A 115,343-nucleotide genomic window follows, 5' to 3' on the forward strand; every position below is an offset into this window, starting at 1 on the left:
AATCAAATTGTTGGGCAAATGAAAGACCACCAAAAGAAGGTATACTATCATATTGCGTATTCATTCCATAGCCACGCGCTGTTACGCCAGAGGTCCCATCGCCATAATTATTAACATTGACGCCGGGCATTTGGGTTAAAGCCTGACTCACTGTATTCAGATTTTGATCTAGCATCTGCTGCTTCGTCATAACCGAAACAGATTGGGGAATATCTTCTAAACGTTGAATCCGCTTTCCGATTGTAACTCCTTTGACAACATAACTACCACTACCATCGGTTGTTGCTTTAGGACGATCCGCCGAAACAATTAAATCTCGAATAGAAACATAATTTTCATCTGAAGAGGAAGAGTCAGCATGAGATTTTTTATGATTACCACGATGATGGGGGCCCTTTCCATCATGCAGGCCATGTCTTGAAGACTTGTCCTCCTGAATTTCATCATCTTGTAGGCTCATACCTTCAGATTTTTCAGTCTCCGAGCTATCTTGTGCTAAGGCAACTTCTTCACACAGCGCCGCTGTTGGCACTAAACCAAGGCAGAGCCCTGATAATAGCCAATAACGAGATAAATTATGCTTGGACGTTTTTTTATAACGTTTTTTATAACGTTTTAGTCTGTTCGTTTCAGACAATGTTAGCATTTCCCACCCTCAATATTATAATATTGATAAGCTTTGATGCTACAATAGAAACTATCCATCTTACAATCGAAATTTTTATTAAAAAAATATCTTTTATTTCTTTTTTTAAACAACAATGTTATTATTTTAAAAAAATATAAAAAATCTTTAAATAATACCATTAAATCAATAATGTTGAAAATCATATTTATAGTAGGTAAAGTAATTTATAGTATATATGTAATAATATATCATACTATCTAGATAGAATATAAATAACAAAGCTTACTCTTTACCCTAATATACTAGGGTAAAGTATAAATTGAGATACGAATTTAAGAAAAGAGATAGGGCCACGCTCTCTCCTGTCTTAAGAAAGAGAGAGTTGGTGATCCCTACGGGAATCGAACCCGTGTTTTCGCCGTGAGAGGGCGACGTCCTAGACCGCTAGACGAAGGGACCATCAGAGAAGCGCGAGATAAGCTGTCCCGCGCGTCTCGTCAACTATAATAAAAACAAGTTAAACAAGATCAGCGATCTGGAAAGCCATCTCCAAGGCCTGATCACGGCTCAAACGGGGGTCACATTGGGTTAAATAGCGCCGTTTCAGGTCTTCTTCTGTAATAGCCGCAGAACCGCCGATGCATTCGGTGACATCAAGGCCGGTCATCTCAAGATGAATACCACCTGCATAAGTACCCTCAGCCTCATGCACAGCAAAAAAGCCTTTTACTTCCGCTAAAATCCGCTCAAAAGGACGCGTTTTCTGACCATCACTGGTTTGGGTTCCATTGCCATGCATCGGATCGCATATCCAAACGACAGGTCGACCTTCGGCCTTAACCGCGCTTACCAATTCCGGCAGATGTTTTTCAATTTTATCATGGCCATAACGCGTAATAAGCGTAATACGACCCGCTTCATAAGCAGGATCTAAAATATCCAACAGCCGTAATAATTCATCCGGCTTCAGATTCGGGCCGCATTTAAGCCCAATTGGATTATCCACACCCCGCAAGAATTCGACATGGGCCGATCCTTCAAAACGGGTACGATCACCAATCCACAGAAAATGACCAGATGTGGCATAATCCAGCCCGTAATCGCAATCGCTGCGCACCATGGTTTCTTCATAAGGTAGATGCAAAGCTTCATGGCTGGTAAAGCAAGGATCGGCATACCCATCGCCAAAACCGCCGCAGCTTTGGGCAAAACGAAAAGAATCTTCCATTTCAGCCACTAGACCGCGCCATGAATCTTGCGCCCATGGACGGCTATGTACAAAATCCTTCAGACCGTTAAAAGCATATTCCCATTTGTCATCGCCCGCTTGGGTATAAGCGCGTATTAAATTAAGGGTGATAGCCGCTTGGGTATGCCCTTGAAGCAAACGCTCTGGACTAGGAAGGCGTGCTTCTTCGGTAAAAGCAATATCGTTGACATTATCACCCCGATAACTGGGCAGTGAAATGCCATTCTTTTCTTCCATGTCGGAAGAACGGGGTTTGGCAAATTGCCCCGCCAGACGCCCTAATCGTACAACAGGTTTCCCCATTGCATAAGCAATAACAGCGTTCATCCACAACAAAGCAGACAATGTGGCTCGAACAGATTCAGCAGAAAAATCACGGAAGCTTTCCGCGCAGTCGCCCCCTTGGACGACAAAAGCTTCACCTTTTGCCACTGTGGCCAATTTTTCTTTTAAAAGCCTCGCTTCTGATCCCAAAATCAAAGGAGGAAACGTGGATAATTGATCCAAAGTTTTGTCCAGCTTATCCTGATCAGGATAGGTCGGTAATTGCCGGGCTTCAAAATCCCGCCAGCTATCCGGCGTCCAGTCTGTTGCCATCATTATTCCTTTCGAGCCCGGTAATATCCGGTTCACACTATAAAAGCAGATTATCTGTTTCTCGGAAAAACAGATAATCAATTACTGTTACGAGGCTTAATCACCCCATTGCGGTTTCCACTCCCAACCGAGCGGATCACCGTCTAAAACTTCAATTCCTGCCTCAGAAAGACGCGCTCTTATGGCATCAGAGGCAGCAAAGTCCTTTGCTTTACGCATATTTTGACGCTCTTCTAATAGAGCTAAAACGTTATTTTCTGGTAAAAGCGCATTCTTAGGACGGATATTCAAACTCGCGCGATCCAGATGTAAAAGATTAAGTCCCAGTACCATGTCCATCGAAGCAATCAATCGCAACCGCTCCTCTGGTTGCAATTTTTTGTTACTCAGGGTCTCTTCTAATAACGGTAAAGCCTGCGGTAACATTAAATCATGCGATATTGCCTGATCGAAACGTTCTAATACGGCCAAGGCCTCTTTCTTTAACGGTGCTTCAATAAGACTACGCTGATAGTCTAGGGGCGCGCCTTTACTATAAGAACGTTCGTCATAAGGTCTTAACCAATCCGGCTTATCTAAATCGACATCCGCCTTCTTTTCAAGACGACTTTTTAAGTGCCCGACTGCAATCACCAATCTTTTTAAACGGGTCAAGGCCGCTAAAATATTTTCCGGCGAAAATTCTAACTCTGAACGATAATGCGCCGATAAGCACAACACCCGATAGGCTAAAGGATGGATACCTGCATCAATTAAAGTTGAAAGCGTTAAAAATGTACCTTTGGACTTTGACATTTTTCCACTGCGATCAACTAAAAAGTTGTTATGCAGCCAAAAATTAGCCCCCGTTGCCTGAGCGTTTCCGGTAAAAGCCTGATTTTGAGCAATTTCATTGCAATGATGAATTTCCCGATGATCAATACCGCCCGTGTGAATATCAAATTGTTCACCAAGATATTTCATGCTCATCACCGAGCATTCTAAATGCCATCCCGGTGCCCCAGCCCCCCAAGGTGACATCCATTCCATTTGACGTTTTTCATCGGGTGCCGAACGCCGCCACAAAGCAAAATCAGCGGGATGCTTTTTTCCGACTACGGTCTCAATACGGCCAACACCTTCTTCTTCCCGATGACCCGCCAGCATACCATATTCTTTTAGGCGGCTAGTATCAAAATAAAGACCACTTTCTAGCTGATAGGTAAAACCAGAGGCTTCGATTTTACGGGCAAAGGCAATCATATCTTGAATATGATCCGTCGCAATACTCCAGATTGTCGGACTGAAAATATTCAGATTTTTAAGATCGCCCCAAAAGGCTTCCGTATAAAAGCGCGCAATTTCCCAAATCGTTTTATGGGCACGATTGGCCGCAGCCTCCATCTTATCATCGCCGGTATCCGTGTCAGAGGTTAGATGGCCGACATCTGTAATATTGATAACATGATTAACGGGATACCCCTTCCAGTTAAGCATCCGCCGCAAACTATCGGTAAAGATATAAGCGCGTAAATTACCAAGATGAGCAAAATTATAAACAGTTGGCCCACAGCTATAAAGGCGCACCCGTTCCGGATCGATGGGTTTAAAAGGCTCCATCTCTTTAGAAAGGCTGTTAAAAAACAGAATCGGTGCGGAAGGCTTAGCCATCTGTCGTCCCTATGATGAAAGAAAAATAACCCTTAAAAAAGGTAGCGATACAAAAAAAGAATAAGGGTATGCGCTACCTTAAAAACAAGGCGAAGTTGTTCTTATCCATTTTTATACCAGATATACATAGAAAAGGCGGGTACCTAAAGGATACCCGCCTAAAATTCTAGCCTGATAAAAGCCACAGAAATTTTGTTATCTGTGCGCTTTCATCAAAAGAATTAAAGCCGATTAATTACTTACCGACTTTGTTCTTCAAAGCATCAGCTGCATTGGTGGAAGCATTATCAATGCTTTCCGCTGCATTGGCAGCGGCTGAGCTGACGTCAGAAGCGAAATTATCAATCGCACCATTGTCAACAGAAACAACGGTGTTGTCCGTGGTGTTGGTGGTTTCCGTATTTTCAGCCGGTTTATTGCAGGCTGCAACAGCCATCAGACCGGCGGCGGCAAAAATGATGCCAAGCTTCTTCATGAGAATAGCTCCAATTCGTTAATAACGGGCCCGGTCCGAACGCCGTGCCCCATTCGCTCCCAATAACGATTCATTTCCAAGAATCAATCCGGAAGAAACGGGATTTGGACTCAATTTATCGCAAATTTATGATTTCGCGGTAAAAAAGCTACAGAATTAGAAGAAGTTTTTTGAATATAAGCTGATTATTTCACCGTTTACTTCATTTTAGTGAAAAAAATTTCTGATTTTACGATTTTTTGACCCACCAAAAATGCGAGTCAGAATCACTTCTGATGCCCCGTAAAATTTCTGATTACCTTTACCCCTTCGTCTTAGAAGGGGTATAATGCGAAGCTGAAACAAAAAAATTATCTTCAAATATACAGCACATAAAAAATTTATAATTAGAATCAGCCTTTTCGATTAATCAAAAGGTAAAAAATAGAAAAAATTATTATTTTTAAATAAAAACGGTTTTTTTATAGAAAAAAAACTCTATATAGTATGTCCAAGGTTTTTTTTAATAAAACAACTGAATAGGGAAATACCAAAGGCAAGGGTTATAATCTGTTTCCCCTTCCCTGTTAGGGTTTTCTTTCTTTTTAAAGGCCGTTTTTCTTTTATAATGGATTTTTAGAAAAGCAGTTCATTTTATGATCAAAAATAATATTATACTTTAATAACAAAACAGAACATTTTATAAATATTTTCAATAAAAGCTGAAATTCCCTATAATTTATTAAAAAATATCCGAGAAACGAAGCGGATTATCGCAAAATTCAGGTTCTAAAATTTGCTAATATAAAAAAGCTTCGCTAATTCGGACAAAATTTTCCCTCTTCGCCAATTTTTTGGAGACGTCATGGCCGTCCAGTATAGTTATGTCATGAAAGGTCTGACCAAGACTTTTCCAGGCGCAAAAAAACCGGTTCTAAATAACATTCATCTGCAATTCCTGCCGGGTACTAAAATTGCTATCATCGGTGTCAACGGTGCCGGTAAATCGACCTTGATGAAAATCATGGCCGGTATGGATAAGGAATTTCAAGGAGAAGCCTGGGCCGCCGAAGGCATTCGGGTCGGCTATCTTCCTCAGGAACCTAACCTTGACCCTGCCAAGGATGTTAGAGGTAATGTGATGGACGGGGTTCGCGAAATTGCGGATTTAGTCGATCGTTTTAATGAAATTTCAACCTTGATGGCGGATCCCCCCGCAGATGCTGACTTTGATGCCCTCATGACAGAAATGGGTGAGCTTCAGGAACGCATTGATGCGGTTGACGGTTGGACGCTTGATAATCAGCTTGAAATTGCCATGGAGGCACTACGTTGTCCTCCCGGCGATGCCGATGTTACCAAGCTTTCCGGTGGTGAACGTCGCCGTGTCGCGTTATGCCGGCTTCTGCTTGAAAAACCCGAAATTCTTCTTCTTGATGAACCAACCAACCATCTTGATGCTGAAAGCGTCGCATGGTTAGAAAATCATCTGAAAGAATATGCCGGTAATGTTATTCTGGTTACCCATGATCGCTACTTCCTCGACAATGTTGTGGGTTGGGTACTCGAAATTGATCGTGGCCGCGGTATTCCTTTTGAAGGAAACTATTCAGCATGGCTTGAAGCGCAGTCCAAGCGTTTAGAGCAGGAAGAACGCGAAGAAGAAGGCCGCCAAAAAGCAATCCAACAGGAATTGCAATGGATTCGGCAAAGCCCAAAAGCCCGCCAGACAAAAAGTAAGGCGCGTATTAAGGCTTTTGATGAACTAGTCGAAAAACAGAATGACCGTCGCCCCGGTTCTGCTCAGATCATGATTCAGATTCCCGAGCGTTTGGGGAATAAAGTCATCGAAGCGCGCGGCCTTACGAAAAGCTTTGGTGATAAAAAACTGTTTGAAGGCTTGGACTTCACCCTTCCTCCCGGGGGTATTGTCGGTGTCATTGGTGCCAATGGTGCCGGTAAAACGACCCTCTTTAAGCTTATTACGGGTTCTGAAAAGCCAGATTCTGGTGAAATTGATATTGGGCCGACGGTACAGCTTGGCTATGTTGACCAAAGCCGCGACCATCTCGATGCCAATAAAAATGTTTGGGAAGAAGTATCTGACGGTTTAGATCGTTTTAACTTTGGCAAACATGAAATCGCTACCCGCGCTTATGTCGGGGCTTTTAATTTTAAAGGCTCGGATCAGCAGAAAAAAGTAGGGCAGCTATCAGGTGGTGAAAGAAATCGGGTTCATTTAGCTAAAATGCTAAAAGAAGGTGGCAACGTATTGCTGCTTGATGAACCGACCAACGATTTGGATGTTGAAACGCTTCGCGCCCTTGAAGAAGCCTTAGAAAACTTTGCCGGTTGCGCTGTGGTTATCAGCCATGATCGCTTCTTCTTGGATCGTCTGGCCACTCACATTCTCGCTTTTGAAGGGGACGGGCATGTCGAATGGTTTGAAGGTAACTTTGAATCCTATGAAGAAGATAAGCGTCGTCGCTTTGGTGACGCCGCCGATCGTTCCAGCGCTCAAGCTTATAAAAAGCTGACCCGCAATTAAATTATCTGAATAGAAGACAAAAATATCTTCTATCTTGAAAAATAAGGCGTGTCATAAACGATACGCCTTTTTTGTATCACGTCGATTATTTTAAAATAAGTGAAGCTATTTTATCTTGGTTTTGGATTATTATAGCTATGGAAATCGATATTTTTAAGCAGAGAATAGCAGAATGAATTTCTAAGATTTTCATAATTTTTATTAGAATTATAAGGATTTCAGAATGCCTTTAAAGGCTATTCTATTCTGCAGCTTGTTATTAGTAATTTTTCTAGCGGTATTTCATCCTGCTTCGGCAACGAACAGAATAATAATGCCCAAAGAATTAGAAGCAATTCTTAGACAAAATCTATTAAAAGAGACGGTTGCGAAGGAAGGTGTCAACTTTAATGATGCCAGTGGTTATGACAGGGCCATTGCCGATGGCAACCAAGAATTTTTACAAACGCTAAAAGCACAGACCCTTACTAACAATATCTATCATCTTGTAGCTGATATGGGACTTTATCGTCTTAGAGGGGATTTTAAAGCAGCGGCAAATTGTCTTCAACCTATAGAAAACAATACCCCTCAAAATATTATTAATCCCCAGCTCATAGAAATCGAAGAATTTCAGGCCGGCAACTATCTTCTTAATGGCGACATCGCAGAATGGAGACGCAGACTTCAAACTGTAAAAACAAAATATTACCCCCCGATTCAACAGTTACCGGGGTTAGAAAAATTTTCACTCAAATATATTGAGAGAGTAACGCTAAAGGCTGATTCTCGCCTAATAGAACCGCCTTCTGTCACTGGGATAAAAGGCATACAATCGTTACCCCTATTTTATTCTTCAGTTGCCCCCCAAACAGCCCAAAAGCAAACTTTTTTTACGCCTCATCTTAAGGTCAAGGTCAATAATATAACCCAGCTTTTTGAATTGGATACCGGCACCTATATAGGGATATTACCGCTTCATTGGGTTCATAATCCTCATGTTCAGGTCATAGGAACACTCAACACTAGTCAAGATATTCTAGGGAATAGAATTGAAACTATCTTCGGTATCGTGGACGAAATTGAAATAGGTAACGCTGTTTTAAAAAATATCCCATTCTCTTTTAGCAATGAAACAGAACCTAGTCTGGGGATTTATGTGCTGCGTCAACTGGGTCGAGTGCAAATTTCGTATGACCAACTTAGATTTGGTGAAGGGTTAAACTATCCTTGCCAACAAAATATTCGTCTAGCTACTGCGCCGGATGGCTCAACAGCCCATTTAAAAATTCAAATACAACTTAATAACCAACCAATGATGGCTATTTTTGATAGTGGTTCAGGCGATTATCAAAATGATGATCTACTTTTACAACAACCTGTCTTAGTCATTCCCAAAGAAGGGCAATTAAAAAAAGCCGTAGTGAATACTACCGCGGGTAGTCACAGTATGAGGATTTATCAGGATATTAATAATCTGAAGATCGAGAACATAGAATTAGGGTCGGTAAAAGTAATTCACACCCAGATGTCTAAAAACCAAGCGATCCTTATGGTTAATATCCTGAAAAAAACATCATTATATCTCGATTTTATCGAGGGTAAGAGCTGTCTTATAAAACGAGATTAATCTATAAAAGTAGCTTAAAAAAGTCGTTTAATAAATGCCATTTTAAAAAAGAACCGACAGAAATAAATCCCATCGGTTCCATTCTAATCGACAATTATTTCGACTATTCTTCGTTAATAATCAATAACGATAATGATCCGGTTTAAACGGCCCATTCACAGGCACACCGATATATTCAGCCTGCTTTTCGCTCAGCTTGCTCAAATGAACGCCCAATTTCGGTAAATGCAAAGCCGCTACCTTTTCATCTAAATGCTTAGGCAGCATATAAACGTCTTTTTGGTAATTTTCTGCATTACAGAAGAGTTCAATCTGTGCCAGCACCTGATTGGTAAAACTGGCGGACATCACAAAGCTTGGATGACCGGTGGCACAGCCTAAATTGACCAAGCGCCCTTTTGCCAAAACAATGATTTCTTTGCCATCGGGGAATTTAACCAAATCAACTTGCGGTTTAATTTCAGTCCATTCCATATTGGAAAGAGCATTAATCTGAATTTCACTATCAAAATGGCCAATGTTGCAGACAATAGCGTGATTTTTCATCGCCCGCATATGGTCAAGCGTAATAATATCGGCATTACCCGTGCAGGTTACAAAAATATCAGCATTGGGGGCTGCTTCTTCCAATGTAACGACTTCATAGCCTTCCATTGCCGCTTGAAGCGCACAGATAGGATCAACCTCCGTCACTAAGACGCGGGCACCGCCATTTCTTAAAGAAGCCGCAGAGCCTTTACCCACATCACCAAAACCGGCGACACAAGCAACTTTACCGGCCAACATAACATCCGTTGCCCGACGAATGGCATCGACCAAAGATTCTTTACAACCATAAAGGTTGTCGAATTTCGATTTGGTCACGGAATCATTAACATTGATAGCGGGGAAAGGCAGTTCACCTTTCTTGGAAATTTCATAAAGACGATGAACGCCAGTGGTAGTTTCTTCAGAAACCCCTTTAATCGCTTGGGCGGTTTTCGTCAGGAAACCAGGGGTCGCAGCAACACGACGCCGCACAACTTTCTGGAAAATAGCTTCTTCTTCATTTTCAGCGGCCGGAAATTCGATACCGGCTTCAAGTTTTGCGCCCCAAAGCACAAACATGGTAGCATCGCCGCCATCATCAAGGATCATATTAGCGGTTTCGCCATTGCCCCAATCAAAAATGCGATCGACGTAATCCCAATATTCTTCAAGGGATTCCCCCTTAACCGCAAAAACAGGAATACCCTGTTCTGCAATGGCAGCGGCGGCATGATCTTGCGTAGAAAAAATATTACAAGAAGCCCAGCGCACTTCTGCGCCCAGTTCAATCAGCGTTTCGATTAAAACAGCGGTCTGGATAGTCATATGAAGAGAGCCGGTAATCCGCGCGCCCTTTAATGGTTTTTTTGCACCATATTCTTCACGCAAAGCCATCAAGCCCGGCATTTCGCCTTCAGCAATATCAATTTCTTTACGCCCCCAACCAGCAAGGCCGATGTCGCAAATAATATATGGCTCATTTGCCATGAAGTTTTCTCCTTAGAAAATGTGCAAATTTTTTGAGTCTAGGGTAAGACGGGCATCGTTAGGGTATTTCTTAAATTTTATAGATAAAAAACTTTTCGAATTACCGAACAAACGTCGTGTTCCTATCAATTTTGGCGAATAGAAAAGATCATTTTTGAAACAAAAATTCAGATGAACCGCTAATCGCTTTAGCCTCAAATTTTTTAAACAAGCCCTCTCCCGAATCATTCTTGATCTAACGTGTCAGAGACCGATATGTAAATATTAAGAATATAAAAATATAAATAATTCTTTATATTGTACTTTAGTAGCCAATTTTTTGAGGCTGATCAGTGTAAACTGTTGTAACTTCTCCATAGCGTTATCAATATCCCCTTATTCTTGCTTAGAGTTTTGATAGAAAGGCCTTAAAGGATTGGTTTTCTGCCCCTTCAGACGCTATAGGCTTTAAATTATGTCCATTCGTCCTTGGCGCCATATAGAGCGCCGTAAATCGCGAAAAATCATGGTTGGAAATGTCGCCGTCGGTGGTGATGCCCCGATTAGCGTTCAAACCATGACCAATACACCAACCTCTGATGCGCAAGCGACCATTGACCAAATCCGTCGTTGTGAAGCTGTTGGCGTTGATCTAGTGCGGGTATCTTGCCCTGACGAAGCATCAACAACAGCTTTAAAAGAAATCGTGCGCGCTGCAGAAGTGCCGATTATTGCGGATATTCATTTTCATTATAAACGTGCGCTTGAGGCTGCCGATGCAGGTGCTGCTTGCCTTCGGATTAATCCCGGCAATATTGGCTCAAGCGCGCGCGTTGCCGAGGTCGTACGCGCCGCTAAAGCTAATGGCTGTGCAATCCGTATCGGGGTTAATGCGGGTAGTTTAGAAAAAGACTTATTAGAAAAATATGGCGAACCTTGTCCTGATGCCTTGGTAGAAAGTGCTTTAAATCATATCAAGCTTTTACAGGATCAAGATTTCCACGAATTCAAAGTAGCCGTGAAAGCCTCGGATGTCTTCTTGGCAGTTGCTTCTTATAAAGCGCTCGCCAAGGCGGTAGATTGCCCGTTACATCTGGGCATTACAGAAGCGGGTGGCCTTATCAGCGGCACCGTAAAATCAGCACTTGGTATCGGCAATCTGCTTTGGGATGGTATTGGTGATACGCTTCGTGTTTCTCTTTCCGCTGAACCGGAACAGGAAGTGCGCGTGGGTTACGACATTCTGAAAACTCTGGATCTACGGACTCGGGGGGTAAGGGTGGTCTCTTGTCCCAGCTGTGCTCGGCAAGGGTTCGATGTTGTTCGGACAGTTCGGACATTAGAAGAAAAATTAGCGCATATTGCTACCCCCTTATCGCTCTCAGTGTTGGGCTGTGTCGTCAACGGCCCAGGTGAAGCAAGAGAAACCGACATCGGTGTAACCGGTGGTGGTCAGGGTAAACATATGATTTATTTATCCGGCGTAACGGATCACACCATCGGAAACGATCAGATGCTTGACCATATTGTGGCCTTAGTCGAAGCAAAAGCCGCTGAGATTGAAGCTGCAAAGGCTGATGAAAAAAACAATCAAGCAGCCTCAGCAGCATAAATTAATAAATTAAAAATGAAATGAAGGATCCCTGCTAATATTTAGCAGGGATTATTCCCCACCCTTTAAATCATACCGCTAGCAACAATATTTTTGATGGGTGCATAAAATCAGATCAAGAAGATCTGATTTTTAGAGAATAAAATAGAACTCATTTCTGAAATATATGATTTTCTAAAAAATATATCTTCAGCCCTTGTTCTTATAAATATCGACAATTTTATCTACCAGCGCAAGCGCCTCTTCTCGTGGACGCTGAAAGACATTCCGTCCCATAATAGAGCCATTTCCACCACCATCACGGATGGCTTCTGCTTCCCGATATAAGGCATCGGGTGTCTTGGCTTCACCGCCCGAAAAAACGACCATTCTGCGCCCCGCAAAAGCCGACTGAACAATATGAGATACACGACTTGATAAAGAAGACCAGTCTTGTCCTGAATAGGCGGGAATCGCCTCTGGTTGCTCAATATGAGCGCTTGGCAATTTAACCTTGATGATATGGGCACCGATCTGCGCAGCGATATGAACAGAATAAGCACTGACGTCTAAGGCCGTCTCGCCTCGTTTTGTCAGTCGCCCACCGCGTGGATAAGCCCAAACAACAGTTGCTAAACCACATCGTCTTGCTTCTGCTGCGATATGTCGGAATTCTTCAATTTGCTCAAAAATTATATCGGAACCGGGATATATAGTAAAACCAACCGCAGCACATCCCAATCGCAATGCGTCCCCAACACAGGAAGTAACAGCCTGATCATTGACAGAGGACCAGCTGTTGGAGGAGTTCATTTTTAAAATAGTCGGAATTTGACCAGCAAAAGTGGATGCCCCGACCTCCAACATGCCGATAGGCGCCGCAAAGGCAGAAAAGCCGCCATCAATAGCTAATTTATAATGATATTGAGGATCATATCCCGCAGGATTGGGGTAAAAACTACGCGCTGGTCCATGTTCTAAACCTTGATCCACAGGCAGGATAATAAGCTTACCGGTTCCACCGAGACGGCCATGATTTAGAATGTAGGCAAGATTAGTCTTTGTTCCGGGATTATCGCTTTCATAAAGATCCAGAATAGCTTTTACTTCAGGAGTAATAGACACAGCAGCGCTCCTTCCTTCCGGAATATAGGGGACAGTCTCAGCATATCTACGCTCATAGGTATTAAAATACCTATTTAGTCAAAAAATAAATTTTACTGTCACCTGGACAACCCCTCCTACATCAAAAAGGAATCAGTTATCCGTTTTCTTAATAATCATAAATATTATCATAAATTTTCTATGGCGAAGGTTACAGAATTATTCCGCTTATTTGCAATGTCTATCGTAGAGATTTTGCGAGCCATTAAAGGTTTATAAAGAACATAGCCGGAAATGATTTTCGCTGTGATAAGCGAGATTATATTTACTCAAATAACATGCAACGGCAAAATCGGTATTTTTTTCTAAAAAGCGATCTAATCAAAAGCCGTCTAATCAAAAGCAGTTCGAAAAATTTAGCCCTTCTTAAAAAAAAGGGCGGTTAGAAAACCGCCCCCTTTATAAAGTTTTAAGCTTCAAGCGCTTTAACGCCCGGAAGTTCTTTACCTTCCATCCATTCAAGGAAGGCACCACCAGCCGTTGAAACAAAACTGAAGTCCTGTGCAACACCAGCATGGTTCAAGGCCGCAACCGTATCACCACCACCAGCGACAGAAACCAATGAACCTGCTTTGGTCAGCGCAGCGGCTTCCTTAGCAAGAGCAACCGTTGCTTTATCGAACGGTGCAATTTCAAAGGCACCCAACGGGCCGTTCCAAACCAAGGTTTTGGAAGCCTTCAAAACTTCAGTCAAAGCAGCAACCGCTTTTGGCCCCACATCCAAAATCATTTCATCATCAGCGACTTCGTTGACAGGAATGGTGCGGATGGGTGGGTTAGCTTTAAATTCTTTTGCCACAACGACATCGCTTGGCAGATGAATTTTACAGCCAGTTTTTTCAGCAGCAGCAAAAATACCTTTAACGGTATCTTTCAGCTCATGTTCGCAAAGTGATTTACCAACATCCACACCTTGGGCGGCGAGGAAAGTGTTAGCCATACCACCACCGATGATCAGATGGTCAACCTTGGAAACCAGGTTGGTCAGAACATCAAGTTTCGTGGAAACTTTAGCGCCACCAACAACAGCAGCAACAGGATGAGTCGGTTTACCAAGAGCGGCTTCTAAAGCTTCTAACTCTTTCTGCATGGCACGACCGGCGAAAGCAGGCAGCTTATGAGCCAGACCTTCGGTCGAAACATGGGCGCGATGCGCAGCCGAGAAAGCATCGTTGACATAGAAATCGCCGAGTTTAGCAACTTCAGAAGCTAACTCTGGATCATTCTTTTCTTCACCCGCATAAAAACGCGTGTTTTCTAAAAGAGCAACGGCACCCGGATTTAAAGCATCAATAGCTTTAGCAGCCGCTTCGCCCTTGATGTCATTGATGAAATGAACCGGACGACCTAAAACGCCAGCCAGAGCATCTTTGATGCGGGCCAGAGACATTTCAGGATTGGGTTTGCCTTTGGGACGACCGAAATGGGCAAGAATAAGGACTTTAGCGCCTTTTTCTGCCAATTCATTGACGGTCGGAATAGCGGCACGCAGACGGGTATCATCCGTAACGCGATCGCCATCCATAGGAACGTTCAGATCTTCGCGAACAAGAACGCGCTTACCTTTAACGTCGCCAATATCATCTAATGTACGAAAGCTCATTATATCCTCCTTTTGGCCGCCTTACGATGCAAAGCGGATCTGATAACGGAGACTTACCCCCTTTTCGGCCCTGTTGCAGCAGACGCAGAACAAAAGCGTTCGGAGCGGCCATACGTCAACATCAGGCCAATATCAGGAGGCTAAATTCAATCACCGGCAAGAAAGACGGTGTTTTGGTACTGGATAAAGCGGTGGCCCGCTCGCTGCCAAAAGACAGAAAGCGGGTCGCCTTTGTAACCAATAGCCTTAAGACTAGAGGCTCTTACCCATCTGAGCAGCGGTATCAACCATACGATTGGAGAAACCCCATTCGTTATCGTACCATGCAACAACGCGAGCCAGCTTGCCTTCCAGAACGGCCGTTTCACGGCTGTCAACGGTGGAGCTATGCGGATCGGTGTAGAAGTCACGGGAAACGAGCGGTTCGTCGGTGTAACCGAGAACGCCGGTCAGATCATCCTTGTCAGCAGCAGCTTTGAGGATGCTATTGATTTCTTCAGCGGTCGTGTCACGCTTCGGAACAAAGGTAAAGTCAACAAGGCTGACATCCGGAGTCGGGACGCGGATGGAGATACCATCGAGCTTACCTTTAAGTTCCGGGATCACGAGAGCAACAGCGCGAGCAGCACCGGTGCTGGTTGGGATCATGGAAGCGCTGGCCGTACGAGCACGACGAAGATCAGAGTGAATCTGATCCAAGATGCGCTGATCGTTGGTGAAGCTGTGGATGGTGGTCATCAGACCGCGTTCGATACCGATCTTCTGCTGAAGAACGTGAAGAACCGGAGCCAAGCAGTTGGTCGTGCAAGATGCGTTGGAAACGATCTTGTCGTCTGCCGTCAGGTCTTTGTGGTTCACACCGAAAACAACGGTGCGATCAACATTACCTTTAGCCGGTGCTGAAATCAGAACCTTCTTGGCACCTGCGGTCAGATGAGCAGAAGCTTTGTCGGTGTTGGTGAAGATACCCGTGCATTCCATCACGATATCAACGCCAAGCTTTTTGTGCGGCAGATTGGCAGGATCACGTTCTGCGGTGACAACGATTTTCTTGCCATCGATGACCATGTCGTTACCTTCGGTGGTAACGGTGCCAGGATAGGTGCCATGTGCACTATCACGCTTGAACAGGAAAGCATTGGATTCAACGCTACCAAGATCGTTGATAGTAACCAGTTCAAGTCCAGAATCCGGACGCGACAGAATTGCACGCGCAGCCAGACGGCCGATACGGCCGAAGCCATTAATCGCAACTTTAACCGCCATGTTTATTCTCCTACTTACAAGTAGCTATCATTCTGTAGCTATTATCTTAACGTGCCGACTTACCGGCGATCGCGGCCAGCACCTTGTTCGTGATGCCGACTGCGGTCAAGCCGAAATGAGCATATAAATCATTCGCCGGGGCCGATGCACCAAAAACATCAATACCATAACGAAGACCATTTATGCCAGTATACCGTTCCCAACCAATTGTCGTCCCTGCTTCGATAGAAACGCGTAAAATTGTCGATTGAGGCTGATCGGGCAAGACGTCATTACGATAAGATTCAGGCTGTAAATCGAACAAAGTCCAACTAGGCATAGAAACGACATCTGCCCCAAATCCGGCGGTTTCTAGGAGGCTGGCGACCTCTACAGCCAAAGAAACTTCAGAGCCGGTAGCCATTAGAATGACGCGTCTTTTAGCAACAGCCGACCGCAACCGATACGCCCCCCGAGCCGAGGCATTTTCATCGGCTGATTCGCGTAGTAACGGCAAATTTTGACGGGATAAAACAATGACAGAGGGGCCCACAGTATTTTTTAGAGCCAGCTCCCAACATTCTGCAGTTTCAATCGAATCAGCGGGACGAAAAACCGTTAAGTTAGGAATCAGTCGCAAAGACATGATCTGTTCAACCGGCTGATGAGTCGGTCCATCTTCCCCAACCCCGATCGAATCATGCGTCATAACATAGATGACACGGGTCTGTTGCAAGGCAGACAAACGAATCGCAGGACGACTGTAATCTGAAAAAGCAAGGAAAGTGCCGCCATAGGGAATAACCCCTCCATGAAGGGCCATACCATTCATAGCACAAGACATGCCAAATTCACGAATGCCATAATGGATATAACGGCCGCTGTAATCAGCGGCAGAAAGCGTCGTCATTCCTTTAGGTTTGGTATTATTGGACGGCGTTAAGTCAGCAGATCCCCCTACTAATTCCCCAACCTGCCGAATCAGAATACCCAGCGTCAGTTCAGAAGCCTTGCGGGTAGCCATGGGGAGAGCCGAAGCGATCGTACTGTTTTTATAATCGGTTAAATCAAAAGCTTCAGGCAGATTCCCGCTCATAATACGGGTAAATTCTTCTTTATCCTTGTGCTCGTCCAAACGCGCTTGCCAATTGTTATATTCGTCTTCGTGGCGTGTACCCAGTTCTCTCCATTTTTTCAGGATATGATGCGGTATCGTAAAATCTGGGCTAGTCCATTCCAACGCTTCACGCGTCAGAAGAATTTCTTCTTCCCCTAGAGGGGTCCCGTGCGCTGCGGGCGTGCCTTGTTTTCCGGGAGAACCATAACCAATGGTAGTACGGCAAGCGATCAAAGACGGTCGCGGATCAGCAATAGCTTCATCCATCGCTTTAATGATGGATTCCGTATTGTGACCATCACAGGCGACGACATGCCAACCACAAGCACGATGACGAGCCATAACGTCTTCTTTACGAGAAATAGCGACATCACCATCAATAGTGATACCGTTATCATCCCAAAGAACATTAAGGTTTCCTAAGTTAAGACGCGCCGCAATCCCAACGACTTCGTGGTTGATGCCTTCCATAAGACAGCCATCACCTGCGATGGTCCAAACACGGTGATTGACGAGATCATCACCGAAACGAGCATTTAAATGACGTTCAGCCAAAGCCATGCCGGCTGCCATACCGATACCCTGCCCCAAAGGGCCGGTCGTGGTCTCGACACCTGCCAATAGCGTATTTTCAGGATGTCCCGCACAACGGCTACCCCATTGTCTGAATTGGCGAATATCATCCAGAGTTGGCTCACTATATCCCGTCAGATACAACAAAGCGTAAAGTAACATCGAACCATGGCCGCCGGACAGAATGAAACGATCCCGATCCGGCCATGTTGGATCTTGGGGATTATGCTTCAAATAACGACCAAACAGGATAGTCGCGACATCCGCCATGCCCATAGGCAACCCTGGATGACCGCTGTTGGCGGCTTGAATAGCATCCATCGACAGGGCGCGAATAGCATTAGCAAGGTGTCGATACGGAACAGACATGCGATGATACCTAAAATTGAAAGGAAAACGCTGGTAATTTCTGGCAAAATCCGAGAAAAAACCGAAAAGACGGGGCTTTATTAGTCTTGTGGCCTAAGAAAGGTCAACACATTGGACAAAAAGTCACAATATAAACACATTGTGCCATCGGCGACATAACTGAAAAATCCTATAAAAAGTCTAAAAGGCCATGTTGAGGCGGGGGGCGTCGTGCTATGGGCAAAATATGGTCAAAGATCGTCTTTTATATGCCCTCGACCGCCTGACACAGGCACTCGCCCGACTGGAAGAAGCCGACAGCCGACGGGCAGCCAATCAGGATATTGCTGTACGCTACCAACGGTTACGCGAGGCAACAGAACAAGCTCTCAACAGGATTGATAACCTGATCACTGGGAATCCTTCCGATCAGAAAGATATTACCGATTCTTTACCAACAGAAGAAGAGCAGAAAATTATTCGGGACTCTTTTATCAAAGGGAAGACCCCTCTATCCTCAGTGGACGAACAATCATCAACGCATACTTTCCCTTCTACACCGAGCGAGGTTGATTCTCAAAAAACCTCGCCAATCAGAAAGAATCCGAAAACAGTAAGGAAGAGCACCCCCAAGTCTTAACATATTAAAAATCATGAAGGGCAATCTATTTCTAAGCGTCAAAAAGATTGCTCTAAAAAGTCGGACAGTTAAACACAGGGATAAAATATGGCGCAAGTAGATGTAATGATAGGTGGGCGTAGCCATCAACTAGCTTGTCGTGACGGTGATGAATCCCGCTTACGCTTTCTGGCCAATATAGTGGATGGGGAAGTCGCTAAAATCAGTGAACAACTGAATGTAGCGGGTGACACACGTCGGATTTTACTTGCAGCCTTATTGTTAGCCGACAAAAATGAAGATATTAAAAGCATGTTTGAGAAGCTTCAGGCTAAAAATGAACAGTTAGAGCAACAGTTACAGAATCAAAAACAAGCCTTGGATCACAGCGAAAAAGCACGGATAACGCAAAAAGAAGAACGTAACCAAATTGCTGTACAAATAGAAGAATATGTAGAAAGAATAGAAAATATCGTAAATCGGCTTGATGAAGAAGCGCACGCTTCCTAAATAGAGAGTGGCGGTTCTGCGCGGTGCGCGCTCAAGCAATTATCCCTGAGGCTATAAATACATCCAAGGGAGCTGTCCCTGTTCGAATCTTGGTTCGATGCATACGGCGCCCACCTGACGTTTGGGCGTCAGTGGATATTCAAGCAAACGGCCTGGCAGCGGTTCCGCCACATTTCTTTATTTTTAAGATTGTTACGCCATTTTCCTATGATTTTTTCAAAAAAAATAAAATAATTTCATTGTAGTATAATTTTCATTATAAAAAATAAGACGGGTTTAACAGTTATAATAGCATCCTCGTCGTTTCGGTACCCTGTGATTACTGTTACAAGATATAAATCGCTTGCTTTGGACAAGCTCTGTAAGAAAAGACTGGTAAAGTCTGTGTACTAATGGATGATTAAAGTTAGCTAAAATAATACGTCGAAACAACATAACAGCCTAATTTCTAGGGCCTGTTAGATCTTAAATTTTTTTACATAAAAGGGATGGAAGACGGAATCGTTACCGGTATTTTTACGGATGAGACATGGTCGATCTGGGAACCTCTAATTGAGGCAGTTCGCCCGAAGGGTAAGACACCACCCCATGATCTGCGTCGCACGATATCGGCGATATTCTGGCGACATGAGAATGGTGCGAAATGGCGGAGCATTCCCGCTGAATTGGGTCCGTGGTGGCGGGCAGCGCAGCTTTTCATCCGCTGGGCGAAACTTGGCGTATGGGACCGCCTGTTGAAACGGGTTCAGGAACAACAGGGAGTGGCACTCGGAATGACTTTTCTGGATGGTACGAACATCAGGGCTCACCATAAGGCGGCAGGAGCCCAAAAAAAGGGGATTCTTTCGAAGAGCGAGACCATCGTGAAGCACTTGGCCGCTCTCGCGGGGGCTATGGCACGAAAGTCTGTGTAATTGCTGATGGACACGGAAAAGGAATTGATTTCGCTCTTGCGTCTGGACAGGCTCATGAACTGCCAATGGCGCCAGTCATGCTTGAACATCTCCCCTCTGTTCCCATGTGGGTCGTAGCTGACAAAGGCTATGCTTCGGATGCTTTCCGTGAACGGATCTGGGACATCGGGGCTCGACCAGCCATTCCTGCAAAACGACGTGATGCGTCGGTCGCCTGCCCTAAATGGGCTTATCGTTGCCGGCATCTTGTTGAAAACCTCTGGGCTCGCCTCAAAGAGTGGCGCGCTGTCGCTACCAGATATGAAAAAACAGCAACCTGCTTCCTCGCGGTTATCCACATCGCTGCCGCTGCAGACTGGATCAAGATCTAACAGAACCTAGAGCTTTTATACCTCATTTTGTTTCATCCAAATGATGGTTCTTATAAAAAAGCTCTTTTGCAGACCGTTATAGAATAAAGCGCTAATATCTTTCCGGTATTTTTGGTAACATTAAAAATAAAACTATAGAGCCATATATTTTTTAAAAAGATATTTTACTTACTTATTTTAAGTAATTAAAAATATTAGCAAATACATGCATTAAATTAATAATATAAATATATATAACTTACTCTAAATTTCAATTAATCTATAGGTTTATTATTTTATTTACAGCATCCAGTACATCTATTTTCAATATTGTTGGCGACATAAAATAAACCATACTTCCTAATCTTAAAAGACAGGATTTTCCGGTTAGAATTAATGATTTATAAAAATAGAAAAACATATTTATAATAAAGTAAAAAACAGCCAAAATTTTATTCAAAAGCTATATTTATCAAATAATATTCAACATCTTTTTTTATAAAAAAAGGCTTTCCTACCCTACTAAATCATAGGATAGAAAAGCCTTTAATTTTAAAAATTTTTGATTAAATAAATTTATTCTGCCGCAGGCAGGTAAATTTCACTACCCTGTTCTTTGAATTGTTCGCTCATTTCTTCCATACCTTGGGAAGCAAATTCGCGCACTTCTTTCGTTATTTTCATAGAACAGAATTTAGGGCCACACATGGAACAGAAATGGGCTGATTTAGCGCCTTCTGCTGGTAAAGTCTGGTCGTGGAAAGATTCTGCCGTATCAGGATCAAGACTTAAGTTAAATTGATCTTTCCAACGGAAATCAAAACGCGCACGGGACAACGCATTGTCGCGCAATCTTGCTGTCGGATGTCCCTTGGCTAAATCGGCCGCATGGGCTGCCAGTTTATAGGTGACAACACCGACTTTAACATCGTCACGATTAGGTAACCCCAGATGTTCTTTTGGGGTAACATAGCACAGCATGGCGGTTCCAAACCAGCCAATCATAGCCGCCCCGATCGCCGAGGTGATGTGATCATAGCCCGGTGCAATATCGGTCGTCAAAGGCCCAAGCGTATAGAAAGGCGCTTCATGACAGGCGATCAGTTCCTTATCCATATTCGGTTTGATCTTGTGCATCGGAACATGTCCTGGGCCTTCGATCATCACCTGAACATCATGCTTCCATGCAATTTCGGTCAGTTCGCCTAAGGTTTCCAGTTCAGCAAACTGGGCGCGATCATTGGCATCGGCAATAGATCCCGGACGCAGACCATCACCTAAGGAAAAAGCGATGTCATAGCGTTTCAGAATTTCGCAAATATCTTCAAAATGCGTGTAAAGGAAATTTTCCTGATGATGGGCTAAACACCATTTCGCCATGATAGAACCACCACGGCTGACGATCCCTGTAACACGACGCGCAGTTAAGGGGATATAGGCGAGACGAACACCGGCATGAATGGTGAAATAATCAACACCCTGTTCAGCCTGCTCGATCAAAGTATCGCGGAAGATTTCCCATGTCAGGTCTTCAGCAATGCCGCCTACTTTTTCTAATGCCTGATAAATCGGCACCGTTCCAATGGGAACAGGGCTGTTACGCAGAATCCATTCGCGGGTGTCATGGATATTGCGGCCCGTTGATAGATCCATAACGGTATCGGCACCCCAACGGATAGACCACACCATTTTTTCAACTTCGGCCGCAACATCAGAAGCAACAGCCGAGTTACCAATATTCGCATTAATTTTGACCAGAAAATTCCGGCCAATCACCATCGGCTCTGCTTCTGGATGATTAATGTTGGCTGCAATAACGGCACGACCGCTAGCGACTTCATCCCGAACAAATTCCGGTGTAATAAAATCAGGGATATTAGCCCCAAAGTCCTCACCATCGCGTTCCATCGCCTCTTTCATTTGGGCGCGGCCACAATTTTCGCGAATGGCGATATATTCCATTTCTGGTGTTACGATGCCTTTTTTAGCATAATGCATCTGGGTAACATTGCCACCGGCCTTAGCCTGCAAAGGCCGATGATTAACATTAGGAAACGGGGGTACCCCTCCTGAACGATCAGGGCCAAGCTGACCATTATCTTCAGGTTTAATATCGCGCCCTTGATATTCCTCGACATCACCCCGCGCTAAAATCCAATCACGCCGTATCGGTTTAAGACCTTGACGGATATCAATTTTTATATTGGGATCGGTATAAGGGCCCGAACAATCATAAACCCGAACCGGTTGCTCTTTAGCAGAAGGTTCAAGGGCAATTTCGCGCATGGCCACGCGGACACCCTTTTTACCTTCTACATAGATTTTACGGGAGCCACGGATTGGGCCAGTTGTTACGTGATTGGGAATATCATCAATATTCTGATCAGAAGTATCAGCCATTATGCATCTTTCTTAGAAGCCAGCCATCGGGCCGACAAAAAAGGCTTTCGGCCGACGGTAGAAGCAAGGTCTGATACCTTCCCTCCCTACGCCGGTTTCAGAGCCGGATCAGGTTCGACGGGTTATGGCAACTCAGCCAATTCTCAGCCCTATTATATAGAGCCCCCCGGGGATGTGCTTTATTATTAAGCGCAAAAGACAATGATAGCAAGCTAATCAACCGTAAAGAGACCGTCTAGTTTCTCTATTTCTTATGAAGGGCAAAAAAAGTTCGTAGCCACTTTTTAGGATGTATTAAAAATATCACAGTAAAGCGGGATGCGTGGCCGTCATAAAAACGACATCCCGTTGAAACCTCCATGAAAAATTACGGCTCTACTTGGAAGCGGTACTAAAATTAATGGGGGTTAAATCTGTGCATAAGTTAGCTTTTTCATGCTCTATATTGGCTCTATCAGCCCTGCTCCCTTGTATTGCTTTAGCAGAAACCCCTCTTGTCAATAATGATCCCGAAAAAACTAATATCCCTGATAAAAATACGACGGAAGCGGATAAAACATCTCAAACTGAAGATAAAACGGAGGCTAAAGATAAAGGCGAACTCGTTGTAACAGCACGCCAAACCCATTCACAGCAAAGCGTCAGCCATGTTGAAATACAACGCCTTTTACCCGGTATGAGTCCGATCAAAGCCTTGGCAATTCTTCCCGGTGTTGTGTTTAATAATGCGGATCCATGGGGAAATAATGAACAGAATTCCTCCTTATACATTCATGGTTTTAATAAAAATCAATTGGGCTATACCATGGATGGGGTGCCCTTAGGCGATCAGGATTACGGTAATTATAATGGTCTTTCGCCCCAGCGCGCGATGATCAGTGAAAACACAAGAAGTGCTTCGCTTTCATCAGGGGCTGGCGCTTTGGGGACGGCATCTACCAGTAATCTGGGCGGTACGCTCGAATTTTTAAGCAGTGATCCCCTTTCTCGGGCAGGCGGTCAGCTCAGCCAAACCTTTGGTAGCTATTCAACGTTTCGTACTTTTGCCCGTATAGATACGGGCGAGTTTGGCGAGGGGAATAAAGCCTATGTTTCATGGGCTAGACAAGATGCCCGTGCATGGGATTTCAAAGGCCAGCAAGGGGGTAATCAGGTCAATGCCAAATTCATTCACGAAGATGATAGCAATAAACTAACGCTCTATTTTGATTGGTCTCAAAAAATCGAACCCAATGAAGACGGGGTCGTAATGCCCAGTTCGATTTATGTTAGACCTTCCATGTATCCAGATTTTAATTATGCCAAAAATTATCTCTCGGCTAACGGCGCGACGCCGACAGCAGCAGGCCTTAATTACCGGAATTATTATTCGGATGCCCAAAGAGAAGATTTTCTGGGATATTTAAAATTTACGCATGATTTCAGTGATAAAATTTCGTGGGATAACCAGTTTTACTATCATCATAACTCAGGGGTGGGTGTCGTCGCAGGCCCTATTCAGGCAGCGGGCCTTCCATCCTTATTTGAAGCCTATTTTCCGGGACAGGATTTAAAATCCGTTTTTGGTAACTCTGGCTATGCCACCAGAACAACCGAATATCTTGATAATCGGGGCGGTCTAATATCGACATTACATTATAAGACAGGCAACCACTCAATCGAAGTCGGGGGATGGTATGAACGCAATAACAATACTCAAGCCCGTAATTGGTATGCGCTTGATGTTAATTCTCCTTCAACACCTTATCAACGACCAGAAGACCCGCTTATCCGCCAATATAAAAATGCTTTCTACACGAATAGTTTCGTAACCCATGTTCAAGATTCATGGAAAATAACGCCTAATTTCACCTTTCAGGCGGGCTTTAAATCAGAATTAGTCTATACAAATGGCAAATTACCGATTGCCGCTTTACCCGGTTCGCTTTCTCCCAAAAATGCCATTACCGTTCCGGGTGGTAAAATTTCAGCTGTAAAACCTTTTCTGCCGGCATTCGGCGCATTGTGGAACGTTACCCCGCATGAAGAGATTTTTGCTAATATTCAAGAAAATATGCGCAGCTTTGAAGCAGCTGGTTATGGAAATGCAACGCCTTGGGGGGTGACCAGTCAGGAAGCTTTTGAAGATTTTAAAAAGCATGGAAAACCGGAAACATCATGGACGTATGAAACGGGTATCCGCACCAAACGAAATATTCACTTTGGGCCAATGACAGGTTTTAGCGGTCAGTTGGGCTATTATCATGTGCATTTTTCAAATCGACTACTGGCCGTTTCTACAACGCAGACAAACTCTTCCATTGTTGGCAGCGCAACCATCCTGACGAATGTCGGATCGGTGACAACCGATGGCATGGATTTATCCTTCACGATGAAATTTGGCCCCCATTTCTCGCTTTATAATGCCCTTTCCTATAACCACTCGGTCTATAACGACAATTACAATAACGGTACTACCGAAGTCATGACGGCTGGGGAAAAGGTGACCGGTGTCCCTGACTGGGCAGAAAAATTCGTCGGTAGTTTTGATTGGGGCAATTTTTCAGCCCAATTTATCGGTGACGTTATCGGTAGGCGCTATGCGACTTATACCAATGATCTGTCTGTTGGCTCTTATATGCTGTTTAGCCTTAATGCAGGCTATACTTTTCATAATATCCCGCACGTCCGTGATTTACGGATACAAGGCAACATTACCAATCTGACCAATACAAAAGGTTGGTCAACGATTAATAGTAACCAAGCTTCCAGTCAGTTTACAGCCTATCCGATTGCACCTCGTATGTTCTTTCTTACCCTTCAGGCTGGTTTCTAAGGTAATTTTTTAAGGTCTTTTATAATGGTTACTTTAAACCGGCGGCGGTTGTTACAATTAACGGCAGCAAATGGCGTTCTCTTTCATACCGCGCTTTGGCCGACCTTAGCCAAAGCCGCCCCTTCTCTTGCCCTGAAACCGCTAATTTTTTCTCATCGCGGCGCTTCCGCCTTACGGCCAGAACATACGCTCGCCGCTTATGGAAAAGCAATTATAGATGGTGCCGATTATATCGAACCGGATCTTGTCCCAACGAAGGACGGGCATCTTATTGCTCGACATGAAAGTAATATTACTGACACAACAGATGTTGCCCATCATACGGAATTTTCGAGCCGCCGCCGTAAAATAGTGATGGATGGCAAAGAACAAGAAGGCTGGTTTACAACTGATTTTACCTTGGCAGAAATCAAAACCTTAAGGGCTTGTGAAAGACTGCCAACAATCAGGCCGTTGAATACGCGTTATGATGGGTGGTTTGAAATTCCTACATTAGAAGAAGTGATCGACTTTGTTGCGGCGGCATCGACCTGCAGTAATCGTCTAATCGGCCTCATACCTGAAATTAAAAATCCAACGCATTTCCGAAAATTAGGATTTTCAATAGAAGATACACTCCTAAAAATTCTGGATAGTCATCTCTACACATCTCAGGCTCCTGTAGAAATTCAGTGTTTTGAAGATACAGCGCTTCGCTATCTTAGACAGAAGATCGGTTATACCCGTCCGCACTGGAAACTTATGTTTTTGTTAGGCGGGCGTCAGACGATCCCAGCCGATATTCTGGCGGTTGGCGGAAAAACGACTTTTGGCGATTTGATGACACCGGCAGCACTAAAAGACATTCGCCAATTTGCAGAAGCGATCGGCCCTTCTAATGATGATCTCATTCCGAAAACCCAAACAGGGCAATGGGGTAATCCCAGCAGTCTGATAGAAGATGCCCATGCTACAGGGCTGTTAGTCCATAGTTACACCTGCCGCCCTGAAAACAGATTCTTACCGCTCGCATTGCGCGATCAAGCAGGAGATAATGCCCGCAATATCAAAGGCTCGATAGCCGAAATAAGGCGCTATCTGGAATTGGGATTAGACGGATTTTTTACCGATGATCCGGCAATAGGTCGATTAGCGATTGCAGAAACGTAAATATCGAAAAGCGATGTTAACCTGACATGGGAGAGACACCCAAAGTTATCATCCCATGCGTTCCTTTTGGGAGAACACGCCCCCAAATGTCAGAACAAAATTAACTTACGCCTCTATGATAAGGACTTCTCTTGTAACCTCAAGAAAACGCCTAAGCGTTGCAGTCTGATCATCCTGACGCCAAATGATGCCGGTTTCCAAAAAAGGTGCAGGCTTTTCCAAATCCAAATAATGAACATCTGTCCGTGCCATCTGGCGGAGCGATTGGGGGACAAGAGCGATACCCATTCCGGCGGCAACAAGACTAATAATAGTCTGCATTTGGATAGCCTGTTGGGCAATATGAGGGTATCCTCCCCATGAAGCGTAGTAATTCATAACCAGATCATAAAAGGCCGGTGCCAGAGGCCGTGGAAAAATAATGATAGGCGCTTCTATAATAGAAGCGGGTGATAATTTCCCTTGGACAAGGGAAAAGCGTTGGTTTCTAAACCAACTTTCTGGGACGGCGGCGATCAGAGGTTCTGATACAAGTTTGTGATAAGTAAGACCTATAGGCAGTGAGGCATTAGCGGGTGGTATAATTATCCCGACATGTCCGCGCCCATTAGCTATGGCTGTAATCTGCACATCACTTGTTGCTTCATTCAATGAAAGTTCGACTTCAGGATAAAGCGACCGATACCGTCGAACAAGAGTCGGTAAAATATTAAAGTCGGCCGTGCTAACGAAAGATAGATGAAGCTGTCCAGCCGCCCCGTCCCTCAGATGTCTGGCGATTTCCGGTAACGCCTCGATACCCTCAAGCGCCTTCTTAACGTATCGAAGCCATTGCTCTCCAAAAGGGGTTAGCGCTACGCGACGCTTGGTTCTTAGAAAAAGGGGCGCTCTAAGTTCTTGCTCCAATCTTATTATAGATTGGCTAAGGGGTGGCTGTGTTATCCTAAGGCGCTCGGCCGCTTTCCCAAAATGCAAAGTTTCAGCGACGGCAACAAAATGTTTTAGCTGTCGAATATCCATCTTTCATATTTCCAACGACTTAATTTAAAGAGAATAATATATTTCTCTTTGCTTTTCGAGTGGCCTAATAAAGGGTCATAAAAATTACATTAGGAAAAGCAGTGCCTCATTATCGCTCTCGAACAACTACGCATGGTCGCAATATGGCAGGCGCCAGAAGTCTATGGCGCGCCACAGGTGTGAAAGAGGAGGATTTTGGTAAACCGATCATTGCGGTAGCGAACAGCTTTACGCAATTTGTGCCCGGTCATGTCCATTTAAAAGACCTTGGACAGCTTGTTGCGGGTGAGATCGAAAAAGCGGGCGGGATTGCCAAAGAGTTTAATACTATCGCGGTCGATGATGGCATCGCCATGGGCCACGAAGGTATGCTTTATTCCTTGCCTTCGCGTGAATTAATTGCTGACTCGGTTGAATATATGGTCAACGCGCATTGTGCCGATGCCTTGGTCTGTATTTCCAATTGCGACAAGATTACGCCCGGTATGCTCATGGCGGCAATGCGGCTTAACATTCCGACGGTCTTTGTTTCAGGGGGACCGATGGAAGCGGGTAAGGTTGCTGTCAAAGGAGCCGAACGCGCACTGGATCTTATCGATGCGATGGTTATCGCTGCTGATGATCATTTCACGGATGAAGATGTAAAAGCCGTTGAGCAGTCTGCCTGTCCGACTTGTGGATCATGTTCAGGCATGTTTACCGCCAACTCAATGAATTGTCTGACCGAAGCACTGGGTTTGGCCTTGCCCGGTAACGGCTCTGTTCTTGCCACGCACAGTGATCGTGAACAGCTTTTTCGCAAGGCTGGCCGCATTATTGTCGATATGGCACGCCGTTATTATGAACAAGATGACGCGACAGTCTTGCCACGCTCTATCGCTACACTCGGTGCCTTTGAAAATGCCATGAGTCTCGATATTGCCATGGGTGGCTCAACGAATACCGTGCTTCATTTACTGGCTACTGCCCAAGAAGGTAACGTGCCCTTTACCATGGCCGATATTGATCGGCTGTCTCGGCGTGTTCCGTGTCTATGCAAGGTCGCCCCTGCGAAGAATGACGTTCATATGGAGGATGTGCATCGCGCAGGAGGGGTCATGGCTATTTTAGGTGAGCTTGATCGCGTTGGTCTGATCGACACAAGCCTTCCGACTATTCATGCTCCGACATTGGCCGATGCGCTCGTTGATTGGGACATAGGACGCTCAAACAGCGAAGCGGCACAAACTTTTTACCGTGCGGCCCCCGGCGGCATAGCGACTCAGACCGCTTTCAGCCAATCCGCTCGTTGGGAGGAACTGGATACCGATCGTCAGAAAGGTGTTATCCGTTCTGCTGAATATGCTTTCTCCAAAGATGGGGGACTGGCTGTGTTATTCGGGAATCTTGCCCCTGAAGGATGCATTGTGAAGACGGCGGGTGTGGATGATTCAATCCTTACCTTTCGTGGTAAGGCAAGAGTCTACGAAAGCCAAGATGCAGCCGTTGCTGGCATTCTGGGTAATCAGGTTGAACCGGGGGATGTCGTCATCGTCCGCTATGAAGGGCCAAAAGGGGGCCCGGGTATGCAGGAAATGCTTTATCCGACCAGTTATCTTAAATCAAAGGGATTAGGGAAACTCTGTGCTCTCGTGACAGATGGTCGCTTTTCTGGCGGAAGTTCCGGTTTATCGATCGGTCATGTCTCACCAGAAGCGGCCGAAGGCGGATTGATTGCACTGGTCGAAACCGGTGATCCTATCGTCATTGATATTCCTCAACGAATTATCCATCTCGACGTGGACGATGCCCTTTTAGCAGATCGACGTCTATTGATGGAAAGTAAAGGCGCACAAGCTTGGAAGCCTCAGCATCGTAAACGTCATGTTTCATCAGCACTTCGCGCCTATGCAGCGCTAACAACAAACGCCGCTCGGGGTGCTGTGCGAGATGTCAGCCAGATAGAACGGTGATGTAGGCGCTGATTATCGAAAAATAATAAAAAATAAAATAATACCTCTTATCTTATCTAATAATTTAAACAGTTTAGCGGGTTATCTCTTCTCGATATTCATCGAAAAGAAGATGCCCGCTTTTTTTTAGAATGTTTAAAGTCAAGCAGACACAGTTCATCCCCGCGTGGGCGGGGAACACTGCTAGTGATAACGCCACGACAAATTCTAGCCCGGTTCATCCCCGCGTGGGCGGGGAACACATTAGCACTCGGAATGTTCGTTTTTGAACTATCTTCTCTAGCGCCCGAAAACCTCGATCGGACAACGACGTGGGAATTTGGTTCTAACAAACGCTTGGGCGCACGTGAGGCGCTCCAGTTTACCGGACTGGGCGAAACCGTATCGTTATCCGGCACAGTTTACGCTGAAATAGCCAATGCGCTGGCATCAGAGCAGAACCAGAGGATCTCGCTCAAACAGCGCATCGATAAACTCATTCATCCACAGATATCGAAATCGGGCATCTCTGATTTTCTGACTGGACGGCAAGACCAGCCGGATCAGAGCGCAGAAATAGTTTCGATTGATACGTTGCGAGAAATGGCAGACGAAGGCCAATCTTGGCAACTGGTTGACGGCACGGGCAAAATTTACGGCGCGTATGTCATCAAATCGATTTCCGAGAAGATGAAATATCTGTGGCAGGACGGTCGACCGCGCCAGATTGATTTCGGGATCGAATTACAGCGCGTCGATGATGACAATACAACCGCAAATTCTAGCAAGATCACATACGCATGACTATTTTATCACCTGATTTCCAAGTCATTATCAATGGTACTGATGTTAGTCCTAAAATTCGGCCACGACTTATTAATCTAGATTTGCACGAATATGCAGGCGAGCAAGTCGATACACTAAATTTTGTATTGGATGATACGGATGACCGTTTAGAAATACCGAATATAGATGGACTGATCGAAATTAAAATTGGTTTCAAAGGCCAGCCGCTCGTCAATAAAGGAAAATTTGTTTTCGAGAGCGTTCACTATGTCGAACCAGTAAAACAGCTTTCGATTACAGCCCACTCCGTAGCCGTCGAAAGCGCCATCAAAAAACGGATTGACTGTGCATGGCACGGTACCACGCTCGGCGCTATTCTGAAAACAATAGCTGATCGTAATCATCTGACAGCCCGTATCGATCCGACGCTGTCCGCCTTGGCCAGTGGATCAGTGCATCAACAAAATGAGAGCGATCTGGCTCTGGTTCAGCGTCTGGCGCGCGAGCGAGATGCTACAGGCACGATCAAAAACAATCATCTCATATTTATTCCAAAGGGAACGAATGAGACGGCGACAGGGCAGAAATTGCCAATCTTAAAAATTCAGAAAAGCGCTATCACAAATTATAGTTACGATGTCACGCATGTCGATGCCAGAGCCATCGAAGCGAAATGGCACTCCAAGAAAAACGCGATACCATATCGTAAAATTCGGCGAAGGAACCGCCACTAAGCGGCTATCACATTGCTATTATAGCGCAGAATCTGCCATGCAGGCAGCACGGGCAGAATATAATCATCGGATGCGCGGAGACCAAAAATTACAGATCTATGTTGCAACAGGACTACCATCATTGTCTGTCTGCCAGCCGGTAAAAAACCAAGGGTTTAAATCAATCATAGATCAGCAAAATTGGCAGATTACCGATGTAACGCACACTCTAAATAATAGTGGTTTGATTACGAATTTTAATCTGGAGATTAATCCGTAATAACAGCCTCACCGGAGAAGGGCACACCACAAAAGCTTTTCATTCCAGAGCTGATCCGACAGTTCTTATAGCGCCCTTGATCTTGAATAACAGCCTCACCGGAGAAGGGCACACCACAAAAGCTTTTCATTCCAGAGCTGATCCGACAGTTCTTATAGCGCCCTTGATCTTGAATAACAGCCTCACCGGAGAAGGGCGCACCACAAAAGCTTTTCATACCGGAACTAATCCGACAACTCTGATAATTACCGGCAATAGCTGCCGTACTGGCAAAAGCTAGTACGGCAGTGAATAAACAGTAAATTTTCATGCTTTCATCTTTTTATATTTTTATAAAATAATAAAATTATATTTATATAATTTTATATATAGCTACATAGCAGCTATTTCGTGACCTTGATGAGGCACAAATTTTTTTACTTTTTTGCTCTTAATCAAGTCTTTCGTAATTTCTTGTGCCTCTTTAAGATCAGTCAGATGCTGTATATTGAGCAATGTTTCTACACTAATTTCGAATACAGCAGAAATGGCGGCTGCCATCCGTTCTGATAAGCGGCTGTTGCCGTTTAGCATATTTGACAAAGCAGGCCTTCCCACACCCAAAATCTGGGCAGCCTCTGTTACCGATAGGTTATTACGCTCTAATATATTGCGCCTTATAAAACCGCCGACAGGTTGAGGATGTGGCAAAGTGTAAGCCATTAATGAATCCTTTCTTTTCTAAAATACTAATGATAATTTTCGTAATTGAGATCGTATATTTCTCCTCCTTTTAAGGAAAATGTCAGTCGCCATCGTCCCTGTGTTGTTAACGCCCATTGTCCTTCACGTTTACCCTGCAGTTTATGAGGTCGGACTTCCCATCCACAAGATGCGCAGTCTTTTTCCCAATCATCTTCGGAAGAAGATTGGATTAAGGTAAGCAGGTCGAGCAATCTTTGTCGTTCTGGTTGATTCGAGGGTAATTTGCTCAAATCCCCAGTTTTAAAATAATCTTTTAAGCCTTTGTGTTTAATTGTCTCTATTTTCACATCATCATTACCTTTCCCCTTTCTATCTAAGAAGGTTTGTCAAAATTAATTGGCATAATTGTATCCTGTATCGATACAAGATACAATATTTTTAATGAAATATTTTAGTTTTTGTCAAAGCTAATAAAAGACAGCCCAACTTTTAGATTGGGTTATGTTTTATAAATTTATTAAAATATAAAAATATATTTTTATACTAAAGGGGGCATTATGCTTATTAGAAAAATAAAAATCGAAAATAGTCTCGAGGTAGGAAACATTGATCTTGATTTCTGTGATGAAAACAAAAATCCATATAGAACCATCATAATCGCTGGTGGGAATGGTACAGGTAAAACTTCTGTTTTAAAAAGTATTTTTCAGACGATAAGTGGAGATAGTAAAGATAATATTTCTGGAAAAATTACTCTAGAAATAGAGTTTGAAGAAGCAGATAGGCCATTTTTTGAAAAATTGCAAAATCATATGTTAGAATATGATTCTAAATTGAAAAATTTAGATTTTGACATCTTAGATGTAAAAAGAAAATATTATATAAAAAATAATCCTTTTTTGTTTACTCTTAAGTATGAAGATAAAGTATATAAAATACTTAGGGGTAATCATTATCTCAATAATAGCTATCAAGAATTGATTAAATGTTTTTATTCTAAGGCTTTAGTAAATTTTGAAAAATATATTTCATCTCATGCCACAGGAAGTGCTATAGATAATGCAAAAGTCGAAAGCAAACGGACTGACCTAAGTCTATCTCAAGATATTATTCAGCTTTTTACTGATATCCGTACAGCTGATAATGAAGACTTAGCTAAATATCATGATAGTCATCCTAATGAAATTATACCTGAAGAAATAGGAAATAAAAGGATGCAGCCTTTCTTAGAGGCTATTCAATATATGTTTCCTAATAAAAAATTTAAAGAAATAAAACAAAATGATGGATTTATAATATAGTTTGAAGAATTTGGACGTAAAAGTACAATAAATGATCTCAGTTCTGGTGAAAAACAAATCATATTTAGAGGCGGATTTTTTCTAAAAAATCTCTCTATTATAGAAGGGGGAATAGTCCTTATAGATGAACCTGAATTGAGTTTGCATCCAGAGTGGCAAAGCCGCATTGTTGGCTTTTATCACCATCTTTTTTCTTCTCTTGAAGCTTGCCCTCAAATCATAATCGTAACACACTCGCCTTTTGTAATTCATGGGGCATTAGGCGCTAAAACGATAGTTCTGCAGAAAAATCAAGAAAATGGTCAGGTTGCCCCAATGACTGAACCTACTTATCCAACGATTGATGGTGATGCGGCCCTCTTTGCCTTTAATATTGATGATTTTTTAGCACGTCATAATGAGAAACCAATGGTGCTTCTCGTTGAAGGGCAGACTGATAAAGTTATTTTAACTGAAGCTTGGAGCAAACTCAGACCTAATTCTCCTATGAATTTTGAAATTCGAAATGCTTTAGGAATGAAAAGTATTGCGTCTACTCTTAATGACGCAAGCATACTTTTTTCTATCGGTGATAAAAAAATAGTTGGTCTTTTTGATTTTGATGATGCCTTTAATCAATGGAACAGGGTCTTTGGAAAACAGCCACCATCTGGCGAGGTGTGTTCTGGTTTAATGAAAAAGCATGAATCCAGCAGTCTCTATGCGATGCTTCTTCCAGTCCCAGAGTTTCGTAATGATTTTGCCTCTTTTGAACTCGCTGGGGAATCTCTTCTATGTATAGAATTTTTATTTCCACATGATTTGATGAAAGATATTATTCAAGAAACACCGCTACCGTGTGGTCAATCAAAAATGACAATAAAAAAGGGTAAAGAATCTTCTTTTGCTGAAAAAGTGAAGACTTTTCCTAAAGAGGCTTTCTCTGCTTTTGAGCCGCTTTTCGAAAACCTAGAAAGGATTTTAAAAAATGAATTATAATATTTTCTTATAAAATAGGCTAATGAAACAGCTAAAAGTAAACATTTATTTGTATATAATAACCAAGCCAGCCCCATTTCTGGGGCTGGCTTTATCTTATTAAATTATAATTTTATTAAAAAATAAAAATATTAAAATATATTTTTATAAATAACCTTCGATTTCGGTCTGTATTTTGAGTAATTGAGCGATCCCGCATAGCTTTGCTATTTCAAATTCAAGCTCACCAATATTCATATTTAAATTTCTTGTTTCGAGTATAAATTTTCGGATTTCTATGTGTTAGTCTGATTTAAATGAGATTAGTAAGGGTTTTTTGTTCCAAGCTGTCCAGTATAAGGATTGACGTTACCCCGAGTACTCCAGTTATCCATTTTTGTACTGTTCGGATTTGTTGCATGATATCCATTCACGTGTGTTCCATTCTGACGGTAGTAATCGTGAGTATAATGCTCTCTAGGGGCAGAGTATGAACTCGTAGATGATCTGGTCGAATTATAACTATGATATCCACTATAACCTCTAGCATTAACAATGCTGATAGGCATAAATGCGAAGGCAAATATAACTAGAGCGCTTAAGGTTCATCCCCGCGTGGGCGGGGAACACAATGATCCTGAAGGCACGCCAGATTGGTGCAACGGTTCATCCCCGCGTGGGCGGGGAACACTGTACGCGGGCAAAGCATGAAGCAATCTCCTACGGTTCATCCCCGCGTGGGCGGGGAACACGAAAAACGTTAATCAGTATGTGTTAATTGCGTCGGTTCATCCCCGCGTGGGCGGGGAACACAAGGTACGGGAAAGTCTCATGTTATCGCGGCGCGGTTCATCCCCGCGTGGGCGGGGAACACTGCGACACGGACAACGATAACTGGCGTTGAGACGGTTCATCCCCGCGTGGGCGGGGAACACGCTGAAAAATAATCGTAAATATGTCGTTTTTTCGGTTCATCCCCGCGTGGGCGGGGAACACGGACAGGCAACGGAACCGCATCCGACAGCCTGCGGTTCATCCCCGCGTGGGCGGGGAACACGTAGCAAGCACTGGAATTGGATTATACAAAACCGGTTCATCCCCGCGTGGGCGGGGAACACTCTCACTGACTGGCCACCCTTGCCAGTAGAGACGGTTCATCCCCGCGTGGGCGGGGAACACACGTGCGAATACCGGAACTAGAGTTTTAGGATCGGTTCATCCCCGCGTGGGCGGGGAACACATCAATGAGATGGTTGGAAGAACTATCATCGACGGTTCATCCCCGCGTGGGCGGGGAACACTCATCCTTGTAAGTGCTTGATATTCAAATAGATTCACGATGTCAAAAAATCTACCAACTTTTTATAGGATATTTAGAGCCAAAAAACTATTCCGAAAATGGCATCTCGGTCTCTTTTTCAAGGGGTTTGAAGCGCACTAAAGTGAGGCCATCAAAATCTATAGCTTCTCGTCGATTAACGCCGATCGCTTCAAAAGCAAAACCTGAATCGGTGGGCGCTTTCCATGCCATTACGGCATTACCTTCTTCAATCATTTCTGTTGTTTCAGACCATATTCGTTCACGTATGCGACGGTTATACGCTCCGACATATACCCCAGCCCTAATTTCCGATAGCCAGAGGGCTAATCGCCCTCGCAAACGGGGCGGTGCATTTTCAGTTACGATGACCATCATCACCAGATGCCTTTTCACGCGGAATTGCTGGATCAATCGCTTCGGGTGCATCTTCCGTTTCGTCTGGCGGTTTCAATCCCCCTGCGAGCAGAATTTTTTCAATGTCGGGAATGACTTTTTCAAGGATTCCCTGTTTCCGAAACATATCCCGACAGGCTATTCTGACTTGCCTTTCTGGTGCCAAAGCGGGCGCTAGACCTTTGGCTATTTTAGCGGCTGTTGAAAAAGCGGCTGGCACAACAGTTTCAAATTTATAGAGATCGGCAATATCATAAACGAAGCTTTGCGGCTTGCCCCGATGCAGAAAGCCGATAGCGGGGGCATAGCCCGCTGCCAAAATAGCTGCCTCACAAAGACCATAAAGACAAGCCGTGGCCGAAGACAGGCAACGGTTTGGAATATCTGCTTTATCCCAGTCTTTCTGATCATAGCGACGCGCTTGCCACGATACGCCATATTTTTGGGCTAGGTGCTTATAAATTTCACGCACCCTTACCCCTTCCATACCCCGTAATTGATCGACACTTCGGCGAGCAGGCGGATCATCATCAAAGCGCCAGCGATACATTTCTCGCACGATATTAAGACGCGCTGTTTCATCCAGAGCATTACGCGCTTGAAAAAGCAATTTATCGGCGCGTGCGCCACCCGGTTGTCCCGATGCGTATAATCTGACACCGGCTTCCCCAACCCAGACTAAAAGACATCCGACCTTGGCGCAAAGAGCGACCGCAGCATGAGAAATCCTTGTCCCTGGCTGGAGCATTAAACAGGCCAGTCCACCGACTGGAATTTGAACCCGCACACCGGCCTGATCAACCAGAACAATGGCATTGTCGATAACATCCAACTGACCATATTCGAGAAAAATAATAGCCGAGCGTTCTTTGAGCGGAATCGGTTTTAGAGGAATAAAAGTCATGATTTAATCACTCAAAGGACGAAGTAACAGCAATCCCAATCCAAAAGCTTTGCCGCGCCCGATGCCTGTAAGTAATGTCTGCTGCAAAGATTCGGGATGTGTGACCTTTAAAACACCTTCAATATCGACAAAAGAAAAGGTCGCTTTGCTTTTAAAAGCCATGTTGCTTTCGCCTTTTTGGGGTCTTCTAGGGATTTGATGCCGACCATAATTCATAAGCCCACAACGATCCCGTTCAATTTCTGCCCCTCGAGACACAAGACGAGAAGCCAGCCACTCCAAAACGACATCTTCTTTTTCTTGGGAAGTCAGAGAATATCCTTGCTGTTTTTCTGCATGAATAAGCACATCGGTCGGCTTACTACGGGCCTGATACGGCTGAGAAAGCGCAATCGTCGGATTGACTCGAAGAGAAAATCCATAGCGTTTCTGGGCGACAAGATGAGGCGTATAGTCTTTGCTTTCCAAAGACCAGATTTCCGCCTTGTCTTTGGGAAAACGAGACGAGACTATAAGAAAGCGATCCTCATCAAAAGCCCGATAGATAAAATCGCGTTTTGCGGTCGGGTCATCGTCAAAAAGCGACCAGATAAGCTGATGACCGGCATCGGCATATTGAAGCTCTTTTTCAGAAGTATTCGGATCTATCCCCGACGAGAGTTTTAATAATCTTTCCGAGATATTCAGCCTTGCCGAAATATCTTTCGAACGCAATTCTGCCAGAGAAAAATAGCTCATTGCAGCCCCTCGATTCCGATAACAGAAGACATGGCAAAATTCTGGGGCTCTTCCCATGGTAACTGCCCTTCGGGACGATCTGAAAATTGCCAAAGAGCCCTATTGCGTAAAGCATCCCGCCTGACGCGTATCAGGGAAGTTTGTTTCTCTTCCTCTGCTAATCCCGCACCGGTTTCAAACCAAATTGGCTCCTGTTTGCGTTCACATTCATAACGGTCTCGCTTTTTTTTCAAGGGACAGTCATCGTTATAAAAATGAAATGCCTTGCGTAGGCCGGACGCTGTCATGATTTTTGGATAGGGTGGCGCAGATAAAGGACAGGATTTACGTCCTAAATACAGAACAAAATTGGGATATTTCAGGAATTTTCCTAAAAGAGACAAATCCACAAGCTTTTCAGACTTTGCCCATAAGGCGACTGTAAACGCAACATCGGTTTGATAAAAACGTTCAGAGATGACCGTATTGAGCTTATCTTTTGTATTCAAATCGCCCCTACGTGTAGAAATATCCTGACCCGCTTTTTGTCTTTTTTTCCGATCTGCCTCCGATGGAATTTGAGCCGTGTGGAAATCACGCAACTTTTGCGGCGCGACATCCCTATGCACCGCAAAACCTAAATTTTCATCCAAGGCAAGAAGTTTAGGATCTTGGCGACCAAGGCCTTTAGCTGCCGCGACAAGGCCCAATATCGCCGATTTCGAAGGCACATCCCAAAGGCTGCGCCTTTCTCCCACTGCAATTTCGCCAAACGCTGCCATGGGGCCTTTTAGACGAAAGAGTAGAAATTCACGGTCAGACATCGGTTAAATCCGGTCAATAATATTTTGAGCTTGTTCTACCAAGGCAGCGAAAGGAAGGCTTTCACTATTGCCTACATTCATTTCAACACTTTCAATCCTTTCATCATAGGCTTGGGTATAGTTTTCCTGAAGCTTTTTCAGACGTTTGATAGATGCTACCATATAATCATCATCGTCATTATCTAATCGGCCAACCGGACACTGGAAAGCTTGCGCCAATGAGCGCGGCGCTTCGGTGCCAATCTCTTCCAGAATAAAATGAGCGCGGCTATGGCTGGCATAGCTATTTTGTTTGCCTCTGGGGCTAACCTTCGCTGCGGCTTCAATCAGTGCTTTTAAGGTTGATTTTGCGAGCGCTTTATCGCCATCAAGGTTATTCAAAAGTAAATCTGCATTAACACATATATATAAGTAGAATGTACCTGCGCCATATTGCTGGACACCCAGAAAACCCGCCCCATTAACAGCAAGATCATCTTCGTTTTTCAGATCATCAACGGCTGTGTAAAAGTCATCCTCTACCGCGATGCGGTGTGTAGTGAAGGCATGGGCGACCTGCACTGCGGCTTCAACATCATAACCGGGATTATCCGCTAACATCCGGCCAAACATGGCAATATCAGCCGCGCGAGGCTTATGTTTCAGGATAGTTAAGCCTTTTAAATCTGGCTTTTCTACAGCCGATAACTTTTCAACCAATTCATCAAGTAAGGCTAACTCGTCAGGCCCCAAATGTACTAACTGTTCTGTTTTAGATTTGTCTTCTTTTTTAGGTTTTCCTAACTTGGCGGCGGTAATAACAGATTCAGCACGTTCTTGTGCTTCCGCTTCATCAAGACCGGCGGCTTTTAAACCATCTACCAAGGACTTCATAAAAACGATCGAACGCTTACCCAAAGCTTGCGGTAAATTATCTGCAAAAATATCAGATTCACGAAAAGCGCGCTTTAAGCTTTGCGATGAAATACGAAGACGTTCTGCGCCCCCATATTTTAAAGTTTTTGGCCGCCCCGTATCATCACGGTTTAGATTGGAGGCCGGATAACTATTTAAAATATGAAGTTGAATAAAATGTGCCATTTTTTCTTTATCCTAAAATAAAATTATAGATTTTGAGAGTATTTTTATGCTTCCAATTCAGGCACATTATGAATGTTGTAATATCGACGTGCCCATTCTCGCTTAATTCTGTCGCCTTCTTTTTTATCAAACCATAAATAAAGAGAACGTCCCAATTCCCCGACATCGACAGGCGCGTTATTAAGTAAAGCAATCAATCTGCGCGCTTGGACAAATAATTGGCTTTCCGTTTCAGCACGCATCAACGCAATAAAACGCATTTCATTCATAAGGGGCTTATCGCCCTCTTTCTTGCTTTTGGAACCAAGATAGGACGCAGGATGTTTTTCGGCATATTCTTTTACATGTGCCAAGGCATAAGCTGTCAGGGTCAACCAATTTTCACGGGCGAGTTTGTTTTTCTTGGACAGCTCATTCCATTTTTCAAATGCACTTATTTTCCTATACAGACTACGGAAAGGGGTGATTTCAAGGGCTGTAATCACATCGGGTTGAGCAATTTCTTCATCGCCAATCAACGCAAGGCGTTTCAATTTGGCGACCGAAGCACGATTTCGATCTGGATTGTTTTTATTTATAAATTCATTCCACCAATCCTTAAAAATAGGATGATATAGGTCTCGGGATTCATGACTCTTTGGCTGGGATGACTGTTCATCTTTAGTCTTTGTCACGCCGCTTTCCTTTTACTTTTGCCACTTTGTTTTGATTGCAAACCCAATGCTGATTGAGCCACTTTTAACCATAAAAGCTTGCTCAGATTATCTTGTGCAAAGACTAATCGACGGGGATTTTGACCTGTTAAGCTGCTGACATCGACAAAGGCATTAAAAACCGAATATGCTTTTTGACATAAATTTTTATGCCATTCTTGTCGCAAATCTATATCATTTATACCTAGACAGCCGCTTTGGGCGCTACGCTCCTTTAAGACCTTCAGATATTGTTGAAAATCAGGTTGCGTTATGTCCCAAAACTGATCAGAGGCCTCTTTTAAAGATTCTTTGGCATTGGAATCAATGCGATAGCTCCCATCTTTCTGTTCCTGTCCATAAAGAGCAATACGACAGGTAGAAAGAACTGCGCGTGCAGCTTCATCTGTAGCATCAATGAAATCTTTGACTGATTCTTTGAGATTTTCATGGCTATCAGGAAGCCACGGCGTTTCAGCATGAAGCCATTGCCGAGCCTTCCACTTATCCATATCATAGCCAAAGGCTTCTATTTTTTCTGGCGTCGCGACATCCAGAATATCTTCGATTTCTTCTTTGCGGGATCCCCAATTTTTTAAAGACTGTGCTGGAGTACCGTTAAAGCCCCACCATCCCAGCCAGTCTTTATAACTGGAATTTCCCGCATGAGGATGGATGGGTAATAATTTCTTATTTTTATCGCGGTAATAAGGGGATAAGGGATGTTGCCAACATTGATAATCGCCTCCAGGATTTTGGTTGCGATAATTCTCAACAACTAGCCCTTTTTGGCCAGTCAGACTGCATTCCCCTTCAGTAAAAACCAAACGAATTCGACGAGGACAAGCAAAGAAAGCCAATGCGAGCGGTCGTCCATCTGACGAAATGCTTACCCCCTTATTGGATAGAATTGTTGGTTGCAGCCATGGGAATATCTGCGCTTGAATAGCCGCCAAATCCTTCTCATCATGGTTCTCAAGATAGGGTATATTGGCCCAGACTTTATCCCATAATCTCGTCATTTTTTGGCCTGATCGTAAAGGCGCAATCAGAGTTGTAAGAGGCCCCCCGCCCCGCAGAGAAGTCCGATAACCCCTCCCGCCCGAAGGCGCATAAGTCTGGAGTGTGATAAGTGCTGCCGCTGCATAAGGCTGACAGAGCGCCGTTACTCCACCTCTTTTGACGAAAAGATCGGTATTATTTTTTTCAGTATTTTCCCCCGGTGCCTCTATCAACAAACTACTGACCGGCTTCGGCAATTGGGCTTCAAGCGAATCAAAATCCTGAAAAGCTAAAGGGCCATTCCCGTCAAAGTTCAAAGAAGGAAGAAAAGGACACCATTTTTCCTGAAGCTGCGCTGATGTAGGCGGCGTTTCAAAATATTCAGCCCATGCACCAGCCTCCCTCTTCAGGAAAGGAAAAGCTAGAAAAGTCAAACCGATCAAGAATTCTGAGACGGCCGCATTCCAATCAACACGGGGAAAATCGAGCGCCATAACGGGATCAGTGGCAAACTGATCTGTCAGGCCACAAGGAGAAATATAGTCTTTCTTCCCTGATAACCGTCTAACCTCAAGCCAAGGATCGGCTAACAAATTAAAAGGCATAAAAAATATCCTTTTGCCGTAAGGAAGAATATTGAAATTATTTTCATAATTAAATGGCACAAGGAAAGTTTAACAAAAGTTAATTTTTTGAGTTATGTTATTTAATAATTTTTTTTAAAAGAAATTAAGATATAAATATTTGTTTTTATTTAAAAAAATTATTTTTTATACACTCTTCAATAAAATTTTCTTAAAAAAGTAATATCATTGAAGCATTTCAAGAGTTATACTGTCTTAAAAGGTCCCTCTTTATTCTTCCTTACTTCAAAGAATATTTTTGGCTGGATTAGAGAGATAAGATCACTGTCCGTGGAGGATAGGTATTATCTAAATGATCATGAGAATAATGATACACGATATACTCTAATATTAGTAATAATATTGCGTCATCATTTTAAAATTATGACTTTGGTTTATCGGCTGATCATCACGCGACTCTACCTGATCAGATTAGCGTTGCTATTCATTCGAAATGAATAAGTATTTTTTCAATAAATTAATTTATTAAACAAAATAATAAAAATCACATATCAAAAAAGTTATCACAAAATAAACTACGGATATATCCTATAAAAAATTCATCAATACTTATATAGTAAACAAAAAATAATATTTATTACATTGAATACTAAATTATAGATAAACCTTTCTCAAAAGAATAATAGACTTTTCGTTCTTTTCCTGATGGATCAATAATACAGTTTTCCCAAACACCTTTCTCTGGGCTCGACCTTAAGGGTAAAATACGAGGCGCCTCATAATGTTTCGACCATTGATCTTGCATCTTCTGGACAGAAGCATTGAGAGAAGCATCCTCTATTTCTGCCACTTCTTTAAACTGATTATGGCGCAAGGTGATTTCAGATAAACGCCAAGCCAGCCTTTCATCCTCTGCTTGTGCCCAAGGCGTTAAATGCCCGTTTCCCCAGCATCCTAGACGCAAGGTCACCCCCTCCGCGTCTAATCGAGTAGGTGTTTTGGCATTCACCTCGAAGAGGGTCTCTTTATACTCATTCTCTATTTTTAAAAAATTGAAGTTAGCCATACTGCGTTTTTCGTTACGCTTACTGCACGCAATATTACTCGCCTGCTGTAATGCCTCAGGACAATCACCATTCTTATCAAAAACAGGTTCAATCAAAGAACGAGGAGATTGGCTCAAACAAGGCAGTCCACCCATCTTTTCTAATGTATACACTGTCCGCCAAAGCTGTCCGAAATCACTATAAACATACTGTCCTTTAGGAAAAAGACTGCTGACCCAATCTTCTGGCGCATCTGCTATTGCGGAATGACTTACAAGCCATAATTCAGGCGGTGATCGATCGGGGCGATGGGTATGGCGATGCAACCGCCCTGCCCGTTGAATAAGCAAATCCATCGGGCATAAATCGGTTGCCATATAGTCAGCATCCAAATCGAGGGATTGCTCTACCACCTGTGTAGCAATAACGATTTGTCCCGCCCGTTGTTGGATCGTGCTCTCTTTTCCCAACAGCATTAAAATTTCATTTTCACGCTCTTGTCGGTCTTTCAGACAAAATCGAGCATGAAATAAATGCAATTTCACGGTTTCAGGGGCATGATCTTTTAACCATTCGTAAGCTTCTAACGCCTCGGAAACCGTGTTACGGATATAAAGGACGCAATTCCCTTGCGATGCCTTAAATAATATCGTCTCTAAAACCTGTTCAACAGAAGAGAAAAATTTAACCGGAAGGTCTCTGCGACTTCCGCGCAAGGCTGCAAGCGGATATTCGTCAGAGTGTTTCTCGGGATCGACATAAGTCACCAAAGGAAAAGGGGCATTCCTCTCTACGACGTTATAATCCCCACCAAACGCCTGCACAAATCCTCTTTTTTGCGCCTGTATCAGGGTTGCCGATAGAATAATAACCGATCCCCCTAAGGCAGCTTGAAATTCTATCAGCGCTTCGATGCCCTTTGTCATATAGCCGTCAAAACTATGTGCCTCATCAATAATAAGAACACGACGGGATAAGGCCGCTAAACGCAAATTGTTATGGCGAACGGGTAGAACGGCTATTAAAGCTTGATCAATCGTTCCGATGCCGAATTGCGCTAAAAAAGTATATTTCTTATTTTCAGCAAAGAAAGCCGCACAATTGACTTCTGCAGGTATATCATCAGGGTCATTGCTGCCTTTTTTATATCGAGAGACACCCTCAATCGATATTTGGAATTTTTTATGAAAATCACGAGCGCTATGAGCCAGCACTAACGAAGGCAAAGCATTATCAGCAAATAACGCCCGATATCCCTTTTCTATACGAGCATAAAGGCCATTCGCCGTCGCCATTGTCGGAAGCGCCCAATAAATACCTTCAGCAGAGCCACTTTGCATCAAGCGATGCGCCAGAATAAGCGCCGCTTCGGTTTTACCGGCACCGGTAAAATCTTCAATAATATAGAGATGGCTGCCCTTATTGGGTTGCTGTTGCTCCGCCCATTTTTGTAAAGGCGTGGCCGTTACATCTTCTTTGAAATAGCTTTTTAAATCAAAATGCGTGGCGATAGCGGCTTCTGCTAACTGCGCTTCTGTGATAGCGGTTTTTGCTTTTTCTTGGGCTTTTTTCCAATAATCGGCCAAGGAAAAATCTGGTTTTTCATAAGGGAACCATCCTTTTTCGGCATTGGAACCGAGCCAATCGGCTAGGATAACTAATCCTGCAATGCACCATGTAGCTTCTTTAAGGGCATTTTTTTCAGATCTTTGAATTTCTTTTCGTTCTGGCCAACCGAATAAATCAAAAATATCTTTGATATAATTCTGGGCATCGTCAATAGCGGATGAAGCGATGGCATTACCTAAGTTTATTTCTGTTGCCGGTGTTCCGTGATGGGAAAAAGCGGCATGAAGCCAGTCGTCAAAATATTCGTTTTTCTTAAAAGTGGGATCAATTCTGTCTTTGCATTTTTTCCAAAAAGTATATCCAACATCACCATGCCCATATCTCAACCAGTCCTCGCTATTCAGCGTATGCCCTGATATTTCTTTAGCTAAATCCTCATTTTTAGATTGGAAATTTTGAGCAAATTTTCCAATATCGTGCAAAGCCGCCATCAAGATAAGTTGATGTTTCACCTCTGTTTCAGAAAAAGCGCCTTTTTTAGCGATTTCTTGCACATAACGGGGTCTAATATCCAAAATCGCTTCCATCGCAGCTGCAACATCCAAGCTATGATAGGCCAAAGGATGCCACAACATTTTTTCAGGTAAATCATCAAGCGTTTTATATTTTCCCCAATAGGATTTAATATATGGTTCAATAGGTTTTAAGAAAACAGAATTCATAATAACTATTACTCATCTACTTTAACTTTTTAATCTTAATATCGCCTTCTATAAATTAATACTCATTTTTAAATAAGTATGCTTTTTACATAAAAAGATCAAAAAATTATTTTATATGGATAAATCATAAACAACTTCTAAAATAATAAAGTAAAAATGATGTAACAATGGCTATTTTAGGAAATAAATACGATTTCAAAAATTATTGTTGATTGTATTATCAAGGATTTATTACTGCCAATAAGGCGGCCTTTATTGTATCTAATTTAGGGCCAAGAAAAATATATCCCAATTTTATATCAAGGATACATAAAGCTGGAGAGATAAAAACTATGAAAAATAATAAGTTTGAAATTTAGAAATAAATTGAAATAAAAAATTATAAAATTCGATCCTTATTCTCAGTAAATTCTGATTTTATAGCCCTTCGATAATCAGAATATAACTTAGGCTGCCTATCCATAAAGTAGCCACAGATTGCCTATATCTCTTTTTCTTTTTGCATGGATAACTTGAGAAACAAATTATGAATGATATACAATATCCACTTGTTTCACCGCCTAATAAGGGTGAAAAGGTGCTTCTACATTCTTGCTGTGCACCTTGCTCCGCCAGAATAATGGAAATTTTATCCTTGTCTGGTATTAACTATACTGTTTTCTTTTATAATCCGAATATTCACCCTGAACAGGAATATCTTTTACGTAAGGAAGAAAATATCCATTTTGCCAAGAAGCAAAATGTTCCTTTCGTTGATGGGGATTATGATCAAGATAACTGGTTTGAGCGCGCGCAAGGTCTGGAATGGGAACCAGAGCGCGGTATGCGCTGTACCCTGTGTTTTGATATACGCCTTCAAAGAACAGCGCTTTTTGCAAAGGAACATGGTTTTTCAGTGATGACTAGTTCTCTAGGCATATCGCGTTGGAAAAATTTAAACCAAGTGAACGACTGTGGGAAACGCGCCGCTGAACTTTACGAAGGGCTGACATACTGGGATTTTAATTGGCGTAAAGGGGGGAATAGCGCCCAAATGATCGAGATATCCAAACGTGAAAAATTCTACCAGCAAGAATATTGTGGGTGTATTTATTCATTACGCGATATGAATAGACGTCGTCGAGAGCAAGGACGGCCTGCTATTGATATAGGGAAATTGCAATATGGTAAAAAAGATTAAAGGGGCATAGCTTTAAAATTCTGCTAATATAATTAAAATATATCATTACTCATTTATAAAAGTTTTTTAAGACCTTGGCAGAGGGTGCACGCTACCAGCCTTTTGTGACAATCTTTGGCTTCCCAATCTTCGGTTAGATAGTCACAATGGGCACCTACATAAAAAGGCCGGTAGGGTGCTGTTTGATCTTTTACGATACAATTTTGTTAAATTCGTTACAGCTGTAGTCAATAACCTTGAAAAAAGGATACAGCTTCAAATAATTCTATGAATAATGTCTTTAAAAATTAAGTGCGGCCCTGATAACAGGAACCGCACTCAAAAGATTTTTCTTTAGCCTCCGCTACATTTAACCCTGTTTTAGCCTTTTGCTGTGGCTATCAGATTAAATGCGTTGGAGAGAAAATGAGATCGGTGTCTAGGCTGCCTTGTTGATATCATTTTTTTTGAGAGAAAAACGAACGGCTGCCTTTGCATGAATTTCCGTTGAATCATAACAAGGTAATGCAAGCATTCTCTCGTTAATGAGAAGCGGAATTTCGGTACACCCCAAGATAACCGAATCGATACCCTTTGAACGCGCTTTCTCAATAATATCAAGATAACGCTGCCGCGAAGAATCCTTGATTTCCCCTTGGCATAACTCACCAAAAATGATGTCATGAACCGCGCCTCTGTCATCCTCTTCAGGAACAACAACGTTCAAACCATGACTACGCATACGGTCTGTATAAAATCCGTGTTCCATCGTATAACGTGTTGCCAGCAGAAGGGGACGACGACGCCCATCTGCCTTTAAAGCGGCGGCCGTTTCATCAACGATATTAATGAGTGTTACACCTGACATTTTTTCTACGGTATCTGCTACGAGATGCATCGTATTAGTGCAAATCAGCACACATTCAGCACCTGCATGCGCAAGACGGGCTCCGGCAGAGCCTAAAAGTACCGCAGCATCCTTCCACCGATCTGCTTTTTGTAAGGCTACGACTTCAGAAAAATCGAGTGAATGCATTACTAAATCAGCCGAAACCAACCCCCCACAGGCTTCCCGTATAGCTTCGTTGATTATCTGATAATAGGTAACCGTTGATTCCCAACTCATACCACCGATTAGACCTATTCTTTTCATGCTTCATTCTCTTAAACTTGATTCCCAACCTAGGAATAAGAATGGCACCAATTTCGCGCGAATGGCGCGCGTTGTTATAGGCTATAATAGAATAATACGCGAAAAATATGCATAATTTACAATTATAGCGCAAAAATATTGCAAACCGTTTAAACATCCCACATTCTATAATGATGATTGATAATCGCGACCGTCGTATCCTTACGATACTTCAAACCAATGCCGAGACACCCCTAACCGATATAGCGGAACAGGTTGCCTTATCGCCGTCTGCCTGCTCACGCCGCATTACGCGTTTACGGGAGGAAGGCTATATAACAAACACAATGACCTTATTAGATAGGCAAAAAATCAACCTTCCCACGACAATTTTCTTGCTTGTAAAAACGGGTATTCATACAGAAGATTACCTTACGCACTTTCATTCAGCGGTTAATGCTATTCCTGAAATCGTTGAAGTGCATAGGCTGACTGGAAACTTCGATTATATTCTCAAACTGGTTTTACCGAATGTTGAGTATTATGATACTATATACAAACAGATCTTAAGGCGTGTCGCCTTTCACGATATGTCGGCCTATATCTCCATGGAAACAGTCAAGCTTTCACCGTCATTGCCGACAGCTTATATTTGATAAAAAACCAATCTTTGGATCCAAAATTCACTCAATGTATTTTAAGGATAGATCTAAATTTCCTTCTAATAAAAATGATAGAGGATGAAGAATGGTAGAACAGATGAATCATAAAATTGTGTGGGCTCGAAGACCGACAGGACTATCGACAGTGGATGATTTTATAATCGAATAGGCTATGATTTCCATGAGCCAAAATCTATATAAACGGAGTAGCCGCGTTCGACAAACTTATCCCTTATTTGTACCTAGTTATTTTAGGTGAATAGTATACTAGCTATGCACCCACCCAGTATATTTTTGCGTAAAAACAACTCAAAAATGCACTAAAACCTTACTTAGTTATTAAGATTGATGCGTGATAATTAAGCAAAATCTACCTACTAGGAAATATGAAGGCATATAGATTAAAACTGAAATCACAGCTCACCAAAGATAGGCCATATTGCTCCGAGCTTCACCACGTGTGGCCCAAGTTTTACTCCTAATGATAGTAAGAATGGGTACACATAATGCCGTATTTATGAGCCAACAGGCCTTAACTAAGCGCATGCATGCACCCGATCCATTGATACAGTAAAACGTGCGCTCACTATACTAAAGTAGGACACTGGATTAAAGTTCGTCAAATTGACGACAGAGGTACAGTTAATGCTTATGGTCTTAGTGACCCTGTTGCCTAGTCAGGAGCACATGAAGGCGATAGCCTACGGCATAGCTTGTTTTCAGCTTCTGTGGTGGTATCTTCTGACAAGCAACCTGACAAAGACAATCTAGACACACAGCCCCTTCTCTACGGTCCTTGCCAACTCTTTATCAGGGACAACAGTAATTACCTACGAGTTCGAGTATGTTGCTATCCCCCCAGTCCTTCTTAGAAGGTTTGGAAATAAATCTACTAAGTCGTCAAAAGTATGATGACTAAGAGCTCTCTCAACAACCTATTCTTTTAAGAATGACTTATAGAAAACGGAAAAAATGCCTTTCTTACCGTGTGATATAACCCCCAAAGCTCCCCCGATAAAAATACAAGGGATCAAGACAAAAGTCATTCCTCTGATTGCCAAGTCAATTCAATGGGATGGACAAGGATGCTGGATTGAACCTTTCTTAGGTTCCGCCGCAGTGGCCCTCAATATCGCGCCGCAACGGGCACTATTGGCTGATACAAATGAACATTTAATTAGATTATATAAAGAAATTCAAAATGGATCTATTAATGGCAAATCCGTACGCAACTATCTTGAAAAAGAAGGAAAAACCCTAATAGAAAATGGAGAAAGTCACTATTACTATATTAGAGATAGATTTAACGATCATGCGAACTCTTTTGATTTCTTATTTCTTAGTCGATCATGTTTTAATGGGATGATGCGGTTTAACAAAAAGGGACGATTTAATGTGCCTTTTTGTCGAAAGCCAGAGCGTTTCCGTCCGGCACTTGTAACCAAAATCACAAACCAAGTAGAGTGGGCTAAAAAAATAATAACGGGGAAAGATTGGAAATTTGTTTCTCAAGATTGGCGTTCCACAATTTCCTGTGCACAGCCTAATGATATTATATATTGCGATCCACCTTATGTCGGCAGGCATACAGATTATTATAATGGATTCACAGATAATGAATCCGACGAACTTGCTAAGGCATTAAACAAAACAAAAGCCTCCTTTGCTTTATCTAATTGGTTAGAAAACAAGTATCGTCGGAATGATTATATAGATCGTTGGTTTTCAGATTATCCCCAACGTACCATGTCCCATTTCTATCACGTTGGACCACAAGAGCACCTTCGTAATGAAATGATAGAAATCGTTGTTTTATCTAAAAAAGCAGCCGCCATCCCAACAGAACATGAGGAATTAAAAAAGCCTTTGGTTAAAAGAGCGGAACTGGGTTAAATTTGAATAATCTTCTCTCTCTTTTTTTGTCCGTCCATACTGACGCCAGTATTTTAGGAATTCATCTTCAGATGTAAACGGGCCACGCCCATGCCAGAAATCATCAATATTTCCATTGATACTACCGATATTAGTCGTGTTTCCACTTCCAGCACGATCAGAGGCAATCTTCCATTTCTCTTGTACAAAAAATTCCACATTCCCAAATGGAAGTGGAATTTTTTCCAAATCTTGTACTGAGAATTTATGCTCAGCAAGTGACTTCTTGCTTGCTATTCTATTATATACAAATCCTATAATCCAGTGTTCAGAATAATCTGAAAATGGGTAAACAATATTTTTCTTTTCATTACCTTCTCTTATGAAACTAGTATATCCGCCTAATGTATAACTGAACTTATCTTTATCATGTATTCGGTAAGTAGTCTTAACATCTATTGCAATTTTTTCAGGTTGATCCTCCCCTCTATGAAAAGTAAAATCTGGATAGTGGTTTTGAACATTGGGTTCTACACATTCATAACCAAGAGACTTGGCAGCAGCATAAACGGCTGGACGACTAACCAGTTCAAAAATAGTACTGAGCACTTTAGTATCTGCACCTAAAGGATAAATGCATCCAGATCTATCAACAATACCACAGACTGCATAGGCATTAGATAATTTACTTATTTCACTAATAAGAGTAGATTTAATAATATTCATAATAGACGCCCCTTTATTATCATAAAATTTATTACCAATTACTAGGTAAAAAGTATGATATATTGCAATATTATATTTCTATATAATCATTATAACCTATAACATCTAAGGTTAGACGCTAGCAGCGTTTGAATTCACTCCTATATCTTTAAATGTATAAAGGGAATAGTAAGGACAGGTACTTTCTCGGACAAAACGTGGATGATAACAGAACCGTTGATAAAGATGATTCGCCTTCGTGGTAAGACTGGGCTGCCGACTGTGTCGCACATGCCATTAATGATATTCTGACAGCATGAAAATGGAACAAAAAGACAGAAAATTCCTGTCAAATTGCATTGGGTCCGAGGTGGTTCAACGAACTTGGATTCGATGCTGCGGTTGATCATCATGCTAGTGATTTTCCAGCGCAGCTTAAGGCAGCTTGCCTAAAAGGTATTGATGTCTATTTCGAAAATGTTGGTGATAAAGTCTGGGATACGGTATGCTCACTTCTGAATGATTTTGCACGAATACCAGTCTGTGAGCTTATCTCTCAATATAACGATAGAATACGTTCCCGACCGGGCCGGATCGCTTACCAAAAGGGATGCTTGATGTATTAAGCAAAAGCTTACTCATCCATGGATTTATCCAGCTGGAATTTGCTGACCAACGCGAAGAATTTTATAAACAAGCCGCTACGTCGATTTCTGAAGATCGATTACGTTATCGCAAAGATATTATTGTCGAAGGACTAGAAAACCCAATCGATGCCTTTATTAGGCTGCTACAAGGACACAACTTTGGCAAGCTTATCGTCCATGTTAGCTAAGTAGAGAACCGAAATTGTAAAGCCAATTTTAGATCTTCCTCACGCATATACTCAAGAACAAGATCATCTGATAATTTTGTATAGTGCTATTTCCACATGGTAAACTCAGTCGGATTATGGCAATAATAGACGGTAACAGCAATTTTGTAGGTTTTCGTTTGTGCTTATTGGCTATATGCGTGTTTCGTCAGTGGACGATCGTCAATCCATCGACCTACAACGTGATGCGCTCATTGCCGCAGGAGTGGACGAGCGAAATCTCTATTCAGACAAGGCATCAGGTGCACGCGATGATCGCCCCGGCTTGAAACAATGCCTTGCCTATTTGAAACCAGGAGACGCATTAGTTGTCTGGAAGCTTGACCGATTGGGACGCTCCCTTCCTCATTTGCTGGCGATCATTACTGACTTGAAGGCTCAAAACATCGCCTTCCGGTCTTTAACAGAGCAAATGAATACGAATACCCCCCATGGTGAATTGCTCTTTTCATTATTTGGTGCCTTAGCCCAATATGAGCGTGCCCTTACCCGTGAACGTATTATGGCAGGGCTCGCCGCCGCAAAAAGACGAGGAAGACGCGGGGGGCGGCCTCATAGCATCGACTCTGAACAGATTGAACAAATTACCGCCGCGTTAGATAATGGGGCTAGCAAAGCCTCAGTCTGCCGTAGCTTCAAAGTGCCCCGTTCGACCTTAATCGATACGCTCAAACGAATAGGGTGGACCGCGTCCGTAAAAACCTGATGAATATGTTATTTTTTGCCGCTTTCTTTCATTTTGATTGAAAGCGGCCTAAAAAGAGAACAATTTTTAAAGGTAAAATGACACCTTAAAGCGAAAAATTCAGGTTTTTAGCAAGATGCTGACGGTAATGGGCAATTGTCTGTTCTACAGAAGGGACTTTCATTACGTCCGTCGCTAAAAAAGTGGGCAGTTTTGAAAGCGCTAAAAACGCATTGGCTTTATGAAAAGGAAAGTAAACTGCATCTATTCCCTTTCCTTCAAAGAACTGTGTAGGATCGGTAAAAGCTTCATCTGGAGCATTCCAAGTAACAGATAACATATATTTTTTACCGTTTAGCAGGCCGCCCGAGCCATATTTCCGTTTAGGATCAGAACGGGTGCGTCCGTCATTGGCATAGAGTGAGCCATGCCCTTCAGTGAAAACTTCATCTATATATTTTTTTACAATCCATGGGATATCCATCCACCAAGCAGGCATCTGGTAAATGATTAAATCTGCCCATAGAAAATTTTGCACTTCCTCTTGGGTATTATAGCCATCGTCTATTTTGGTCTGACGAATTTCGAAACCCGCCGCTGAAAGGGTCTCAATCGCGATCTTATGCAAAGTATCATTCAGACGCCCATAAGAATGGGCAAAGACTTTACTACCATTTAAAAGAAATATATTTTTCATTAATAATTGATCCTGTAGGCTTAAATAAATACCGCATTATAATATGAAGAAAAATCCCTCTATTCAGTGGTAGACAACGTTCAGAAAAAAGAGGGCATCGACCTTTATAGACTTTATCGAAGACAACAATCTTCTTCTGGATATAAGGATAGCATATGAAATTTTCATAGCCCTTGATAACCCCTTTTCGTTCCATAAAACTTGTGAATAGGCTTCATAGAAAGGCATGGAATGGATAATCGGATCGGCGAAATGCAGATCTTTTTGCGTGTTGTAGAAAAGGGCAGCTTTTCCGAAGCGGCCAGAATGTCACTGACCACACCCTCAACGGTCAGCAAATTAATTGCCCGTATCGAAGCGCGGCTTGGTGTTCGCCTGATTGAACGCTCAACGCGTCACCTCTCGGTTACAACAGAAGGGCAGGTCTATTATGAACGGGCGCAGGCCTTAATTGAGGAACTCGAAGACATCGAGCGTTCGCTTATCACGGGTGCGGTCCAATCAAAGGGCGCTATTCGGATCAACACATCTGTTGCCTTTGGCCGTCTGGCGCTTGAGCCCCTCCTTCCTGCTTTCTGGGACTCCTATCCAGATATTCTTATCGATTTATCCCTTTCCGATGAAATGGCCGATATTTATCTAGATCGAACGGATATCGCTTTCCGTGTAGGAAAATTACAAGATTCAAGCCTTAATGCCCGTTATATTGGAACAGCACCGCGTAAAATTGTTGCCTCACCCGACTATCTAAAACAATCTGGAATTCCATATACAATTGATGATCTGGATCACCATCGATGTTTAGGCTTCAATTTCCGAAGAGCGGCACCGGTCTGGCCTTTACACGACAAGGGACGGCTCGTGGATCGGATAGTACGGGGCCCTCTTTTGGCTAACAATGGGGATACTGTTCACCGCATGGCGCTTCAAGGGGTCGGTCTGGCCAGACTTGCTGAATATCATGTCAGAGATGACTTAAAAACAGGGCGTCTTATTGCCGTAGTTGAGCAGCCTGAAGCTTTAGATGAAGAAGATATTCACGCCCTTTATTTAGGAGGACGTCAACTGCCCCAGCGTGTCCGCGTATTTTTGGACTTTGTCGTTCCAAAACTTCAGGCTTATCTTAACAATTAGGCCTAGGCCTCAAGAATAGATTTGGCATGGGTAACGCTGGATTTATAGGCATTGCCATAGCGTTCGATAGCTTCACTCTCGCTTAATCCAGCAGGTTCAAAACGACTACCCCAACTAATTACGCATGAATCTGAAGTTTTCTCTTCAACGCTCACTTTACCGATATAGTTTTTAACAGGATCTGGCCCTTCAACATAGGCATAAGTGTATAAACGTGCCTGTTCGTCAAAGGTCAACATGCGTTCACGAATAGTGATCCCCCCTGCTGCCGTCAGATGCCGAACACGCCCACCTTCTTCAAGCACACTTGTCTCTATCATGGGTATCCACAAAGGAAGACTGTCAAAACCTCCCAGCAATCGCCAAGCCCTGTCTGCACTCACGGCAACCTCTATTTTACCGACGACCTCAATCATAACGCTTTCCTTTTAACTCTATACAAAAATGCTGACAGGTAAGTTTTTTGCAGCCACTTTAGAGACGTATTGTTTCCCTATGGTTTTAAGGAAAGAATAACTACCCCTTTCATGCACATAAAACTTATGAACCCAATTCGTTAATGGGATTAACCATGATAATTTTCATTTATAAAACAAAACGGGTCTTCTGATGGTTAATTTGCGCAAAAGGCTATTTATGTCTTCTTCACAAAAAAAGGATTGGAAAGAACGGATTTTATAAATTGACGATAATTTTTAATTTCTAGTGGCCGAAATATAAAAAAGACTTTATCTAAAAAATAAAATGATCTTAGTCATAAAGCGGCTGCCTCTATAGTAAGCAACACGCTAACTTATAGAAAAAGAATCTTTCATATTTATCTTAAAATCCTAATTACCCAGATAATAGTACTCTATCTAATAAATTTATATATAAAATTTAATTATTTGGGATCTATATAGATAAAATCACAATATTCTTATTACCAGCAAAGCAATAGAATCCCTGTTCTATTTAATTTTTTTAAAAATGCTCAGTTGTAAGGTAAACTTCTCTATAAATGTAATTACAGATCATTCTCAATAAAGTTATCCAACTTTCTAATCATGGTAAAATATTACCTTTTACTTGACATAAAAATGTAACATTTTATACGAAATGATACTGCCTAGTATGGTTGGCGATCCTATGATTTCAGTCTGACAAGATCGCTATTTTTTAGGGCTACAAGAATGTCTAAAACAGGATATTGTCAGCAGATCAAGAGATCCGCACCCCTTATCGCGCTGGTGGGTGCAGACGGTAGTGGAAAGTCAACTGTTGGTCAGGAACTTCTGACGTGGCTACAACCCATGCGTCCGACGGTATTATGCCATCTTGGGAAGCAGACAGGAAACTGGGGGCGCGCAATTAGTCGTTTGCCTTTCTTTGGAAACAAACTGGACAAAGGTATTATAAAGCACTCGTCCAAAGCGCGGGATGAAAAGGGAGCCGGTGCGGTCACATCGATCATCATTTTTCTGTTCTCTATGCGCCGTGTAATCCGTTTCATGCGCATGCGTAGATTGCACGCTAGAGGCTTAACTATTTTGACTGACCGGTACCCACAAGCGGTGGTACCCGGCCCTATGGATGGACCCGGGTTAGTAGCGAGACACCCTAAAGGCATTATAGCGCGATTTCTGACACGCCGTGAGCAATCTTTGTATGACTGGATGGCGTCCTATTCACCGGATATTGTTATCCGTTTGAATGTTAATCTTGAAACAGCTATCAAGCGAAAACCTGATCATCGCCCCGCCTCTCTTGAAAGAAAGGTAAGCGATGTCCCTCGGCTAACCTTCAACGGGGCCCCTATTCTTGATCTGGATAGTACGGAACCGCTGGATCAAGTCCTTGCAAAAGCTAAGGAAGCCATTCTTACGATCACCACGCGTTATGACCATAAAATCTCTGAATAAACCTAGGGAAATGTCACTAGACAAAAAGCGGCCTTTTGACAGCAAGCAGGCTACAGAAAAACATGCCCCGCGTGGTAAATTAATTGCTCTTGTCGGGTGTGACGGCAGCGGCAAGTCCAGCTTAACCTCTGATCTCATTGGGGTCTTGCAAAAATACCGTCCTGTCAGACGTTATTATCTTGGCCTTGGATCAGGTGATCTTGGAAGAAAAATTGGTAAAATTCCCCTTGTCGGTTCTTGGATAGAAAGCCGCTTAAAACAAAAGGCCAAGGCTACCCGAACCAAAGGAGAAAAAATCCCAGGAGCTTTAACGGCACTGGTTGTTTATGCTTTCTCTTTAATACGCTTTTTTCACTATCTTCAGATGCGCTATGCCTTAAATGCTGGCATCACAGTCATTACGGATCGCTATCCCCAAGCAGAAATTGCGGGTCAATGTGATGGGCCCGGTTTATCAGCAGCCAAAGCCGGAAACCGATTTGTTGCCTGGCTGGTACAGTCAGAAGCGCGTCTTTACCGCCGGATGGCCTCCTTCCATCCTGATCTTATATTACGTCTTGATGTCGATGCGGAAACCGCCCACGCCCGAAAACCAGATCATGACATTGAAGCTATGCGTATCAAAGCCGCTGTCATGAAACAGCTAACCTTCGGAGGCGCGCATATGGAAATTATCAATGCAACGCAGTCTTATGAAGCTGTCTGGGATACGATAATCCATTTTATCCAGCCTTATATGAATGACGATCTATCCGATAATAAAAACAGCCGTCCTTTGCAGTTCTAAAGAAGTTCAGTTATTCCGTGCGGAAATAATCAACAAGGTAGGAAGCAATAAGGATTATATATGCCAAGTTGGTTGAATGACCGCGTTTTTCGGACTGTTTTAAAAAATGCTGGCTATCTGGGTTCAACGAAAATAGTCGGTGCTATTTTAGGTCTCGGGGCACTCGTCGGTGCAGGGCGTCTCTTAACCTCTGTAGAATTTGGTACGCTCATGCTGATTCATACCTATGCTCTTGGGGCGGGCGCGTTAACCAAGTTTCAAAGCTGGCAGATGATCCTTAAATTTGGCGCTCGGCCCTATGAGCAGGGCAATCAAAATATCGTCAGCAAGACTATCCGTTTTGCAATGGGATTGGATATTTCATCTGGTTTTTTAGGAATGATTGCGGGAATGATCCTCCTGTTAACAGCAGGCACTTCATTCGGTATCGGCTACCAATATACGGCTATTGCCCTTTTATACTGCACGCTTATTCCTACGATGTCTTCCGCAACACCAACAGGTGTATTGCGTTTGGTAGGCCGTTTTGATCTGATTGCTAGACAACAAATCGTTACCCCTCTCCTACGCGGCCTTGGCGTTCTGGTCGCTTGGCTTTTCGGGCTGGGTTTTTCTGCCTTTGTTCTCACATGGTATATCGGTGATATTGCCGGGGATCTCGTTCTGTGGGGGATGGCGATACAAGAACTTCGCAAAAGAAACATGCTCTCTTCACTACGGCCTAGTCTACGGGAGGCCCCTACCCACCTGCCTGGAGTATGGAGCTTTGTGTGGTTAACCAATCTTAATACGACGCTCGATGCCTGCTGGTCTCCGGTTGGAAATCTAATCGTTGGTGGAATGCTCGGTCCGGCGGCGGCTGGACGTTACAAAATTTCGACGACATTGCTGGATTCTGCGATCAAACCTGCCCGTTTTCTAGAAAAAGGGTTTTATCCTGAAATCATGCGGCTTGATCCAGCAAGCCACCATCCTTGGCGTCTTTCGTTACGGACGGGGTTGCTATCTGCTGGAATCGGCCTTTGTATTATGCTGGCGATATTGATAGGGGGAAAGCCGCTGATTAGCCTTTTTGGGCATAAATACAGCGATGCTTCGACCCTCATGATGATTATGTCACCTGCCTTGGTGGTATCCATGGCTGGGTTCCCCCTAGAATCCTTGCTCTATATGGCAGGGCAAGCCAAAGCGGTTCTTGGTGCACAGATTGTTGCCGTGATAACGTATATTATCGCACTTGTATTTTTAACGCTCGAATTTGGCCTGTATGGCGCGGGAATAGCCTATGTGCTAGGCATTCTTTTACTGAATGTTCTATCCTTGGCACCGGCTATCGCCAGTTATGCACGTCGTCATACCCTAGCGTCTATTGAACGCTGAATATTACAATAAATATAGCGAGAAACGGGTGATTTATCAAAAAGCACGTAAGAAATCGGTTTTTCTTGCATCTCCCTGCTTCACAGATTTACAACTGGACAGAGTATTTAATAATATTCTGCTCGATGATGTGCCTCATATGGAGGCTGCCTGTCCTCAAGAGACAAGACCGGCCTTAAGGCCAGAAGATAGTGAAGATTGTTATCGACTCTGCTGGCAACTTTTGGAAAAAGGGGCTCATATAGCTTCCTTTCGACGACTTGTCGGACGCATTATAGCCCGCGGCGGGACAGATGATCCAGATGAGCGGCTTGATTTCAAATATGTCCGTGCAAAATTCAAGCACATCCGATTTGCCTGCGCAAACCTTGATGAACGGCACCGCTATCCGTGGTCTGTTAATTTGGCAACCAGTCTGATGGGGCATATGCAAGATGCCTTCAAAAACCATCAAAAAACAAAAACTGTTTTATGGGGCAGTTTACTCTGGCTTGTACTGCTACCACCCTTTTATAAAATAGTTCAGTATCAACTTTCAGAGTTCAGACCCGCGACAAAAACAAGTCTGTTAGAGTACTTTCGAAAACAAAATGGTAAAATTCGCGCGGCGCTGAATAGACAAAAGGTTACGGGGCATCAATTTCATGACATCCGTAAAATCATTAGCCGCCGCATCGCTTTTAACGACACACTCCGTGTTATCCATCCAGCAGAATGGAATGACCAGATGTCCTTATATTTGGCAACGATCAATGGCTTGATGGGTGACATGCATGACGTTCTTGTCGAGAAAAAGATTAAAGGGGAACAGGACTACGACAAGGACACATTTCCGTTACCGGATAATATCCTTACACGATTGGCCACGCTTCTGGCTCTTGGCGAAAATGGTTTTTAGAAATGTAATAAGCAGGCTTAGATTAAATGGCCTTGATTGCAGGGTCTAAAAAAGACGTCCTTAATTTTCTCTTTCTTGATAAGGAAAACCTATAATGACAAACCGCGTTGCAATAATCACAGGTGGCAGCAGAGGTATAGGGGCAGCTATTGCAGAAAAACTGGCCATGGATGGTTTTGATATAGCCTTTTCTTATGCGCGCAGCGCCTCACAAGCCGATGTACTTCGCGAAAAAATTGAAAAATTGGGCCAAAAAGCCTTAGCCATTCAAGCCGATGGTTCCACGGTTGAAGGCAATAAAAAAGTCATAGCAGAAACTATTAAATATTTTGGCCGTCTAGATGTTTTGGTCTGTAATGCCGGTATGTATCCCTATAAAACTATCGATCAAGTTACAGTAGAAGATATTGATCAAACCCTTAACCTTAATCTTCGCGCGGTTATGGTCGAAACAGCAGAAGCCGTGCAGCATATGTCTGCGGGTGGAAGAATTATTTTAATAGGATCGGTATTTGCTGAACGCGCCCCTTTCCCAGGAATTTCTTTATATGCTTCCACAAAAGCGGCTCTAAAAGGATTTGCTAAGGGGGCGGCGCGAGACCTTGGCTCCAAAGCTATTACGATCAATGTTATTGAACCGGGGCCAATCGATACCGATATGAATCCCGTCAATGGCGAAGCGGCTCATTTAATTTCTAGTTTTGTGGCAACAAAGCATTATGGAAAAGTCAATGATATTGCACGGACAGCGTCATTTCTGGCCAGTCCTGATGCGGGTTATATTACCGGAACAGCAATCCCGGTAGATGGGGGCCTTTTAGCCTAATCATTTATAATGATGCTTATCAATCCCTGTTTTTTTTATTGAAAACAAAAATTTAGTTTCAAGTTATACCTCTCAAAAAGCGCTGTCTGATCCACTATAATTAGTCTTTAACGGAAATATAGTGAGGCAGCGCTTCAACGCGCGTCAGCCATTGCCGTAAATCAGGGTAAGGTTCTAAACTAATGCCGCCTTCTGGCGCCAAAGATAAATAAGGATAAGCTGCACAGTCAGCCAAAGTAGGCTTACTGTCTGCTAGCCATAGATGTGTCGCAAGATATTTATCAATAATCGTCAATGTCCGTCGGCTTGCAGCAAGGGCATCCTCATAACGAAGCGGTGTACCAAATAGCTTCACCAAACGGGCGTCCGCTGGGCCATGCTGTATTTCATTCGTGCTGACGGAAAGCCATGCCACTACACGCGCACGGATAGAGGCTTCTCTAGGCCACCACGCCTGCTTCCCAAATTTTTCGGCCAGATAAACAAGAATAGCTTGAGAGTCCCAAATAACGACATCGCCCTCTTTAAGCACCGGAACCTGCTGCCAAGGATTAAGCGCTGTGAACCATGGTTGCTTCTGTTCGCCCACGCTAAGATCAACATTCTGTATATCGAGATCAATCTCCGCAAGTGCCGCAAATAATCGAACTTTGTAGCAATTTCCCGACGGAGGACAGTTATAAAGAATAATATGCATTATAGCCGATTACTCCAACTTATCACTAGACAGACAGGAATATAGACAATAATTTTTTATCTTTAAAAAAAGGATAGATAAAATTTCTTAAATAAAAAATAAATATTTTTAAAATATATTTCGTTTTTATTATATTTTACAATATCATTATAAATAATATTTTTTTGGGAATATTATTTAATTCTGACCTCCTTTTACATCCTCTTTGAATAGGATAAAAAGGAAGTCAGAATAGACACGTAAACTTTAGTATTAGCCTCAACATATGCATTATAGCATTAAATATTGACGCCATAATTTTTAGCTAGAGGCCCAAGACCCCCATTATAGCCCTGTCCTATTGCGCGAAAAGACCATCCGCTATCCTTACGGTAAAGCTCAGCAAAAATCATCGCGGTCTCAGTTGATGCGTCTTCGGAAAGATCATAACGCACAACTTCAACGCCCGTTTTCTCGTTTACGAGCCGTATATACGCGTTGGACACCATACCAAAATTCTGACGGCGCGCTTCAAAATCATGAATAGTGACGGCTATCGCAATTTTTTCAATATCGGTTGGGACTTTTGACAAGGTAAGTTTAATTTGCTCATCGTCACCATCCCCACTACCGGTAAGATTATCGCCTTGATGCTCAACGGCCCCATTGCCTACAACAGTTTGATTGTAGAAACAGAAATCCATATCATTGCGCACATGCCCATCTTTGCGGAGCAAGAAAGCCGACGCATCAAGATCAAAATCCGCGCCATCCGAAGCGCGAACATCCCATCCGAGACCGACAAGAACGACATCAAGTGAGGCATCGGTCTTAGTAAGACTGAGATTACCCCCTTTTTGAAGGGAAATAGCCATAATATATCCTTTCTTAAATTAGACTTGTTTTAAGGCTTAGAAATCAATTCTGGGTGAAACTTATTCCATCGAATAGATGAAAACAGGGCAAGTCCGATTAAACCGGCCCCCACAAAACCCGTAATAATTTCTGGGACAGCCTGATGAACGCTGATAAACATCAAGGCTGCCAAGGCAAGAATGGCCCAAAATGCCCCATGCTCCAGATAACGATATTCTGAGAGCGTCCCTTGTTTAACAAGCATGATGGTAAGGGATCGAACGAACATGGCACCGATCCCTAAACCAAGGGCAATGACAAACAGATTTGTTGAAAGCGCGAAAGCACCGATCACACCGTCAAAACTAAAAGAGGCATCCATGACTTCAAGGTAAAGAAAAGCACTTAGACCCATTTTTGCAACGGTCACCGTTGTCTCTTCTGGCGCTTCAAGAATTGTTCCAATCGCTTCTACTATAATGAAGGCAATCAAACCGAAAATGCCAGAGACGAGAAATGTAAGCGCCTCTGACTCTGTTAGAAATCGGGACATGCCGAAGAGCGCTAAAAGAACAATGCCTATTTCTATGGCTTCCAGTTTAGATAATCGAGACAGTTGCCGCTCGATAAAGGCGATCCAATGCACTTCTTTTTCGCCATCAAGGAAGTATTTTAAGCCCACCATAGCCAAAAAAGCCCCCCCAAAACCCATAATCCCGGTATGGGCACCTGAGAGTATCTGTGTATATTGATCAGGATGTTTAATGGCGAGTAGCAGCGCAGAAACAGGCCCAAGATGTGCCGCAAATCCGACGATAACAAGCGGGAAAAGTAGCCTCATGCCAAAAACGGCGATGAGTATGCCCCACGTTAAAAAGCGATGCTGCCATACATCATTCATATTGGTAAGAACGGTAGCATTCACGACCGCATTATCAAAAGAGAGCGAGACCTCAAGTATACCAAGCACGATACAGATAAATACTATCGAAAGAGCACCCGCAGCAGTACCTGTCCCATGATAGCCTAAAATTGCAGCCAAACAGAGACAAACCACTGTAAAGACCAAAGATCCCTTAAAATACTTCATAAGCTATGCCCTGACATAGTATAATATTTATAAAATTAATCCTTGGAACCAGAAGTCCAACGAAGGTGAATACCAATATTATCTGCAAATTTTTTTTGATCACCGAAATATTCTACTAGACGGCTGACTTTCATCTTACCCTTATCATTGTCGATAAGGGCGACACCACACAGCCTCATGTTATTCCGTCCTTCGGTCATTCGAACTTCTAACGGAGGCTGGCCCGGGGATGTAATAGTAACGATGCCATTTGTTTCATTCCAATTTGGAACGCCTTCATAAATCAGCGCAAAGACAGCAACTCTTTGGATCTCATCAAAATGTTTGCCGTTAATCCGGATTGTTTCACCGGACAAAACATCGCCTGTTCTGTCATCACCCGATAGTTCTAAATAAGGCGCCTCATCAAAGTGGCCAAAGGCATTGCCCAATGCCTGAACAATACCTTTTTGACCATCTTTCATGATATAAAGGCAACCCAGATCCAGATCGATAGCCTTATTGGATCGGTTGCCACCAAAAAATCCCCGTTTTGGAGAGGTGCCCCGAGACCAGTTTAAATTGAGCACAATCTCGCCAAAAGCACTTCCTGTTTTTTCAAGACTGATCGACTGTTTCTTTTCCAGCGTTACTTTTTTTAAATTTAATCTAGGGGGCGACGGCTGTTGCGGAGCAGGCGACTCGATTTCGCCTCCAAAATACGTGATCAAAGCCGGCAAACCTCCGTTAAAGCCTTGACCTATGGCCCCGATACGCCAAGAACCGGCATGACGATAAAGCTCTAACATCATGACCGCCGTTTCACTCGTCAAACCTTCCTTACCGTTATAAACGGCTTCCCCTTGTCCGATAGAAACGCGGAGTTCTTCAGCTTTACTGATGGGAGCGGCATCATTTGTTGCTGAAAAGACAATTCTGTCGATTGATGCTGGCACGCGATCAACATCTATCGTAAAACGTGTCTGTCCAGAATGAGATTCAAAAGAAATAGTGCTATCTGGACTATGAGGATTACTAAATAATATTACATAACGATCATCGCCTATCTTCCGATCAGAAGTAAGCCCAAAGGCGACAATATCAATATTTTCTGGGCGATGGTTAACGGTTATAATAATAGGGCCATTGGGTATAATATCACGAAGAGGTATTTTTTGGCCGCGCGCTAATTCAATCATAAAACGCTCCTAATATATTAAATTTAATTGGATTATTTTAAAATTTATTGCATGCTTTTATGAAAAGCGGCTTCTTCGTGATTGTAAAATCAATTTTTTATCTAAAATATTTTTAAATAATACATCAATTTTTGATGATTATATACTGATAATTTGTTTCATATCTTTTCAAGAGAAGACCGAGATTAAGAAAAGAGTATCCGCTTACAGGCACGAAGCTATAGCGCTCATCATTTCCCGAAATGTTCGGCCTGTAGATTTCAGCCCAATCGCTTTCATTTGCCATTCTCCAGATCGACGACTCAAGCTGCACATAATTAAACCGGTATGAGAACCACTTTCTGTAAGGTTATAACGCGCTAACTCAGTATTTTTGTCTATATCCAAGAGACGAACATAGGCATTTTCGATCTTGTCGAAAGTATCGCCTTGAAAGCTATTAATGGTAAAAATCAGTGTTAAGACAGAGGAGGGTAATTTAGAAAGATCAACATAAATTATTTCATCATCCCCTTCACCGTCTCCCGTCAGGTTATCACCTGAATGAATGACGGAGCCATCTTTACTTTGTAGCTGGCGAAACCATACAGTATCTATTATGGAAGCTTTATTATCTATCAAAAGACAGGACGCATCTAAATCAATATTATTATCAGATAATAAACGGGAAAAAAAACCACGTGTTTTTTTTGCATCCCAACCCACACCAAAAGCAATCCGCCTAAGCTTTGTATCTTTTTTAGTAAGCGAGATTGTCTGCCCTTTTAATAAGGAAACCATAATATTATCCTAACGCGTTATAGGGTACTTATGGGGTGTCAGTCCTATCAATAATATAGCGTGAATAAAGGGCCTCTAAGCCCGTATTAAAGGATTCACCAATGGCTCTAAATCTCCATATTGAGCCACGACGGTATATTGAAAAGGCGACTAAGGCCCTGCCTTCCGTATATTCGCTTAGATCAAACAATGCATTGTTTACCCGAACGAAAATGTTGCCTGCACGGTTAAGTTTTACACGTATCATTCCCGGCTTATCTGTATGAATGACAACAATTAGGGCAGCAATGGATGCGGATATAGAGGCAGTATCAATGACAAGACGCAAAGAACTAGACTTTTTAAGAAAAGAAACGCCTTGAATCTTATCGCCTAAAGACCAATCAGAAATAGCATGTTCCTGTGCATCCACAGGAATAGTCATAAGTTGAAGAGCCCCTTCAGGTATCAACTCCGGCTTTGCTATCTCGAAGTCAATTATTTGACGTTGGTTTGTTAAATCAAACCGCTGGCCTCTTACGATCAAATCGTACTCATTTTTAAAAAATGTTAATATTTATAAATTATCATTTTTTAAAATATTTTCAACATTTAAATATTGAAAATAAAAACCTATTTTTTAAGTGCCTTTTCTTCAAATCTAGGTTCATCTCTAACAAAGGTAAAAATTCCTATTAGACGTTGAATAGATAAAAAATATACATAACCTATCCTCAACAACAAATAACTATTTAATATTAAATAGTTATTTGTTGAAGATTATCATTTTGTCCTTTAGTAAAACCCCAGATATGCTCTGCAAAAACATGTCCCTTTCCTTTATAGAAAGCACCAGTATGATGAAGAGGTGTAAAATAATGGCTGGGCCATAAGGTATAGTTATATTGAAGATTCTCTCTATGGATTTCAGTTACCAACTGAGGTCCCGTAAGCTGCCAGAGAGGAATACCGAGAATAGTAGGTCTATTATAAATAGTTTCGATAAGTTTAGCGAGAAAAGGATGCTGGGGGACAGTCGCCATGACATTATTACCTATAAGGTTAGGTCTTGTATGTTCGTTTTCCCAACCAAGACAAATGTCACTATCAAAAAGCCAATCTTCTAAGGGACGAACGCAATAACTGTCGGCATCAACATACAATCCACCTTCAAGGAAGAGAATTTCATAACGCATCATATCAGAAATCCCATGAAATTTCCTATATTCAAGAAGGGTTTCCATATGTTTGACATTATGCCACGGATGATTGGCAAAAATATTATTTTCCCATAATTTAACCCGCCAACTAGGATTTTTCTCAATCCAACTGTTAATGAAATGATTAGGTCGTTTACTCTGGTTACCAATCCAAATAATATGAATAGTTTTTGGTATAGATATTTTTTTAGTATTATATCCGTATTTATCGACCATACTTCGCCTCCTTAACATATAAAAATAAAAAAATTCATCATTATACTCTATAAAAAAAATTTATTTACAAATAAAAGAAGTCATAAAAACAAAAATCATTTAAAATTTAAGAAAAACATTCTCAGAATAATATTCTATATTAATAAAATTATATTTTTTCTAAAAAATTTAGAAATAGCAAAAAATAAATAAATAGAAATGAGACTGTCTTTTTCCTTTAATATAACTGGGATACGAAAAATGGGCAGGAAGGCGCCTGTTTACGATAAATATCTCGAGGATTTATCCCGCTAATCCCTTCAATCATTATTCCTATAAAGGATTGATATTAAATATTTAAACACTATTCACGACGTCAAAAAATCTACCAAATTTTTATAAGCTATTTAGCCTAAAAAAACAGTTTCTTTTAAGCTTAATTTGATTCAAAAAATCAGGAATAAAAAAGGCCACCCTTTTAAGGCGGCCTTCTATTTGGTTCGGAATAATTTTACACTTTTGATTTACATCATCAGTTAGGCGTGACTGTCACAGCGCGCCGGTTCTGAGCCCAAGCCTCCTCATCAGAGCCCAAAGCAAGAGGCCGTTCCTTACCATAGCTGATCACGCTGATAGAATTGGCGACACCGCCCTTGGCAAGATAATCATGGACGGCATCAGCACGCTTTTCACCTAAAGCAAGGTTATATTCGCGCGTACCCCGTTCGTCGCAATGACCTTCAATACTGACATGAACGTTGGGGTATTTCTTTAACCATCTAATTTCACGATCCAAAATTGCTGTGGCCGTGCTATCAAGATCATATTTGTCAGTTGCGAAATGGACCATATCGGTACCAACCTGACGTAAAAAATCAGCATGGGAGCCCGGAACAACCGTATCCTGAACTGAGCCCATATTACTACTATTGTTATCAAGATGGGCCGGTGCTCTTGTTGCCGGTGGAGGTGGTAAGTTAGCCGCCTTGGGTTGATGATCCGAACAAGCGGCAAGTGCTGCTAATCCGGCGAATAGACTTATCGTTAATTTAATATTAGCCATTATAACCTCCCGGTCATGCGGTCCGCCATGCCATGAAAAAACAGCGGTATTAAAAGTAAAATCACCGAATCACTTAAATAGTTCAGAGATTATCTTCCAAACACATAAAATAATAAAGAATTATGGTAGTAATGGCCCCCATGACGGATCAGATCCATCCAAAGGTGTGGGAATATGTCTCTCATTAACCCCTGTAAGATCAACAGACCATAATTCGGTATGTCCAGAATTTCGCGCTGTTCTAAAGAAAGTAATGACACGACCATTAGGTGACCAACTGGGGCCCTCATCTTGCCATCCGTTGGTCAAAATCTGTTCACCTGTGCCGTCTGTTTTCATTATACCAACGTGAAAGCCACCCCCAATTTTGGTAAAGGCAATCAGATCACCGCGTGGACTCCATACAGGCGTAGCATAGCGCCCATTGCCAAAGCTGATACGGCCCTGATTAGAACCATCCGCATTCATAATATAAAGCTGCTGTGTACCGGATCGATCACTTTCAAAGATAATTTTTGAACCATCAGGGGAAAAGCTCGGCGCTGTATCAATGGAAGGCGAGCTTGTCAGACGGGTCGGACGCCCTCCCGTAACCGGAACTTTATAAATATCAGTATTGCCTGAAATCGACATTGAAAAGACAATGGTTTTACCATCAGGAGAAAAGCGCGGCGCAAAAGTCATATAAGGCTGATTAACAACCAACCGGACATGCCCTGACCCCAAGGTATAGACGTAGATGCGCGGAGTATTTCCGACATAGGATAGATAAGTAACCGTTTGCTGATTAGGCGCAAAACGTGGGGTCAGCACCATAGATTGACCATTAGTCAAAAAGCGGTGATTAGCCCCGTCCTGATCCATTATAGCCAATCGTTTCAAACGATGATTTTTCGGGCCAGTTTCTGATACATAAACAACTCGACTATCGAAATAAGGTCCTTCCCCCGTTAAACGCGTATAAACAGCATCTGCGCATTTATGCGCTGCCCGTCGCCAATCTGCTGGTTTTACAACAAAACCTTTATGCAGCATCTCTTGAGAAGCAAAAACATCATAAAGGTAACAACCAACCGTCAAGGTTCCATCGCCATTAGCCTGAACAAAACCCTGAACTAAGGCCTGTGCACCACTTGATAACCAATAGCTATATTGAGGTGCCGTTACTTCTGGAAAAGAAACGGTATGTAAAGAAGCCTGTTGAGAAGGCGTAAAAAGACCGCTCGATTTCAAATCATTGGTAATAACCGCAGAAACCTGCCGCCCCAAAATAGCAGTGGTGCCGGCTAATGTTTCTACAACACTAGGGGTTGGCATCACCGGCACAGCAATCGGCATAGGCTGGGAAATGCCACCCGTAATATCTACCCGCAAAATTCGGCGGTCACCCTGATTAGCGGGTTGGGCACCATTGTTACCCGCAGATTGTACAGGGGGCGGGGGCGTCTGCGCGGAAAGGGCAGAAGCGCTGACAGCCAGTAAAGCGGTTACCGCCAGTTTTCTGATCACGCTGCTCATTTAATCAATCCTTATTAAAGGCCGGGCTTTCGTCACAGGCCGCTTTATTCTTATCAGTGCATTTGCGCCGGAATAAAACCAATATCAATTTCATCCCAGCCTCCTTTATAAAGATCGGCCGGTAAATGTAATGGAGCACAGCGTAAAACGGCTCGACGACTTATCTCTGTCATTTGACGGGCATAAGATCGATTATTCGCATTAAGGCCGTTTTGTTCAATAACCTCTGGCACACCATTTACGGAACCATCCGGATTAAAACGCAACCGCAAAACTGTTACAATATGCATAGCATCTGTTCCCCCTAAGGCACCCAAATCATAACAAGGTTGCACCTGTCGTTTGATGGAGGCCCCCAGACCATTCAACGCTAAACCGGAAATCGCAGCGGCTTGGGGTTTAGAAGAGGTTCCGGTGCCATCTGTAATACCCTTTAAAAAATCGGGTCCTAAATGGGCACCACTACTACGCGTATTTTGAACTTTACCTTTTTGACTATCTACTGCGCTATTCTTTTCTTTCCCTTTATTATTATCGGTGTTGCTCACCGCCTTAGGATCAGAAACATTAACCTGAGATTTAGAAAAAGCCTCCATCAGATTCTTTACATCTGTATGATTCTTGCTTTCTGCCTTAGGCGCAGGCTTGGGGGATGGCTCGGCTTTAGGGGTAGGCAGCTTAACCAACTTGGGTTGGGGGATCGCTTCTGGTTTGGGTGGTAAAGGCGGTGCGACTTTGGGCGTAGGCGTAGGCTCTGCTGCGGGCTTGGAAGGGGCTGTTTTTTGAACAGTAGGTTCAGGCTTAATAACAGCTTTAGGGGTAGCTTTTGGCGAAGCTTCTTTTACGACAGCCGGCTTCTCAACCGGAGCCGCTTCTTTTTCTGGTCCTAAATGAGGGGCTGTCTGTGCCCGCATAGGGGACGGAGAAGCTTCCGGTGAGGAGGAATGCATACCCACCCCATTTGCAAAAGTAACTTCAATGGTATCAATCGGCTGGATTTCACGCTTTTCGGCAAAGGTAAAACGAATTAAGAAGATGAGTAATAAAAGCGCATGCGCGGAAAGCGCTATAAGCAATCCGCGCTGTGTCGCTGATCTAGACGTCATCACCGCACGCTACCTTTAGCTACAGATCGAGATTTACTTATAGAACTATCTTGCGAAGAGGTGCCCGTTGTCACAAGCGCTACTTTTTTAAGCCCGGCGTGATCCAATTCGCCCATCACCTGCATTACCTGACCATAATTAAGTATCCGATCCGCTTTTAAATAGATCGTTTGTTCAGGCGCTGCCGTAGGCGGTGCATCAGGATCGTTATCCCCGCTTACTTCTTCATGTCGTGCCAGCGAAGCCTCGTGGATAGCCTGCAAACGAGCAGGGAGATCGGCCATAGCCACAACATCATCATCGACATGAACGGTGCCATCAGAATCAATGGTAATAGTGATAGGCTTTTCTTTCGATACCAATGCTTTTGCACGACTATCGGGCAAATTGACGGCAACGCCCGATACCATCAAAGGCGCGGTTACCATAAAAATAATCAGCAACACCAACATCACATCGACTAACGGTGTAACATTGATTTCCGCCATCAATGGCCGGCGGGCCGCCCCTTTGCGGCGTCTTGAAGAAATCGATCCCATCAGTGACGCGCATCCATCGCACGACTAAGCGTGATATAAATCCGGTCTGAAAAACGGTTAAGCTGTGCTTCAAAATTATTCACACTATGGGACATACGGTTATAAGCTACGCTGGCTGGAATAGCGGCAAACAGGCCAAGCGCAGTTGAAAACAAAGCTTCAGCAATGCCCGGACCCACAATTGCCATAGCGGTGTTACCACCAGCCGCAATCTGGCTAAAACTATGCATAATGCCCCAAACCGTACCAAATAAACCAACAAAGGGAGAAACAGATCCAATCGTTGCAAGGCTTGTCAAGGGAGAAGCCATTTCCTCAACAGAGGCGCCAACAGCACTTTCCAAAGAGACTGCCAACCGTTCACGCTCGCCTTCATGGTCTATAACACGGCCTGCATTTTTGACCGTTTGCATAGCGGATAGAAAAATACGGGCAGAAGGATCGGTACTTCCAAAATAGCGATCATAAAACCGCTCTAATTCACCCATGGATTCGGCTTTAGTATAAGCACGTTCAAAATTACGGCTGCCATGACGCATAGAACGGGCTCGAAAGCCTTGGCCTAAAATTAACGCCCAACTCCAAATACTGGCACACAGCAATAACAGCATGACCAATCGGCCGACCATATCAGCATGGAGAAATAAGGTTATTGGCGATAAAATAGAATCGGCCAGCCCTGCATCCCCAGATATTCCCAAAGAAGGCATAATTTAGTTACTTCCTTTCAACCCAATATTATCGGTTATGCATAACGGTTCAAATAAAGACCGCCATAAAGAAGGTAAACGACAAGGGCGACCATCGACAGAAAGAAAGGCAATCACCGCTTCAGTTTCGACTAACAATTGGGAATCACGAAAAATCTTTTGTTGTAATTGTACAGTAGCCGCTTTTAATCGGGTGAGTTGGGTTTGTACTTCTAGTCTATCATCTAACCAAGCAGGCTGTCGGTAACGAATTTTTTGTTCATGAATAACAAACATACCGACTCCTTCGTTATAAGCAGCCCGTTGATTAATACCCAAAAGCTTTACTAAGTCCGAACGAGCCCGTTCTGCAAAACGTAAATAGTTAGCATGATAAACTCGTCCCGAAAGATCCGTATCCTCATAATAAACCGTTAAAAAAAAGGAATGTGTTTGTTTCTTCAAAATACCATCGGCAGAAAGAGAGATATTTCTGTCCATAATGAGACTATTCATGGGTACGCTCATTATCCCATCCTTTTTCTAAAGGACAAAAACTCAAAACAGAAGGACTATTCTTTAGTGACAAAGGTATAATAAGGTACATTATCAAAATCACCTGATAATTATTTTACAAATAAACACCTAAAATCGATCTCATTATAACTTTACAAATTTTTTATTTAAAATTTTAAAGCTAAATAAAATTCGCTTGGAATATCTCAAAGGTTAAGGTGCCTTGAATAAACCCGGCTGATTATCGGCTTTATCTGAAGAGGAAGCCTCTTTCATCGGTTCGGGCAAGCCAAGATGCTGCCAAGCTAAACTGTTAAGCTGCCTTCCGCGCGCCGTACGCGCCACTAAACCCAATTGAATTAAATAAGGTTCGATAACCTCTTCAACGGTATCGCGAGGCTCGGACAGACCTGCCGCCAATGTATCGACTCCGACAGGGCCACCTTTATAGATGTCAGCAATCATCATCAGATAGCGGCGATCCATCAGATCAAGCCCTAATTTGTCAACTTCCAAACGATTAAGGGCTTCATCGGCAATAAAATGATCAACGACTTTCGCCGCCGCCACATCCGCAAAATCGCGCACACGACGTAGTAAGCGCCCTGCAATACGAGGGGTGCCCCGTGCCCGCCGCGCAATTTCTTCAGCGCCATCAGGCGAAATAGCCATATCCAGTAATCGTGCTGCGCGGGTGATAACCTGTCGTAATTCCTCAATAGTATAAAATTGAAGTCGGATAGGAATACCAAACCGATCCCTTAAAGGCGTGCTCAGCAAACCTTGTCGGGTAGTTGCCCCTACTAGAGTAAAACGAGGTAAATCGATTCTAACGGAACGGGCGGAAGGCCCCTCGCCGATCATCAAATCTAATGCCCGATCTTCCATTGCCGGATAAAGGACTTCTTCAACCGCCGGTTGAAGACGATGAATTTCGTCAATAAACAAAACATCACCATCTTCCAGATTAGTCAATAAAGCGGCAAGGTCGCCTGACTTTACAATGACAGGGCCGGAAGTGGCTCGAAATCCGACGCCCATTTCACGCGCAACAATCTGGGCAAGCGTGGTTTTGCCTAATCCGGGTGGACCAAAAAATAGCACATGATCCAAGGCTTCTTGCCGCCTTTTGGCCGCCTCGATAAAAATACGCATATTTTCACGGGCAGCCTGCTGTCCGATAAACTCGTCAAGAGAGCGGGGGCGTAAAGCCTGATCGGTATCGCTCCCTTCCGATTCAGGGTTTAATAAATTATTCCGCGTCATAAAATTAAAGAGACCATGATAAGGGCTGAAAATAAAGCTTTTTCAGAAATAGGCCATAGGCGCTTCGATAATGAAACCTTACAGTAAGGCTATTCGTTGCAGCCTGTTACAAGACTGTTATTCTTCATAATCCGATCAGGAGATTAAGCAATGACTGATAAACCTGGGGTTCTTTTATTGACCCCTCTTTTTTATGGAGAACGGGAAAAGCTGGATACGCTGTTCACGGTCTATGAATTCAAGACGAAAATTACCCCAGAGATAGCGGGTAAAGTGAAGGCGTTAATCGGGGATGGTCAGGCCAAAGTCGATGTCGCTTTAATGGACACCTTTCCTAATCTGGAAATTATAGCACAATATGCGGTGGGCTTTGATGGCATCGACCTCCAAGCGGCTAAAAAAAGAGGTATCCGGGTTTCTAATACCCCCGGTGTTTTGACCGAAGATGTTGCTGATATGGCACTAGGCCTGTTTATCAGCTTAAAAAGAAATCTGATTCCGAATGATCGACTGCTGCGTGAAGGGGGCTGGCTTAACAAAGAAGAAATTCCACTTAGCCATAGCGCCAGCAATTTAAATGTTGGTATCTTTGGCTTGGGTCGTATCGGCCATGCTATTGCAGATAGATTAGCGCCGATGTCAAAAAGCATCAGCTATTGCACCCGTCATAAAAAAGACGTCCCGTGGACGTATTATGACAATGTCACCGATCTAGCTAAAGCCGTTGATGTCCTCATCCTTGCCGCACCGGGTACCAATGAGACCAAAGGGTTAGTGAATAAAGCTGTTTTCGAGGCCTTAGGTAGCCAAGGGGTGTTGATCAATATTGCACGGGGTCTCATCGTTGATGAGCCTGCCTTGATCGAAGCCTTGGACAAAAATATTATTGCCGGAGCTGCCTTGGACGTATTTGCTCATGAGCCTAATGTCCCAAAAGCGCTTATTCAATCCTCCAAAGTTGTATTACAACCGCATCTTGGTAGTGCCACGGTCGAGACCCGCACAGCAATGGCCAATTTGGTTATTGAAAATCTTCAGGCTTTTTTTGCTAAAAAACCACTCATCACACCAGTTATCTAATTAATGCCTATAAGAACGTATAATAACAGATCGGTAATTATCCTGCCGATCTGTTATTATAACATAAATTTTGTAGTGTAATTCATCGGAATAAATTTATAAATTACGAATATATCCAATTTGCGTATCTTTTATCCTGATCTTATTTCGAATAGAGAATGCCCAAATTAAGCTAATCTCGTTTCGGGAGCGAAAGATGCACTATATTGTGAAGAGACGAAAGCTACAAAGAAGAGTAAATTCTATGGATATAAAAACAGCCGATGTGGATACAGAAGATGAATTAACTTCTGAACTTTTAAAAGCGCAACGGCAAGTGGAACAAGCCAAGGCACGTTATAAAAGCTTGGTTGCCAAACAAACCGCGGAAAGAAAAAAACTCGCCGAAACACGGCAAAAAATTCTGGGTGATTTGCTTATCAAAGCGGCACAAAAAGATGATCGCTATAATCGTGTTATCAAGGTGCTTCTCGATAGTATTCCTGAGGGAAAACGCCATAAAGCTTTCAACAATTGGGAAGTGCCTCAACCTCAATAGAAACAGATAATTTGCGTTTATGAAAAAAATACCCTTGGGAAATACTGCCGAAATAGCATTTTTTAAAAAATCTATGATGAATTGACAGCGGATTCCCGAAGAACCCCTTCTAATGTTTAGAAGATAATCGCAAAGCAAGGCGGACAAGTGCATCCAGTGTTGCGGTTTCACCTAACTCTTCTATCGCTGTATTAACCGCATTTTGCGCTTCTGAAGGACGGAAACCTAAATTCAAAAGCGCAGAAACGGCATCGGCTGCGAAATCATGGTTCGATGAGGATGGCTTGCCGCCTATATCCTTAACCGAAAGCTTTTCTTTTTTAAGAGAAGATAACAGGCCAGAAGCGGCAGCTTTATCCTTTAACTCGTTGACGATCCGCTGGGCAATTTTAGGACCAATACCATTAGCGCGGGTTACCATCGCTTTATCGCCGCTAGAAATTGCTACCGCGATAGCCTCGGGTGTCAAAACAGTTAGGATAGCTAAAGCACCTCTGCCTCCGACGCCTTGCACTGAAGTTAAAAGACGAAACCAATCTCGCTCAACTAAAGAGGAAAAACCATAAAGCGTAATGGCCTCTTCTCGAACCTGTGTTTCGATATGAACCGTTACTTCACCCTCGATGGTCGCAAAATACTCCAAACTCCGCCCAGATAATTGTACCAGATAGCCCACGCCATTTACGTCAATAATAGCGGAATCGGCATTTGCTTCGGCCAAAAACCCGACTAACCGTGCAATCATCTTATTAATTTCCTACCCAAAAATCAGCCTGCCATCCAATCAAGTATTCGGAATACGGCGGGCATAGCCTTGTGCCGTTGCCCGATGATGGGCATGGGTAATCGCGACGGCCAATGCATCGGCGGCATCGGGTCCCGCCAATTTTACACCCGGCAATAAACGGGAAACCATAGCCTGAACCTGTTTTTTATCGGCACTTCCTGTGCCGACAACCGCCTTTTTCACGACATTAGGGTGATATTCACCCACGACCAATCCTGCTTCGGCAAGACTAAAAAGCGCGATACCCCGCGCCTGCCCTAACTTTAAAGTGGATTGGGCATTACTATTACCTAATACTTCTTCAACGGCGGCCGTTTGAGGTTGATGTGTCGCAATCACAGCGGCTAGCGCATCATGTAATAAGGCCAGCCGCCGTGCTAACGCCATGGAAGGATCGGTGCGAATTTGCCCATTAGCAACATGGCTTAAACGATTACCATTAACCGTTATAGCGCCCCAGCCGGTCGTACCCAGTCCGGGATCAAGGCCAAGCAGAATCATTGTCACCGAGAAGGTTCCTTCCCTTGGAACAAAATTATTCCTGCCCCAACCGTTCCATCACTTCATCAGCAACATCATAATTGGCCCAGACCGTCTGGACATCATCATCATCTTCCAACCATTCAATCAGCTTGAACAGGGTAGCCGCTTGGGTTTCATCGACTTCGATCAAAGTCTGAGGCCGCCATGCCAATTTAACCCCTTCAGCTTCGCCTAAAATCGCTTCAAGTTTGCCAGCCACTTCATGGAGATCAGCCTGTGCAGTCCAGATTTCATGTTCTTCATCCGAAGAAGAAACATCTTCGGCGCCAGCCTCCAAAGCGGCTTCAAAAATCTTTTCTGGATCACCCGCTTCGGCTTTATAGGTGATTAACCCCATACGATCAAAACCATGGGTAACAGAACCGCTGGTGCCTAAATTGCCGCCATTTTTAGAAAGCGCCGTTCTAACATTGGTAGCCGTACGGTTACGATTATCGGTCAAGGTTTCAATAATCAAAGAAACGCCAGCAGGCCCAAAGCCTTCATAGCGCAATTCTTCATAATTCTCGCTATCACCACCGATAGCTTTGGCAATGGCGCGCTCAATATTATCTTTCGGCATACCGCCAGAACGCGCAGCAGAGACAGCCGCTCTTAATCGGGGATTCGCATTGGGATCCGGTAAGCCCGATTTCGCTGCAACCGTGACTTCACGGGATAATTTTGAAAAAAGGGCTGAACGCTTCTTATCCTGTGCCCCTTTGCGATACATGATATTTTTAAATTTTGAATGGCCTGCCATGGTTCCGTCTGTCTATACGCATAATAAAATATTCCCGTAATACGGGAAATCGAAATAACCGATTTTAAAATCAGCCTTATCCTAAGGAATTAGCTAATTGCTATGCTTAAAGATTTTAAAATCCCCAAGCATAACTTTCGGTAAAGTTTATAGCCGGATTGATTTTTGCCAATTCAGGCTAGGAACAATTCTTATTAAAGCCGATTAATTCAGACTTTATAAAAAGAATACCATACCCGATACTGCAAAAACCTGAATTAACCCGTCACCGATTCTTAAAATTAAGATATCGATTTATAATCAAAGACTCGATTGTCAGATTTTTTCGAAAAGCAATGAAACGAATAGACTTTAAATTATTTTAAACGCTTCATCCTTTTTCCAAGATCGCAACAATCGGATAAAGTCCCAGTCTATAGGTTAAATTCCACTTCAGGACAATCCGGCCGTTTTGGCTTTAAAATAATAACGGCCCTAATCTGCCCTTGGAATAACTAGTTCAAACCTAATGCATTACGATAGGTTTCCAATAAAGCATCCATTTCATCACGGGCATCTTTTTCCATTTTCCGTAAACGGATAACAGAACGCATTGTTTTTGCATCAAACCCTTGGGACTTAGCTTCCAGATAGACATCACGAATATCATCCGCCATGCCTTTTTTTTCTTCTTCGAGTCGTTCAATCCGTTCAATAAACAGACGAAGCTGATCGGCTGCGATATGTTCCGACATAAAAAACAAATTCCTCAATAAAAAATGACTGAATATATAATTTTCATCCGCTTTCCAAAAGAAAAGCAGACAGCATACAGTTTAACCTATCAAGGCTGGATGAAAAAACTCACTATGCGATATTCTTAGGGCAAGAGACAGGAAGGATGGCGTTTTTCTCCCTGAAAATACAGAAAAATATGATCTTTTTTGCACGAAACGCTTCCATTTTCCTTTTATTTGTAACAGATTGCCGCACGAACTTGTGCTTGATCATCTGATGATAGAAGCGCAATGGGATTACCTGTGATATTAAATCAGCAAAGCGGAAGGAATAGAAGCTTGACTGAAGGACTTTTCCCACGCGGCCGTAAGGTACGTGTTGTTTCCACGCTGGGCCCGGCCAGCTCCACCGCAGAACAGATTCGTGACCGTTTCTTGGCTGGTGCGGACGTATTCCGTATCAACATGAGCCATGGTGCTCATGAAGAAAAGAAAGTGATCGTTGACAACATTCGTGCGCTTGAAAAAGAATTCAACCGCCCGACCACGATTCTTTTCGATCTGCAAGGCCCGAAGCTTCGCGTTGGCGATTTCAAGGGCGGCAAGGTCATGCTGAAAGAAGGTCAAACCTTTACCTTCGATCAGGACACGACGCTTGGTGATGACACCCGCGTTAACCTGCCGCATCCTGAAATCTTCAAAGCACTTGGCAAGGGGCATCGTCTTCTTCTCGATGATGGTAAGATCGTTGTTCGTTGCATCGAATCTTCCCCAACCAAAATCGTTACCCGCGTCGAAGTTCCGGGTCCGCTTTCCGACCATAAGGGTTTCAACGTTCCTGACGTTGTGATTCCGCTTGCAGCGCTTACGCCAAAAGATCGTAAAGATCTTGACTTTGCGCTTCAGGAAAAGGCCGACTGGATCGCGCTTAGCTTTGTTCAGCGTGCAGAAGACGTTATCGAAGCTAAAGAGCTCATCAAGGGTCGCGCACCGCTTCTCGTAAAGTTGGAAAAGCCGGCTGCTATCGATAATCTCGAAGCTATCCTTGCTGAAACCGATGCTGTCATGGTTGCTCGTGGTGACCTTGGTGTTGAATGTTTGCCGGAATCCGTTCCGCCGACGCAAAAACGCATCGTCGAACGCTCCCGCCAGCTGGGTAAGCCGGTTGTTGTTGCAACGGCTATGCTTGAATCCATGATCAAAGCACCAGCCCCAACCCGCGCCGAAGTCAGCGACGTTGCTAACGCCGTTTACGAAGGTGCTGATGGTATCATGCTTTCTGCAGAATCTGCTGCTGGTGACTGGCCGCATGAAGCTGTTAACATGATGCATCGCATTTCTTCTTATGTTGAAAATGCACCGGGTTACATTGAACGCGTTCGCTTCACCCCGACCCCAGCAGAAGCCACCACGGTTGATGCTTTGGCTGAAAACGCCAGCAAGACGGCTGAAACGGTTGGCGCAAAGGCTATCGTTGTCTTCACGGAAACCGGTAACACTGCACAGCGCGTTTCCCGTGCTCGTCCGGTTGTGCCGATTTTATCCCTGACCCCCAATGCTACGGTTGCCCGTCGTTTGGGTCTGGTCTGGGGCGCTCAGCCGATCGAAGTTCCAACGGTTAAATCCTTGGAAGAAGCTAAGAAGCTGGCTGCTGAAACCGCTAAAAAATACGGTTTTGCAAAAGCTGGCGACAAGCTGGTTGTTGTTGCAGGCGAACCTTTCGGTAAAGCTGGCACCACCAACATTGTCGATGTTATCGAAGCTTAATTTTTAAGCCTTCATCGCATAACAGCGAAGAAAAAAGCCGGGGTATTTACTCCGGCTTTTTTTCTATAATTTTCAGACCGTTCAAAATCTTGTCGAGAAAAGACCTTTTACAGCCTCTACAGCCTCTACAGCCTATGCAAATATCTTGGCTTGAAGGTTACTTTACTCCCTATTTATAAAGTAATATTTACCTTCCTAAAATTGGGCTAACTAGGCTGGCCAGCCTTATTGATACGCGCAGAAAAAATTTCTGTGGAAAAGTAGAAAAGCAGACAGCACGAAACTGAAATAATTATTAAAGTGCAACATTTTTTCTGCCCTTAAGAATTCCCTCTTCCTAAAAAATCCGATACGGCAAAATTATGACTGAACGCCTTATTCATGATCCGCTGACGATCCGCCGCCTTTATGGAAGACAGCAAGGCCATACGCTTCGTACTAAACAAGCCGAACTTGTAGAGAATACGCTTCCGACTCTTGAAGTCGCTTCTACAGGCCCTGTTTTGGCCACTGACTTATTCGGAGATGATCGCCCTTTAGAATTTGAAATTGGTTTTGGAAAGGGAGAACATCTTGCGGGGCAGGCGCGCATGCGTCCTCATCATGGTTTTATTGGCTGTGAACCTTTTTTAGATGGAGTCGTCGGGCTCCTTACAACTATCGAAAATGATCACCTAAAAAATATTCGGCTCCATCGTGGAGATGCCTTAGATGTTCTCGAACGCTTGCCAGATAACTGTCTGGATCGGGCTTATTTATTACATCCAGATCCATGGCCAAAAGCCCGTCACGCTAAACGTCGATTTATGAATCATGGCCCAATTGGTTTAATTGCTCAAAAAATGAAAAAAGGGGGCGAGTTTCGCTTCGGAACCGATCACCCAATTTATTGCCGTTGGGCTATGATGATTATGGGACAGCGTCCGGATTTTGAATGGTTGGCAACGACACCTCAAGACTTTCTCAAGCGACCTGAAGATTGGCCTCAGACACGTTATGAAAAGAAAGCCCGCCAAAATGGACATGAAGTCTGGTATTTCCGCTATCGCCGCCGATAAAGTAAAGTGAAGATAGCTTATTTTTGTTATTCAAAATAGAAATAGTATTTTCTGGAAAATTTCAAAGAATATAGCGCCAAAATACTATCTATGTTTTCTTGTTTTGCAGGCATAAATATGCTTGTCACTAAAACATAATACAAAAATATTGCTTCTATCGAAGTACTAAGAGAGGAAAAAGACGTGTTGGAATTCTTGACCTTGCTGCTTGCCCAGCCTGTTCAGGACGGTAAGCTCAGCACAGTTTCAGACAAAATCGAAAGTTCTGTTTCTGGAAAAAATGCTGCGCCTCTCTCCGTCATGCAATCTAGTCAATCCAACACGCGACCGGCCCCTATATTAGATTCCTCTGAACCGGACAGTTCTTTGTTCAAGGTGCCGACAACGACAGCGACGACGACTGCCCCGATACAGCCTTCAAGTCAGCCTCAAGGGCAAGGGGACGAACATTTAGTTCAAGTGGATTCCAGCAAGGGATTTCAGTCTTTTATGGCTGATTCTCGGGGCATTATCGCTAATGCCCCTTCACGCGAAGCGGTAATGTGTCGCCTTAACGAGAAAGGTCCGGCTTTGGTAGTTCAAGCGGTCGGGCTGAAAGACCGGAAAGGCTTACTTAGAATTGACCTTTATCCCCCTACGGAAGATGATTTTATGGCCGACGAAGAGGATTTAGCCGCAGCGCATAAAATCTTTAGACGGCAAGAAAAAATTATTCCACAAGAAGGTCTGGTCAAAATTTGTGTGCGCGTTCCCAAAGCAGGAACTTATGCCATAAGTCTGACGCATGATCGCGATGCCAATCATCGCGTTACAGTCTCTGAAGACGGCGTCGGGGTACCAACGAATCCACCTCATCTTTTACACGAACCTCGGCTGAATGAATCGCTTGTAAATGTTGGGCCGGGTGTGACTATCATTCCAGTACGCTTTAGTTATCGTCGGGGGTTATTATCTTTTGCCCCGCTTCGTAAGAAAGATACTATCGACTATAAAGCGTCTGTTGATTATAAAACACCCCCTGATAAAGATCCTAAAAATGTATCCTATAAAAAAATGTCCCAACCAGAAGGATAGGACATTTCTTAGATCATTTTTCTAGGCCCTACTTCTGAACAGATCGTTTGGCCTTAAATTCAGAGGTAGGTTGCCATTCTGGCCAATTATTGGAAAAGGCGAGATCATAGCCCAGCTTATAAAGCAGGTCAGTATCTTCAGCCGCCCCTTCAAAATTGAGCAATGGACTCCAAACATCACAGGTTTGATGATAACATTTCATGTAATCAGATAACCATTTTTCGCCTGCTGGCCTACCGCCACTTCGCAGATCATAGGCACCTGCCATGCCCATCATAAGTAAAACCGGCACCCCTCTTCGGGCAAAAGGTAAATGATCAGCTCGAAAAAACAGACCCCGTTCCGGCAATAATTCCGGCGTTACAACGCGATCCTGGTCACGAGCCGCTTTGACTAAAGCCGTTTCAAGATCATTCTGGCCTGCCCCTATTAATAAAACATCTTTGGCACGCCCCGCTGTCTGCAACACATCAATTGTAAAATTGGCAACCGTTTTATCCAACGGATATAAAGGATGTTCAGCATAATAAGAGGAGCCCAGTAATCCGCGCTCTTCAGCTGTCCATGAAGCAAAAACCAAAGAACGATCCGGTACAGGGCCTCGTTTAAAAGCGTGGGCCAGCTCTAAAACACCAGCAATCCCGATCCCATCATCAATAGCACCCGAACGGATAGTGCGCCCTTCTTTATCCGCTGCACCGATACCATAGGCATCCCAATGCGCTCCAAACATAATAGTTTCATCAGGGCGTTTTTTACCCTTGATGCGTCCTAAAACATTATAGCTAGTGATCTTTTGATAACGAAGCGGCAAATCAGCAGACAAAAAAGTATCGGGTAATAAAACAGGCTTAAAATCACTACGACGCGCCTGTTTTTTCAAATCGTCGAGATCAAGCCCCGCCTGTGCAAAAAGATTTCGAGCGGCATCAGCGGATAACCATCCTTGTAAGGCAACCGGCTGATCTCCACTGCTCCGAACAATATCATAGCCCTCACCGGCCGGTGCCGTGACAGTATTCCATCCATACCCTGCTGCCATAGTATCATGTATAATTAAAGCCGCGACCGCGCCCCTTCTCGCGGCTTCTTCATATTTATAGGTCCAACGGCCATAATAGGTCATAGCGCGTCCACCGAATTTACCAGAAACCGCTTCATCAGAAGCCGCGGCAAAATCAGGATCATTAACTAAGAAAACTGCAATTTTACCTTTAAGATCAAAACCTTTAAAGTCATCCCAGCCCCGTTCCGGCGCAGAGACTCCATAGCCGACAAAAGCCATAGGCGCATTCATAAGTGTAATTGTATCAACAGGACGGAGACTGGTAAGATAGATGTCTTTATTTTGCTGTAGACCGAAAGCGCTATAAGCCGTTTTAATCTGTAACTGCCGAGCCGGCCCCATCTTCGTATGAATCAAAGGAACCGCTTGCGTCCATCCCCCATTTTCACCCGCAGGTTCAAGATCTAAAGCCTTATACTGACGAATAAGCCATGCAATCGTTTTAGTCTCGCCAGCTGTTCCCGGGGCCCGTCCTTCCAAATCATCCACAGAAAGAGCTCTGACAAAATCAGAAAGTTTTTGCGCGCTAACTGGCCCCGTCACAGACGAAGCGATTGCGGCATGGGGAGGCAATAAAAGGCTTCCCCAAAATACAGCCGCCATCGTCAGTTTTAAAGAAAACTGCCCTGTTTTCATAATCTTCCCCCCGTTAAACCCTCAATAAAATTTAAGGTGTTAAAACTGTATCAACTGCCACGGGCAAGGTATCTGGATAATCGAGCATATAATGCAAACCGCGGCTTTCTTTACGGCTCATGGCACAACGCACTATCAGGCTTGCCACATCAATTAAATTCCGCAATTCGATCAATTCAGGCGAAACGTGGAAATTGCCATAATATTCAGCAATTTCATGTGCCAGATTATCAAGGCGATGATGAGCGCGCGTTAAACGCTTTGTTGAACGGACGATACCAACATAATCCCACATTGCCCGTCGGATTTCATGCCAATTATGCTGAACAACAATCTCTTCATCCGAATTAGTAACCCTGCTATCATCCCAAGGACGAACAGCGGGCGGTTCTGCCAAATCATCCCAATTTTCTGTAATGTGCTTGGCGGCGGCTTCACCAAAAACCAGACATTCCAGTAAAGAATTACTGGCAAGACGATTAGCCCCATGCAAACCGGATTGGGCAACTTCACCGATAGCGTAAAGGCCAGGTAAATCGGCCCGACCGTTCAAATCAGTCAAAACCCCACCACAGGTATAATGCATTGCCGGTACAACCGGAATCGGTTGTTTGGTAATATCAATACCTTGTTCTAACAAATGCGCACGAATAGTGGGGAAATGCTGTTCAATGAATTCAGCAGGACGATGACTTATATCAAGATGGACATAGTCAAGCCCCAATCTTTTAATCTCATGATCAATAGCCCGGGCGACAATATCACGGGGTGCCAATTCATTTCGCGGATCAAAATCCGGCATGAAACGGTGACCATCCGTTGGGATTTTAAGCTGTCCCCCCTCACCGCGCATCGCTTCTGTAATTAAAAAATAGGTACCTTCAAGACTATAAAGGGCGGTCGGATGGAATTGATTAAATTCGAGGTTAGAAACCCGTGCACCGGCCCGCCAAGCCATAGCGATACCATCACCGGTTGCCCCCTTGGGCGCGGTCGAATGCTGGTAAACCTGCCCCGCGCCTCCCGTTGCAAGAATGGTAGCCCGTCCTAAAAAGCGCTGAACCTTGCCATTCCAAGAATTATAGGCATAAACACCATGAACCGCACGGCTGTCCGATGGATCTTTACAATGCCGACCTGAAATCAGATCAATTGCGGCCATATCAGGAATTAAACGAATGCGGGGATGGGCATGGGCTGCTTTTTCTAACGCTTTTTGAACCGCTAAGCCCGTTGCATCATCGACATGCACAATACGACGATGGCTGTGTCCACCCTCACGCGTTAAATGCCATCGTTCACCAAATTCATTACCATGGTTAAAAGGAACACCGATTGCAGCAAGATTTTCAATCGCTTTTGGGGCATGTTCTACCACATATTCAACGGTTGAACGGCGGTTTAACCCCGCCCCTGCCGTAAAAGTATCTTTAATATGGTTCTCGAAATTATCTCCAGCATCCAGAACAGCGGCAATACCACCCTGCGCTTTAGCAGTTGAGCCATCGGAAATGGATCCCTTTGCCAAAACCGCAACATCAAAACGATCAGCCAGATGTAAAGCAGCGGTTAAACCGGCTGCCCCCGATCCAATGATAACGACATCAAAAATCTTGTCACTCATAAGGTCAAACGACCTCCATTTCTGATTTCCAGCACCATAAACCGCCTATCTTTTCGGCGAAAATGGTCATTATGTTAGCTGTGCTTCCGGTATATCTCGCGTTAATGTTAAAAATATATCTTCCAGATTAGCTTCATGGGTTGAAACATCAACAATAGCGAGATCAGCCTGTTCGATCACAGCTAATATTTCACCGGCATTTATCTTTGCCTTATCATAGCGAATATGCAAACGCGACGGCGCAATAATTTCAGCAGAGGCATGATTATTATGCTGTGACATCCATACAGCTAAAATGGATGGCAAGGTTGTGATCTTATTACTAAGAATGACATCCATGCTCTTATCACCCACCATATTCAATAAATGAGAGGTCGGCTGATTAGTGATCAGATGGCCATGATTAATAATAGCAATTCGATCACATAATTGTTCCGCTTCTTCCAGATAATGCGTCGTAAGGACAATGGTAACGCCTTGATCATTCAATTTTTTAACGTAAGACCAAAGCTGTTGCCGCAATTCTATATCAACGCCTGCCGTTGGCTCATCCAGAACCAGTACCGGAGGAGAAGCGACCATAGCCTTAGCTACCAATAACCGCCGTTTCATCCCACCCGATAAAGAACGGGCATGAGCAAAAGCTTTATCTTCAAGATGCATCGCCTCTAGCAATTCCATCGTCCGGCGCTTTTTCTTTGGAATACCGAACAGGCCTGCATAGACTTCCAAAGTCTCAAAAGGCGTAAAGAAAGGATCGAAAAAAATTTCCTGAGGAACAATACCTATAGCTGAACGGGCGTTTAAAGGATCTTCATCAATATCAAAACCCCAGATAGAGACGCGACCCGCTGTTTTACGGACGAGTCCGGCCAAGATATTAATAGTCGTGGACTTTCCTGCCCCATTAGGGCCAAGTAAGCCACAGATAGAACCTCGCGGAATTTTTAAATTCAGATTAGTAAGCGCCTGCTTCCCGCCTTGATAAACTTTAGACAGACCTTCAATATGAATAGCCGCTTCACTCATGGATGGACCCTTTCAGGCATAGGTAGAATTTCCTTAAGCCCGATGTCCAAATAAAGCAGTCCCAACCCGAATATGGGTCGCCCCAAGGGTGATAGCCAATTCATAATCGGCAGACATGCCGATAGAAACCGCGGGCAAACCAAGATCATGCGCCATTTTGACAGTAAGGGCGAAATAAGGCGCGGGTTCTACTTCTAATGGGGGCACAGACATTAAACCAATAATGGGAATACCTGCATCACGACATTGCTTTAATATCGCTTTGGTATCAGCAATATCACAACCGCCTTTTTGCTCTTCTTCGCCGATATTCACCTGAATAAAACATTCTGGCCGTTTATCTAATGTATCCATGGCACGCGCCAAGGCTTCAATCAAAGACGGACGATCGACAGAATGGATGGCATCAAATAATTCAACCGCTGTTTTTGCTTTATTCGATTGCAGCTGCCCAACACAATGTAATCGAATATCAGGGGTTTCTTTAATCAGCGCCGGCCATTTTTCCAAAGCTTCCTGAACACGGTTTTCACCAAAAACGCGCTGCCCTTCAGCGATTAAAGGAAGGGCCGCTTCTGCCGGATGCAGCTTAGAAATAGCAATAAGCTCAATATCTTCAGGCTTGCGACCAGCCGTTTTCGCGGCCTTCGCTATTTTAGCCTGAACAATGCCAAGCGGCGATAAGGTATCATTATGAGAAGGTGCATGGGTCATCATAAAAAGACGCTATCATTTTTTTCTGATTTTCAACAGATTTTCCTGATTTTTCGGATTTAAAGCCCCAAAAACAGGAAACACGGAATATTGAATACAATATCAGACTATCTAATGATAAAAATTAAAAAATACGATAAAGTATAGCGTAAAAAGCAAAATATCGTTGTCCAGTTATAACTGGATGATGTCTTGTTATATACTGATATGATCAAAAAATGACGTGTTTTAAGGAGTCTCTAACCCAATGAAAGCTTCCCCTGCCTTACTTTTTGTCTGCCTCGGCAATATTTGTCGTTCGCCTTTAGCTGAAGGCGTCTTTCGCGATCTGGTGACAAAGGAAGGGCTGAAAGTGACGCTTGATTCTGCGGGTACGGGCGATTGGCACATCGGTTCCCCCCCTGATAAACGGGCTCAGGTAGCAGCCTTTAATCACGGACTGGATATCAGCGGATTAAGAGGGCGGCAAGTCACGCGACAGGATTTTTATCTATTCGATTATATTATCGCGATGGACAGTAAAAATTTAACCAATCTAAAACGATTACAACCCAAAGATGGTAAAGCCAAATTATCTTTGTTGATGGATTATGTAACAGGATATGAAGGAAAATCGGTCGCTGATCCTTATCATGGGGGCGCCGAAGATTTTGAGAAAACATGGAAAGATGTTTCAACGGGTGCCAAAGCGCTTCTTACCTATCTACAACGCCAGCATACACTTTAAACTTTTAGCTATAAAATGAACCTATAGCTATAACGGCTAATCTTAGTTTTTCTAAAAAGCCGTTTATTTAAGGTAATCTGATGAGTGACCGTTCTTCTTTCTCTGTTTCCAATGATGCCGCCCGCCTGATCGGCCAACAATTAATGCGGGAAGAACGGTTACATGGAGGTGACTTATCTCAAGTTACCCAATTATGGCTAGAAGATGGGAGTCATGCTGTCGCAAAAAACAGTATTTTTCCTGATCGAGAAGCTCAAATGCTAGAAGCCATTGCTAAAAGTGGCGCACCTGCCCCCCAAGTTTTAGCCGTTGATGATAAACTTCTTGTGATGCAGTGGTTGCGGAATCGGGATGTCTTGCACCATGCATGGAGCGATCTCGGCAAAGTGTTGGCGCTCCTCCATACTGTACATGGGCCGCTTTACGGTTGGAACCACAATTACGGCTTGGGAAATATAACGATCCTCAACGGATGGATGCGAAACTGGCCAGATTTTTGGGGCGAATATCGTTTAAGGCCGCATCTACCCCATATTTCACCGGATTTAGTCGATAGGCTTGAAGAACTGATCGAAGATTTACCGCAACGTTTACCGATGACACCGAAACCTGTTTTACTCCATGGGGATCTTTGGGACGGGAATATTCTGGTGGATGATGGCCGAATAGTGGGGTTAATCGATCCTTGTTGTTACTATGGCGATGCCGAAGTCGATATAGCAATGATCAATCTCTTTGACCGTCCCAGTGGCTCTTTTTATGAATCTTATGAAACCTACCATCCTTTAATGGCTGGATACGAAGAACGACTGAATATCTATAAATTATGGCCTGCGCTTGTTCATTTGCGTCTCTTTGGGGATGGCTACCGCCCCTTGGTCACACAACTACTCAAGTCAGCAGGCGTTTAGAGATTAGAATTTTTATAAATGGGCCTTTTTTAGAGAGAAAAACAGAAAATTTGCAAAATTATGCAAAGATAAGGTTGACGAAAGCGTAAAATCCGCGCATTGGGCGCAGTGGATGGCTCGATGGCGGAGTGGTTACGCAGAGGACTGCAAATCCTTGCACGCCGGTTCGATTCCGGCTCGGGCCTCCATTCTCCTTTTTATTTTCCTATTAATAAAAATGATCAAGCAGCGGTATTTTATTAAAACTGACTCCTTTTCTTTATTATCGTATAATAACGTAACGATAATAGATGCTTAGATTAAAGCGAGGGGCGGCTATAAAATAACCTATTGAGCCCTATTCCTCCCCTTTTCGATCTATACGTCTTAAGCAATATTAGCCTTTTACCTTTTAAAAACCGTTTTTTTCTAATCGCCCTCTTTTCGATAAAGCGAGAACAGGTTATTTTTCGGCTATGACGAAAAAAACACGCGGAACGGTTTTTCTGGAAAAAGCCAGTATTGAATTTACGGTTCATCCTTATGAATATGATGCAAAGGCGCAGGCCGCCGGTCTTCAGGCAGCAGAAGCGCTGAACCAACCTCCAGAGATTGTCTATAAAACCTTGATGGCCGAAGTGGATGGCAAGCCCGTCTGTGCTGTTGTGCAGGTGCATCATGAAATCTCGATGAAAAAGCTTGCAGCAGCAGCTGGTGGGAAATCAGCCCATATGATTAAACCAGCAGATGCTGAACGGATGACGGGCTATCATGTGGGCGGTATCAGCCCTTTTGGGCAGAAAAAACGGGTTCCCGTGATCTTCGACGAGGCGGCTTTTAGCGCTGAAAAAATCTTCATCAATGGTGGTCAACGCGGGGTATTGGTAGCCCTTAACCCAGAAGAGGCACGGCGGGTTGTCGACGGTAAAATCGCGGCTATCAGTGACAGCTAAACCTCGAATTTTTAAAACTGTTATTTCGTTCTTTTTTCTTCACTAAAATAGGACGCAAAGCGATAACGCGCTTGCTAAACTTTAATGTCCTATCTTGGCTACCTAAAAATCACAACGCGAGTTTGATTGCGTTAGACCCAGAATCAACGATGATTTTATCTCTTGCAGAAAGAGGCAAGCCTTGCTCAAAGGTAACAAATGAGTGTGATGATCAATATGGGAACAGATCCAAAGGGGCAAATAGCCTCTATGGATCTTGAAGAATTACTGGCAACACGGTTATTGGTTCAGGGTAATTCCGGTTCTGGTAAATCCCACTTACTGCGGCGCATGTTAGAAAAAAGCGCCCGCTATGTACAACAAATCATCATTGACCCAGAAGGCGATTTCGTCACTTTGGCAGATCGTTTTCCGCATGTAGCGGTTGAAGGATCAGCCTATAACGAAGCGGAAATTCGTGTTTTGGCGCAGCGTATTCGGGAACATCGCGTCTCTGTCGTGCTCAATCTTGACGGGCTGGATGTCGATAACCAAATGAAATGTGCCGCATGGTTTCTCGCTACCTTATTTGATGCCCCACGCGATCATTGGTATCCCGCTGTGGTCATCATTGATGAAGCGCAGATTTTTGCACCGGCACAGGCGGGCGAAGTCTCTGATGAGGCACGGCGATTATCCTTGGCGGCTATGACTAATCTGATGTGTCGCGGCCGGAAACGCGGCCTTGCAGGCGTAATCGCAACCCAACGTTTAGCCAAGCTTGCTAAAAATGTGGCTGCAGAAGCCTCTAATTTCCTGATGGGACGCACCTTTCTTGATATTGACATGGCACGGGCGGCGGATCTGTTAGGCATGGATAGACGCCAAGCGGAGACAATCCGCGATTTAGAAAGAGGCCATTTTCTTGCCCTAGGCCCCGCACTTTCCAGACGACCAATCGCCATTCAAATCGGCGATGTCGAAACCAAAAGTCGAACGGGTAGCTTTAAGCTGATGCCTTTACCGGATACTAAAAGTCATAAGGCTGAAGAGCTCCTTTTTTCAGAACCGAAAGAACCGGCTTTACCTTTGGCTTCACCAGAACCACCGGCCCCGCCCTCTTCTGAGCAACTTATGGAATTTATCCAAAAAGAAGAAGAACGTAAGGCGACCGAAGCCCCCAAAAACGACGTTATTGTTGATAACAGCCAAAAAGAAACCCTGATTGATGCGCTTCTATCCAGCATCATAGCAGAAGAAGAAAATGCCTATCGTCAGGCTAATCTTCTTTATCAGGAATTTATGATTGGCTGTCGGATGCATGGTTTAACCACGCCCCCCCTTGATCTACCCGCTTTCAGTCGGCGGCTGGCTATGGCTCGATCAGGCCTCAAGGGTAAAGATTTCCAAGATGAAACATGGCAGCCCGCTTTTAAGGTAGCCCAGACCTTGGAAGAAGATATACAAGCTGTTTTCTTGCTTTTAGCCAAAAGCGCCAAAGAAAATACGCCCTGTCCCGATGATGACATCATTGCCCGTATTTATGGTACCCGCTCTTCAGGCCGTGCAAGGCGTCTTCTAGGCTATATGGAAAATCAAGGCATCATCACTATTCGGACAGATTTCGGCGGGCGGCGCAGCATCACTATTCCGGCCCTTGGATGGACAACAGCAGCTGCTTAAAAAGGAAATAGTACCCTTCCAATAACATAAAGCCCATCCTCATCATAGTTTCACGTGAAACAAGGGAGCTGAAAAACAAAATATCCAGCCCCTTAACAGAAATGACATATAAATTATTTAAGGAGAAAAGAGGCTTTTCGCTGTGCTGCAAAGATAACAAAAACGCTAAAATGATTAGGTCGTCGGGGGAATAAAAATGTCGGATAATTCTAAAAATGGGCATGAAACGATAGAAGAGACAACGACCAATCATCCAAAAGACATGGACCGCCGACTGCTATTAGGGGGTCTTGCGGCGGCTACCGCAAGCATGGCTATAAAGGCGGAAAGTAAGCCATCCGATAAATCCCGAACATCTTCTGATATAGATAGACTTCTTAAAGAGAATATTGAAAATATAGTAGTCATCTACGCAGAAAATCGTAGCTTTAATAACCTATTTGGCGATTTCCCCGGGGTCAAAAGCCCGCTCTCAGCGCTGCCCCCAACAGCTTTTCAACAACGCGATCGGGATGGAAGCTTATTACCCTACTTACCGCCTATATGGGGCGGTTTGGTGCCAGATACCCAAATCGTCGAGCATCAGCATTTCCATATAGGGGAAAAAGACCTACCCCGTCTGCCTAATGCCCCTTTTGCGTTAAGAACCGCAAATGGCGATCCTTTACCAGCAGGGGTTGTCACCCGTGATTTGGTCCACGCTTTTTATAATAATCAGCTGCAAATCAATCAGGGTCGCAATGATGGGTTTGTGGCTTGGGGGGATTCCGGTGCCTTAGTGATGGGCTATTATAGCGATATGCCGGTTAATCTTCGACTATGGCAAATCGCTAAAGAATATACCCTATGCGATAATTTCTTTATGGGCGCTTTTGGGGGTAGTTTCCTTAATCATCAATATCTGATTGCAGCACAGCCTCCTTTCTATCCCTATGCCAACCGCAGTCCGTCCGCTGGCTTGATTGCTCAAATAGAAGGTAATGACCCAAGCGGTATTCGACTTAAGCTAAAATCATCCACAGCAAAAACGGCGTTAGAGGGGCCTGCCTATTTCGTGGATAGCTGTCTGACACCTGATTTTTATGCCGTTAATACGATGTTACCCCCTTATGCCCCCAGCCTCAATTTTGATCCAGAGCATCCGGAAAAAGTTGCCACCCAAAATCCGCTAGTATTAGTGCCACAACATCATGCAACGATTGGGGACAGATTGACCCAAAAAGCTATCAACTGGGCATGGTACGCAGGTGGATGGGATGCCGCATTAAAGGGCAAAGAAGATAATTCAGACTTTCCCCAGCGGCCAAATTTCCAATTTCATCATCAACCTTTTAATTATTTCAGTAATTTTGCCCCCGATACAGAACAGCGTAGTCTAAAATTACGGGATGGCGGTATAGGAGATACCGCGCGCAGTAATAAATTTATAGCAGACATCGAAGCGGACAGATTGCCTCAGGTGGCTTTTTATAAACCACAAGGTAACTTGAATATGCATGCGGGCTATTCTGATATAGAATCCGGTGATCGGCATATTGCCAAAATCATCGAGGCTTTAAAAGCCAGCCCACGCTGGGATAAAATGGTAATCATTCTTACCTTTGATGAAAATGGGGGATGGTGGGATCATGTTGCCCCACCCAAAGGAGACCGTTGGGGGCCGGGTAGCCGTATTCCGGCTTTAATTATTTCGCCCCATGCTAAAAAGGGAACCGTAGATCATACCCTTTATGATACAGGTTCTATTATCCGATTTTTGACCCGACGTTTTGATCTCGTTCCTTTGACGGGGATTGCGACAAGAGAACAAGCCATAAAAAAAGCAGGAGGCCCTCCTCTGGGCGACCTCACCCAAGCCTTGGTTTTTTCATAAAATAATCAATCTATTCAGCCTTTATTTTTTCTCTTCTGACGTAAATCGCTCCAGTAAGCGAGACGCTCGGCAAGATGCTTTTCATATCCACGTGAAACAGGTTGATAAAAAACTTCGGGGGGTAAGCCTTCAGGCCAGTAATTGTCGCCGGAAAAGGCATCGGGTTGATCATGATCATAATGATAACCTTCCCCATAACCGGATTTTTTCATCAAATCGGTGGGAGCATTTAAAATATTGGGGGGCGGCATCACTGAACCGCTTTCCTTGGCCAATTTCATCGACTGTTTATAAGCTTTGTAAATCGCATTCGATTTTGGTGCCGTGGCCAAATAAACACAGGCTTGGGCAATAGCCAATTCACCTTCCGGCGAACCTAAAAATTCGTAAGCCTGCTTAGCCGCTAAACATTGTTCAACTGCTCGTGGATCAGCCAGACCAATATCTTCATTGGCGATACGAACCAATCGCCGCAACAAATACAACGGATCTTCTCCGGCTACTAACATTCTAGAAAGATAATAAAGCGCGGCTTGCGGATCCGATCCCCGCACAGATTTATGAAGCGCCGAGATAAGATTGTAATGGCCATCCCGATCTTTATCATAACTAGCCATACGCTTTTGAAGAAAAAACGCTAACCTATCAGGCGTAAAAGCTTTATCTGTTTTAATAGAAAACAATATTTCAGCCTGATTAAGTAAAAATCGGCCATCACCATCAGCAGAAAAAATAAGCGCCTTACGGGCAGCCCTATCTAATGGCAAAGGGCATTTTTTAACGCTTTCGGCCCGTTTCAACAGCTGTTCTAGCGCCCCTTCATCCAGCCGATTCAAAATCAAAACTTGCGCCCGCGATAATAACGCCGCGTTCAGGGCAAAAGACGGATTTTCAGTCGTCGCTCCGACCAGAATAATCGTACCGTCTTCGACATAGGGCAAAAAGCTATCTTGCTGGCTACGATTGAAACGGTGGATTTCATCAATAAATAACAGGGTTTGTTGTCCCTGTGCACGACAGTTCTGCGCCTTTACAAAAATCTTTTTTAAATCGGCCACCCCTGAAAAAATAGCAGAGGCCATTTCAAAGCGTAATGAGACGGCTTTGGCTAACAAACGTGCAAGGCTTGTCTTCCCCGTGCCCGGAGGCCCCCATAATATTAAAGACGACAGATAACCAGCGGCCACCATACGACCGATGGCCCCTTCATCACTGGTTAAATGGGTCTGTCCGATAACCTCGGATAAAGTGACAGGCCGTAATAAATCAGCCAAAGGCCGCTTAGCCTCAGGCTGATTTTTATCAGTTTTGGATATAAAATCCAAATTTGGAAGGCTAAAAAAATCATTCATTATCAATTAAATATAAGTATTATTGCTGAAAGAAGCTATCTTTAGATAGAAGATTTTATATATTTTCTTCTCTACTGTCACATTTTTTATAAAAAACATTAATTATTATGGATTATATACAAAAAATAATAAAAAATACTTTTTAAAATTATAATTTCAAAGAATTTTAAACATAAAAAACGCCTATTTAAGTCAATATATATTTCTTATCTTTAAGGTCTATGCGAAAATTACTTTCTCTCAAAAAAACACAAAAAAGCATCCGTTTAATTCAAAGGAAAAATCTATGATTGATTATAAAACAGCCAGCCGATCCGAATTAAAAAAAGAATATAAACGTCTTTCGGAAAAGGTAAATGACACTCCTTTTTTTACAAAAAGAGAATTTTATTATTTACCAAAAATATTGGCTGATGATGAAGTACCGATGGCTATCGCCTCAGGTTTAATGAAGGAACATACTTGGCTAATTGCCTTAACTAATCAACGCCTTATTTTTCTGGATAAAGGCCTGTTTTTCGGGATGGATCAGGTTGCCCTTAATTTATCAGATATTGTCTCTATCCACGGATCGACCGGCCTTTTACTAGGCAACATTACTGTCTCCACAGCGGGTCAGAATTATGAAATCACCAATATTTCAAAAGCGGCAGTCACCCCTTTTACTAATCTGATCAATACAGTAAAAGAACAGCATAGCTATTCAGGCAAAAATTTGGATTACAATTCTCAGTCTATATCCTCTGATAAGATCGTCCAATTAGAAAAATTGGCGGCGCTTAAAGAAAAAGGCATATTAACCGAGGAAGAATTCAAAATACAAAAAGCACAAATTTTAGGCATGTAAAATCTGAAAACATCGTTACATAAGACACGGTCTGTCACAGCATAAGCCTTTACTTTATCAAAATCAGGGAAATTGATATGTGCGGTATTATCGGCATCATTGGACGCGAGGATCTTTCAGAACGCCTGTTTCAAGGGCTAAGACGACTGGAATATCGCGGCTATGACTCTGCTGGTATATGCACTATTCATAATGGAAAACTGGATCGCCGTCGTGCAGAAGGAAAATTGGATAATCTTGAAAGGGTTTTAAAAGAAGATCCTTTACCCGGTAACATTGGCATTGCCCATACTCGTTGGGCTACCCATGGCGCCCCTACGGTTGCCAATGCTCACCCCCATATAGCGGGGGATGTTGCCGTTGTGCATAATGGTATTATCGAAAATTTTAAAGCCTTACGGGATGAATTGCTGGCACGCGGACATCATTTTGAAAGTGAAACAGATACCGAAGTTGTAGCCCATCTTCTTGATGAACAAATGCAAGAAGGGAAAGACCCCCGACATGCAGTTTCCATTGTTCTAAAAAGGCTAAGAGGCGCGTTTGCCCTCGCTATCCTGTTTAAAAATTATCCTGATATTCTAATAGGGGCACGTCTCGGTTCGCCCTTGGTTGTAGGTTATGGTGAAGGCGAAAATTATCTGGGTTCTGATGCCCTAGCCCTTGCGCCCTTGACCCAAAAAATCAGTTATCTTGAAGAAGGTGACTGGGTTGTCATGACGCGTCAGTCCATTGAGGTTCACGATATAGAAGACCGGATCGTTAACCGGCCGGCTGTTCTGTCGGGGGCCAGTGGTTTAATGGTGGAAAAAGGTAATTACCGCCATTTTATGCAAAAAGAGATTTTCGAACAACCGGTGGTGGTAGCGCAAACACTGCAAAGTTATCTCCATCCGGTAGAAGGTCAGGTGGCATTACCCACTCCCGATTTCGATCTTTCTTCTATTAAAAGGGTTACTATTGTCGCTTGTGGCACCAGCTATTATGCGGGAATGGTCGCCCGTTACTGGATTGAACGCTTCGCACGGGTGCCGGTTGAAATTGAATCCGCCTCTGAATACCGTTATCGGGACCCCGTCATGGAAAATGGCGGTTTATCCCTGTTTATCAGTCAGTCGGGCGAAACCGCTGATACCTTAGCCGCGCTTCGTCATGCCAAGGCGGGCGGCCAAAAAATAGCCGTTGTCGTCAATGTCCCTACCAGTAGTATGGCACGGGAAGCCGATTTATTACTGCCCACCCATGCTGGTCCTGAAATCGGGGTAGCCTCTACCAAGGCCTTTACCTGCCAATTGGCTGTATTAGCGGCCTTAGCGACTAATTTGGCACGCGATAAAGGAAAGTTAAGTCAGAAGGAAGAACGCGAGATTGTGTATCACCTCGCGCAAGCGCCTGCTGCACTTAATGCAGCCTTGGCTTATGATGAAAAAATTGAAAAGGTGGCGACGGCTATCGCGCCGGCACGTGACGTACTCTATATCGGGCGGGGGCCGGATTTCCCGCTTGCCTTAGAAGGGGCCTTAAAGCTGAAAGAAATCAGTTATATTCATGCTGAAGGCTATGCCGCGGGTGAGATGAAGCATGGCCCTATTGCCCTTATTGATGACAAAGTGCCGATTATTGTTATGGCACCTTCGGGGCCATTATTTGAAAAAACAGTTTCAAATATGCAAGAAATGCAAGCGCGCGGTGGGAAAGTCGTACTGATATCCGATGAAGAAGGTATCAACGAAGCAGGCGAAAACTGTCTTGCGACGATCACTATGCCCAAAGTGCATCCGCTTATTGCGCCTATTGTTTATGCTATTCCCGTACAGCTTTTGGCTTATCATGTCGCCCTTATCAAGGGTACCGATGTTGATCAGCCCCGTAATCTGGCGAAAAGCGTTACAGTGGAATAGTATTTTGATATGGAAACAACAGTTTAAAATAACAAATGATAAGGTATTAGAATGAATAAGATTGCTATATTAATGAGAGGCCCGATTAGACCGAATATCGAATCAGTACTATCAAAAGCCATTTTAATTAAGGAGGAAATATCGAAAAAAACAGATTCTGTTGATATATTTATTTCTACATGGAAAGAAGATGGTATCGATTATTCATCTTTAATATCATCTCCAATTATTAACAATATATTTATACTTTCAAAACCTTCCCAAGAAGAAGTAATAAAAAAAATAGGCTTTCCTAATTTAAAACAAGGTTATCCCACGTACAATGCTTATCTACAATATTACATGTGTAGATTTGCATTAAAAACTATTAAAAATTATAAAAATTATGATTTTATTGTTCATTCTCGGACAGACTTATCTATCTCCTTTGGAGAACATATAGAAAAATGGTTTTCTCCTAATATTTACAAGACTATTCATATCTCTGATAGGCATTTGGGAGGGGCGGGTTTTACCAATGACCAATTTGCTATTGCGACAACCGATAACATGATAAAAGCTTGGGATTATGAAACTATCGATCATTTGAGAGTATTAATGGAATATGCAAACATTCCTGAAAATATTCTTGAAGGTATAATGGCAAAAAATAATGTGATAGCAGAACAGACTCCTTTTAATTCATGGGAACTTGATCCTAATCGGCATAGTGTTGCTGCTTAATCAATTGCAGAAATAAACTTAATTACTAATTTTAAAAATTAAAAATCTATACATTAAATTATAATTAGATACTTCGATTTTTTATTTGTAATTAAGAAAAAATAAACCGATTATCTCAGTATAGAGATTAATAGGAAAGAAACATGATTTACCTTGCCCATAGAGGATTATGGACGGTTGCAGAAGAACGGAATACACCAGAAGCCTTTAGACGTGCCTTTAAAGCAGGTTATGGTGTTGAGCTTGATCTACGAGATCAAAATGGTTGTATTGTTATTTCTCATGATCCGCCAACTGGTGAGTGCCAGCCTTTTATTGATGTCGTAAAAGACTATGTAGCAGCTGGAATGCCTGGTAAAATAGCTATCAATATCAAAGCGGATGGTCTGCAAAACATGTTAGCTGACGTGTTTAAAGATGTACCCGGACTTTCTCAGCACTGCTTTGTGTTCGATATGTCTCTTCCTGACTTTATTGGATATTTGAAATATCCTTTTGTAGCATTTAGTCGATATAGCGAATTTGAAACACGTATTGCCTTTGATAATGAGACGACAGGGATATGGTACGATTCTTTTATGCAACCATGGATTGATCCTGCTTTTCTTATCTCAGAATTAAAACGTGGAAAATTAGTGGCTATCGTATCGCCCGAACTCCATCAACGACAAGAATATGAAATTTTTTGGGAATTATTAGCCAACCAAATTCTAAAAGAGCATTTACCACCTGCATTCGTAGCAGAACGACTTATGCTGTGTACTGATTTTCCAGATAAGGCTAATAATTTTTTCAAGCAGGCAGGTTTATGATTAAAGCTATTCTTTTTGATATGGATGGCGTACTTATTGATGCTAGAGATTGGCATTATGATGCCTTAAATCGTATTCTTGCTCTCTTCGGTATGCCCATTGATCGTGATGCCCATTTAGCCACTTTTGATGGATTACCAACGCGTAGAAAGTTAGAGATACTGACAGCTTCAAGAGCTTTACCTTCAACTCTGCATAATTTTTTTAACGAAATGAAGCAAGTTTATACAGGTGAGCTTATTTATGCAAAATGTCATCCCGTTTTTCACCATCAATATGCGCTTAGTCGCCTTCAAAGAGAAGGCTATAAATTAGCTGTTTGCTCGAATTCAATAAGAGCTTCCGTTAATATGATGATGAAATTAGCACGCTTAGATTCATATCTAGATATGCAACTTTCGAATGAAGATATTACACACGCAAAACCGGCGCCTGATATTTACAACGAAGCTATTAAACGTTTTGGCTTAAAACCAGAAGAATGTCTTATTGTTGAAGATAGTGAACATGGTATCCAAGCGGCTCGTGCCAGTGGTGCGCATGTCCTCATTGTAGCTACGCCTGACGAAGTTAATTATGAGCGTCTGACGACAGCAATCGCAGAGGTAAATAAAAAGTGAAAATTTTAATTCCCATTGCAGGAGAAACACCTTTCTTCCCAGAAGAAGATTTTCCTTTCCCTAAACCCTTAATCGAAGTTGGTGGAAAGCCCCTTATTCAATGGGCTATCGAAAGTTTATCTGAACTCGCAGAAAATATAGAGTTTATTTTTGTAGTGCTCCGTCAGGAGGCAGTTAAATTTTCTTATGAAAGCATTTTTAGTCTACTAACGAACGGACAAAGTAAAACTGTTATGTTACCCGATCGAACAGCCGGGGCATTATGTAGCTGTTTAATGGCTATTGAATATATTAATTTAGATGAACCCTTAATCATAGCAAATTATGATCAAATTATTGATGAAGAGCTGAAAAATCTACTCAGTAGTTTTTATAGGAAAAAAGCAGATGCGGGTGTTTTAACTTTTAACTCTACTCACCCACGCTGGTCCTATGTACGAACCGAAAATGAAAATGTAGTAGAAGCTTCAGAAAAAAATGTAATTTCTCGTAAGGCCATTGCAGGAATTTACTGGTTCGCACGAGGCGAAGATTTTATTGAGGCGGCAAAAAACACTATTCGTTCTGGAGATATGGCTAAAGGGAAATATTATATTGCCCCCTGCCTAAATCAGCTTATTTTAAAAAATAAAAAAGTTGTAGCGGAAGCTATGCAAGATGTCTCTCATTTGCACAGCTTTTATCTACCTTCAGGATTAGAAGCTTTTGAGCGATATCTAAACTTACAGTCTATTACATCAAAGAATGATACCGATACTTCTAACTATATTAATATAGTCATACCAGCAGCAGGTAAAGGCAGCCGTTTTCAAGAGGCGGGTTACAAGGCACCGAAACCTTTTATTGATGTACTGGGCTCTTCCATGATCGAGTATGTACTTGATAATATAGAGATTAAAAACGGACATTTTACTATTCTGCTACAACAAGACCATGTAGGGAATTATCCTGAAGCCGAAGCAAAATTATATCAGAAAAAAGCGAGAATTGTTCCTGTTGATGGAATAACAGAAGGAACTGCGTGTACTGTTTTATTAGCACGCTCTCATTTTGATGATCACCATCCTCTATTGATCGCTAATTCAGATCAATTCGTTGAATTTAATTGCCAAGACTTTGTTGATGATATGCAAGCTAGAAACCTTGATGGTTCAATTCTTGTATTTCGAAATAAAAAACGTGACCCCAAGTGGTCATTTGCACGTTTAAATGAAGAAGGTTTAGTTGTTGAGGTTGCTGAAAAAAAGCCAATATCAGACTTAGCAACTGTCGGTATTTATCTTTTTGCAAAAGGCTCCGAATTTACGCGTTCGGCAATTGACATGATTGCAAATAATATACGCGTCAACAATGAATTTTATACCTGTCCTGTTTATAATTATATGATCAAAAATGGGGCAAGAATTGGCGTGTATGAAATTCCTGAAGATGCAATGTTTGGATTAGGGACACCTCAAGATTTAGAATTTTTTCTTGAAAGGAAAGCCGGCGCCGGAACGCGTTCGACTTCAGCACCGGATTAATATTTATGGAAATGTGGACTATCGTACCTCTGGCGGGGCCAGACTTTGACCTTTCTTTGGAAGAAACGAAGGCAGAATTACTATTGGAAGGAATGCCTTTACTACGCCGTAGCTTAGAAAGTAGACCGTGGTGGCGGCGGGAAGTTCAGTCAGATCATCTAGTATTTATTCTACAAAATACGGCGTCAAGCTGTCGTTTTGCAAAAAACTCTTTAGAAAAATGGTATCCGAAAGCAAAAAAAGTTATTTTAAATAGTTTTACTTTAGGTGCTGCTTTCTCTGCCCTTGCAGGGATAGCGGTTGTCGATCCAGAGGCAATTCTTTGTATTGATCTAGCAGATATTCTTTATGAAGGTAATATAGACCCAGTATTATATTTTAAGTCTAATCCAAATTTAGGCGGGTTAGCGCTTACTTTTCTTTCAGATAATCCATCTTATAGCTATTTAAAAACAGACATAAATGGGAATATTATTGAAACAGCAGAAAAAAAAGTTATATCAAAGCATGCATCTGCTGGAATATATTTCTTTCGCAATACATCCCTTTATCTTCGTGCATTATCTCATTCCATAGAAAATAGTAAAAAACTAACTTTTAACAATCTTTTTTATATTTGCCCTTTACTAAACGGCATTATCGATGCGGGATGGTCTGTAGAAAAAAATGAAGTCTTTCAAATTCGAGATATAAAACAAAAAATATGATGGCATCATATTTTATATAATAAAAGTTCTTTTTTTTGAAAAATTATTATATCTTTTTACAAAAATTATATAATAGATTTTTTTCTCGGCCTAAAAGTAAAAGTATATTTATCTCCTCCAGAAACGGAATTAATTCTGTTTTCACATTAATGGCCGCCTTGTTGCGGATAGCTTCATTGCGGTAGCTTTGTCGGATATAAGAAGGTTCTTCTCCCGTCATTGGGTACTGCAATAAAGCGCTACTAAACTGGAGTACCTTCATGTCTGTCTTGCATGCCATTCAACCCCTTTATTCCTTGTCGGGACTTGTTATCGGCTTTCTTGTGGGCATGACAGGTGTGGGTGGTGGTTCCCTTATGACGCCGCTTTTAATTCTGGTCTTTGGTATTCATCCGCAAACGGCTGTCGGCACTGATTTGCTCTATGCCTCTATTACAAAATCGGTAGGCACGGGTGTCCATGGATTTAAGAAATCGGTGGATTGGCCTGTAGTTATGCGGTTATGCGCGGGGAGTGTTCCTGCTGCCGCGCTCAGCCTGTGGTTTCTCCATTCTCTAGGAATGCCTTCGGCAACAACCTCGCGTATTATTTCAGTGACGCTTGGGATTGCTCTGTTACTTACCGCTCCAAGCGTATTATTTCGGGAAAAAATTAAAGCATGGGCTAGCCGTAATACCCGACCCCTTTCGCCTACGACGACATCGCTTCTCACAGTTATTTTAGGGTTTGTGCTAGGCGTTTTGGTCTCTATTTCTTCTGTTGGTGCGGGCGCCATCGGTGTAACCGTCCTTGTGTTACTTTATCCTTCTATCCCCACTTCACGGATCGTGGGTTCTGATATTGCCCATGCGGTGCCCTTAACGCTTATTGCGGGTTTTGGTCATTGGCTTATGGGGGCTGTCAACGTGCCGATGTTACTTTCTCTGCTTTTAGGCTCCATCCCCGGCATTATTCTTGGCAGTCTCTTTACGGGACATGTCCGGGAAAGTGTCCAGAGATCTACGCTCGCTATCGTTCTTCTGGTTGTCGGTTTACGCCTTATCTAAATCTAAAACCTTCTTATTAACCTTAATAACGAGGGGTGCCATGCCCCTCCTCCAACCATAATTTGACACAGGCTTTCGCGAGCATTTCTGTCGGATCAATAGAGATTTCCAAAAAAGAAGAATGATGAGCCGCTAAAGCGAGTGGCACTTCAGTGCAGGCTAAAAGCAATTTTTCAGCGCCCCGCTTTACCAGCAAAGCCGCTAATTTTTCCAATAAATCGCCGGCTAAAGCCATCTCACCTTGTTTGACAGCATAACATCCTGCGACAAATAATTTATCCATCTCTTCCTCGGTAGGGAAAATAACCTCTATATCCGCCGCCCTTATTTTTTGCTGATACCATCCCGCGGCTAATGTCCCATGGGTAGCGATTAATCCGATCTTTTGGGGATAAGGATAGGTTAGTAAAATCTGCGCCACAGTCTCATCCACAATGTGCAGAATAGGCGCTTGGCTCGCTTCGGCCAAAGAGTCATACCAGTGATGCGCCGTATTGCAGGGGATCACAATATGGCTCACTTCCAGCTGATTGAGCTTTTTTATACCGTTCAGCAATTGCGGTAAGGGAGAATCTCCCTTACCCGCCAATGCCTTTTGCCGGTCTGCAATTTGAGGAACATTCCAACTTACAACAGGCAGATGATCCTGATCCCTGTTAGCCGGTGTCGCTGCTATAATTTTTTGAAGAAGATCAAGGGTAGCCAACGGCCCCATGCCCCCCAACACGCCAAAAAGCAGAGGCTTAACCATGGGTCTGCTCTAAAATTTCACGGTACCCGAATAATCCCGCAGAACCGCCGGTATGAATAAAGACAATAGTATCATTCTTGGAAAAATGACCTCGCTGAACCAAATCAATCAAACCCGCCATAGCTTTACCAGTATAGACAGGATCAAGAAGAATACCTTCCAGGCGTGCCACTAACCGTATCGCTTCCAAGGTGCCTTTGGCAGGTAAACCATAACCTTCACCAACATAGTCACTATTGGCGACGACGACATCTTTGGAAAGATCGCCTTTAATGCCTAACAACTCACGGGTACGTTCAGCCAAGGCATACACATTAGCTTGTTGTTTATCCTTGGGTGCTCTGACGCAAATACCCAAAACCGGAATACCGCTATGGGTTGCTGTCAACCCTGCTAATAATCCCGCCTGCGTCCCAGTGCTACCAGTAGCATGAACGATATGATCTATTCTTAAACGCTGTTGGCTAGATTGGAACAGCAATTCTTCAGCACAGGCAACATAACCTAAAGCGCCGATGGCATCGGAACCCCCACCAGGGATAATATAAGGTTTTTTACCTTGAGACCGTAATTTTTCAGCTAATTTTTCTAATTCCGCCTGCATGTCAGTACCATTAGGAAAATAGCCAACAATGGCGCCCCCTAATAAATTATCTAACAGTACATTTCCTGATCGCTGATAATCTTCACCAAAACGCGTGACTCGCTTTTCTAATAAAGCTTGAGATTCAAGCCCCAATTTAGAAGCCGCTGCAATTGTTTGTCGCACATGATTAGACTGTGTCGCCCCTTGAGTCAGAATAACATCCGCGCCTTTTTCAACCGCATCCGCTAACAAAAATTCAAGCTTACGGGTTTTATTGCCCCCTGTAGCTAAACCTGTGCAATCATCCCGTTTGATATAAAGGGTAGGCCCCCCTAAATATTCCGTTAAGCGGGGTAAAATCTCTAAGGGCGTTGGGAAATAACCTAAGGACAAACGGGGAAAGCGAGCCAAATGCATTATATTTTCCTTTTTTAAATATTTTTTATATTATTTTGATGATTAAAAATCTTTATGGATAGTAAATCCTCCATATCTTCCGTAATCGCGTGGAATAAAATTAACAGTTCCGGCAAAATCACCATAAGTCATGAAGGAGGCATAATGCTTGTTCATGATATTTCTTATGATAAGCGTTAATCTCAACTTGTTTTTCTTGTCTTCTATCGAAGTATTCATGTTCCAGATGCCATAGGATTCCTGAACGGTATCGGGTGTCTCGGTCAGGGAATATTGTGTCCGGCTTTGCCATGTATAATTACTGCCCACCGAGAAAGTTAGGCGATCTGTAATGTCTTTTATGTAATTGGCGCTGAAAACGAACTTCCATCTTGGTGAAAAAGGCAGCGTTTTTCCGTCAATATTGCAAGAAGCTGGGGCATCGGCGGCACAATCGAAATGATCGACCACCGCATGAGTATAGGCGAAATTTCCCCCTAAAGTTAAAGAACGTATCGGGCGGACAGTAATATCGCCCTCGACCCCTTTTGAAGAAACCGTGCCCGCGTTCACTAAAGGCGTTATCCGTCCACCCGCGACTTGTTTCAGCAAAGTTGCCTGATAATTTGAGAAATTTTCAATAAAAGCCGCAAAATTAGCGGTAATACGATGATCCCATAGATCAGTTTTAAGACCTATTTCATAGGTATCATTCGTTTCCGGTTTTAAGGCTGCGGTATCGGTTGCCGCCATATTGAAAAAGACATTAAACGCCGGCCCCGTATAACCATGGGCATACGTAAAATAACTGTGAATATCGCGGGTTATATCATATTGCAGACCTATGCGATCCGTATAGCCATTATTGGCGGTTGAACCAGAAGAAGCAAAGCTGGGACGAATACCAGAAACCGAGACAGAAGAGGTTGATTGCCGGTTAAAGTTATACGAGATGTCATCGCGCATCAGGCGCAGCCCTAAAATTGCTCTGAATTTCTTCGTAAAATTTAAATGCCCTTCACCAAAAATAGCATAGTTATTGGTGGTGGTTGTAAAACGTCCTGCGCCAAAAGCTGAAAGGGGCGGGGATCCTGAAACCGCATCATAAGAACGGGTATAGGTTTCAAAATCATTGCCGTGCATATAAAAAAAGCCGGCGACATAATCAAAAAAATGACCTTTAGGAGAGGCTATTCTTAATTCTTCTGAAGCCTGCCAAAAATTAACTGTTTCATGATCAATCGAGCTTGGAAGACCGGGATAGGCCTGTGTCAATTCATCATAATCAACGGTTGCCAGACTTCGCCAGCGCCTATAGGCGGATATAGAAGTAAGATTATACCCGCCGCCTAAGTCCTGATCTATCGTAATAGAGGCCCCCCCATTGTGATCAATCGAGCGGGTCATGGCATCGTTACTAATGGTAGTGTTATATTTTGAAGGCGTAATGCCTTCTGCCTTTAACGCTGCTTCCAACGCGGCACTATGGGTAGCGATACCTGTAGGATAAGCGACTTGAGAGGTAGAAGTAAAAATACCATTAGGGGCATTATCGTTAGAATACATGTAATCAAGACCAAGGGTTACTGTGGTCGTGTCATTAGGTGTCCATACAAATTTAGTACGGCCTCCGCGGTGCTCATAACCATTTACCATTTTATTTAAGTAAATATTATGAACATTGCCGTCATAATTACCGAATAGAAAAGAAGCATTAGCAATCAGTTTATCGGGAATAAGTGTCCCTGAAACACCGCCGGATATGCGGTATTCATTGCCTGAAAAATAAGAAATATCGCCATAGCCATGAAATTCTTTGGTCGGCTGCGAAGTCGTTATATTGATGACACCCGCTGAAGCATTCTTACCAAAGGCTGTGCCTTGCGGTCCCTTTAAAACTTCCAAATGATCCAAATCATAAAGATCAACCGTGGCTTGGCCTGTGCGCGCCATGACGACGCCATCAATCATAGTTGAAACGGCAGGTTCCGCCCCGGGTGATGCTGAAATCGTCCCAATGCCGCGAATAAAAACCGCGCGATTTTTAGTGGCCGCATCCGTCCGGAAGTTTGCCGAAGGGATAAACTGGAACATGGCCGGAATATCATGGATATTGACTTTTAAGGCTTGATCCCGCGTCAATAAGGTCTCGGCTATAGGCACTTTTTGCAGATATTCAAAACGCCGTTTCGCGGTAATTGTCAGTGCCTTACTGTCCGTATTTTCTGAAGACAGGGTCTTATCTGATTTATCGGAAGGCAGTGTATTTGTGATCGCTTTGTCCGTTTTAGTAAGCGGCTGGCTAGTTTGATTGGCTTTGAAAATCTGATCTTCGGCATAGGCGGGTGCCGCTAAAAGCATTGTCAAAGTGACGCGTGAGATAATCGCTCGTTTTATCCGCATACCGTTCCCCCATGTGACCCAAAAATATTTTTAAATTTGAGCAATTTTTCCGGCAAAAAACATGCTTCATCTCTAAAAATATATAAAAATTATCCCATAAAAATCGATTTTTTATAAAAATATACATATATTTATGCATATATAGATTTTTTTTCTTTAAAGAATCGAATTATGGGATAATTTACCACTAGATTTTGAAAAATAAAGAGGCTTACGAAGGCAATGGTAAAAAATTTAATTAATTTTTGAGAATAAAATTATCAAATTACAATATTTTTATAAATTTAAATTATAAATTTTATAATTTAAAAATAAATTGCTTTGGGAAAAAGACTATGATCACCATTCAGGCCCCGAAAAATTATATAAATGAGGATGGCATAACGGCTAAGGTCGGTGAATATGTCGCCCCTTTGGCAAAACATATTCTGATCATAACCAGTCCTAAAGCATGGCAGGCGACCCAAGATTTTATTCTGCCCAGTCTTCAGCAACAGGGCATCACCTATAGGATAGAATGGCTTGAAGACGTCTGCACAAGACGCCGCATTGATAGTTTTGTAGCGATAGCAAAGCAGCAGCAAGCACAATTAATTTTGGCAGTAGGGGGTGGCCGCGTTTTAGACGTATCAAAGGCCGTTGGTGAACTTCTGGGACAAAAGCCGGTTATTGCGCTGCCTACCATTGCAGCAACTTGCGCGGCATGGTCTCCGATTACCGTTCTTTATGAGGATAATGGCGCTCATATTGGCCCCTTTGCTCTATCCCAATTGCCGGTTTTTGTCCTTGTCGACAGTGAAATTATCGTCAAGTCACCCGTTCGCTATCTAAAATCGGGTATCGTCGATTCCTTTGCGAAATGGTTTGAATTCCATCCTTATTTACGAAATGGCGATGATGGAATCGCTATGGAATTAAAGGCCTATGCGGCCAGAATGGCCGTAGAAATCTTTAAGCGCGAGGGTCAACAAGCCGTTTTAGATAATGAACAGCAAAGAGTAACCGTCCCTTTACGCAAAATAATTGATGCAGTTATTGCCTTAGCCGGTATTGCAAACAGCATGAAGGATGAAGTGCCCCGCATTGGGGCAGCGCACGCTATTCATCACAGCATGACCCGTATTCCAGAACTCCATCACTGGCTTCACGGCGAAAAAGTAGGCTTTGGATTAGCCATTCAAAATATTCTGGAACAACCAGAAGCCGAAGTAACCCAAGATTTACACTGGCTCCTTAATCATTTTGCAGGCCCGCTCCATCTGGATGCATTAGGGATTGAGGATACAACCTATTTAGCCAGACGTATCGCTGACGGGGTCAAGGTGCCGGATAAAATCGCGGCGAGATTACCTTTTTCTCTCGCTAAATTTGACATCGAAAAGGCCTTAATCTCTTCGATTACAACAAATAATCATAAACATAATCCCTTTAAAAAGGATAAAAACTTAGAATATATAAAATAATAATATTCCTAAAATAAAATATTAGGAAATAAAAATGCCTATTTTTAAAGAATTTTATTTAAAAGAATATTTAAAATCTCTATTAATTAAATATAACACCACCGAAAATATTGCCCAAGATGTGGCTGAAAATCTGGTAGAATCAAGCTTTAAAGGCCATGATTCCCATGGTGTTACGATACTACCTAATTACATTGCCGCTATTCAGGAGGGTGGGTTAAATCCCACAGCAGAGGCAAAGAAAATCGTTGATCATGGTGCGCTTATTTCCTTTGATGGTCAGCAAGGATTTGGGCAATTTGTAGCAAAACAAGCGCTTCAGCAGGGTATAAAACGCGCTCAAAATTACGGAGTTGCGATCATTGGCCTTGCCAATGCCCATCATCTGGGACGTATCGGGGCATGGGCAGAAAAAGCGACCCAAGCTAATCTTATTGCAATCCATTTCGTCAATGTAAATCGCTGCGCTGTTGCCCCTTGGCAAGGCCAATCGGCACGGCTTGGCACCAACCCCTTTTGTGTGGGTATCCCATTAGCCTCTAAAGCGCCTATCATTCTTGATTTTGCTACCAGCAAAATTGCCCGAAACAAAGCGCGAATAGCATGGGAACAGGGGCTCCCTTTAAAAGAAGGCTGCGCCGTCGATAGTGAAGGAAAACCAACCGTTGATCCACGTTGGTTGATGCAATCGCCATTAGGGGCGTTGCTTCCTTTCGGTGAGCATAAAGGCTCCGGTCTCTCTATTATATGTTCTATTTTAGGGGCAGCCTTAACCGGCGGGCAAACCGAACGTCATGCGGATAAAGGCGTTAAGACAACAATCAACAATATGTTGTCTATTCTCATTGACCCGCAATTTTTGGCAGGGGCCGATAGCCATCAGCAAGAAATCACCGATTTATTAGATTGGGTGCGGCATTCATCCGAAGATAACACCCTTTTATTACCCGGCGAAGCTGAACAACGCCTCTATCAAGATCGTAAAACCAATGGTCTTTTTATTGAAGATGCCCATTGGGAAGCCATAACAAACCTATGAAATCAGGATAATTTGACAACAGGCAATAAGCCCACAATTCAGCCATAGTTTGCAATAGGAACCGCTATTTTGAAGCCCATATCGACTTCAGAAAAGGGCCTTACAATATTTGGGCGGTATATGCCGCACAGACTTTGGATTTTGCCTTCACCCTTTATAAATCGCGCATTGATCACCGCGCATTTACCGGACGGTATAGCCGTTGCTGTTCATAAGGATTTTTAATCCATGCTCTCTTCTGCATCCCCCATTCCTGCATCCAAAATTAGCCTAGGCTTTAATCATCAAAAGTTGGTTATGATTATGCTCATTTTGATTGGCATTGCGGCTTATGCCGATCGGCAAATCATCGCTTTATTAAAACCTGTTTTAGATCGGGAATTCGGATGGAAACCCGCTGACTATGCGTTAATATCCTCTTATTCACAGGCCGCAACAGCCTTTAGTATGTTAGCCAGTGGCTGGATTGTGGATCGTTTAGGGGTCCGTGTTTCCCTTAGCGCAGGGGTCGCAGGGTGGAGCCTTTCAACGGCCTTTCACGGTCTCGTCAACAGTTTGAAAAGTTTTCTTCTTTTAAGAGTCAGTTTGGGCACCTTTGAAGGTATTTGTACCCCAGCAACTATGAAAGCTATTGCGCTACGGTTTGAAAGGAAACAGCGTGGACGGCTAGTCGGATTAATTCAGGCGGGGCATAATATCGCCGCCATGGTAACCCCCTTAATGGTTGCAGGATTATTTCCTTTTCTGGGATGGCGGGGCACCATCATTACCGTGGGATTATTAGGGTTAATCTGTGCCGCTTTATGGTTTTTGATCCCTCAGCCTACCGACATATCAACTTCGGTCAAAAACAATGTATCCGTCTTAACGCCAGAAAAAAGTAAACGCTATCGTCGCATCATAACCGGCTTTGCCTTGGGCAAATTCCTCACGGATTTCGTGCTTTGGTTCTTAATGTTTTGGTTACCGGATATTTTACATCGTCATTATGGATTAAACACGGTTCAACTGGGTCTTCCCGTTGCCACTATTTACGGTATGGCGGCGATAGGTTGTCTGTTAGGGGGGTATATTCCGCCAATTTTAGCCCAAAAATGGCAGATACCATTAGAAGTAGCCAGACGGCGTTTCTTGGCTGTAACAGCGCTTTTAATCCTGCCAATTCCATGGTTATTGTATTCGAACAGCCTGCTTGTCGCTATCGCCTTATTTGGTATCGCCCTTGCCGCACATCAAGCTTTTGCTACCAATCTATTTGCTTTTGCGGCGGAATGGCTACCTTCTGATCGCGTGGGCAGGGCATCAGGTATTGGGGCTTTTTGTGGCAATATAAGTGGGGCGCTGGGTCTACGTCTTGTCGGTCATTTTGCTAATACGGTAGAAGCCATGTTACCTATTTTTCTCTACTGCTCTTTTGCTTTTATCTTGGGATGGTTAGCCCTTACTTTGATTGCCCCTTATCAATGGTTAGCAAAAAACAAAAAATAGCATAAAAATTATGCTTTAATTTTCACTAAAAAGTAATTTTTTTATGTTGATGAAAGGGATTAATAATCACAAATTTCTATCAGCCATTGCCAAGAAAATATTTAAAATAAAGGCAGCTATAATTATATAATTATTCGTTGTCTCCTTACTTAAGGAGATGCGTCTATGTCTAACCTCGATCATTCTGAGATTAAAGCTCATCTTATTGGCGGTGGCATTGCGTCCCTTGCCGCCGCCGCTATCCTTATTCGCGATGGTGATCTGTTAGGTCATAATATCACCATTTACGAAGAAACCGACCAATTAGGCGGTGCTCTCGATGGCACAGGCAATCCAGAAGATGGCTATATAGCGCGCGGTGGTCGGATGCTTGAAAGCAAATATCTTTGCACATACGACCTTTTTTCCTCGATCCCGACACTCGACAGAAAACAGACTGTTACGCAAGAGATATTTCAATGGAATGAAATCATTCAAACCGGCTCAAAATCCCGACTGGTTCGTAATGGTCAGCGGTTAACGGCGCCCGAATTTGGATTGAGCGAAAAGCATATTCTTACAATAGAGAAACTCGCTATTACACCAGAAGCTCTATTAGGGAACAGCCGTATATCGGATCACTTCGATGGGACTTTCTTTAAAACTAATTTCTGGTTCATGTGGTGCACGACCTTTGCTTTCCAACCTTGGCACAGTGTGGTCGAACTTAAACGTTATCTTGTGCGGTTTACCCATCTGGTCGCGGGCTTTAATAGGCTGCACGGCATTATGCGCACTGTTTATAATCAATATGACTCTATGGTCTTACCGCTCAAAAAATGGCTGGAAGAACGGAATGTTAATTTTTGTTTGGATACGCAAGTAACGGATATTACTTTCATTGAACATGGAAGCAAGCATTTTGCGGAAAGCCTTCTTTGCGAAAATAAAAAAGAAAAGACAAAAATTACCCTCGATGCACAGGATATTGTGATCGCTACCTTAGGATCCATGACTGAGGCCTCTTCAATTGGGGGAATGGATGAAGCCCCTGTATTAAAGGATAAATCGACAGGGGGTGCATGGACGTTATGGGAAACAATAGCCAAAGGGCGGCCAGAATTAGGGCGGCCAGACGTTTTCAGTGATCATGTAGAAGAATCTAAATGGGTATCCTTTACTGCCACCTTAAATAATCCGGCATTATTCGATTATATTCGTGACTTTACCGGCAATATCCCGGGTGAAGGCGGACTTATTACCTTCACAGAATCGAATTGGTTGATGTCTATTGTCTTACCGCATCAACCTCATTTTATGGGTCAGCCAGAAGATGTGCAGGTATTATGGGGCTATGCCTTATTGGTAGATAAGGTCGGCAATTATATCAAAAAAGCCATGTCGCGTTGCAGTGGGCGGGAAATCATGACAGAATTGCTGGGTCATCTTGGTCTCAATGATCAAAAGGAAGCTATTCTTAGGGATACGATATGCCTTCCTTGTATGATGCCTTTTATTACCAGTCAGTTTTTACGCCGCCGCTATGGGGATCGGCCAGCCGTCAATCCTAAAGGCTATCTTAATTTTGCGATTACGGGGCAATTCTGTGAACAGGCAGATGATGTCGTCTTTACGGTTGAATACTCAATTCGTTCAGCCATGACGGCGGTTTACACGCTCCTTAATCTTGACCGTAAACCGCCTGCTGTTTTCAAAGGACAATTAAAACCCCAAAACCTCTATAAAGCATTTCGTGCTTTACATGATATGGACGCATAATTTTAATATAAAAGCATCCTTTTAGTGAGGGGGGATGTTTTAAAATAGGGACAAATGCGGCTACTCTAATTAAATAGAAATCGAGCTATTTTTTGAAATCCTTTGACGGTCAAGAGTAGACCAAAGGTTTATTCAAAAGCAGACGGCGTTCACGCCAATCAGGCAAAAACTTATCCATAAGGCTTTTAAAACGTTGGTTATGATAGCGTTCTAAAAGATGAACCATCTCATGGACAATCACATATTCCAAACATTGCGGCGGCTTTTTAACTAATTCGGCATTTAACCAAATACGCTTGGCTTGAATATTACAACTACCCCATACGGTTTTCATTTTTTTAATCCGCCATATTTCAGGCTGAACCCCTAAAATAGGCTGCCAATATTCTATCAAGGTGGGCAGCGCTTGTTTAAGTTGTAAGCGATACCATGCGTCTAGCTGGCGCAACCTATATTCTTCTGACATCTCCGGTTTACTATGAAGCTGGATCAAGGACGGTGCTTGAAAAAGAATTTTAGGCCGCCCCATACAGGGTACAATATCCAGCGTGCAGCGCTCACCCCAAAGATAATGGATTTCCCCCGGGCACAGTCTTGGCACAGCAATAGGCAGTAACGGTGGTTGCTCCTTCAATCGGGATAAACGTCTTTTAATCCAATCCAGACGTGTCTTTATAACCCTTAAAAGCTCAATTTTTTTCAAACGCTTTGGAATAGAAATACGCACTCTACCTTCAGGGGGTAAAATACGAATATAGATATTTTTAATATTTTTTCTAAGTATCCCTATGGGGATACCATCAATTATTATATCCGTCATCCTCTGCTATTTAGCATCACGGTTAGAAAAAAACGCCTCAATCAAAAAAAATCAAACCTCGATTTACAGTTATTTTTAGGCAAAAAAGCGACCGTCGCGCCGTTCTTTTGATAGGCAACAGTTGGAAACAAAATAAAATTTTACAAGGATAAAGAAAACCTAGCTATTCCTCGTTTCAATGCAGGTCTAGAGTAATGTCCCTTTTTGTAACCTATCTTTACCGATAGGTCATATTCTGTATTTTAAGATGAAACCTTATTTTTCTTCCTCTTTATCTGTTATCAAAAACGGATCTTTGATACTGAAAGTCACTGCATAATGACGACTGAGGCGCCCCTCACTTCTCTGCTTCCCTTAACAGCGGAACAGCTGACACGGTTACAGACGGCTATCCATGATTTTTCACCGACCCAAATAGTTTGGCTCTCGGGCTATTTCTGGGGAAAGGCGGATCGATCATTCCCCATAACGGCGACCGTCTCTCCAGAACCAAAACAAGAAGCGCCAAGCATTACGATAATTGCAGCCTCTCAAACGGGAAATGCCCGTCGCGTGGCAGAACAACTTCGTGATAACCTTATAGCTTCTCAATTGAATGTTAATCTGGTTAATGCTGGAGATTATAAATTCAAACAAATCGCCCAAGAAAAATTACTTTTGGTTGTAAGCTCTACACAAGGGGATGGTGAGCCTCCAGAAGAAGCGGTTGCTCTTTATAAATTTCTATTTTCTAAAAAAGCACCTACCCTAAAGGATACCGCTTTTGCCGTTTTTGGCTTAGGCGACAGTTCTTATGAATATTTCTGTCAGGCAGGCAAAGATTTTGACAGCCAATTATCAGCCCTAGGCGCCGAACGCTTACTAACGCGGGTGGACGCTGATGCTGATTATGAGGCCGCAGCAGAGACGTGGTGTAAAGAAATCACCGATGTCCTTAAATCGCGGGTACCGACAGAAACTTCGGTTCAGGTAGCAGCGGCAACAAGCCGTAGCGTAGATGAGGTTTTCACCAATCCTTATCAGAAAGATGCACCGTTAACAGCAACTCTTTCTATCAATCAAAAAATTACAGGTCGGAATTCTGAAAAAGACGTTCGCCATCTGGAAATAGATCTTGGCGATTCGGGCCTTTCCTATCAACCTGGGGATTCCTTGGGCGTTTGGTATGAAAATGATCCAGCGCTTGTTTCTGAATTATTAGCCCTTTTAGGTCTTAATGAAGAAGAAGCCGTAAAAATCGATGATACCGTTGTGCCTCTTGCCAAGGCTTTGCAGCAATCTTTTGAACTGACCGTCAATACGGCACGTCTTGTTGAAGGCTATGCGGAATTATCGCAAAATGAAACGCTTCTAAAACTGATTTCAGATAAGGCAGCTTTACAAAGCTATGCGCAAAAAACGCCGATTGTCGATATGATCCGACAGGCCGTTTCTAAAATCAGTGCCGAACAATTAATAGGTTTCTTACGGCCTTTGACACCGCGCCTTTATTCTATCGCCTCTTCACAAGCGGAAGTAGAAAATGAAGTGCACATTACGGTTGGGGCCGTACGCTATGAAGTTGACGGCCGCCCTCGTGCAGGCGGGGCGTCCAGTTATCTAGCCGATCGTGTTGAAGAAGACGGTGAACTCCGTGTCTTTATCGAATATAACGATAACTTCCGTTTGCCTGATGATCCCAATACACCCGTTATCATGATTGGTCCGGGTACGGGCATTGCCCCGTTCCGCGCTTTTATTCAACAACGTGATAACGATGGGGCGACCGGAAAAAACTGGTTATTTTTTGGTAATCCCCACTTTACCGAAGATTTTCTTTATCAGGTAGAATGGCAGCGCTATTTCAAACAAGGCCTTTTGACCCATATTGATTTGGCATGGTCACGTGATCAGGCTGAAAAAATTTATGTGCAAGACAAGCTGCGTGAAAAAGGCGAAGAAGTCTGGCGCTGGATTCAAGAAGGCGCGCATATCTATGTCTGTGGCGATGCCAATCACATGGCAAAAGATGTGGATCAGGCGCTTGTCGATATAATAGCCGAACAGGGTGGCATGGATCATGAAGCCGCCGATGAATTTTTAACCGAGTTGCGCCTTGCGCGCCGTTATCAGCGAGATGTTTACTAATGAGCGAGAAACACCCCGGGCCGTTAGTGGTAAAAGGGCCGCTGTCTGACGCCGAACGCCTCAAGCGCGAAAGTAATTTCCTACGTGGTACCATCTCGGAAGATTTAAAAGATGGTCTAACCGGCGGTTTTAATGGTGATAATTCGCTGCTCATCCGTTTTCACGGTATGTATCAGCAAGATGATCGCGACATCCGAGCCGAACGCGCAGAAGAAAAACTGGAACCGCGCTATGCGATGATGCTACGCTGTCGTTTGCCGGGTGGGATTATTTCACCCCAACAATGGCTAAAAATAGATGCTTTTGCCGGTAATAAAACGCTTTATGGCAGCATTCGGCTGACTAATCGCCAAACCTTCCAATTTCATGGCATTTTGAAAAAGAATCTGAAATCAGCACATCAGGTTTTACATGAAGTCGGACTGGATGCGTTAGCGACTGCGAATGACGTTAATCGTAACGTGCTTTGCACCTCCAATCCGATTGAATCCGATCTTCATGCCGAGGCCTATGAATGGGCTAAAAAAATATCCGAGCATCTTTTGCCCCGTACGCGGGCCTATGCGGAAATATGGCTTGATCAGAAAAAAGTCGCTACTACCGATGAAGAACCTATTCTCGGCGCTACTTATTTACCGCGTAAATTTAAAACCACCGTTGTGGTGCCCCCACAAAATGACGTTGATCTTTACGCGAATGATCTCAATTTCGTAGCTATTGCCGAAAAGGGAAAATTAGTCGGTTTTAATCTCCTGATTGGCGGCGGCCTTTCTATTACCCATGGGGATAAAACAACCTATCCGCGCGCGGCTAGTGAAGTAGGCTATCTTCCGATAGAAAAAACCTTGGCTGTGGCAGAAGCCGTTGTGACGACCCAGCGGGATTGGGGTAATCGTAGTAACCGTAAAAATGCTCGTACTAAATATACGATCGAACGGGTCGGTCTAGACGTCTTTAAAGCTGAAGT

101 protein-coding genes, 2 tRNA genes, 1 pseudogene, 1 CRISPR repeat array and 1 riboswitch (2 of these 106 only partly in view) are annotated in these 115,343 nt (G+C 43.2%); of the genes and pseudogenes, 50 read left to right on the forward strand and 54 right to left on the reverse strand.

Translation table 11 applies throughout. The annotated features are described in order from the left end of the window. From ZYMOP_RS05040 to ZYMOP_RS05060, 5 genes are all read right to left on the reverse strand, one after another. Positions 1-646, reverse strand: partial view of a TonB-dependent siderophore receptor gene (locus ZYMOP_RS05040; protein ID WP_013934276.1) — the 5' portion only. 1,751 nt of this gene lie to the left of the window's left edge; 646 of the gene's 2,397 nt are visible here — the first part of the coding sequence; its start codon is at positions 644-646; its stop codon lies beyond the left edge, outside the window. Positions 647-1,011: 365 nt separating this feature from the next. Next, positions 1,012-1,087 (reverse strand) — tRNA-Glu (locus tag ZYMOP_RS05045). Between the two features lie 58 nt (positions 1,088-1,145). Further along, on the reverse strand, positions 1,146-2,474 hold the full coding sequence (locus ZYMOP_RS05050) for a 3-deoxy-7-phosphoheptulonate synthase class II (protein WP_013934277.1): 1,329 nt from the start codon (positions 2,472-2,474) through the stop codon (positions 1,146-1,148). Between the two features lie 96 nt (positions 2,475-2,570). Continuing rightward, positions 2,571-4,124, reverse strand: coding sequence for a cysteine--tRNA ligase (gene cysS, locus ZYMOP_RS05055; protein ID WP_013934278.1), 1,554 nt, complete (start codon positions 4,122-4,124; stop codon positions 2,571-2,573). 235 nt (positions 4,125-4,359) lie between these two features. Beyond that, complete coding sequence (locus tag ZYMOP_RS05060) at positions 4,360-4,599, reverse strand: hypothetical protein (RefSeq protein ID WP_013934279.1); 240 nt, start codon at positions 4,597-4,599, stop codon at positions 4,360-4,362. 844 nt (positions 4,600-5,443) lie between these two features. On the opposite strand from ZYMOP_RS05060, the gene ettA reads away from it, so the two are divergent. Both ettA and ZYMOP_RS05070 read left to right on the forward strand, forming a co-directional pair. Further along, on the forward strand, positions 5,444-7,126 hold the full coding sequence (gene ettA, locus ZYMOP_RS05065) for an energy-dependent translational throttle protein EttA (protein WP_013934280.1): 1,683 nt from the start codon (positions 5,444-5,446) through the stop codon (positions 7,124-7,126). A 313-nt stretch (positions 7,127-7,439) separates the two neighbouring features. Then, positions 7,440-8,735, forward strand: coding sequence for a retropepsin-like aspartic protease (locus ZYMOP_RS05070; RefSeq protein WP_158498497.1), 1,296 nt, complete (start codon positions 7,440-7,442; stop codon positions 8,733-8,735). A gap of 120 nt (positions 8,736-8,855) precedes the next feature. Here ZYMOP_RS05070 and ahcY read toward each other — a convergent pair whose 3' ends face one another. After that, positions 8,856-10,250 carry an adenosylhomocysteinase gene (gene ahcY / locus ZYMOP_RS05075; protein WP_013934282.1) on the reverse strand — a complete coding sequence of 465 codons (1,395 nt, stop codon included), beginning with the start codon at positions 10,248-10,250 and terminating at the stop codon, positions 8,856-8,858. A 454-nt stretch (positions 10,251-10,704) separates the two neighbouring features. Here ahcY and ispG point away from each other — a divergent pair, with 454 nt between their 5' ends. After that, the gene (gene ispG, locus ZYMOP_RS05080) at positions 10,705-11,841 is read left to right on the forward strand and encodes a flavodoxin-dependent (E)-4-hydroxy-3-methylbut-2-enyl-diphosphate synthase (RefSeq protein WP_013934283.1); all 1,137 of its coding nucleotides are present in this window, start codon (positions 10,705-10,707) and stop codon (positions 11,839-11,841) included. A gap of 189 nt (positions 11,842-12,030) precedes the next feature. On the opposite strand, the gene ZYMOP_RS05085 is transcribed toward ispG, so the two are convergent. The 4 genes from ZYMOP_RS05085 to tkt all read right to left on the reverse strand — a co-directional run bounded on the left by ZYMOP_RS05085 (position 12,031) and on the right by tkt (position 17,891). Next, complete coding sequence (locus ZYMOP_RS05085) at positions 12,031-12,945, reverse strand: class I fructose-bisphosphate aldolase (protein WP_013934284.1); 915 nt, start codon at positions 12,943-12,945, stop codon at positions 12,031-12,033. Positions 12,946-13,393: 448 nt separating this feature from the next. Then, complete coding sequence (locus tag ZYMOP_RS05090) at positions 13,394-14,587, reverse strand: phosphoglycerate kinase (RefSeq protein WP_013934285.1); 1,194 nt, start codon at positions 14,585-14,587, stop codon at positions 13,394-13,396. A 252-nt stretch (positions 14,588-14,839) separates the two neighbouring features. Further along, positions 14,840-15,853 (reverse strand): type I glyceraldehyde-3-phosphate dehydrogenase, encoded by a 1,014-nt coding sequence (gene gap, locus ZYMOP_RS05095; RefSeq protein ID WP_013934286.1) that lies wholly within the window; start codon positions 15,851-15,853, stop codon positions 14,840-14,842. A 46-nt stretch (positions 15,854-15,899) separates the two neighbouring features. Beyond that, positions 15,900-17,891 carry a transketolase gene (gene tkt / locus ZYMOP_RS05100; RefSeq protein ID WP_013934287.1) on the reverse strand — a complete coding sequence of 664 codons (1,992 nt, stop codon included), beginning with the start codon at positions 17,889-17,891 and terminating at the stop codon, positions 15,900-15,902. A 226-nt stretch (positions 17,892-18,117) separates the two neighbouring features. On the opposite strand from tkt, the gene ZYMOP_RS09570 reads away from it, so the two are divergent. The 3 genes from ZYMOP_RS09570 to ZYMOP_RS09310 all read left to right on the forward strand — a co-directional run bounded on the left by ZYMOP_RS09570 (position 18,118) and on the right by ZYMOP_RS09310 (position 20,284). Next, complete coding sequence (locus ZYMOP_RS09570; RefSeq protein ID WP_013934288.1) at positions 18,118-18,510, forward strand: hypothetical protein; 393 nt, start codon at positions 18,118-18,120, stop codon at positions 18,508-18,510. Positions 18,511-18,597: 87 nt separating this feature from the next. Continuing rightward, entirely contained in the window at positions 18,598-18,999 is a 402-nt protein-coding gene (locus ZYMOP_RS05110; protein ID WP_013934289.1) for a cell division protein ZapA, read from the forward strand. 488 nt (positions 19,000-19,487) lie between these two features. Next, positions 19,488-20,284 (forward strand): IS5 family transposase gene (locus ZYMOP_RS09310; RefSeq protein WP_252507399.1). Its coding sequence is split into 2 segments (ribosomal slippage): positions 19,488-19,827 and positions 19,827-20,284, totalling 798 coding nucleotides; the frame shifts between segments, so codons are not numbered across the junction. Between the two features lie 555 nt (positions 20,285-20,839). Here the strand turns inward: ZYMOP_RS09310 and thiC are convergent. Further along, positions 20,840-22,663, reverse strand: coding sequence for a phosphomethylpyrimidine synthase ThiC (thiC, locus tag ZYMOP_RS05125; protein WP_013934290.1), 1,824 nt, complete (start codon positions 22,661-22,663; stop codon positions 20,840-20,842). A gap of 66 nt (positions 22,664-22,729) precedes the next feature. Next, positions 22,730-22,842: riboswitch (TPP riboswitch) on the reverse strand. A 221-nt stretch (positions 22,843-23,063) separates the two neighbouring features. On the opposite strand from thiC, the gene ZYMOP_RS05130 reads away from it, so the two are divergent. Next, entirely contained in the window at positions 23,064-25,478 is a 2,415-nt protein-coding gene (locus tag ZYMOP_RS05130; protein ID WP_013934291.1) for a TonB-dependent receptor, read from the forward strand. 24 nt (positions 25,479-25,502) lie between these two features. After that, the gene (locus ZYMOP_RS05135) at positions 25,503-26,627 is read left to right on the forward strand and encodes a glycerophosphodiester phosphodiesterase family protein (RefSeq protein ID WP_013934292.1); all 1,125 of its coding nucleotides are present in this window, start codon (positions 25,503-25,505) and stop codon (positions 26,625-26,627) included. Between the two features lie 105 nt (positions 26,628-26,732). Here the strand turns inward: ZYMOP_RS05135 and ZYMOP_RS05140 are convergent, their stop codons facing one another. Further along, positions 26,733-27,647, reverse strand: coding sequence for a LysR family transcriptional regulator (locus ZYMOP_RS05140; protein WP_013934293.1), 915 nt, complete (start codon positions 27,645-27,647; stop codon positions 26,733-26,735). Positions 27,648-27,748: 101 nt separating this feature from the next. Here ZYMOP_RS05140 and ilvD point away from each other — a divergent pair, with 101 nt between their 5' ends. The 4 genes from ilvD to ZYMOP_RS09510 all read left to right on the forward strand — a co-directional run bounded on the left by ilvD (position 27,749) and on the right by ZYMOP_RS09510 (position 31,357). Continuing rightward, positions 27,749-29,599, forward strand: a complete 1,851-nt coding sequence (gene ilvD, locus ZYMOP_RS05145; RefSeq protein ID WP_013934294.1) for a dihydroxy-acid dehydratase — start codon at positions 27,749-27,751, stop codon at positions 29,597-29,599. A gap of 255 nt (positions 29,600-29,854) precedes the next feature. Then, the gene (locus ZYMOP_RS09215; protein ID WP_158498498.1) at positions 29,855-30,382 is read left to right on the forward strand and encodes a phage tail protein; all 528 of its coding nucleotides are present in this window, start codon (positions 29,855-29,857) and stop codon (positions 30,380-30,382) included. Beyond that, positions 30,379-31,098 carry a contractile injection system protein, VgrG/Pvc8 family gene (locus tag ZYMOP_RS05160; RefSeq protein WP_041581724.1) on the forward strand — a complete coding sequence of 240 codons (720 nt, stop codon included), beginning with the start codon at positions 30,379-30,381 and terminating at the stop codon, positions 31,096-31,098. The genes ZYMOP_RS09215 and ZYMOP_RS05160 overlap by 4 nt, the downstream gene beginning before the upstream one ends. A gap of 37 nt (positions 31,099-31,135) precedes the next feature. Continuing rightward, a complete protein-coding gene (locus ZYMOP_RS09510; protein WP_041581725.1) occupies positions 31,136-31,357 on the forward strand; it encodes a hypothetical protein in 222 nt (73 codons plus the stop codon). Here ZYMOP_RS09510 and ZYMOP_RS05170 read toward each other — a convergent pair. From ZYMOP_RS05170 to ZYMOP_RS05180, 3 genes are all read right to left on the reverse strand, one after another. Beyond that, positions 31,347-31,667 carry a hypothetical protein gene (locus ZYMOP_RS05170; protein WP_013934296.1) on the reverse strand — a complete coding sequence of 107 codons (321 nt, stop codon included), beginning with the start codon at positions 31,665-31,667 and terminating at the stop codon, positions 31,347-31,349. The two genes, ZYMOP_RS09510 and ZYMOP_RS05170, sit on opposite strands and share 11 nt — an antisense overlap. Before the next feature lie 62 nt (positions 31,668-31,729). After that, positions 31,730-32,059, reverse strand: coding sequence for a HigA family addiction module antitoxin (locus ZYMOP_RS05175; RefSeq protein WP_013934297.1), 330 nt, complete (start codon positions 32,057-32,059; stop codon positions 31,730-31,732). 26 nt (positions 32,060-32,085) lie between these two features. After that, positions 32,086-32,388 (reverse strand): type II toxin-antitoxin system RelE/ParE family toxin, encoded by a 303-nt coding sequence (locus ZYMOP_RS05180; protein ID WP_013934298.1) that lies wholly within the window; start codon positions 32,386-32,388, stop codon positions 32,086-32,088. Positions 32,389-32,598: 210 nt separating this feature from the next. On the opposite strand from ZYMOP_RS05180, the gene ZYMOP_RS05185 reads away from it, so the two are divergent. Further along, positions 32,599-33,342 (forward strand): hypothetical protein, encoded by a 744-nt coding sequence (locus ZYMOP_RS05185; protein WP_041581727.1) that lies wholly within the window; start codon positions 32,599-32,601, stop codon positions 33,340-33,342. A gap of 18 nt (positions 33,343-33,360) precedes the next feature. Then, positions 33,361-34,320, forward strand: a pseudogene (locus tag ZYMOP_RS05190) (ATP-dependent nuclease); the annotation flags it as partial. A gap of 580 nt (positions 34,321-34,900) precedes the next feature. Further along, a CRISPR array of direct repeats spans positions 34,901-35,600; the repeat unit is 29 nt; unit sequence CGGTTCATCCCCGCGTGGGCGGGGAACAC. An 86-nt stretch (positions 35,601-35,686) separates the two neighbouring features. On the opposite strand, the gene cas2e reads toward ZYMOP_RS05190, so the two are convergent. The 8 genes from cas2e to ZYMOP_RS05230 form a co-directional block, all read right to left on the reverse strand. Then, on the reverse strand, positions 35,687-35,995 hold the full coding sequence (gene cas2e, locus ZYMOP_RS05195; RefSeq protein WP_013934300.1) for a type I-E CRISPR-associated endoribonuclease Cas2e: 309 nt from the start codon (positions 35,993-35,995) through the stop codon (positions 35,687-35,689). Continuing rightward, positions 35,976-36,917 carry a type I-E CRISPR-associated endonuclease Cas1e gene (gene cas1e, locus ZYMOP_RS09410; protein ID WP_013934301.1) on the reverse strand — a complete coding sequence of 314 codons (942 nt, stop codon included), beginning with the start codon at positions 36,915-36,917 and terminating at the stop codon, positions 35,976-35,978. The genes cas2e and cas1e overlap by 20 nt, the downstream gene beginning before the upstream one ends. A 3-nt stretch (positions 36,918-36,920) precedes the next feature. Further along, the gene (gene cas6e, locus ZYMOP_RS09415) at positions 36,921-37,655 is read right to left on the reverse strand and encodes a type I-E CRISPR-associated protein Cas6/Cse3/CasE (RefSeq protein ID WP_013934302.1); all 735 of its coding nucleotides are present in this window, start codon (positions 37,653-37,655) and stop codon (positions 36,921-36,923) included. Next, complete coding sequence (gene cas5e, locus ZYMOP_RS05210) at positions 37,652-38,458, reverse strand: type I-E CRISPR-associated protein Cas5/CasD (RefSeq protein ID WP_013934303.1); 807 nt, start codon at positions 38,456-38,458, stop codon at positions 37,652-37,654. Before cas5e ends, cas6e begins: the two co-directional genes overlap by 4 nt. 3 nt (positions 38,459-38,461) lie before the next feature. Beyond that, entirely contained in the window at positions 38,462-39,538 is a 1,077-nt protein-coding gene (gene cas7e, locus ZYMOP_RS05215) for a type I-E CRISPR-associated protein Cas7/Cse4/CasC (protein WP_013934304.1), read from the reverse strand. Between the two features lie 44 nt (positions 39,539-39,582). After that, positions 39,583-40,212: a type I-E CRISPR-associated protein Cse2/CasB gene (gene casB / locus ZYMOP_RS05220; protein ID WP_013934305.1), complete on the reverse strand. Its 630-nt coding sequence runs from the start codon at positions 40,210-40,212 to the stop codon at positions 39,583-39,585. Next, complete coding sequence (gene casA / locus ZYMOP_RS05225) at positions 40,209-41,837, reverse strand: type I-E CRISPR-associated protein Cse1/CasA (protein ID WP_013934306.1); 1,629 nt, start codon at positions 41,835-41,837, stop codon at positions 40,209-40,211. The genes casB and casA overlap by 4 nt, the downstream gene beginning before the upstream one ends. A 628-nt stretch (positions 41,838-42,465) precedes the next feature. Next, the gene (locus ZYMOP_RS05230) at positions 42,466-45,153 is read right to left on the reverse strand and encodes a CRISPR-associated helicase/endonuclease Cas3 (RefSeq protein WP_013934307.1); all 2,688 of its coding nucleotides are present in this window, start codon (positions 45,151-45,153) and stop codon (positions 42,466-42,468) included. 526 nt (positions 45,154-45,679) lie between these two features. Here ZYMOP_RS05230 and ZYMOP_RS05235 point away from each other — a divergent pair. Then, complete coding sequence (locus tag ZYMOP_RS05235; RefSeq protein ID WP_013934308.1) at positions 45,680-46,333, forward strand: epoxyqueuosine reductase QueH; 654 nt, start codon at positions 45,680-45,682, stop codon at positions 46,331-46,333. 418 nt (positions 46,334-46,751) lie between these two features. On the opposite strand, the gene ZYMOP_RS05240 is transcribed toward ZYMOP_RS05235, so the two are convergent. After that, positions 46,752-47,465: an aspartate/glutamate racemase family protein gene (locus ZYMOP_RS05240; protein WP_013934309.1), complete on the reverse strand. Its 714-nt coding sequence runs from the start codon at positions 47,463-47,465 to the stop codon at positions 46,752-46,754. Between the two features lie 173 nt (positions 47,466-47,638). On the opposite strand from ZYMOP_RS05240, the gene ZYMOP_RS05245 reads away from it, so the two are divergent. Together ZYMOP_RS05245 and ZYMOP_RS05250 are read left to right on the forward strand one after the other, a co-directional pair. Next, positions 47,639-48,100 carry an Lrp/AsnC family transcriptional regulator gene (locus ZYMOP_RS05245; RefSeq protein WP_041582031.1) on the forward strand — a complete coding sequence of 154 codons (462 nt, stop codon included), beginning with the start codon at positions 47,639-47,641 and terminating at the stop codon, positions 48,098-48,100. 978 nt (positions 48,101-49,078) lie between these two features. Further along, positions 49,079-49,999, forward strand: coding sequence for a DNA adenine methylase (locus tag ZYMOP_RS05250; protein ID WP_013934311.1), 921 nt, complete (start codon positions 49,079-49,081; stop codon positions 49,997-49,999). On the opposite strand, the gene ZYMOP_RS05255 is transcribed toward ZYMOP_RS05250, so the two are convergent. After that, on the reverse strand, positions 49,961-50,704 hold the full coding sequence (locus tag ZYMOP_RS05255; RefSeq protein ID WP_013934312.1) for a type II restriction endonuclease: 744 nt from the start codon (positions 50,702-50,704) through the stop codon (positions 49,961-49,963). The two genes, ZYMOP_RS05250 and ZYMOP_RS05255, sit on opposite strands and share 39 nt — an antisense overlap. A 589-nt stretch (positions 50,705-51,293) precedes the next feature. Between ZYMOP_RS05255 and ZYMOP_RS09500 the strand changes: the two genes are divergently transcribed. Both ZYMOP_RS09500 and ZYMOP_RS05265 read left to right on the forward strand, forming a co-directional pair. Beyond that, positions 51,294-51,518, forward strand: a complete 225-nt coding sequence (locus tag ZYMOP_RS09500; RefSeq protein WP_049778867.1) for a hypothetical protein — start codon at positions 51,294-51,296, stop codon at positions 51,516-51,518. A 160-nt stretch (positions 51,519-51,678) separates the two neighbouring features. Continuing rightward, positions 51,679-52,263, forward strand: a complete 585-nt coding sequence (locus ZYMOP_RS05265; protein ID WP_013934313.1) for a recombinase family protein — start codon at positions 51,679-51,681, stop codon at positions 52,261-52,263. A gap of 85 nt (positions 52,264-52,348) precedes the next feature. On the opposite strand, the gene ZYMOP_RS05270 is transcribed toward ZYMOP_RS05265, so the two are convergent. Further along, a complete protein-coding gene (locus ZYMOP_RS05270) occupies positions 52,349-52,939 on the reverse strand; it encodes an NAD(P)H-dependent oxidoreductase (RefSeq protein ID WP_013934314.1) in 591 nt (196 codons plus the stop codon). A gap of 231 nt (positions 52,940-53,170) precedes the next feature. On the opposite strand from ZYMOP_RS05270, the gene ZYMOP_RS05280 reads away from it, so the two are divergent. Continuing rightward, on the forward strand, positions 53,171-54,073 hold the full coding sequence (locus ZYMOP_RS05280; RefSeq protein ID WP_013934315.1) for a LysR family transcriptional regulator: 903 nt from the start codon (positions 53,171-53,173) through the stop codon (positions 54,071-54,073). 2 nt (positions 54,074-54,075) lie between these two features. Here ZYMOP_RS05280 and ZYMOP_RS05285 read toward each other — a convergent pair whose 3' ends face one another. Next, complete coding sequence (locus ZYMOP_RS05285) at positions 54,076-54,489, reverse strand: SRPBCC family protein (RefSeq protein ID WP_013934316.1); 414 nt, start codon at positions 54,487-54,489, stop codon at positions 54,076-54,078. Between the two features lie 756 nt (positions 54,490-55,245). On the opposite strand from ZYMOP_RS05285, the gene ZYMOP_RS05290 reads away from it, so the two are divergent. The 5 genes from ZYMOP_RS05290 (at position 55,246) to ZYMOP_RS05310 (ending at position 59,865) form a co-directional block, all read left to right on the forward strand. Continuing rightward, positions 55,246-55,974 (forward strand): nucleoside/nucleotide kinase family protein, encoded by a 729-nt coding sequence (locus tag ZYMOP_RS05290; RefSeq protein WP_013934317.1) that lies wholly within the window; start codon positions 55,246-55,248, stop codon positions 55,972-55,974. Between the two features lie 10 nt (positions 55,975-55,984). Continuing rightward, entirely contained in the window at positions 55,985-56,761 is a 777-nt protein-coding gene (locus tag ZYMOP_RS05295) for a nucleoside/nucleotide kinase family protein (RefSeq protein ID WP_252507401.1), read from the forward strand. A gap of 60 nt (positions 56,762-56,821) precedes the next feature. Next, positions 56,822-58,141 (forward strand): lipopolysaccharide biosynthesis protein, encoded by a 1,320-nt coding sequence (locus ZYMOP_RS05300; protein ID WP_013934319.1) that lies wholly within the window; start codon positions 56,822-56,824, stop codon positions 58,139-58,141. Between the two features lie 28 nt (positions 58,142-58,169). Then, entirely contained in the window at positions 58,170-59,039 is an 870-nt protein-coding gene (locus ZYMOP_RS05305) for a hypothetical protein (protein WP_013934320.1), read from the forward strand. 94 nt (positions 59,040-59,133) lie between these two features. After that, positions 59,134-59,865: an SDR family oxidoreductase gene (locus ZYMOP_RS05310; protein WP_013934321.1), complete on the forward strand. Its 732-nt coding sequence runs from the start codon at positions 59,134-59,136 to the stop codon at positions 59,863-59,865. A gap of 100 nt (positions 59,866-59,965) precedes the next feature. Here ZYMOP_RS05310 and ZYMOP_RS05315 read toward each other — a convergent pair whose 3' ends face one another. The 14 genes from ZYMOP_RS05315 to ruvB all read right to left on the reverse strand — a co-directional run bounded on the left by ZYMOP_RS05315 (position 59,966) and on the right by ruvB (position 72,535). Beyond that, the gene (locus ZYMOP_RS05315; RefSeq protein WP_013934322.1) at positions 59,966-60,562 is read right to left on the reverse strand and encodes a glutathione S-transferase family protein; all 597 of its coding nucleotides are present in this window, start codon (positions 60,560-60,562) and stop codon (positions 59,966-59,968) included. Positions 60,563-60,840: 278 nt separating this feature from the next. Next, positions 60,841-61,416 carry a TerD family protein gene (locus ZYMOP_RS05320; protein ID WP_013934323.1) on the reverse strand — a complete coding sequence of 192 codons (576 nt, stop codon included), beginning with the start codon at positions 61,414-61,416 and terminating at the stop codon, positions 60,841-60,843. A 29-nt stretch (positions 61,417-61,445) separates the two neighbouring features. Beyond that, positions 61,446-62,486, reverse strand: a complete 1,041-nt coding sequence (locus tag ZYMOP_RS05325) for a DUF475 domain-containing protein (protein WP_013934324.1) — start codon at positions 62,484-62,486, stop codon at positions 61,446-61,448. A 35-nt stretch (positions 62,487-62,521) separates the two neighbouring features. Then, on the reverse strand, positions 62,522-63,664 hold the full coding sequence (locus ZYMOP_RS05330) for a TerD family protein (protein ID WP_013934325.1): 1,143 nt from the start codon (positions 63,662-63,664) through the stop codon (positions 62,522-62,524). 204 nt (positions 63,665-63,868) lie between these two features. Continuing rightward, positions 63,869-64,444 carry a TerD family protein gene (locus ZYMOP_RS05335; RefSeq protein WP_013934326.1) on the reverse strand — a complete coding sequence of 192 codons (576 nt, stop codon included), beginning with the start codon at positions 64,442-64,444 and terminating at the stop codon, positions 63,869-63,871. 28 nt (positions 64,445-64,472) lie between these two features. After that, the gene (locus ZYMOP_RS05340; protein WP_041581736.1) at positions 64,473-64,868 is read right to left on the reverse strand and encodes a TerD family protein; all 396 of its coding nucleotides are present in this window, start codon (positions 64,866-64,868) and stop codon (positions 64,473-64,475) included. Between the two features lie 313 nt (positions 64,869-65,181). After that, on the reverse strand, positions 65,182-65,859 hold the full coding sequence (locus tag ZYMOP_RS05345) for a glycosyltransferase family 32 protein (protein ID WP_013934328.1): 678 nt from the start codon (positions 65,857-65,859) through the stop codon (positions 65,182-65,184). A gap of 511 nt (positions 65,860-66,370) precedes the next feature. Beyond that, a complete protein-coding gene (gene pal / locus ZYMOP_RS05350) occupies positions 66,371-66,901 on the reverse strand; it encodes a peptidoglycan-associated lipoprotein Pal (RefSeq protein ID WP_013934329.1) in 531 nt (176 codons plus the stop codon). Between the two features lie 120 nt (positions 66,902-67,021). Next, on the reverse strand, positions 67,022-68,419 hold the full coding sequence (gene tolB, locus ZYMOP_RS05355) for a Tol-Pal system beta propeller repeat protein TolB (protein WP_013934330.1): 1,398 nt from the start codon (positions 68,417-68,419) through the stop codon (positions 67,022-67,024). Between the two features lie 53 nt (positions 68,420-68,472). Beyond that, positions 68,473-69,525: a hypothetical protein gene (locus ZYMOP_RS05360; protein ID WP_013934331.1), complete on the reverse strand. Its 1,053-nt coding sequence runs from the start codon at positions 69,523-69,525 to the stop codon at positions 68,473-68,475. Continuing rightward, complete coding sequence (locus ZYMOP_RS05365; protein ID WP_013934332.1) at positions 69,525-70,064, reverse strand: ExbD/TolR family protein; 540 nt, start codon at positions 70,062-70,064, stop codon at positions 69,525-69,527. Before ZYMOP_RS05365 ends, ZYMOP_RS05360 begins: the two co-directional genes overlap by 1 nt. Then, a complete protein-coding gene (locus tag ZYMOP_RS05370) occupies positions 70,064-70,774 on the reverse strand; it encodes a MotA/TolQ/ExbB proton channel family protein (RefSeq protein WP_013934333.1) in 711 nt (236 codons plus the stop codon). The genes ZYMOP_RS05365 and ZYMOP_RS05370 overlap by 1 nt, the downstream gene beginning before the upstream one ends. 3 nt (positions 70,775-70,777) lie before the next feature. Then, positions 70,778-71,281 carry a YbgC/FadM family acyl-CoA thioesterase gene (locus ZYMOP_RS05375; protein WP_013934334.1) on the reverse strand — a complete coding sequence of 168 codons (504 nt, stop codon included), beginning with the start codon at positions 71,279-71,281 and terminating at the stop codon, positions 70,778-70,780. A gap of 201 nt (positions 71,282-71,482) precedes the next feature. Continuing rightward, a complete protein-coding gene (ruvB, locus tag ZYMOP_RS05380) occupies positions 71,483-72,535 on the reverse strand; it encodes a Holliday junction branch migration DNA helicase RuvB (RefSeq protein ID WP_013934336.1) in 1,053 nt (350 codons plus the stop codon). Between the two features lie 150 nt (positions 72,536-72,685). On the opposite strand from ruvB, the gene ZYMOP_RS05385 reads away from it, so the two are divergent. Next, positions 72,686-73,615, forward strand: coding sequence for a 2-hydroxyacid dehydrogenase (locus ZYMOP_RS05385; RefSeq protein ID WP_013934337.1), 930 nt, complete (start codon positions 72,686-72,688; stop codon positions 73,613-73,615). Positions 73,616-73,859: 244 nt separating this feature from the next. After that, positions 73,860-74,153: a hypothetical protein gene (locus tag ZYMOP_RS05390; protein WP_252507402.1), complete on the forward strand. Its 294-nt coding sequence runs from the start codon at positions 73,860-73,862 to the stop codon at positions 74,151-74,153. Positions 74,154-74,262: 109 nt separating this feature from the next. Here ZYMOP_RS05390 and ruvA read toward each other — a convergent pair whose 3' ends face one another. The 4 genes from ruvA to ZYMOP_RS05410 all read right to left on the reverse strand — a co-directional run bounded on the left by ruvA (position 74,263) and on the right by ZYMOP_RS05410 (position 76,959). Continuing rightward, positions 74,263-74,898 carry a Holliday junction branch migration protein RuvA gene (ruvA, locus tag ZYMOP_RS05395; RefSeq protein ID WP_013934339.1) on the reverse strand — a complete coding sequence of 212 codons (636 nt, stop codon included), beginning with the start codon at positions 74,896-74,898 and terminating at the stop codon, positions 74,263-74,265. A 39-nt stretch (positions 74,899-74,937) separates the two neighbouring features. Beyond that, positions 74,938-75,441 (reverse strand): crossover junction endodeoxyribonuclease RuvC, encoded by a 504-nt coding sequence (ruvC, locus tag ZYMOP_RS05400; RefSeq protein WP_041581739.1) that lies wholly within the window; start codon positions 75,439-75,441, stop codon positions 74,938-74,940. Positions 75,442-75,475: 34 nt separating this feature from the next. Continuing rightward, positions 75,476-76,225, reverse strand: coding sequence for a YebC/PmpR family DNA-binding transcriptional regulator (locus ZYMOP_RS05405; protein WP_013934341.1), 750 nt, complete (start codon positions 76,223-76,225; stop codon positions 75,476-75,478). Positions 76,226-76,719: 494 nt separating this feature from the next. Beyond that, positions 76,720-76,959 (reverse strand): DUF2312 domain-containing protein, encoded by a 240-nt coding sequence (locus tag ZYMOP_RS05410; protein WP_013934342.1) that lies wholly within the window; start codon positions 76,957-76,959, stop codon positions 76,720-76,722. Between the two features lie 321 nt (positions 76,960-77,280). Here ZYMOP_RS05410 and pyk point away from each other — a divergent pair, with 321 nt between their 5' ends. From pyk to ZYMOP_RS05425, 3 genes are all read left to right on the forward strand, one after another. Beyond that, positions 77,281-78,708, forward strand: coding sequence for a pyruvate kinase (gene pyk / locus ZYMOP_RS05415; RefSeq protein WP_041581741.1), 1,428 nt, complete (start codon positions 77,281-77,283; stop codon positions 78,706-78,708). 362 nt (positions 78,709-79,070) lie between these two features. Next, positions 79,071-79,766: a tRNA (guanine(46)-N(7))-methyltransferase TrmB gene (gene trmB / locus ZYMOP_RS05420; RefSeq protein WP_013934344.1), complete on the forward strand. Its 696-nt coding sequence runs from the start codon at positions 79,071-79,073 to the stop codon at positions 79,764-79,766. A 183-nt stretch (positions 79,767-79,949) separates the two neighbouring features. Continuing rightward, the gene (locus ZYMOP_RS05425) at positions 79,950-80,840 is read left to right on the forward strand and encodes a DUF2141 domain-containing protein (protein ID WP_013934345.1); all 891 of its coding nucleotides are present in this window, start codon (positions 79,950-79,952) and stop codon (positions 80,838-80,840) included. A gap of 28 nt (positions 80,841-80,868) precedes the next feature. Here ZYMOP_RS05425 and ZYMOP_RS05430 read toward each other — a convergent pair whose 3' ends face one another. The 4 genes from ZYMOP_RS05430 to ZYMOP_RS05445 form a co-directional block, all read right to left on the reverse strand. Continuing rightward, entirely contained in the window at positions 80,869-82,542 is a 1,674-nt protein-coding gene (locus ZYMOP_RS05430; RefSeq protein WP_013934346.1) for a M28 family metallopeptidase, read from the reverse strand. Positions 82,543-82,573: 31 nt separating this feature from the next. Further along, on the reverse strand, positions 82,574-84,166 hold the full coding sequence (gene nadB / locus ZYMOP_RS05435) for an L-aspartate oxidase (protein ID WP_013934347.1): 1,593 nt from the start codon (positions 84,164-84,166) through the stop codon (positions 82,574-82,576). A gap of 69 nt (positions 84,167-84,235) precedes the next feature. Then, entirely contained in the window at positions 84,236-85,195 is a 960-nt protein-coding gene (locus tag ZYMOP_RS05440) for an ABC transporter ATP-binding protein (protein ID WP_013934348.1), read from the reverse strand. A gap of 33 nt (positions 85,196-85,228) precedes the next feature. Beyond that, the gene (locus tag ZYMOP_RS05445) at positions 85,229-85,912 is read right to left on the reverse strand and encodes a YggS family pyridoxal phosphate-dependent enzyme (protein WP_013934349.1); all 684 of its coding nucleotides are present in this window, start codon (positions 85,910-85,912) and stop codon (positions 85,229-85,231) included. A 244-nt stretch (positions 85,913-86,156) separates the two neighbouring features. Between ZYMOP_RS05445 and ZYMOP_RS05450 the strand changes: the two genes are divergently transcribed. The 6 genes from ZYMOP_RS05450 (at position 86,157) to acpA (ending at position 92,014) form a co-directional block, all read left to right on the forward strand. After that, complete coding sequence (locus ZYMOP_RS05450; RefSeq protein WP_013934350.1) at positions 86,157-86,636, forward strand: low molecular weight protein-tyrosine-phosphatase; 480 nt, start codon at positions 86,157-86,159, stop codon at positions 86,634-86,636. 80 nt (positions 86,637-86,716) lie between these two features. Further along, a complete protein-coding gene (locus ZYMOP_RS05455; RefSeq protein WP_013934351.1) occupies positions 86,717-87,547 on the forward strand; it encodes a fructosamine kinase family protein in 831 nt (276 codons plus the stop codon). Positions 87,548-87,661: 114 nt separating this feature from the next. Beyond that, a tRNA-Cys gene (locus ZYMOP_RS05460) sits at positions 87,662-87,735 on the forward strand. 267 nt (positions 87,736-88,002) lie between these two features. Further along, on the forward strand, positions 88,003-88,479 hold the full coding sequence (ybaK, locus tag ZYMOP_RS05465) for a Cys-tRNA(Pro) deacylase (protein WP_013934352.1): 477 nt from the start codon (positions 88,003-88,005) through the stop codon (positions 88,477-88,479). Between the two features lie 198 nt (positions 88,480-88,677). Next, positions 88,678-90,141, forward strand: a complete 1,464-nt coding sequence (locus ZYMOP_RS05470) for a helicase HerA domain-containing protein (protein ID WP_013934353.1) — start codon at positions 88,678-88,680, stop codon at positions 90,139-90,141. Between the two features lie 196 nt (positions 90,142-90,337). Then, positions 90,338-92,014 (forward strand): acid phosphatase, encoded by a 1,677-nt coding sequence (gene acpA / locus ZYMOP_RS05475; protein WP_013934354.1) that lies wholly within the window; start codon positions 90,338-90,340, stop codon positions 92,012-92,014. Positions 92,015-92,028: 14 nt separating this feature from the next. Here acpA and ZYMOP_RS05480 read toward each other — a convergent pair whose 3' ends face one another. Continuing rightward, a complete protein-coding gene (locus tag ZYMOP_RS05480; RefSeq protein WP_013934355.1) occupies positions 92,029-93,366 on the reverse strand; it encodes a replication-associated recombination protein A in 1,338 nt (445 codons plus the stop codon). 286 nt (positions 93,367-93,652) lie between these two features. Between ZYMOP_RS05480 and ZYMOP_RS05485 the strand changes: the two genes are divergently transcribed. The 8 genes from ZYMOP_RS05485 (at position 93,653) to ZYMOP_RS05525 (ending at position 101,545) form a co-directional block, all read left to right on the forward strand. Then, positions 93,653-94,213, forward strand: coding sequence for a PH domain-containing protein (locus ZYMOP_RS05485; protein WP_013934356.1), 561 nt, complete (start codon positions 93,653-93,655; stop codon positions 94,211-94,213). Positions 94,214-94,290: 77 nt separating this feature from the next. Further along, complete coding sequence (gene glmS, locus ZYMOP_RS05490) at positions 94,291-96,114, forward strand: glutamine--fructose-6-phosphate transaminase (isomerizing) (protein WP_013934357.1); 1,824 nt, start codon at positions 94,291-94,293, stop codon at positions 96,112-96,114. 51 nt (positions 96,115-96,165) lie between these two features. Continuing rightward, positions 96,166-96,837: a hypothetical protein gene (locus ZYMOP_RS05495; protein ID WP_013934358.1), complete on the forward strand. Its 672-nt coding sequence runs from the start codon at positions 96,166-96,168 to the stop codon at positions 96,835-96,837. Positions 96,838-96,980: 143 nt separating this feature from the next. After that, complete coding sequence (locus tag ZYMOP_RS05500) at positions 96,981-97,649, forward strand: PI-PLC domain-containing protein (RefSeq protein WP_013934359.1); 669 nt, start codon at positions 96,981-96,983, stop codon at positions 97,647-97,649. Continuing rightward, entirely contained in the window at positions 97,646-98,269 is a 624-nt protein-coding gene (locus tag ZYMOP_RS05505; protein WP_013934360.1) for an HAD family hydrolase, read from the forward strand. Before ZYMOP_RS05500 ends, ZYMOP_RS05505 begins: the two co-directional genes overlap by 4 nt. Further along, positions 98,266-99,792: a glycosyltransferase family 2 protein gene (locus ZYMOP_RS05510; protein ID WP_013934361.1), complete on the forward strand. Its 1,527-nt coding sequence runs from the start codon at positions 98,266-98,268 to the stop codon at positions 99,790-99,792. The genes ZYMOP_RS05505 and ZYMOP_RS05510 overlap by 4 nt, the downstream gene beginning before the upstream one ends. Positions 99,793-99,797: 5 nt before the next feature. After that, entirely contained in the window at positions 99,798-100,499 is a 702-nt protein-coding gene (locus ZYMOP_RS05515) for a glycosyltransferase family protein (RefSeq protein WP_013934362.1), read from the forward strand. A 260-nt stretch (positions 100,500-100,759) separates the two neighbouring features. Continuing rightward, complete coding sequence (locus ZYMOP_RS05525; RefSeq protein ID WP_013934363.1) at positions 100,760-101,545, forward strand: sulfite exporter TauE/SafE family protein; 786 nt, start codon at positions 100,760-100,762, stop codon at positions 101,543-101,545. A 22-nt stretch (positions 101,546-101,567) separates the two neighbouring features. On the opposite strand, the gene cuyB is transcribed toward ZYMOP_RS05525, so the two are convergent. The 3 genes from cuyB to ZYMOP_RS05540 are packed head-to-tail and all read right to left on the reverse strand — an operon-like array spanning position 101,568 to position 105,681. Beyond that, complete coding sequence (gene cuyB, locus ZYMOP_RS05530; RefSeq protein WP_013934364.1) at positions 101,568-102,296, reverse strand: cysteate racemase; 729 nt, start codon at positions 102,294-102,296, stop codon at positions 101,568-101,570. Then, positions 102,289-103,299: a D-cysteate sulfo-lyase gene (cuyA, locus tag ZYMOP_RS05535; protein ID WP_013934365.1), complete on the reverse strand. Its 1,011-nt coding sequence runs from the start codon at positions 103,297-103,299 to the stop codon at positions 102,289-102,291. Before cuyA ends, cuyB begins: the two co-directional genes overlap by 8 nt. A gap of 42 nt (positions 103,300-103,341) precedes the next feature. Next, positions 103,342-105,681, reverse strand: coding sequence for a TonB-dependent receptor (locus tag ZYMOP_RS05540; RefSeq protein WP_013934366.1), 2,340 nt, complete (start codon positions 105,679-105,681; stop codon positions 103,342-103,344). Between the two features lie 335 nt (positions 105,682-106,016). Here ZYMOP_RS05540 and ZYMOP_RS05545 point away from each other — a divergent pair, with 335 nt between their 5' ends. From ZYMOP_RS05545 to ZYMOP_RS05560, 4 genes are all read left to right on the forward strand, one after another. Further along, positions 106,017-107,144 carry an iron-containing alcohol dehydrogenase family protein gene (locus ZYMOP_RS05545; protein WP_013934367.1) on the forward strand — a complete coding sequence of 376 codons (1,128 nt, stop codon included), beginning with the start codon at positions 106,017-106,019 and terminating at the stop codon, positions 107,142-107,144. Between the two features lie 34 nt (positions 107,145-107,178). Next, a complete protein-coding gene (locus ZYMOP_RS05550; protein ID WP_013934368.1) occupies positions 107,179-108,183 on the forward strand; it encodes a malate/lactate/ureidoglycolate dehydrogenase in 1,005 nt (334 codons plus the stop codon). A gap of 228 nt (positions 108,184-108,411) precedes the next feature. Further along, positions 108,412-109,671, forward strand: coding sequence for an MFS transporter (locus ZYMOP_RS05555; RefSeq protein WP_013934369.1), 1,260 nt, complete (start codon positions 108,412-108,414; stop codon positions 109,669-109,671). 165 nt (positions 109,672-109,836) lie between these two features. Beyond that, positions 109,837-111,429 (forward strand): oleate hydratase, encoded by a 1,593-nt coding sequence (locus ZYMOP_RS05560; protein ID WP_013934370.1) that lies wholly within the window; start codon positions 109,837-109,839, stop codon positions 111,427-111,429. A 109-nt stretch (positions 111,430-111,538) separates the two neighbouring features. Here ZYMOP_RS05560 and ZYMOP_RS05565 read toward each other — a convergent pair whose 3' ends face one another. Next, on the reverse strand, positions 111,539-112,249 hold the full coding sequence (locus ZYMOP_RS05565) for a M48 family metallopeptidase (protein ID WP_013934371.1): 711 nt from the start codon (positions 112,247-112,249) through the stop codon (positions 111,539-111,541). A 318-nt stretch (positions 112,250-112,567) separates the two neighbouring features. Between ZYMOP_RS05565 and cysJ the strand changes: the two genes are divergently transcribed. Together cysJ and cysI are read left to right on the forward strand one after the other, a co-directional pair. Next, complete coding sequence (gene cysJ / locus ZYMOP_RS05570) at positions 112,568-114,376, forward strand: NADPH-dependent assimilatory sulfite reductase flavoprotein subunit (RefSeq protein ID WP_013934372.1); 1,809 nt, start codon at positions 112,568-112,570, stop codon at positions 114,374-114,376. Beyond that, positions 114,376-115,343: the 5' portion of an assimilatory sulfite reductase (NADPH) hemoprotein subunit gene (cysI, locus tag ZYMOP_RS05575; RefSeq protein ID WP_013934373.1), read on the forward strand. The gene runs 745 nt beyond the window's last position; the window shows 968 of its 1,713 coding nt (coding positions 1-968); it begins with the start codon at positions 114,376-114,378; its stop codon lies beyond the right edge, outside the window. Before cysJ ends, cysI begins: the two co-directional genes overlap by 1 nt.

The sequence above is a fragment of the Zymomonas mobilis subsp. pomaceae ATCC 29192 genome (assembly GCF_000218875.1).
GTDB lineage: Bacteria > Pseudomonadota > Alphaproteobacteria > Sphingomonadales > Sphingomonadaceae > Zymomonas > Zymomonas pomaceae.

What these genes read in the sequence shown, in the direction of transcription:
- ZYMOP_RS09215 (WP_158498498.1), top strand. Translation starts at nt 29,855, where the DNA reads ATGTTCGTTTTTGAACTATCTTCTCTAGCGCCCGAAAACCTCGATCGG.
- ZYMOP_RS05070 (WP_158498497.1), top strand. Translation starts at nt 7,440, where the DNA reads ATGCCCAAAGAATTAGAAGCAATTCTTAGACAAAATCTATTAAAAGAG.
- ZYMOP_RS05295 (WP_252507401.1), top strand. Translation starts at nt 55,985, where the DNA reads ATGTCACTAGACAAAAAGCGGCCTTTTGACAGCAAGCAGGCTACAGAA.
- cas2e (WP_013934300.1), bottom strand. Translation starts at nt 35,995, where the DNA reads ATGATGGTCATCGTAACTGAAAATGCACCGCCCCGTTTGCGAGGGCGA.
- ZYMOP_RS05170 (WP_013934296.1), bottom strand. Translation starts at nt 31,667, where the DNA reads ATGAAAATTTACTGTTTATTCACTGCCGTACTAGCTTTTGCCAGTACG.
- ZYMOP_RS05160 (WP_041581724.1), top strand. Translation starts at nt 30,379, where the DNA reads ATGACTATTTTATCACCTGATTTCCAAGTCATTATCAATGGTACTGAT.
- ZYMOP_RS05330 (WP_013934325.1), bottom strand. Translation starts at nt 63,664, where the DNA reads ATGATTGAATTAGCGCGCGGCCAAAAAATACCTCTTCGTGATATTATA.
- ZYMOP_RS05540 (WP_013934366.1), bottom strand. Translation starts at nt 105,681, where the DNA reads ATGCGGATAAAACGAGCGATTATCTCACGCGTCACTTTGACAATGCTT.
- ruvB (WP_013934336.1), bottom strand. Translation starts at nt 72,535, where the DNA reads ATGACGCGGAATAATTTATTAAACCCTGAATCGGAAGGGAGCGATACC.
- acpA (WP_013934354.1), top strand. Translation starts at nt 90,338, where the DNA reads ATGTCGGATAATTCTAAAAATGGGCATGAAACGATAGAAGAGACAACG.
- ZYMOP_RS05390 (WP_252507402.1), top strand. Translation starts at nt 73,860, where the DNA reads ATGGATATAAAAACAGCCGATGTGGATACAGAAGATGAATTAACTTCT.
- tkt (WP_013934287.1), bottom strand. Translation starts at nt 17,891, where the DNA reads ATGTCTGTTCCGTATCGACACCTTGCTAATGCTATTCGCGCCCTGTCG.
- ZYMOP_RS05285 (WP_013934316.1), bottom strand. Translation starts at nt 54,489, where the DNA reads ATGATTGAGGTCGTCGGTAAAATAGAGGTTGCCGTGAGTGCAGACAGG.
- ybaK (WP_013934352.1), top strand. Translation starts at nt 88,003, where the DNA reads ATGACGAAAAAAACACGCGGAACGGTTTTTCTGGAAAAAGCCAGTATT.
- ZYMOP_RS09510 (WP_041581725.1), top strand. Translation starts at nt 31,136, where the DNA reads ATGCAGGCAGCACGGGCAGAATATAATCATCGGATGCGCGGAGACCAA.
- ZYMOP_RS05480 (WP_013934355.1), bottom strand. Translation starts at nt 93,366, where the DNA reads ATGAATGATTTTTTTAGCCTTCCAAATTTGGATTTTATATCCAAAACT.
- ZYMOP_RS05185 (WP_041581727.1), top strand. Translation starts at nt 32,599, where the DNA reads ATGCTTATTAGAAAAATAAAAATCGAAAATAGTCTCGAGGTAGGAAAC.
- ZYMOP_RS05550 (WP_013934368.1), top strand. Translation starts at nt 107,179, where the DNA reads ATGCCTATTTTTAAAGAATTTTATTTAAAAGAATATTTAAAATCTCTA.
- ZYMOP_RS05445 (WP_013934349.1), bottom strand. Translation starts at nt 85,912, where the DNA reads ATGATGACCCATGCACCTTCTCATAATGATACCTTATCGCCGCTTGGC.
- ZYMOP_RS05290 (WP_013934317.1), top strand. Translation starts at nt 55,246, where the DNA reads ATGTCTAAAACAGGATATTGTCAGCAGATCAAGAGATCCGCACCCCTT.
- ZYMOP_RS05340 (WP_041581736.1), bottom strand. Translation starts at nt 64,868, where the DNA reads ATGACTATTCCTGTGGATGCACAGGAACATGCTATTTCTGATTGGTCT.
- ZYMOP_RS05485 (WP_013934356.1), top strand. Translation starts at nt 93,653, where the DNA reads ATGATTGATTATAAAACAGCCAGCCGATCCGAATTAAAAAAAGAATAT.
- ruvA (WP_013934339.1), bottom strand. Translation starts at nt 74,898, where the DNA reads ATGATTGCACGGTTAGTCGGGTTTTTGGCCGAAGCAAATGCCGATTCC.
- gap (WP_013934286.1), bottom strand. Translation starts at nt 15,853, where the DNA reads ATGGCGGTTAAAGTTGCGATTAATGGCTTCGGCCGTATCGGCCGTCTG.
- ZYMOP_RS05560 (WP_013934370.1), top strand. Translation starts at nt 109,837, where the DNA reads ATGTCTAACCTCGATCATTCTGAGATTAAAGCTCATCTTATTGGCGGT.
- ZYMOP_RS05345 (WP_013934328.1), bottom strand. Translation starts at nt 65,859, where the DNA reads ATGGTCGATAAATACGGATATAATACTAAAAAAATATCTATACCAAAA.
- cas7e (WP_013934304.1), bottom strand. Translation starts at nt 39,538, where the DNA reads ATGGCACATTTTATTCAACTTCATATTTTAAATAGTTATCCGGCCTCC.
- ZYMOP_RS05140 (WP_013934293.1), bottom strand. Translation starts at nt 27,647, where the DNA reads ATGGATATTCGACAGCTAAAACATTTTGTTGCCGTCGCTGAAACTTTG.
- ZYMOP_RS05060 (WP_013934279.1), bottom strand. Translation starts at nt 4,599, where the DNA reads ATGAAGAAGCTTGGCATCATTTTTGCCGCCGCCGGTCTGATGGCTGTT.
- ruvC (WP_041581739.1), bottom strand. Translation starts at nt 75,441, where the DNA reads ATGATTCTGCTTGGCCTTGATCCCGGACTGGGTACGACCGGCTGGGGC.
- ahcY (WP_013934282.1), bottom strand. Translation starts at nt 10,250, where the DNA reads ATGGCAAATGAGCCATATATTATTTGCGACATCGGCCTTGCTGGTTGG.
- thiC (WP_013934290.1), bottom strand. Translation starts at nt 22,663, where the DNA reads ATGGCTGATACTTCTGATCAGAATATTGATGATATTCCCAATCACGTA.
- ZYMOP_RS05450 (WP_013934350.1), top strand. Translation starts at nt 86,157, where the DNA reads ATGAAAGCTTCCCCTGCCTTACTTTTTGTCTGCCTCGGCAATATTTGT.
- ZYMOP_RS05495 (WP_013934358.1), top strand. Translation starts at nt 96,166, where the DNA reads ATGAATAAGATTGCTATATTAATGAGAGGCCCGATTAGACCGAATATC.
- cysS (WP_013934278.1), bottom strand. Translation starts at nt 4,124, where the DNA reads ATGGCTAAGCCTTCCGCACCGATTCTGTTTTTTAACAGCCTTTCTAAA.
- ZYMOP_RS05430 (WP_013934346.1), bottom strand. Translation starts at nt 82,542, where the DNA reads ATGAAAACAGGGCAGTTTTCTTTAAAACTGACGATGGCGGCTGTATTT.
- ZYMOP_RS05365 (WP_013934332.1), bottom strand. Translation starts at nt 70,064, where the DNA reads ATGGGATCGATTTCTTCAAGACGCCGCAAAGGGGCGGCCCGCCGGCCA.
- cuyA (WP_013934365.1), bottom strand. Translation starts at nt 103,299, where the DNA reads ATGCATTTGGCTCGCTTTCCCCGTTTGTCCTTAGGTTATTTCCCAACG.
- tolB (WP_013934330.1), bottom strand. Translation starts at nt 68,419, where the DNA reads ATGAGCAGCGTGATCAGAAAACTGGCGGTAACCGCTTTACTGGCTGTC.
- ettA (WP_013934280.1), top strand. Translation starts at nt 5,444, where the DNA reads ATGGCCGTCCAGTATAGTTATGTCATGAAAGGTCTGACCAAGACTTTT.
- glmS (WP_013934357.1), top strand. Translation starts at nt 94,291, where the DNA reads ATGTGCGGTATTATCGGCATCATTGGACGCGAGGATCTTTCAGAACGC.
- casA (WP_013934306.1), bottom strand. Translation starts at nt 41,837, where the DNA reads ATGCCTTTTAATTTGTTAGCCGATCCTTGGCTTGAGGTTAGACGGTTA.
- ZYMOP_RS05130 (WP_013934291.1), top strand. Translation starts at nt 23,064, where the DNA reads ATGGGGGTTAAATCTGTGCATAAGTTAGCTTTTTCATGCTCTATATTG.
- ZYMOP_RS05270 (WP_013934314.1), bottom strand. Translation starts at nt 52,939, where the DNA reads ATGAAAAATATATTTCTTTTAAATGGTAGTAAAGTCTTTGCCCATTCT.
- ZYMOP_RS05555 (WP_013934369.1), top strand. Translation starts at nt 108,412, where the DNA reads ATGCTCTCTTCTGCATCCCCCATTCCTGCATCCAAAATTAGCCTAGGC.
- ZYMOP_RS05470 (WP_013934353.1), top strand. Translation starts at nt 88,678, where the DNA reads ATGAGTGTGATGATCAATATGGGAACAGATCCAAAGGGGCAAATAGCC.
- ZYMOP_RS05135 (WP_013934292.1), top strand. Translation starts at nt 25,503, where the DNA reads ATGGTTACTTTAAACCGGCGGCGGTTGTTACAATTAACGGCAGCAAAT.
- cas6e (WP_013934302.1), bottom strand. Translation starts at nt 37,655, where the DNA reads ATGAGCTATTTTTCTCTGGCAGAATTGCGTTCGAAAGATATTTCGGCA.
- ZYMOP_RS05370 (WP_013934333.1), bottom strand. Translation starts at nt 70,774, where the DNA reads ATGCCTTCTTTGGGAATATCTGGGGATGCAGGGCTGGCCGATTCTATT.
- ZYMOP_RS05250 (WP_013934311.1), top strand. Translation starts at nt 49,079, where the DNA reads ATGCCTTTCTTACCGTGTGATATAACCCCCAAAGCTCCCCCGATAAAA.
- ZYMOP_RS05565 (WP_013934371.1), bottom strand. Translation starts at nt 112,249, where the DNA reads ATGACGGATATAATAATTGATGGTATCCCCATAGGGATACTTAGAAAA.
- ZYMOP_RS05090 (WP_013934285.1), bottom strand. Translation starts at nt 14,587, where the DNA reads ATGAGCTTTCGTACATTAGATGATATTGGCGACGTTAAAGGTAAGCGC.
- ZYMOP_RS05440 (WP_013934348.1), bottom strand. Translation starts at nt 85,195, where the DNA reads ATGAGTGAAGCGGCTATTCATATTGAAGGTCTGTCTAAAGTTTATCAA.
- ZYMOP_RS05525 (WP_013934363.1), top strand. Translation starts at nt 100,760, where the DNA reads ATGTCTGTCTTGCATGCCATTCAACCCCTTTATTCCTTGTCGGGACTT.
- ZYMOP_RS05545 (WP_013934367.1), top strand. Translation starts at nt 106,017, where the DNA reads ATGATCACCATTCAGGCCCCGAAAAATTATATAAATGAGGATGGCATA.
- ZYMOP_RS05245 (WP_041582031.1), top strand. Translation starts at nt 47,639, where the DNA reads ATGATTGATAATCGCGACCGTCGTATCCTTACGATACTTCAAACCAAT.
- ZYMOP_RS05175 (WP_013934297.1), bottom strand. Translation starts at nt 32,059, where the DNA reads ATGGCTTACACTTTGCCACATCCTCAACCTGTCGGCGGTTTTATAAGG.
- ZYMOP_RS09500 (WP_049778867.1), top strand. Translation starts at nt 51,294, where the DNA reads ATGCTTGATGTATTAAGCAAAAGCTTACTCATCCATGGATTTATCCAG.
- ZYMOP_RS05310 (WP_013934321.1), top strand. Translation starts at nt 59,134, where the DNA reads ATGACAAACCGCGTTGCAATAATCACAGGTGGCAGCAGAGGTATAGGG.
- ZYMOP_RS05240 (WP_013934309.1), bottom strand. Translation starts at nt 47,465, where the DNA reads ATGAAAAGAATAGGTCTAATCGGTGGTATGAGTTGGGAATCAACGGTT.
- ZYMOP_RS05405 (WP_013934341.1), bottom strand. Translation starts at nt 76,225, where the DNA reads ATGGCAGGCCATTCAAAATTTAAAAATATCATGTATCGCAAAGGGGCA.
- ZYMOP_RS05280 (WP_013934315.1), top strand. Translation starts at nt 53,171, where the DNA reads ATGGATAATCGGATCGGCGAAATGCAGATCTTTTTGCGTGTTGTAGAA.
- ZYMOP_RS05320 (WP_013934323.1), bottom strand. Translation starts at nt 61,416, where the DNA reads ATGGCTATTTCCCTTCAAAAAGGGGGTAATCTCAGTCTTACTAAGACC.
- ZYMOP_RS05515 (WP_013934362.1), top strand. Translation starts at nt 99,798, where the DNA reads ATGGAAATGTGGACTATCGTACCTCTGGCGGGGCCAGACTTTGACCTT.
- ZYMOP_RS05335 (WP_013934326.1), bottom strand. Translation starts at nt 64,444, where the DNA reads ATGGTTTCCTTATTAAAAGGGCAGACAATCTCGCTTACTAAAAAAGAT.
- ZYMOP_RS05375 (WP_013934334.1), bottom strand. Translation starts at nt 71,281, where the DNA reads ATGAGCGTACCCATGAATAGTCTCATTATGGACAGAAATATCTCTCTT.
- ZYMOP_RS05410 (WP_013934342.1), bottom strand. Translation starts at nt 76,959, where the DNA reads ATGTCGGAACATATCGCAGCCGATCAGCTTCGTCTGTTTATTGAACGG.
- ZYMOP_RS05360 (WP_013934331.1), bottom strand. Translation starts at nt 69,525, where the DNA reads ATGACGTCTAGATCAGCGACACAGCGCGGATTGCTTATAGCGCTTTCC.
- ZYMOP_RS05505 (WP_013934360.1), top strand. Translation starts at nt 97,646, where the DNA reads ATGATTAAAGCTATTCTTTTTGATATGGATGGCGTACTTATTGATGCT.
- cuyB (WP_013934364.1), bottom strand. Translation starts at nt 102,296, where the DNA reads ATGGTTAAGCCTCTGCTTTTTGGCGTGTTGGGGGGCATGGGGCCGTTG.
- ZYMOP_RS05235 (WP_013934308.1), top strand. Translation starts at nt 45,680, where the DNA reads ATGAATGATATACAATATCCACTTGTTTCACCGCCTAATAAGGGTGAA.
- ZYMOP_RS05050 (WP_013934277.1), bottom strand. Translation starts at nt 2,474, where the DNA reads ATGGCAACAGACTGGACGCCGGATAGCTGGCGGGATTTTGAAGCCCGG.
- trmB (WP_013934344.1), top strand. Translation starts at nt 79,071, where the DNA reads ATGACTGAACGCCTTATTCATGATCCGCTGACGATCCGCCGCCTTTAT.
- cas5e (WP_013934303.1), bottom strand. Translation starts at nt 38,458, where the DNA reads ATGTCTGACCGTGAATTTCTACTCTTTCGTCTAAAAGGCCCCATGGCA.
- ZYMOP_RS05110 (WP_013934289.1), top strand. Translation starts at nt 18,598, where the DNA reads ATGGCGCAAGTAGATGTAATGATAGGTGGGCGTAGCCATCAACTAGCT.
- ZYMOP_RS05455 (WP_013934351.1), top strand. Translation starts at nt 86,717, where the DNA reads ATGAGTGACCGTTCTTCTTTCTCTGTTTCCAATGATGCCGCCCGCCTG.
- cas1e (WP_013934301.1), bottom strand. Translation starts at nt 36,917, where the DNA reads ATGACTTTTATTCCTCTAAAACCGATTCCGCTCAAAGAACGCTCGGCT.
- ZYMOP_RS05255 (WP_013934312.1), bottom strand. Translation starts at nt 50,704, where the DNA reads ATGAATATTATTAAATCTACTCTTATTAGTGAAATAAGTAAATTATCT.
- nadB (WP_013934347.1), bottom strand. Translation starts at nt 84,166, where the DNA reads ATGAGTGACAAGATTTTTGATGTCGTTATCATTGGATCGGGGGCAGCC.
- ZYMOP_RS05500 (WP_013934359.1), top strand. Translation starts at nt 96,981, where the DNA reads ATGATTTACCTTGCCCATAGAGGATTATGGACGGTTGCAGAAGAACGG.
- pal (WP_013934329.1), bottom strand. Translation starts at nt 66,901, where the DNA reads ATGGCTAATATTAAATTAACGATAAGTCTATTCGCCGGATTAGCAGCA.
- ZYMOP_RS05315 (WP_013934322.1), bottom strand. Translation starts at nt 60,562, where the DNA reads ATGCATATTATTCTTTATAACTGTCCTCCGTCGGGAAATTGCTACAAA.
- ZYMOP_RS05230 (WP_013934307.1), bottom strand. Translation starts at nt 45,153, where the DNA reads ATGAATTCTGTTTTCTTAAAACCTATTGAACCATATATTAAATCCTAT.
- ZYMOP_RS09570 (WP_013934288.1), top strand. Translation starts at nt 18,118, where the DNA reads ATGGTCAAAGATCGTCTTTTATATGCCCTCGACCGCCTGACACAGGCA.
- cysJ (WP_013934372.1), top strand. Translation starts at nt 112,568, where the DNA reads ATGACGACTGAGGCGCCCCTCACTTCTCTGCTTCCCTTAACAGCGGAA.
- ZYMOP_RS05385 (WP_013934337.1), top strand. Translation starts at nt 72,686, where the DNA reads ATGACTGATAAACCTGGGGTTCTTTTATTGACCCCTCTTTTTTATGGA.
- ZYMOP_RS05325 (WP_013934324.1), bottom strand. Translation starts at nt 62,486, where the DNA reads ATGAAGTATTTTAAGGGATCTTTGGTCTTTACAGTGGTTTGTCTCTGT.
- ispG (WP_013934283.1), top strand. Translation starts at nt 10,705, where the DNA reads ATGTCCATTCGTCCTTGGCGCCATATAGAGCGCCGTAAATCGCGAAAA.
- ZYMOP_RS05300 (WP_013934319.1), top strand. Translation starts at nt 56,822, where the DNA reads ATGCCAAGTTGGTTGAATGACCGCGTTTTTCGGACTGTTTTAAAAAAT.